The following is a 109,227-nucleotide window of genomic DNA, read 5'->3' on the forward strand; positions in this document are numbered from 1 at the left end:
TCGTTCCATGTTGGCTGTCGTGATGTATTCGTACCAGTCCGTGGTCTGCACGATGGCGTCGGACTGCGAGCCGTCGGACCCCCATACGGCGGGTCCGATTTCGGTTTCGTCGCTCTGTCCGACGACGACGGCTCCGGCACCGTCGGCGAAGATGAAGCGGGTGGTGCGGTCGTACGGGTCGGTGGTGACGCTGAGCTGCTCGGCTCCGATGACGAGGACATACTGCGAGGTTCCGGCCTTGACCAGGTCCGATGCGACGGCGAGTGCGTAGCAGAAGCCTGCGCATCCGGCGCAGATGTCGAACGCGGCCGGTCCTTTGGTGCCGAGTCCGTGGGCAACCTTGGCGGCTGCTTGGGGTGTCAGTTCGAGGTGTGTGGAGGTCGCGACGATGACGGTGTCGACCTGCTCGGCGGAGATGCCGCTGGCTTCGAGTGCTTTTCGGCCTGCCGAGATCGACATCTGGACGACGTTTTCTTCGGGGTCGGCGAATCGGCGGTTCTTGATGCCCGATCGCGTCTGAATCCACTCGTCACTGGAGTCGATGAACTCGCAGATCTCATCGTTGGTGACTATTCGTTCGGGGCGGTGAACGCCCAGACCGAGCATCTTCGACTGTCGACCTTGCGTTGTGCTGATCGCACCCATCTTCAATTTCCTCTCGTGCTACCGCGCCATCGCCGAGCTTCGGCTCGGGTCTTGGGCTACGGGCTCGTCGACACACGTTACGTGCGTCGACGGGAAAGGTTCACACCAGTTCGGTGATGAGCGCCGCGACCTCGGCGGGTTTGTCGATCATGGCGTGGTGATGGGCGGGTATGACGACGGTGAAATCCGCTCGCAAGTATGTGGCCAGCTTGCGCTGGGTCTTGATCCATCTGCGTCCCCACGGGGACGGGCGTCCGGTGTGGGCGGCCGCGACGATAACGGGAACAACGAGTGGCAATCGCTTCCGAAGTCGGTTCAATTCGGCCGCGAGGTCCGGGTAGACGACATCTTCGACGAGTGCAGCCGTGAGATAGGTAGGCCTGCGGTAGATGTCGTCGACCCAGTCGACGACGTCCTTCGGTGTCCCGTCGGGCGGCGTCGCCTGGTTGAGTATCGGTCGGACGCGCGGGCCGACGAGCCGCTGAAGGCCCGTGCGGCTCAGTAGCGTCGACAGGGAATGCGCTGCGCGCACTCGCAGAGCCGCCGGAAGGATGCGGCGGGGGTCGGACTCGGCGCTCGAGTCCAGGAGAAGAACACCACGTATGCGCGACGGGTACAGCCGGGCCACTGCTTCTGCGTAGAAGCCGGCAATCGAGTGACCCGCGACGACGGCCGGCTCGGTGACACCGAGCGCGTCGAGGACGCCGACGATCCTGTCGGCCTCGCCGCGGACGGTGGGAGTGGCGCCATCGGGTAGAGGGTCGCTGAGTCCGAAGCCGGGGCGGTCGAGAACCACGACATGATGTCGGGCGCTCAAGATATCGACGGTGTCGTTCCAGTCGAACCAGTTACTGCCCAGGCCGCCGCAGAGAACGATCGTGGGGCCGGTTCCCCGGACGAACAGATGCAGACGTTGGCCGTCCACTTCGACGTACCGCCCGGGAGGATGTTTCACGGGAAACAATGCCTCGCGCTCGGTTCGATTCCCGTGATCCATGTTTTCGTCCCCACCATGCATTGCCTACTCGAAGTTTGTTTATGCCTCCAGTTTCCACCATTCGCCCCGTTTTGCAACTTTCCCGTGGAGGATCGCCTCGGGAAGACCGTCATTGTCGCGGTTTGGCCAGCGGAAATGCGAGTGTCTCGCGAATGCTGCCGCCGGTGATGAGCATGACGACGCGGTCGACGCCCATTCCGAGGCCGCCGGTCGGGGGCATCCCGTGCTCGAGCGCCTGCAGGAAGTCCTCGTCCAAGCTCATCGCCTCTTCGTCGCCACCCGCAGCCAGCAACGACTGCTCGGTGAGGCGTCGACGTTGATCGACGGGATCGGTCAACTCGCTGTAGGCCGTCCCCAGTTCGACCCCCCATGCCACCAGGTCCCACTTTTCCGCGACGCCGGGGATGCTCCGATGTGGTCTCGTCAACGGCGACATCGACGTCGGGAAGTCCTTGTAGAAGGTGGGGAATTCGGTGTAGTCCTCCACCAGGTGCTCGTACATGCCCTGGGCGACGGCACCCGCGTCCCACGACTTCTCGTACGGGATGTCGTTCTCGTCGCACAGCCGCTGCAGCTCGAACAGGGGCGTCGACGGCTCGACGGGAACACCCAATTTTTCGGCGACGGCACCGTGCAGTGTCTTGACGGGCCATTCCCCGGAGATGTCGATCTCGATCATCTCGCCGTCCGGGCCGTCGGGACGCAGAATGATCTCGCGGCCGTGCGCTGCCACGGCTGCACGCTGAATCAGTTCGCGGCACAACACCATTGCGCGCTCGTAGTCACTGTGTGCCTCGTACGCTTCGAGGATCGTGAACTCCGGATTGTGCTTGAAGTCCGCTCCCTCGTTGCGGAACACTCGCCCGATCTCGAAGACCTTCTCCATGCCGCCGACGCACAGCCGTTTCAGATAGAGCTCCGGTGCGATGCGCAGGTACAGATCCAGATTGTAGGCATTGATGTGGGTGACGAACGGGGCAGCGTTCGCACCGCCGTGTACCTGCTGCAGGATCGGTGTCTCGACCTCCATGTAGCCGCGATCGCTCAGTGAATCACGAAGCGACTTCACCACATTCGAGCGTGCGATCATCAGCGCGCGCGCATCGCGGTTGATCGCCAGGTCCACGTACCGCTGCCGTACTCGCGCTTCCGGATCGGTCAGACCGCGGTACTTGTCGGGCAGAGGGTGCAGGCATTTGGCGTTCATTCGCCACTCGGTGGCGAGCAGCGACAGCTCACCACGCCTGCTGTATCCGATGGTGCCACTGACTTCGATGAGGTCACCCAGGTCGAAGTCGGCATCGAATTCCTCGATTCTGTCGCCGACGCGTTCGCGGTCGAACAGCACCTGAATATCGGCCGACCAGTCCCGGATGACGGCGAACGACACGCCGCCGTAGTCGCGAATGCGCAGTATTCGACCCGCAATTCGGACGGTCGTGCCCTGGGGCGATGCCGCCGCTTCACCGACGGTGTGTGTCGGGGGATAGGCGACGGGATAGCCCTCGATGCCGTCACTTTCGAGACGATCGAGTTTGGCCATGCGCACGCGTACCTGGTCGGGACGTTTGCGGCCGGGCACGGTGTCGTCTGCGGGAGTCTCGGGTCCGCTGCCGTCGGGATGAATGTCCTCGGCGTCGACCAACGCTGCCGGCACCGCGACGTGGGACCCGGTGTGCTTCGAGGCGCGCCGAAAGGTCGGCAGAGTCAAGAAGCCTTCGGCGATGGCCGACGCGACACCGACCTTCGGCAGCACCCGATTGTCGGCGAAGCACAGGTAGCGCGGCTCCCATTCCGGCAAGTACTTCACATTCGAGCGATACAGCGCCTCGAGCTGCCACCAGCGCGAGAAGAACACCAATACGCTGCGCCAGATTCGCAGGACCGGACCGGCCCCGATCCGACTACCCTCCTCGAACGCAGCACGGAACACCGCGAAGTTCAGCGAAATCTTGCTGACACCGAAATGATCTGCGCCGGTGGCAAGTTCGGTCACCATCAACTCGATGACACCGTTAGGTGACGCCGGATCGCGGCGCATCAGGTCCAACGACGCGCCGGTCCGACCCCACGGCACCAGCGACAGAACACCGACTATCTTCTCGCCCTGAACTGCCTGCACCAGAAGACAATCGCCGTCGAGCGGATCGCCCAACCGGCCCAGCGCCATCGAGAAACCACGCTCGGTCTCGGTATCGCGCCACGCGTCCGCGCACGCAATGATCTCGTCCATCTCCTCGGCAGAAATATCGCGATGACGACGCACGGTGACCACGACACCCGCTTTGCGAGCCCGGTTGACGGCCTGACGCACGGGACGCATCTCGCGTCCATTGAGGTTGAAATCTTTGGTTTTCAGGATTGCTTCGTCGCCGAGTTCGAGAACACTCAGGCCGGCCCGCTTGTAGGCCGTGGCCCCGATCTCGCTGGCCCCCATGACAGCTGGGGTCCAGCCGTACTTCTCGGCCAGGTCGAGCCATTCGGATATCGCATGTGGCCACGCCTCGGGGTTGCCGATCGGGTCACCACTGGCCAGACACACCCCGACCTCGACGCGATACGTCACCGCCGCCTTGCCGCTGGTGGCGAAGATGACGCCCTTGTCGCGGCGGGTCGCGAAGTAACCGAGGGAATCGTCGGCACCCCACTTGTCGAGCAGGCCGCGCAGAGCCGACTCGTCGCGGCCGGTCAACGCATTGCTCGACCGCTGCGACCGGAACAACGTCACCACGGCACCGAGCAACGCCAGCGCTCCGAACAGTCCCAACCCCGTATTGACAAAACCGTTCGGCCTACCGTCGAACTGCTCGTTGTCCACCGTCGCCAACGCCGTCACCCTGTTGAACGCCCACAGGAACGTCTGACCCTCCGGCAACGAACCCGGGAACAACGCCACCAACGCCCACCCGACAATCGTGCCGACGGCCGCTCCCAGCACGAGCACCCCGAGCGCCTTCCACACCGCACCACGCCGAACCCGCGTGTAGAACTCCTTGCGCGACGCGATCAGCAGACCCGTCACGACGACATGAACCGCCAACGCAATCCACGAACTGGCGTTCTTGTCCTCGATGCCCTCCGCGACGTTCGTGATCGCCAACAACACCAAATAGATCGTCAGCAGCCACCACGCAATACGCTTCCGACTCGCCAACGCCGCCGCCAACAACCCGACAACCAACGCCCACGACAAACTCGTATCCGGAGCATCGAAGTAATACGTGTCGACATACTCCCGCGGCGCATGAACCAGATACCGCAAAGTGGGCGACAGACTCCACAGAAACAACGCCGCCGCGAACACACCGAGCACCAGCCCCGCGATATGCGGAACCTCACTCAACCGACCGCGCTGCGGCGGCGAAAACGACCGTGGTGCCGTGGTACCCGACCGATCCGAGGGAACTGCTGTCGCCGTCATGTCTCACTCCCGAAATAAGAACGCACGAGTTGCAAGATAGACGGTATCCCCGCTGAGGTGGGTGGTTTGCCTGTTGCCGCCCCGCCGTCCACTCAATGTGACATTTGGTGGCCTTTCCGGCAGTCAATGGCACATCGAGTGGACTCGCGGCCGGTCACGAGAGCGCGCCTGGCCGTGCTCGAGTCAGAGTGTGGGCGACCCCTCCTGTATGCGTTTGTCCACAGGTATTCGGTTATCCACAGGGCTGTTGATAGTGCGACGTCGGGTGCGATCGGTGTCCGGCCGAGCGTGCAGGATCGTCTGTATGAAGAGGGGCGGCGCACGGGTCGATGCGAGGGTAATTGCGGCCGCATCGGATCGCGGGCTGGTGCGGACTGCTCATCTTCTCGAACTCGGCGTCGCGTCGAAGACGATTGTTCGGCGCACGCTGCCGGACGGTATCTGGTCACGGGCGCTACCTGGCCTGGTGTTCTTGAAGAACCGTTCGCTGACGCCCTTGGAGCGGGCGGTTGCCGCGTCCATCTACTGCGGTCGTGATGGCGTCATCAGTGGTCGGGCCGGGCTGGCGTTGCATGGTCTCGGTACATCCGGCTCGTTCGAGGAGACGTTCGTGCTCATTCCCGAGGCGCAGCACCGCAGGTCCGTGAGCTTCGCCGCGGTGGAACGTACGTGGCGGATGCCAACGGCGGAAAGTAAGTCGGGTCTTCCCGTCGCGCCGGTTGTTCGGTGTTTGTGCGACGCAATTCGCCGCATGAAGAACGCCGAGCAGTGCATGGCGCTCGTTGCCAGTGTCGTTCAGCGGGGTGCCGCAACGATCGAGGCGATCATGAAGGAACTGGACGCCGGCACCACGCGTGGAACCGCGATGCCTCGTCGAGTACTTCGCGAACTGGCCGCCGGCGCGCACTCCGTTGCCGAAGCACACGCGCAGAAGTTGTACGCACGCAGCGGTCTTCCCCCGATGACTCACAATGTCGCGGTACGCGACGAGTCGGGCAGGTTGCTACTGGTGGCCGACAATTGGCTCGACGACGTCGCCCTCGACTGGGAGATCGACTCGCTCGAATATCACCTGTCACCCGCGGCGCACCGCGCCACCGTGGAACGACGGGAGCGCGCTCAGAACGCCGGCATCATTGTCGTGACTCACCTGCCGAGCGATATTCGCGACGATCCGGAACGTGTTCTCTCCGACCTGCGGTCCCGGTACCGACAGGCGCTCGCGCGTCCGCGCCCCCACGTCACCGTCGACCCGTCCTACCGCCGATCGGGCTGATACACCCAAATCATGTGGTCTCCGGTTTCGGCCGCAGCGGCCAAAGCTCGCGGCTCGATCCTGTCGAGGACGAAACCCAGCCGCCGCGGAACGGCTCGACTCCTCGAATTGGCTGCATCACAATGAATTTCGACGCGATCGACGTCGGCGAGTTTCAATGCCTCTTGCGTGAGGGTCGCGGTGGCTTCCGAGATGATGCCGTCACCCTCGGCTGCACTGTCGAGCCAGTACCCGATTTCGATCCCACCCGGTCCGACTCGTCGGTGCAATGCAATCTTCCCCAGGAATGCGCTGGTGGATCGACCGAAAATGCCGTAGTCGTACATTTCGTCGGCGTCCCACAGCTTCCGGCTTTCCGCGATGCGGACGATCTGCGCCGACCTGTCGGCAGCGTCCTCGGTGGCCCAACCGAGCCACGGCAGCAGGCGGACCCGATTTCGCTCGATCGTTTCGGCAATGACGACAGCATCGTCTGCCGTCTCGCGTCGAACCACGAGACGGTCGGTGACAATCCGAACGGGAGGTTTGCTGAGCATTGCGACAGTCTGACTCCCTGCTAGTGCCAATTCCACTGGTTTTCGGTGCCCTCCGACCCACGTGCAGTCCACTCGATGTGCCATTGACGGTCGAAAGGGCCACCGGATGTCACATTGAGTGGTCAGACGGTAGTGGTGTCAGACGGGAGTGGTCAGCCGGGAGTGGTCAGGCGGTAGAGGTCTGGCGGTGGGGTGGGCGATGCTTGGGGGAGAGGAAGTAAAACGATCAGGAAGCGGACCACGATCTCCAGGACAGTTTGTCGATGACGATGACCGGGCCCTCGGGTCGGTTGTTCTTGTATTGGCTGTATTTCGCGACGAGGGTGTCGGTACCGACTGTGCCTTCGGCGCTGCCCGCGTCGACGATGCGGGCGTTGCCGTCGGCGCGGATCCACCAGAGTTGGGACCAGTCGTCGGAGTAGTGGTCGGCGATGAGGCTGACGGCGGGATCGGCGTGGATGTTGTCGAGTCGCTGCAGTTTCTGGGTGGTTTTGGGTTTCCAGTCGATGGCTGTGTAGATGTGATCGCCGGTGGGCGCGACAGCGAAGACGATGGGGACCAGGTGTGGGGTGCCGTTGGGGTTGATGGTGGAGAGTTGGGCGCGGGGTGCGTCGGTGAAGCGTTGAATTTCGTTGTCTATCTTCACGTTCGGTTCCTCATGCGGATTCGCTGTGGCTGCTGTGTCGGGTGATGTATTGCTCCAGTTCGGCGACGGGCATGGGTCGTCCGAGGAGGTGTCCTTGGCCGAAGGTTACGCCCATGTCGGTGCAGATTCGGAGTTGTTCGGTGGTCTCGATGCCTTCGATGACGGTGTCTTTGCCGAGGGTGGTGGTGACGTCGACGAGGGCGGTGCAGAGGGTGGTCATGGCGCGGCGTCGGTGCAGGTTGGTGCTGTCGAGGTGTTGGGTGAGGGATCTGTCGATTTTGAGGATGTCGACGGGCAGGGTGGCGAGTCGTTCGAGGGAGGAGAAGCCGGAGCCGAAGTCGTCGATGGCGATGAGGACGCCGTGGCGTTGGACGTCGCGGAGTTGGTAGTGCACGGCGTCGAGGTCGTGCAGCGTCTGCGATTCGGCGAGTTCGAGTGCGAGTCGACCGCGTTCGATGCCGTGGGTGTCGACGATGTCGATGACGTCGGTGGCCAGGGTTCCTGCGGCGAAGTGCGCGGGGCTGACGTTGACACCGACCTGGAGCATGATCGCTCGGGATTGCCAGTCGGCGATGGTTGCCGCGACGTCGGTGAGAATCCACATGCTCAGGGGGATTATCAGGTCGTTGTCTTCGGCGAGGGGGATGAAGGCGTCGGGCATCAGAAGTCCGAGTTCGGGGTGGTTCCAGCGAACGAGGGCTTCGGCTCCGACCACGGCTCCGGTCGCGAGTTCGACGATGGGTTGGTAGACCATGGTGAGCTCGCGCGCGGTCATGGCGACTCCGCGCAGTCGTTCGAGGAGCTCGAGCCGAGTGCGGTTGGTGTGGTGCAGCTCGTCGGTGAAGATGTGATGCCGGTTGCGGCCGGTGGCTTTGGCGGCGTGCATCGCGGCGGTCGCGTTGTGCACCAGCTGGGTGGCGCGATCGGTGCTCCCGGTGGTGGACGCGACACCGACGCTGGCGGTGAGGGTGAGTTGACGGCCGCCGAGCTCGAAGGGGGGCTCGAAGATGCTGGCGAATCCCGCGGCCATCGCTCGGGCTGCCAGGGAATGGCAGCCGTAGGCGACGATGACGAATTCGTCCCCGGTGAGTCGGCCGATGGTGTCGCCGGGTCGAGTCGATGCGGTGAGTCGGTCGGCGACCATGCACAGCAGCTCGTCGCCCTGGGCCGGTCCGAGCGCGTCGTTGAATTCACGGAAGCCGTCGATGTCGACGAGGAGGACGCTGAAGTGCTGGTCAGGGCCTAGGTCGACCAGCGCGGCGGTGATGGTGGCCAGGATTTCGTCCCGGTTCGCAAGCCCGGTGAGGGCGTCGAGCGTCGGGTTGGGGTCGGCACGGCGGAGCGGCGTGTCGTGTTCTCGACTCACAGTGCCCCCTAGTAGCCGGACGGCCACCGGCGATACTAGCCGAAGAGTTTGCTTAACGCCTATAAACGGGGAGCACGCCCTTTTTACTGGCCCTCACGCAGCGTGCCCGTCGACCCTCGCGTCTCGATGTTCCACACCGCGGCGTCGACGGCGTCGCTGAGACCGAGCACCCACCGGGCCGCCGATCGGCCCTGGTCGAACAACGATTGCGCGACGGTGGTCAAGTGGGCCGCCGCCGCTGCAGGGGAGTCGTCCCATCCGGTCAGTGCGACGTGGTCGGGAATGTCGATACCGGCACCCGTCGCCGCGTCGAGTGCGCCGAAGGCGAGTTCGTCGCTCATCGCGAACATCACATCGACGACGTTGTCGCGCAACAACAGTCGTGCTGCCCGTGTGCCCTCTTCGCGCGAATTGTGGGTGGTGAACAGCGTCGGTACCGTCGACCACTCGATTCCTCGACGCACGCACGCATCGCGGTAGCCCTCGAGTCGTGCGCGGGTCACCGGCATCGAGATGCCCGACGCGTCGGCGCCGTGCACCACCGTCGATTCGCGTCGCGAATCGGGTCGCAGTGCAACTATCGCGGGCCGACGCCGATTGCGCAGAGCAATGGTGGCGATCGCGTCGGCGGCCGCGCGGTCGTCGATTCCGATGGAGTGCAATCCCGGATGCTGAGGGCCGCCCTGGACGCAGGTGGGTCGACCGGTGCCGACGAGCACGTCGAGGACGGGGTCGTCGACGCCGGTGGTCCAGACGACATAGCCGTCGACCTGCGCGTCGCGAATTCTCGCAATATCGCTGTCGCGGTGCAGGTTCGGCAACATCACCAGCGCGGTGTCGGCGTCGAGACACGCGTCGGCGATGCCCGAGAGGAACCGTCGGGCCTGGGGATCCTCGAAGGCGTAGGTGAGTTTTTCACCGAGTACGACGCCGACGCTGTTGTGCTTTCCGCTGCGGAGCGAGCGTGCCGCACGGTTGGGACCTGCGTATCCGAGGGCCGCCGCCGCTGCGTGGACGCGGTCTCGGGTGGCAGGCGAGACGCGGTCGGGTTGGTTGTAGGTGTACGAGACGCTCATCGTGGAGACTCCCGCAGACGCCGCGACGTCGGCCATCGTCACCCGATTGTTCACGGGGTCACCTTAGCGTGCGTCGACGTCCTGTGTAACGATACACAGCATGTCGTCGCCCCTCCCCAAGCTGCTGGTCCTCGGTGCAGCCGCCTTCATCTATGTCACGGCCGAAACGTTGCCCGTGGGTCTGCTTCCGGAGATCTCGGGCGATCTCGGCGTCGGCGAATCCGCTGTCGGTCTGCTGCTGACCTTCTACGCATACGGCGTCGCCGTCATGACCATGCCGTTGATCAGGTTCGTACGCGACTGGCCGCGGCGACGGGTCGTCGTCATCACCGTTGCAGCACTGGCCCTTTCGCAACTGCTGTCCGCGGTGTCCGTCGGGTACCCGATGCTGGTGCTGTCGAGGATGCTGTGCGCGGCCACCCACGGAGTCTTCTGGGCCGTGGTCGCACCCGTCGCGGCGTCACTCGCACTTCCCGGTAAGCAAGGAAAAGCGATCGCCACGGTGTACGCCGGCACCTCGTTGGCGTTGGTCGCCGGAAATCCGATCACCGCGGCCATGGGTCAGTGGTTCGGGTGGCGCACTGCTGCAACGATTCTCGGTGTCGTCGCCGCCGCTATCGCGGTGGCGCTCTACTTCGTCCTCCCCGCACTACCGGTCACCCGGGCAGCTGCGGGCAACAAGAAATCACCGCGCGTGCTCGACGGCACCCTGGCGATCCTGTGTGGAGTGACGTTCCTGGCCGTCCTCGGCCATTTCGCCGCGTACACGTACTTCTCGCTTATCGTCGATCGCGCAATCGGTTCGGCCGGAACCACTTTGACGCTGATGCTGATGCTCTACGGTTTGTTCGGAGTCGTCGGTATCTGGGTGATCGGCAGAACGTACGACCGTTGGCCGCGGCCCTCCACCATCGCAGCTCTGGGTGCCGTCGCGGCCGCGACGGCGATCCTGTGGGGCACCCTCAGCGCAGCACCGGGCAGCCTGGCCGTCCTTGCTGTCGGGGCGATCGCGTTGTGGGGTCTGGCCTTCACCACACTGCCGGTCTGCATCCAGTCCGCCGTGGTTCGGGCCGCCCCTGCCGACGCCGACAAGGCGTCGGCGATCTACGTCGTCGCCTTCCAACTGGCCATTGCCACCGGGGCCCTGGTGGGAGGCGTCGTCGTCGACGCCAGAGGCATCGGGGCGGTGACCGCTGCGGCGACGATCCTGGTGGCTGTGGCACTCACAGTCGTAGTGGTCGCGCGCGGAGCCTTTCCGAGCTCGTATCCGTCGGTACCGGTCTCGACGCCGGCGCACTGACCTCTCGGCGCTCTCGCGCGATAGGGTCAGCACGCGACGAACGAGGGAATCCGGTGCAACTCCGGAGCTGGCGCGCAACGGTGACGGGTGAGAGCTCGAAGTCCGAATGCTCGGACGTCGTGATCGAACCCCACCCGCGGCTCCGCGACACGAGCCCCAAGCAGGAAGCTCTTCGATGCGTACCTCTCTCGCCGCACTAGGCGCTGTCTCCATCCTTCTGGTCTCCGGTTGTTCGACCGCGTCGACCCCCGACGCGTCCACCGACACCTCCGGGAACTATCCCCTGACCATCGAGAACTGCGGACGCGACGTCGTCGTCGACGCACCACCGCAACGGGCGGTGTCGTTGAACCAAAGCTCGACGGAAATACTGCTCTCGCTCGGCCTCGCAGACCGGATGGTGGGCACCGCGACCTGGACCGACCCGGTCCGCTCGAACCTCGAATCCGAGAACGCCAGGGTGCCGAGGCTCGCGGACAACAAGCCATCGCTCGAGGTCGTGTTGGATACCGAGCCCGATTTCGTGTCCGCGTCCTTCGGCGGCACCCTCGGACCCGGGGGAGTCGCCGATCGGAGCAGGTTCGAGCAACTCGGCGTCCCGAACTACCTCTCGCCCACCGACTGTCAGGGCAAGACCGACGAGAGCGTCAATTCCGACGGTGCTCGCACGGAGCCGTTGGTGATCGACACCGTCTATCGGGAGATTCGTGATCTCGCTGCGGTCTTCGACGTGCGAGACCGTGGCGAGCGCCTGGTCGCCGAACTGCAGGATCGGTTCGAGAAGGCCTCCGGTTCGGTCGACGCGTCGGGTGTGTCGTTGGCCTACTGGTTCGCCGACACCGATACGCCGTACATGGCCGGTTGCTGCGGATCGTCGGGCATCATCACCGACTCCGTCGGCGCCGAGAACATCTATGCCGACACCACCGACGAATGGCCACAGGTCAATTGGGAGAGTGTGCTCGATCGCAACCCGACTGCACTGGTGCTCGCAGATCTGAGTCGACGCAGTATCGCCGGGGACGCCCTGGACAGCAAAATCGGCTTCCTGGAGTCGAATTCGGTCACGAGCCGAATGCCCGCCGTCGAGAACAAGCTGTACATCGTCGTCAACGGTGCCGATCTGAACCCGTCCATTCGGACGATCGACGGTGTCGAGAAAGTTGCGGCCGCCCTGCAAGATTGGGGAATGGCGTCGCGATGAGCCGCACCGATCGCGGGGTGCTCGTCCCACTACTGCTCGCAGGATCGGCGTTGTTGGTGCTCTCGATCGGCGTCGCCGTCACCATCGGACCCGCGAACGTGTCGGTGCCCGACGTGTATCGAGTGATACTGACGCACATGGGTATCGGTAGTTCGGGAGTCGGTCGCATCCAGGACGGAATCGTCTGGGAGCTGCGCCTGCCCCGGACCTTGCTGGCCGCCGTGTGCGGCGCGGGTCTCGCGCTGTGCGGGGCGATCATGCAATCACTGCTGCGCAACCCTCTCGCCGATCCCTTCGTCCTGGGCATTTCGTCCGGTGCATCTACCGGAGCGGTCCTCGTCGCGGTTCTCGGCGTCGGCGGTGGCGCATTGTCCTTGTCCACAGGGGCATTCGCCGGTGCGCTGCTCTCGTTCGTCCTGGTGATGCTGCTGGCCGCAGGGGCAGGCGGCGGAAACGACCGCGTGGTGCTGGCCGGGGTCGCGGGGACGCAGCTGTTCTCGGCCTTGACGTCGTTCATCGTCATTTCCTCGGCCGACGCCGAACAGACACGCGGCGTGCTGTTCTGGCTCCTCGGATCGCTGAGCGGTGCCGACTGGACGGACGTGGTGCTGTGCGGATCTGTTGCGCTGCTCGGAATGGTGGTGTGTCTGTTCAACACCTCGGCCCTCGACGCCTTCACATTCGGGCACGACGCGGCCGCGTCCCTCGGTGTTCCGGTCAAGTGGGTGCGAATCCTGTTGTTGGTCATCACCGCACTGATCACGGCCTCGCTCGTCAGCGCCGCCGGAGCCATCGGGTTCGTGGGTCTCGTTCTGCCGCACGCCGCCCGTTTTCTCGTCGGCGCACGGCATCGACGACTGTTGCCGACGACGGTGGTCATCGGCGCGATCTTCATGGTGTGGGTCGACACGATCGCCCGAACGTTGTTCGCGCCGCAAGAAATACCCGTCGGAGTGGTGACCGCACTCATCGGCGTGCCGGCATTCGCGCTCATTCTGTTTCGACTCAGGAGATCCCGATGACGTTGCACGTCAACAACATCCAGTGGACCCGCGGCGGGAACCCGATTCTCGACGACATCAGCTTCGCACCGGAACCGGGCGAGACCATCGGGCTCATCGGCCCCAACGGCTCCGGCAAATCGTCGTTACTGCGCATCCTCGCCGGCATCGTGGCACCCGACAGCGGCGACGTCCTGCTCGACGGAAAGAACCTGCGCACCCAACGTCGTCGCAGCATCGCCCGCCGCGTAGCGATGGTCGACCAACACTCCGACACCGACGTCGACATCACCGTCCGCGACGTCGTACGCCTTGGCCGCATCCCCCACCACGGCATCCTCGGCGGAGACACAGCCGCCGACGACGCCGCGATCGAACAGGCACTCACCGACACCGCCATGGCGTCGAAAGCCACCCGACGCTGGCACACCCTCTCCGGTGGAGAGCGCCAACGCGCCCAGATCGCACGGGCCCTCGCTCAACAACCCACCGAACTACTGCTCGACGAGCCGACCAACCACCTCGACATCCAACACCAACTCGACATCCTCACCCTCGTCGCAGGACTACCCCTGAGCAGTTACATCGCCCTCCACGACCTCAACCTCGCCGCCATGTTCTGCAACCGCATCATCGTCCTGAACAACGGCAGCATCGTGGCATCGGGAACCCCACACGAAGTGATCACCGAACACCTGGTGCGCGAGGTGTACAACGTGCACGCCAGCGTCTCGCATACCGACGACTACCCCCAGGTGACCTATCGCCGCCCCCGACCGACCGCCCCCGGAGTCCACTCGATGTGACATTGACCCCCGAAAAGGCCACTAGATGTCACATTGAGTACCCGGGGAAGGGGCAAAACCGGGGGGAGGGGAGACCGAATCTAGAGTTGGCGCAATTTACGCTCGAATGCGTCGATGCGCGTGGTGTCCTCGAAGAAGTCCTCTTGCGAGACGATTTTGCCCCAGCTGGTGCGGACAAGGAGCACCGTTCGGTTGCTGTACAACTCGGTGCCGTCGGCTGCGTGTGCTTGGTCGTCGAAGCGGACGAGGAGGGTCATGCGCCAGGGGGCTCCGCCGCTGTAGATTTCCGTGACCTGCCCGCGGATGCCGGCGGCGACGAAGTCCTGGAAGAACTTTTCGATTGCCGGTCGTCCGCGGTGGGTGCCCGACCATCGGCTGTCACCGTCGGCGAATTTGAGCACCGCGTCTCGGTGGAACGACGAGAGCAGTGGGCGATAGTTTCCGTTGTTGAGCGCCTCGATGTCTCGCTGCAACTTGAGGGTCAGCACTCGCATCAGCAGAAGCTTGCATGCGAAGGCCGTCGAGATGCCGGCCAGAAATCTCAGTTGCATGGCTATACGTTTGCTTACCGTTCACCGACGTGTCAATCGAGTGGGACGTTTCGAGACCCGGCTTCACCCAGGTCGGTGGTGGTGCTGTTCACCATCTTTTCGAGTTCGCAGCCCGGCCGATACCGTCGATGACGACTCACATCGATATCGTGTACTTCGCTTCGGTTCAGAGAGCATCACAGAGTGAAGGTTCCAAGCGTAGGCATGCTCTGCAACGATGGACTGGTAAGGGGACGAACGTGAGCGCATGTCGCTTGTCGGTAGCTGTCCGGCCGAATTTCGGGGGGCCCAGATGGACTCCATAGCTGCGTTCTGGTGCCACGCAGATGACGGCGAGCCTGCTCTGATGCGGTCGGAGATGAATCAGTTGCTCTCGGCGACAAGGCTTTCCCGAGCACGGACACTGTTCGAACGTGCGTCGCTCGAGGATTTTCTGGGCGAAGAATCGGCTGCGATTCCGTTGTACGAGGCGGCGCTGTCGAGTGGGCTCGATTCCGTGCACGAGAGCAAGGCCAGAATTCAGCTCGCCAGTTCGCTGCGTAATGTCGGCCGACTCCAGGAGGCGTCGCGTGTGTTGGAAGACTTCGAGTTTTCCGACGAATTCTCCTCTGCGCGAGATGCATTCATTGCCCTGATCCTGTGGGATCTGGGCGATGGTGCTGGCGCGCTGAAGGCGGCACTGCAGGCAGCGAAGCCTGCGCTCGGCACATACCGTCGCGCAATCGGAACTTATGCCGACGACCTCCCTACCGACAGGCCGAGGAACAGCGGCACCGACGACCGTGTTGCCCACCATGATCGTGCCAGTTCGTTCGACGACCCCGAGGTGAAGCCATGACCAGCGGAGCATTCGATCCACACGACCTCCTCGAGCGCAGCCGACTCGGCGTACTCGCCACGATAAAAGCGAGCGGCCTGCCGCAACTGTCGCCGGTGACGCCGTTCTACGATCGCACCGAGCGAACAATCAAGATTTCGGTCACCGAAGGACGAGCGAAAACGGCCAACCTACGCCGAGACCCGCGCGCTGCACTCGAAGTGACGAGCGCCGACGGCAAGGCCTGGGCAACAGCAGAAGGAACCGTCACCCTCACCGGACCGGGCGCGAACCCGAACAGCCCCGAAATCGATGCGCTGGTCGACTACTACCGCGCCGCCGCCGGAGAGCACCCCGACTGGACCGAATACCGCGCCGCAATGGCCGCGGATCGCCGCGTACTGGTGACCATCGCCGTCGACCACGTCTACGGCGAAAGCCTCACCTGATCGCCTAGGCAGTCCACTCGATGTGCCATTGACCCCCGAAAAGGCCACTGAATGTGCCATTGAGTGCACTGGGGTCGGTGCACATCAGCCTCCGTCATGTGAGTTGGTAGACGTCCAGCTCGACGGAATTCGGTAAACGTTCACCGGTTGCCGCGAAGAGTGTTCCGTTGATCCAGCTGAGGGAGTCGGCGGACGTCGACAGTCGGGGAAAGGTGCGGAAGTAGATTCGGTCGGCGGGAACCTGCTCGCCGCGAGTCAGTGCGTCGATGTCCTGTTCGCTGCCGGTGCGCATCCCGACGTTGTGGACCGAGATCCGTTCGCCTGCGTCGGTCTCGAGTGCATATCGGGCGTCGAGTTCGGTGACAGTGGCCGATCTGAGGACCTGGTGGTCGGCGCCGCCGGCCAGGACGCGTCCTCGTATCACCGGCCCGTCGACGGTCCCACCGAGGATCGGTACGAGGCGTCGATGTCCGTCGCTGACCTGGCCGAGATCGATGGGCTTTCCGACCGTGACGGACAAGTGCGCGACGAACGTCAGGTCGGGGCGCACGTCAGTTCGTTCGGTCCGCGAAGCCGTCGGGAAGATCGCCAGGTGCGACGGACACGATGGTCTCGTCGTCGGCTCCGACGTTCTCGAAGAGCGTGATCGTGGCGAACTCGGGGACGACATAGATGGGGTAGGTCGGTCCGGCGTCGCGGTACGCATGCATTTCGTCGACGTGATCGTTCTGGTAGAGGACCGTTTTGGTTCCGTCCAATTCGATCCACTGCGGGAAGAAGATGGTTCCGTGCAGACGACGCTTGCCTGGGATGACGTTAACGACGACCGAGGTTCCGGTGGGCTCGTTCCACGAGATCTTGTAGACGTCGTCGTCGAGCTGGACGAGATCGACTTCCTGGTCCTTGACCCAGCGTCCGCCGACCATGCCGGTGTGAATTCGGTAGTCGATCGTGGTCGCGTTCTTGACATACATCTCGTACTGCCAGCTGTTCGCGTACGTGTAGATGAAGCGATGCCCGACGATGCCGCTCAGATCTTGGCTGGGGATGGGGTTCTCGACTGTGGTCATGGTCTTCATTTTGTCACAAAACTATGTTTGCGGCAAAACTATCTGTGCGATCATCGACGCATGGACTCCACCGCAACGGAATTGGGCCGACAGCTGGGGCCCCTGCGGCGATCACTGCTCCGGGCGACGCGGGATGTCGCGCAGTTGCCCGACATCGCCGACTCGCACATCGAGGTGATGCGAGCCCTTGCAGCAGAACCGTCCATGAGTCCGGGACGCCTTGCCACTCGCCTCAACCTGGCCCGATCCACCGTGAGCAACCTGATCAGAGCGATGGTCGACGCCGGCCTGGTGGAAAGATCGATCACCGCGGGTGACCTTCGAGGGGCGACACTGACCGCGTCGCCGAAGGCTGTGAAGCTCCTCGCCGAGTACGACGCGGCGAGCTCCCGAGTACTCGCGGACGCACTGGACGAACTGAGTCGACACAACCGCGAAGCCATCGCGGCAGCTCTGCCGGCCTTGGCGGAAATCACCAGCATCCTCTCCCGCCGTAGCTCCTGATTCTCGGCGGCGCACCCGCGCAGTCCACTCGATGTGCCATTGACCCCCGAAAAGGCCACCGAATGTCACATTGAGTACCGGGATGTCGTGCTCGTGCTCCCTGTTTCGATCAGCGACGCGTGTTGATGTCGAGGACAAGCCGAGGAGTGCGCATCTGACCGACTGTCGACCACCAGCGGTGTGCGGGATACGACAGTCGAACCACGAAGTAGTTGACGAATTCGACAACGGCGAACAGCCACACGACGAGCAGTGCGACGCCAATTCCGGCGCTCGACGGAAACCATACGACGACACCGATGAGCCCAGCCGCCAACAATGGAACGTTTGCGACTCGACATACGCGATAGAACGCGCGAATGACCGGTGGCATCGGGTTGAGTTCGACCCAGGATCGCGCCATTAACCAGTAGACTCCCGCCTGCACGAGGACGGCAAGCAACGGGGTGAGAGCAGACCACATGGCCAGTGAGTCCTCTCGACCGTCGAGCCGTGGTTCTGCCATGGTGAGCGCAATCGAAGCAAACACCGCTGCGGCGGACAGCTCACCCAGGCCGAGCGACAGATACCGTCGCCGCAACTCGTTCCGGCGACCACTGGACATCACGCCAGATTAGTCATGAGTTGGCACCGACACCCGCCCCACAGTCCACTGGATGTGCCATTGACCCCCGAAAAGGCCACCGAATGTCACATTGAGTGACCAGGGCGGGCGGGGAGTCATTGGTTGCGGGCAACCGGGATCCAGAGTTCTCCGGCTCCCGATGACCAGTCGGTGTTGTTCTCGGTGACGGTCAGAATTTCCGGGCCGGGGGCGATGTGGAAGGGGTGGGAGGGGAACCACTCGCTGAATGCGTCGGCCCAGAGTTGTTGTAGTGCTGGGGCGAGTGCGGTGTCGCTGCGTGTTTCGAAGACCGCCCATGTCGATGCGGGGACGCTGAGGGAGTCCAGGCCGGCCGGTTTGGGGGCTGTGGTGGCGACGGCAAAGTAGTAGTCGAAGAGACTGCCGTCGGTTCGGTCGGCCTCGAAGCCATCGCTGACGAAGAGGATGTGGGGGAGTTCGGGCAGGTCGGCGTGTCGGCGGAGTCGTTCGCCGAATCCGGTGGGCAAGGTCTGGTGGAACTGGGTCATGGCGGTGTTCTCGCCGTGGAATGTGAGGGGGATTCGCGTCGATTTGCCGATGATGTGGAATGCGGGCAGTTCGGTGATGCGGTAGTCCATGGTGCTCTTTCCTTCGATGGTCAGGTGAAATGCCAGTGGTGGTCTGGAGCGGAGGGTGGTCCCTGGCTTGCGGGCGTGGGATGGTGTGACCCCGTGCATGTCTCGGAATGCGCGAGTGAATGCGTCACCGCTGTAGCCGTACTTGGTCGCGACGTCGAGCACCCCGTTGCCGGCGAGAATGTCTGCGGCTGCCAACGACATTCGCCGTTGTCGGATGTACGCCGACAGTGGGATTCCGGCCAGTGCGGAGAACACGCGTCGAAAGTGATAGTCGGACGTGAGGGTGATGCGAGCAAGCTGTGCCGGGTCGATGTCGTGGTCGAGGTTGTCCTCGATGTAATCGAGTGCTGCATTCCATCGTTCGAGCATGTGCCGGTGGCCTTCCTTCGTTCTGGTGACAACGATAGGGAGGCGGAGGCACGGTTGGCTCGACTTTTCGAGCCCGGCTGGGTCGGGTTCAGATGGTGCGCAGATGCCGTCCGCGTCGCCGAGCACGGAGGCGACCGAGTTCGGCCAACGCGGCATGCGATTGTGCGTCGGCCGGGCGATAGACGATCAATCGAAGATCCGGGTCGCCGAGTGGAGTGAGGACGTCGAACGTCACGGTCACCGGGCCGACGAGCGGGTGCCGCATCGGCTTGTCTCCCCGGCTTCGTATCGATACTTCTCGTGATTGCCAGTATCGCGAGAATTCGGCACTGCCGTGTTGGAGTTCGTCGATCAGCAGGGCGAGGTGAGTGTCGTGTGAGTGGTCGACCCACGCGGCACGCAGATCGGCGACGGCACCGCGGACGACGTCGTCGCGTGACTCGTAGAAGCCGTCGAATGATGTGTCCAAGAAGCACATTCGGAGGACATTACGACTCTCGGCGGGCCGCTCGTCTATGTCGAGCAGCAGGGCGGCCATGGTTTCGTTGATGGCCAGGATGTCGAGTCTGTAATCGAGGACCATGGCAGGCAGGGGCTCGACGTCGTGTACCAACTGGGCGATTCCGTTGGGAATCTTTCGGTCGGTGGGCCGTTCGGGTGCACGATGCCCCGCCAACGTGAACAGGTAGCCCGTCTGGTCGCCGGACAACTTCAAGGCCCTCGACAGTGACCCCACCACCTGGGCGGACGGTCGGATATCACGGGCCTGCTCGAGCCGCACGAGATAGTCGACGCTGACACCGGCGAGCGCGGCGACCTCCTCGCGCCTGAGTCCGGGGGTCCGGGAGGCCCCGATCCGTGGCGGCAGACCGACGTCGGACGGAACGAGCGCTTCACGTCGAGACCGCAGGAAGGCCGCCAGTTCTCGGCGGGCCATCTCCGGTGGCGTCGTGGTCATTCCACACAGCGTAGGTCAATTCGGACCACTCAGCCTGGTATCGCGCGTCCCAGGATGACCCCGACCTTCCCGCTTCTCGACCGGACCGGCACTGTGAGCCGGACGGATCGATCGAGAAGGAGACACACGATGACACGGATGGACGACTATCGACTCCTGGGACGCTCGGGACTGCGCGTGGCACCGTTGTCGTTGGGGGCCATGACATTCGGGGACGCCTGGGGGTGGGGAGCCGACAAGCAGGAGTCGAAACGCATCTTCGACGCTTATCTGCACCTCGGAGGCAACATGATCGATACCGCGAACATCTACACCGACGGTCAATCGGAGCGGTATCTGGGGGAATTTCTCGAAGGTTGTCGCGACTCGGTTGTCGTATCGACCAAATATGCGGCGACGCGCGATCCGGCGGACCCGAATGCGGGTGGCGGCGGGAGAAAGAGCCTGCGTGGTTCGGTCGAGGCCAGTTTGCGGAACCTGGGCACCGACTACATCGATCTGATGTACCTGCACGCATGGGACGGTGTGACGCCGAGCGACGAGATCATGGCCGCCCTCGGTGACTTGGTGCAATCGGGAAAGGTTCTCTACCTCGGCATTTCGGATACCCCGGCCTGGGAGGTCGCGCGAATGCAGACCCTTGCGCAGCTACGCGGATGGCCACCGCTGTCCGCACTTCAGGTCGAGTACAGCCTGATCGAGCGCACTACCGAACGCGAGTTGTTACCGATGGCAGCAGATCTGGGTCTCGGTGTGGTTCCGTGGTCACCCCTCGGCGGGGGTGTGTTGACGGGCAAGTACGCCGGTGCCGACCTCGAAGGCGCGAGCTCGAATTCACCGGCGGGCAGTCGGCGCGATCACGCGAGGTCGAACCGAACACTGACCGAACGTGGGTTGCGCACAGCCGACGTCGTCGTCGAGGTGGCAGAAGAGTTGGGTGCGACTCCGGCCCAGGTGGCGTTGGCATGGACGCTGCTGCATGCCGCCGTCGTCAGTTCGTTGATCGGTGTCCGGACGGCAGAACAGTTGCAGCACAACATCGGTGCCCTCGATATCGTCTTCGACGAGACGCACTTGGCTCGACTGCAGTCGGTCAGCGCCATCGACATGGGATTTCCGCACGAATTCCTGGCGCGTCCGATGGTGCGTGGGGTCACGAGCGGGCGGACGTCGGTGCGCCCACGTCCGCCGCGGTCCTGGTGATCGGACCTGGTGAGCAGTCGAATCAGGACGACGGTGATCGACGATAGGTCAACGGATCACCGTCGTGCACGACTGTGAACCCTGCCTTCTCCAGCACTCGGCGCGACGCGGCATTGCCGCGTGCGACTGTCGCAACCATTGCGAGGTTGCCCACGGTCTCGCGTGCCAAGCCCAGCATTTGCCCAGCACAGCCGCGTCCCCAGTGGTCCGGATGCACCCAGTAGCCCACCTCGACGTGATCGGCTCGACGGATGAGGCTCAGCAGTCCGACCGGTACCGCGTCTTCGACGCCGATCGACCACATCGGCAGGTCGGGTGTATCGAGGTCCGTCGTCGCCAATGCGCGGTTGAATCGACCATCGAAATAGGTTCTTGTCCAGGGTTTTCCGTCGCCCACCCACCGCATGACGGAGGCGTCCGAGGCCATCGAGTACAGGAATTCGGCATCGGTGGCAGTTGCCCGCCGTAGCCGGGTCGACGTCACAACCGCCGACCATCGATCGGTCGAGGGTCGGCCAACCGCAGTACGATGCTCATGACCTGCAGACGATAGAGGCATCCGGATCCGACCGCCACCGAATACCCAAGGGAGCCCGATGAACCTGGCCGACTACGACGTCTTGAGCTTCGATTGCTACGGAACGCTGATCGATTGGGAGTCGGGGATCGGCGACGTGCTCGGCGCATGGGCTGCGGATGCAGGATCGCCGATGTCCGAAGACGAATTACTCGCCGCCTATGCCCCCAACGAAGCACAGGCGCAGCAGGATTCACCGTCGATGCTCTATCCCGACATCCTGGCCGACGCATTCGGACGAACAGGCGACGCGCTGGGTATACCGGTCACCCCGGACTGGTCAGGCAGACTCGCCGGCTCCGTTCCGGACTGGCCGGCGTTTCCGGACTCGGCGGACGCACTGGCATCACTCGCCGAGCACTACAAGCTGGTGATTCTGTCCAACGTGCACCGCGCGGGTTTTGCCGGTAGCAACCGTCGGCTCGGCGTTGAATTCGACGCCATCGTCACAGCCGAGGATGTGCACGCATACAAGCCGGCGGACAACCATTTCGATGCGCTCGACGCGATCCTCGACGACTTCGGTGTGCCCAAATCACGTCTGCTGCACGTGGCACAGAGCCTGTTCCACGATCACGTCCCGGCGCGGCGTCACGGCCTTGCGTCGGTGTGGATCGATCGCAGACACGATCGGCCAGGGTGGGGCGCAACACCGGAGCCGAACGGCGACTACGGTTTTGCGATGCAGTTCCCGAGCATGGCGGAGTTTGCCGACGCGGCCCGTGGGGCGCACGGCAATGCGTAGGTTGAGCACCCTGGTTGGGCTGTGTCTCGGATTGGTCGGCTCGCTCGGATACTTGCTGTGGGAGATCAGGCCGCGACGGGTCAACTACGCGTTCGTCGTGGACAGTTCGAGTTACATCCGCTCGTTGGGAATCACCTACACAACGGCGTTCGTTGTCTTCGGCCTACCCATCCTCGGCGCTGTTCTCGGCCTCGTTGTCGGTGTTCTGTTCACCAGAAAGCGACGCTGACGCTGTCGGCTACGAGCGACTGCCCTACCAGTGCCATGCGTCGCCGCCGACGTTCTCGATGGTTCCTTGCAGGACGCGGATGGTGGTCGCGAAATCGTCCTGACTGATTCCCTGCATGCGTTCGTCCTGCAGCATCCGTTGGATGTCCGCGGCGCGGGCGAATAGCCGCTCGCCCTCAGGCGTGAACTTCAGTCGTGCATGGGATTCGGTGATCAACCCCTTCTCGGTAGCGGAGTCGATTGCGTCGACGATCGCGCCAGGGGTGTCGTTGTGTCCGATCGTGTCGATCGTCCTCGCTCGATCGGCACCAGCGGGATGCAGTGAAATCTGATGCAGGAGCCACCATTCGGCCTGGGTGATGCCGATGTCGCGGAGCGCTCCGCGTGTTCGAGCGCGGACGGCCTCCCCGGCGCGGACGGTCCAGAAGCCGATGGGTTGCTTCTCGGGTGGTTGCATGGGGCGCTGTGTCGTCATGCATCGAACGGTAGAACCTGAACAATGCTCGAGGTCAAGAGACCGACTGGCCGGTAGAGTCTCGCGCGTGGACAGACCATCCGGCAAAGGGCTCGTCGCAGTGCTCGGGGGCGTCGGCGCGGCCACAGGGGCTGCGGCCGCAGTGGTGTGGCACGTTGCGATCACCGAACCGCCGGACACTCCTGGGACGGCACATCTGCGACCGAGCTGGTTCCCCGTGTCGCTGTACCTCGTTGCCGCCGGAGTGGCTCTGGCTCTGGTGGTGGCGTGGTTTCTCGTCGATTCCGGAATGCGCGTCGTCAGAGACCGTCAGTACAGTTCCGCCCACCTGTTCACGTTGCTGATCGTCGTCGGTGCCGCGCTGGGAGCGGGCAGCGCCTTCGCGTGGACCCACTGGCCGCCGCAGCAGTTGGAGAGAGCTCCAGATCCCGCAGAGGCGTGGGCTCGGTACATCGTGGTTCACAGTGGTGCAACCGAAGTCCCGCAGTCGTCGTTCGGCACCGCACCCGCGGACATATCCGACATTGGGATTCAGGACGATGAGGGTTACGTCGGAAATCTCTTCAGTTCTGATGCTGCTGTCGACGACGCGTCACCGTCGACCTTCACCCCGATCATCGGCAGTCCGTGGACGGTGTTTCCCGTCGGCGGTGTTGTCCTTGCAGCGGTTGCAGCATGGACGTTGTCGCTGAGGGATTTTCGGTTGACTGCGGTGTCGCGATCGGACCCGGATGCGCTCTAGCGAGCCCTACTCGTCCGTGCGCAGTTCGTCGACCAACGTGAACAGCCTGCCCAGGTAGTCGCTGTGAAAGACCTCGGTGGCGCGGATCTTTGCGTTTCCGTCGAGTCCGAACTGAAGGTTGACGAGTTCGACTCCGATGGCGACGCGTCGAGCATCGAGGGTCTCGAGTTCGGCGGCGAGAGCATCGACCTTGGCCAGCGGAGACAGTTCGTCGGTCATATCGGAATCGTAGAGGTCAGCCGACGGCTGCGAGGAACTCGCTGTAGAACAATCCGAGCCCCAGCGCCGACGCGATGGCCGCGAACAGCCACAGTCGGATGATGACCGTTGTTTCCGCCCAGCCACCCAACTCGAAGTGATGGTGGATCGGTGCCATCCGGAACGGCCGCTTGCCGGTGGACTTGAAGGACGCGACCTGGATGACCACCGACGCGCTCTCGGCGACGAAAAGGGCTCCGAAGACAACCGCGATCAGCTCGGTCTTGCTGACGACGGACAGGCCGGCGAGCAGACCACCGAGTGCCAGGGAGCCGGTGTCGCCCATGAAGATCTTGGCCGGTGCCGCGTTCCACCACAGGAATCCGATGCACGCTCCCGCGGCCGCCGCGCACACGACAGCGAGGTCGAGGGGATCACGCACTTGGTAGCACCCGGCCACCGAATTGGTGGCGCACGATTGCCGGTACTGCCAGAACGTCATCACCGTGTAGGCGCCGAGGACGAGGGTCATCGAGCCCGCCGCCAACCCGTCGAGCCCGTCGGTGAGGTTGACGGCATTGGACCAGGCAACGACGAGAAACACACAGAACAGCACGAAGACGATCGGAGCCATCGTGAAGAACGTCGACTGACGCACCAGTGACAGTTCGACGTTGCCCGGCGTCAGCCCGTTGCCGTTGCGAAACTGCAGAGCCAGAACCGCGAAGATCACCGCGGCACTGATCTGCCCGACGTATTTTCCGGTGGCTTTGAGGCCGAGGCTTCGCTTCATCCGGAGCTTGATGTAGTCGTCGAGGAAACCGACGATGCCGAGGGCGGTCGCGAGACCGAGGATCAACAGCGCCGATGCCGACGGCCCGTCGCCTCCCATCGCCACGAGGTGGGAACCGAGGTAACCGGCCCACAGACCCACGATGATCGCGACGCCGCCCATCGTCGGCGTTCCTCGCTTGGCTTGGTGGCTCGCCGGGCCTTCGACGCGAATCTCCTGGCCGAAGCCCTGCCGGGTGAACAGCGCGATGAGAAATGGCGTCAACAGAATCGAGACCGCCAATGCGATTCCACCGGCGACGAGAATGTTGATCATGCGTTGAAGCCCACTCTTCCTCTGTGCTGCGGTTGCCCACCGGGTGCTACCGAGCACCGCGGGATACTGTGCCAAACGAATCGGCAAAAGTCGCATTGCGTGACGAAGGTGTTACTCACAGTTGATACGTACCGGGAGACACACCGACCAGTTCGGTGAACTCGCGGGTGAAATGCGCCTGGTCGAACCATCCGTACCGCGCGGCCAGTTCCGCCAGCGACCCGCTGTATCCGTTGTCGAGATCACTGAGGGCGTCGTGAATCCGATATCGGCCCAGAACCCACTTGGGCGTCGCACCGACATAACGCTCGAACAACCGCTGTAGCCGACGAGTCCCGATGCCACATCTGTCCTCCACCTGGCCGACGCGTATCAGCGTCCGATCACCGAGCATCGTGCCGATGACATCCAAGACGATCTCGTACTCCGGCTCGACATCGTGGGCGTAGGGCTCGAGAACCGCGTCGACGACGGTTCGGCAGTGGTCGGCATCGTGCTGTGAGTCCAGTCGCGTCAACGCGGCGACGGTCTCCAGCCGGAACGGGGTGGGCGGAGCTACTGGGACGTCTCGCAGAGTTCGGGCCACGGTTCCGGTGAAGCTCGCGTAGCCGCCGGGTCGGAACTTGACGCCGAACACCCACCCGGAATCGGCGAGTTCGACGTCGAACCGTCGGGTCAGCACTCCGGTCACGACCACCGGCTCGGTGACGCCGGCGCGGGTCCAGCCGTGCTCGACGCTGAGCGTGCATGCCGGGTGGGGCAGGGTCGAGCTGCGATACGAGATGCCCGACGGCAGATCCCACCGAAGTTGCCAGTAGTTCTCGACCCACGGTTCCAACGACGCCGCACACGGCAGCCGGACCAGGTCGACATACTGCGCCAGCTGATCCGGCCGCAGGACACCGGCGTGGGTGGCTGTCGCATTTTTCCTATCCGGCACGGGCGTCAGTGTAGGAGTCTGGTCCGACACCTTCGAGAAACGATCGACGCTGTCGAGGAGAAACACCATGAACGATGCACCCGTGGCAACCCTGAAGATGGTCACGCTGGACTGCGGAGATCCCGAGGCCAGCGCGACGTTCTGGTCTGCGCTACTCGGCTGGACCGTCGTCCACGCGGAGAAGGATTACGCGATGCTGCAGGGGCCCTCCAGCGCGCTCGGATTCGGACGCGTGGAGAATTATCAGCGGCCGGAGTGGCCGAACACGAAGGGCAGCAAACAGTTTCACTTCGATCTCGCGGTCGACGATCTGGATGCGGCCGCGAAAGCCGCAGTGCAGTTGGGGGCAACTGTGCCCGACGAGCAACCGGGTGAGACCTGGCGTGTGCTGTTGGATCCGGCCGGGCATCCGTTCTGCCTGACAAATGCCGCGAACTGGGGCTGACGTGGCTACCCTTGTCCGGGTGAAACCACGTCTGGCAGGAATCGAAATCGTCGTCGCCGATATGGCAGTTGCATTGGCGTTCTACCGCGTTCTGGGACTGGACATTCCGGCCGAGGCCGATGCCGAGCAACATGTGGAGGTCGACCTCGGTGGGGTTCGGTTGTTGTTCGACCTACCCTCGACGATCACCTCGTTCGATCCGACGTGGACCGCGCCCAGCGGAGGCCACCGCGTCGCGCTGGCATTCGACTGCGGCACGGCCGCCGGAGTCGATGCCGCGTGGGCCGCAGTGACCGACGCGGGGTACACAGGGCACCTGCAGCCGTGGGATGCGTTCTGGGGGCAGCGTTATGCCGTCGTGCACGATCCCGACGGCACCACCGTCGATCTGTACGCGAACGTGTGACCGGTCAGCTCACCGGAGCGATGATCTGAATCAGGTTGCCGCAGGTGTCGTCGAACACGGCGGTGATCACCGGGCCCATCTCGGTGGGCTCCTGAGTGAACCTGACACCCAGTCCGACAAGCCGATCGTGTTCGGCTGCAACGTCTTCGACGGCGAACTGGGTGAACGGAATGCCGTCGGTGAACAGTGCCGTCTTGAACGGGCCGGTTGCCGGATGGCCGCTGGGCTCGAGCAGTAGCTCGGTGCCCTCCGGCTCCTGAGGAGATACGACCGTGAGCCAGCGATCTGTTCCGCCCATGGGAATGTCGTGCTTGACCACGAAGCCCAGTACGTCGGTGTAGAACGCCAGTGCCTTGTCTTGATCGTCGACGAACACACTGGTGATGTTGATTCTCATTGCGGCCCCTCGCCTGTGGGCCCGCCGGTCAGTTCGACGGCGACGTCGAGGTGGCCGAGATGGCGGGCGTATTCCTGCAGTACATGAAAGCAGATCCAGATCAGGGTGGGCTGTTCTTCGGTGAATCGTCCACCCAGGGTGGCCACGTCGTCCATGCGATGAGACCGCAGCACCTGCTCGGTCAGTCGAGCGCCGTCGTCGAGGCGCGCGAGCAATGCCGCCGCCGGCACGTCGGTCGGCACATGCCAGGATCCGTCCTTCTTGTCCCCCCACGGATCGTCGACGGCGCGCCCGAGGAACCCCCAGACGAACCAGCGCTGTTCCATGTACACAAGATGGATGAGCATCTCGAGGGGAGTCCACTGCGACGGCACAGCCGACGTGGCCAGCGCGTCGTCACTTAACGCGGCGATCCGCCGGGCGAGCTCACCGCGGTAGAAGCGGAGGTACTCGACGAACAGGTCGGCGGGATCGGACAAGGAGGACTCGGGCTCCGGGAACGTCGTCAGCTGTGCCATGGGTCCTTCGTATCGGGTGGTGGGCTGCGTGTCCATTCTGTGGATGCGAAATCGGGATGAGGGCCGCGATCGAGAATTGTGGACACTCAGCTCACTGCTCGCGCTCCGTCGGCGCGGCAGACTCAGCCGAACAACAGCAGCGCGGCCAGGGTGAGCATCATGATTCCGATACCGAGATCGAGGACCCGCCACGCCGTCGGCCGCGCGAACAGGGGGCTGAGCACGCGCGATCCGTATCCGAGAGCGGTGAACCAGAGCACGCTGCCCAGCACGGCACCGAGGGCGAACCACCACCGAAGCTCGCCCGGCTGCCGGTTACCGATGGACCCGAGAAATACGACGGTATCGAGGTAGACGTGCGGGTTGAGCCACGTCAACGCGAGACACGTTGCGACAGCGGCGATCAGCGAGCCCCCACCGCCGCCGTCGGTGGTCATCGCCGCTGGGGTGCGGGCGCGGTTCAGCGCCATCACTCCGTAGACGAAGAGGAACAGCGCTCCGAGCACGGTGACGACGCGTAACGCCAGCGGAAACCGGTCCACGAGGACGCCGATGCCCGCCACCCCGGCGACGATCAGCACGGCGTCGGACAGCGCGCACACCGCAACCACCGGGAACACATGGGTGCGTTGCAGGCCCTTGCGCAGGACGAACGCGTTCTGCGCACCGATGGCGACGATAAGGGACAGGCCGACTCCCAATCCGGTCAACGTCGATTGTGCTGCGGCAAGCGAGGTCATGCTGTTCACGCTAGGAGGCGACCAGCATTAGAGCCAGCGAATGTTTTTCACCATCGGTAAGTGTAACTTCATATTGTGGAGATCGAGCAGCTCAGAGCGCTGACAGCAGTAGTCGACGGTGGAACTTTCGAGGCTGCCGCACGTGCATTGCATGTGACCCCGTCGGCAGTAAGCCAGAGAATCAAGTCGCTCGAAGCGTCGTTGGGGCGCACCCTGGTGCAGCGGACGAAACCGGTGGTGGCCACCCAGTCGGGTGCCGCGGTACTACGCCTGGCTCGTCAGATCGATACGCTCACGGATCAGACGAGGGCCGAGCTCAACGACGACGGCGTCTCGGCCCCCATTTCGATTGCCGTCAATGCCGATTCGATGGCGACGTGGGTGCTGCCTGCGCTCGCGCCACTCGCCGGTACGACGACCTTCGATCTGCATCGTCAGGACCAGGACCGCACGGCCCAGCTCCTGCACGACGGAATCGTCTCTGCTGCAATCACATCGGTGTCCGAACCGGTCCGTGGGTGTACCGTCCGATCCCTCGGCGCCATGCGCTACCGGCCGTCGGCAACCGAAAAGTTCATCGAGCGATGGTTCGGTGCCGGCACGACGATCGAGGCACTGAGCACCGCACCGGTGGTGGTGTTCGATGCCGACGACCGATTGCAGGACAACTACTTACGGCACCGAGGCGTCGATTCGCATACTCCGCCCCGTCACCTCGTCCCGGCGTCCTCGGACTACGCCCGGGCGGTGGAACTCGGCTTCGGCTGGGGAATGATCCCGGACCTCCAGGACTGTGACTCGCTGACGTGCTTCGACGCCGACGGCATCGAAGACGTTCAGCTGTACTGGCAGCAGTGGTCGCTGTCGTCGCCTGCACTGCAGCGAGCGGCCGACGCCGTCGCAGCCGCGGCAGCGACCGTGCTGCGGTGAGTCACGCCGGACTGTCGTTCGGAACGATGTCGGGCTGCCCATCGCCGACGGGATCGAGAATCGCCGCCGCGCGGGCACCCCACCGCTCGTGCGCCGATTGACGAGACATGCCGACCGCCTGGCCGATGATCGCCCACGTCGCACCCTGAACGCGCAGCACCACAACGGTTTCGATGCCGTCGAGCCCCGCCGCCAGTTGCACACGAAGACTCAACAGATGCCACGCGAGGCTCCGTCGTGCAGGCAGGTCGGTCGACTGCTCTGCCTCCCATTCCGGTGTGCCCGGCAGTGGGCCGGTGCCGATGATCTCGTCGGCAATGCGACCGGCCTCGGTGGCTGCGGCCGTCACGACCGCCCGTGTTGCCGCAGTGATGTCGGCCTCGGCGGCCAGCTCGATCGGATCCATGATCCACCTCCTGTGTCAGGTTTATCCTGACAGAAGGCTGCGGCTGATGTCAAGGATTACCTGACGCGGTGGGTCAGAGCCGATTCAACACCCGATCGATGGACTCGATTGCCTGTGTCAGTTCGGCTTCGGTGACCGTCAGTGCCGGCCGGAATCGCACTGCCGCGTCGCCGCAGCCCAACGCGAGTACGTGCTCCTCGGTGCGCAACAGTTCGATCACTCGGTCGCGGGTCGTAGCGTCGGGCAGGGAGAAGGCGCACATGAGTCCGCGTCCACGAACCTCGGTGACCATCGCATGTCGAGTTGCCAACTCCTGCAACTGCTTCAGCAGCACTGTTCCGAGTCGGCCGGCGCGTTCGATGAGGTTCTCGGCTTCGACGACCTCCAATATTTTACGCGACCGCACCATGTCGGTGAGGCTGCCACCCCACGTCGAGTTGATTCTGGAGCTGACCGCGAACACGTGGTCGTCGATGTCGTCGACGCGACCGCCCGCCATCACGCCGCAGACCTGGACCTTCTTACCGAAGGCGACCACATCCGGGACGACGTCGAGCTGCTGGAAAGCCCATGCGGTGCCGGTCATTCCGGCTCCGGTCTGCACCTCGTCCATGACGAACAGTGCGTCGAACTCGTGGCAGAGTGCGCGCAGCTTCTGCAGGAAGCGGGGGCGGAAGTGGTGATCCCCGCCCTCGCCCTGGATGGGTTCGATGATGGCGCAGGCGATGTCGTGCGGATTGGCTTCGAAGGCCAGCCGCGCGGCCGTCAACGATGCGTCTTCGAGCTCGTCCATGTTCGCGTCGGATCTGATGAACGGGGACGGAATTCGGGGCCAGTCGAATTTCGGGAAGCGTGCGACCTTGTTCGGGTCGGTGTTGGTGAGGGACATCGTGTACCCGGAGCGCCCGTGGAATGCGTGCTCGAAGTGCATCACCTGCGAGCCCAGGGACGGATCGATGCCCTTGCGCTCGTTCCACCGGGACTTCCAGTCGAATGCCACCTTCAATGCGTTCTCCACTGCCAATGCACCGCCCTCGACGAAGAACAGGTGCGGTAGCCGAGCATCGCCCAGCACCCGGGCGAACGTGTCGACGAAGCGTGCCATCGGCACGGTGTAGATGTCGGAGTTGCTGGGTTTGTTCATCGCCGCCTGCAGCAGGTCGGCCCGGAAATCCGGATCGTCGGTCAGGGCGGGGTGGTTCATACCCAGGGCATTGGACGCGAAGAAGGTGAACAGATCCAGGTAGCGGGTGCCGTCTCGGGCGTCGACCAGGGTGGACCCGGTGGAGGCGTCCAGGTCCAGGACCAGCTCGAAACCGTCGGCCAATAGGTGTTCACCGATCACGCCGCGGGCGGTCGAGGCGTCGATGGGCACTCCGGTGCGCTGTAATACTTGCGTCATGATGACGAACATACGCGTTAATATTCCGTAAGCAAGACATTTAGACAGGAAATAATACGGTTGTAACCCCCGTCGGTAGGCTTATCTCCGACGGTTCGATTCTCTCCACGGAAGGTGTACGCGCATGTCTGCATCCATCACCCACGACGAGCTGAGTGTGCGTACGCGCGCCATTCTCGACCGGCTGGGTGCGACGATCGCGCTCGACGTGCCGGCCGGTCCCGACGCGATCACCGCGAGATCGCCGATCACCGGCGGAAATCTGGCGTCGCTGGCATCGACCTCTGCCGCAGACGTCGACGGTGTCATCGCGGACGCAGCTGCGGCGTTCGTCTCGTGGTCGCAGGTGCCGGCACCGGCGCGGGGTCAGGTGATCCGAGAACTCGGGGAACTGCTGCGTACGCACAAGGAGGACCTCGGCGCCCTGGTCTCCATCGAGGCCGGAAAGATCGTCTCCGAGGGGCTCGGGGAAGTGCAGGAGATGATCGACATCTGCGACTTCGCCGTCGGCCTGTCACGTCAGCTGTACGGCAACACCATTGCCACCGAACGCCCCGGGCATCGCATGATGGAGCAGTGGCATCCGCTCGGTGTCGTCGGCGTCATCACGGCGTTCAATTTCCCTGTCGCGGTGTGGAGTTGGAACACGGCGTTGGCGTTGGTGGCGGGCGACACCGTCATCTGGAAGCCGTCGGAGAAGACCCCGCTGACTGCCGTCGGCGTGCAGGCTCTGTTCGAGCGTGCTGCTGCCGCTGCAGGTGTCGATCCCAAGATCGCTCAGTTGGTGATCGGGGACCGAGCGTCCGGTGAAGCGCTGGTGGATGATTCGCGTGTTGCTCTGGTGTCGGCAACCGGTTCGACCAGGATGGGCAAGGCTGTTGCGCCGCGGGTTGCGCAGCGATTCGGGCGCGTGCTGCTCGAACTCGGCGGCAACAACGCGGCGATCGTGACGCCGTCGGCAGACCTCGATCTCACGACGCGCGGGCTGGTGTTCTCGGCTGCGGGTACGGCCGGTCAGCGGTGCACCTCGCTCCGACGCGTCATCGCGCATTCCTCGGTTGCGGACGAACTGGTGGCCAAGTTGGTCTCGGCGTACGAGACTCTGTCCATCGGATCTCCCTTGGAGAGCGACACTTTGGTGGGACCGCTCATCGACGCGGGCGCGTTCGCCGGCTATCAGAAGGCGCTCGAGGCCGCCAAGTCCGACGGTGGAACGGTGGTGGTCGGCGGTGAGCGCGTGAATGTCGTCGACGAGTATTCGTACTACGTGCAGCCCGCGATCGTGACGATGCTCGCCCAGACCGACATCGTCAGGCACGAGACGTTCGCGCCCATCCTGTACGTGCTCACCTACGACACCCTCGACGAGGCCATAGCCCTGCACAACGATGTGCCGCAGGGACTTTCGTCGTCGATCTTCACTACCGACCTGCGTGAAGCGGAACGTTTTCTGTCGGCTGCGGGATCGGACTGCGGCATCGCGAACGTCAACATCGGTCCCTCCGGTGCCGAGATCGGCGGTGCTTTCGGCGGCGAGAAGGAAACCGGTGGCGGACGCGAATCAGGTTCGGACGCATGGAAGGCCTACATGCGTCGGGCGACGAACACGGTCAACTATTCCAACGAACTGCCCCTGGCGCAGGGAGTGAAATTCGGCTGACGGCATGATCGGCAGTATGAAAGTACTGTCGATGCTCGTGGCCGGCTTCGTTCTCGGCTATGCCATCAGTGACATCGGCCCCATCGAGTCGCTGGTGAACAGCACTGCGGAATTCGGGTCGTTCTGGTCGGTTGTCAACGGGCTCACAGTCGTTGCCGTCGCTGCCTGTGGGACGGCGGTCTCCGCGGCCCGGGCCAGTGCGCCAACTGCGACCATTGTGGCGATGGCAGCGCTGCTCGTCGTGGTGTTCCAGACCGTCGGAATGGTGCCCGGGATGCTCGGGCACTGGGCCGCTGCAGTGGGCACCGGTGTGCTGCTGGGTGCGGCCGCGGTTTTGTCGGGACACCACCGTGGTGCACAGGCCGCCCTGGGTGTCTCGGTTGTGGGCGCCGGGCTGCTGGGTTGTTGGCTCGATGCGCTGTTGCAGGCGAACGACGGTCCCGTCTTCGTCTGGGATGTGGTCGGTGCCGAGGACGATGTGGCGCCCGAGCGCGCGATCGTCATGGTGATCGCTGCAGTGGCCGCGGCAGTCACGTTGTTCCTGGCACGCCATCACGAGGTGGTGCAGCCACCCGAGACCCCGCGGATTCTGCTCGTCGGCCTGTCGCTGCCCGTCGTGGCAAGCGTCCTGAGCTGGATTGCGGCAGATGCCGATACGCGGAGCGTCGAGTGGCTCGTTGCTCTCGTCGGTATGGCGGCTTCCGCGCTGCTGGCGTCGTTCCTACTTCCGGGGCGGGACGGACGGCTGCTGCTGGTGTTGTTCGCAGTGTCGGCGACGGCCCTGGGCACCTCCGGCTTCGCCGCAGGAGATGCCGTTCGGTTGTGCGCGAGCGCAGCACTGTTGGTCGTGGGAGCCGGGATCGGTTACCGGTGGCCGCAGCTGTACATCGGGCTGGGCGGCCTGTTCGTCATCGCTGCTACGAGCCTGACGGAAAACTACGTCGAGATTCCGATCGTCTCGCAGTTCGCTCTGCCGCTCGTTGCGGCCTATGTTCTGGTCTCCGCGCTGGCGACGTCGCCCGGATCTCTGGCGATCTCACTGCCGGCGGTGTTCGTCATGGCGCTGCCCGTGACCGTGGTGTCCGCCGGCTACACACCGTCGTTGTCCATGGATGAATCGGTCATCTCACGCACAAGCGAGCCCGACCACCTGGTGCTGTCGGTGGCCGGGCTCGTGGTTCTTGCTGTGGTGACGGGTGCCGCTGTTCTGCTGGCGCGTCGCTCACCCGTCGTGCGTGGAAACTCGTAGTGGGCTACGAGTTTCCACACACCTACGGGGTGGGGGCGACAGTCGTCGTCGGAGCTGCGGCCTCGGGGGTGACCGGCGTTTCCGTGGCGGGCTCGGTGACGCATACCGGCGGTGCGCCCTCGACGGGTGTCTCACCCTCGACCGGAGTCGTGCAGGCCGGTTCTGCAGGCTCGGCAGCGGGAGCGGGTGCCGGCACCTCGGCCGCGGGGGCGGGGGCAGGCGCAACGGGGGCGGCCGGGGCAGCGGGGCTGGTGGTGACCGGTGCTGTCGTCGTTGCCGTCGGAGTTGCCGTTGCCGAGGTGGTGGTCTCGGGTGTGGCGGCGATGGCCTGGATTGCTGCGCGGCCTGCCTTCTCCTGTACTTCCTTGGTCTTCACCGGCTCGCCCCGGTTGGCCTGCTCGGCCAGCTGGGTCAGCCAGGCTGCGGCGTACTGGACCGAGGTCAGTGGCTTGCCGTTGGCGGCGTCGGCGTCGCGCCAGTAGTCGAAGTGGTGTCCCGAGCCGGGCCCGAGGGTCAGGCCGTAGGGATCGTTCATGATGACCGGGATCGTGTTCTGGTTGGACGAGATGAACCCGGTGATCTCCTTGAAGATCTTCTGCGGCAGGTACACCATGTCGACCATCTGGCCGGTCTCGATCGGCTCTTCACCATCGACCTTGGCCGAGACGGGGGTCGTTGCGGTGCCGGGCTTGTAGTTGGGCTCGGACACCTTGATCAGTACGTCGAGGAAGGTCTCGTCGCTCTGCATCCAATTGGGCTGCGACGCAATGTCGTTGAAGGCGTTGACTGCGATGCGTCCCAGTGCCAGAGCCAGATCGGCTCCGGTGGCCGGGGTGAGGTTCTCGTTCTGCAGCGCGTCGGCGTTGACCTGTCGACCGACGTTGGCGGCCAGGTGGATCAGCGACGTGTTGGCGGGCAGTGCGCAGGTCAGGTCGCCGTCGGAGCAGAAGGACGCGACGCGTCCGTCGAGTGCGCCGAAGCCGCCCGACGTTCCCGGCAATGCACCTTGTCCGGGGATGGCGTTGTTGCCGTTCTGGTACTTGGTGTCGAAACCGTCCGGGTTGCTGAACGGGTTCTCGGCACCGGGGAACGGTCCCTCGCCTGCGACGCGTCCCGCGTCGGCGAAGATGACGACGCCGACGACCTGCGAGGGGTCGATGATGCCGTACTTGCCGTCCTCGGGAACGGCCTGGTTGCCGATCTCCATGGCGGTGCGGCGAGCAACGTCTGCGCCTTCGCTGTAGCCGACGATGGCGAAGCGAGTCTTGGGGCAGGACGCGGAGATTTCCTTCATGATGGTCTGCGAGTTGGTGACGCCCGTCTGCACGGCGTTCTCGTAGCTCGCGAGGTCGGCCGGGTACTCGACGTAGACCGCGGCGTAGGAGTCGGGAACCACGTTGCCGTTGTTCGGAGCTCGCACGGCCTGGTCGATCCAGTCGCTCGAGTAGTCACCGGACATCGCTGCGGGGAGGCGGGTGCCGTCGGGCTTGGTCAGCCACTTGACGCCCTCGCGTGGGGTGTCGCCGCGTCCGCCGATGGCGATGCTCACCATGTCGTAGCAGGTCGATGTCGAGACCAGCTCGACGGAGGCCTCGACACTCGTTTCCGACGCAGACCAGGGTGCTGCCACCAGCACTCCGGCACCGAGTGCGCCGATCGCAAACGCGCTGAGCGCGATGCGCACACGCTTCGACTTGCCACCATTCATGTTTTCGATCCCCATCATCCACGCCCGAACCGATCCCGACTGCAATTGCCAGTGGGTTACCCGGCATTTCGTCGCTCGGATGGTTCGCGTTACAAAACGCTTCGTTTACCGTCGTGGACATGACTTTTCACGCCCGAATGACACCGATGGAATTAGCTCTGACCGATGGATCGACCTGCGTCGTGCGTGAGGCGGTGGCGTCGGACCTCGAGTCGATCGTGGCGCTGCTGGCGGACGACCAGTTGGGCGCGACGCGCGAATCCGTCGAGAACATGGACGGATATCGCACCGCTTTCGAGGACATTTCCTCCGATCCACGGAACGTGCTGGTCGTCGTAGTGCACGGTGACGAGGTGGTGGGAACTCTGCAGTCGACGGTCATTCCGGGACTGGCGCGAGGTGGTGCGTTGCGCGCTCAGATCGAAGCCGTACGGGTGGCCGCTACCTGGCGCAGCCGCGGGCTCGGTGGCGCGTTGATCGAGTGGGCGATCGAGGGGGCCACGCGGCGAGGGTGCGCTCTGGTGCAGCTGACGTCCGACTCGCGTCGAGTGGATGCCCACCGGTTCTACACCCGTCTGGGCTTCACTGCCTCACACGTCGGCTTCAAGAAGGCGATCGGCACTACCCACTAGATACCCTGGGGGGGTAGGGTAGGGATGTGAACTCCACACGACAGGAACTCGGCACCCCGACCAAGCTCGTCGGATTCGTCGTCGGTATAGCCCTCGTCTTCTTTCTTGCCCTGTTCGTCGGCCACGCGATCGGACCCGACGCGTCGCCCAGCGAACCGACGCATTCCGACCACGAGTCGCACGACGGAACATCTGCGCTCTATCCGGACTTCCAGCATCAGGGTGTCGTCCGCACGGCCACATTCGTCATCGAGGCAGAAGGGAATCGGGGATGAGTACGGAAACCGAACTGATTCTGGGCGGCATGACCTGTGCGTCGTGCGCCAACCGCATTGAGCGCAAGCTCAACAAGCTCGACGGGGTATCGGCGACGGTCAACTACGCCACCGAGAAGGCGCGCGTCACCAGCGACGGCGTCGCCACCCAGGATCTGATCGCCGCTGTCGAAGCCGCCGGTTACACCGCCACGCTGCCCGCCGCCGAGCCACAGGACGATCTCCCTACCGATCCGCTGAAACAGCGGTTGGTCGTCTCGGTAGTGCTCAGCATTCCGGTCATCGCGATGGCCATGATTCCGGCTCTCCAGTTCACCAACTGGCAGTGGCTGTCGTTGACTCTCGCCGCGCCGGTCGTCGTCTGGGGAGCGCTGCCGTTCCACCGCGCCGCGTGGACCAACCTGAAGCACGGTACGTCGACGATGGACACCCTCGTGAGCATGGGAACCCTTGCTGCACTGGGCTGGTCGCTGTATGCGCTGTTCTTCGGTACAGCCGGCGAGCCCGGCATGACGCATCCGTTCGAGTTCACTATCGCGCGGATGGACGGGGCGAGCAATATCTATCTCGAGGCGGCTGCGGGTGTCACCACCTTCATCCTGGCCGGCCGGTGGTTCGAGAGCAGGTCCAAGAGGCAGGCCGGTGCGGCGTTGCGCGCACTGATGGACCTCGGTGCCAAGACCGTCGCCGTGGTGAAAGGCGATGAGGAGCAACAGATTCCGATCGATCAGCTCTCCGTCGGCGATCTGTTCGTCGTTCGTCCGGGTGAGAAGATCGCCACGGACGGAACCGTCGAGAGTGGATCCTCGGCCGTCGATCGGTCGATGCTGACCGGCGAGTCGGTGCCGGTAGAGGTCGGGGCCGGCGACGCGGTGACCGGAGCCACGGTGAACGTCGGTGGTCGAATCACTGTGCGCGCCAGCAGAGTCGGTGCAGACACCCAGCTCGCGCAGATGGCGAAGGCGGTGGAAGATGCGCAGACCGGCAAGGCTCAGGCCCAGCGTCTGGCCGACCGCATCTCGGGGATCTTCGTGCCGATCGTCATCGCCATCTCGGTGGCAACGCTCGGATTCTGGCTCGGCACCGGCAATTCGGTGGCCGCTGCCTTCACGGCGGCGGTAGCCGTCCTGATCATCGCGTGCCCCTGCGCACTCGGGCTGGCCACCCCCACAGCACTGATGGTCGGCACCGGACGGGCGGCGCAGCTGGGGATTCTGATCAAGGGCCCCGAAATGCTCGAATCGACCCGCCGCATCGATACCGTCGTGCTGGACAAGACCGGCACCGTCACCACCGGTGAGATGACACTGCACTCGGTGCACGTGGCCGACGGTGAGGACGAGGACGTGGTCCGTGCCGTGGCGGCAGCGTTGGAATCGGGTTCGGAGCACCCCATCGCGCGGGCCATCGCAGGCGGGGCACTGTCCCAGTCGGTCGAGGAGTTCACCAGCCTCGAGGGTCTCGGTGTCCAGGGCGTCGTCGAGGGTCGCGCCTCGGTCATCGGCCGTCGCAGCCTGCTGGCCGACTGGTCGATGCCCCTGCCACCGGAACTGGCCGATGCCTTCGACGACGCCGAACGCCAGGGACGCACCGCCGTCGCAATCGGGTGGGACGGGAAGGCTCGCGGGGTTCTGGTGGTCTCCGACTCGGTCAAGCCGACGTCGAAGCAGGCCGTCGCAGAACTGCGCGAGCTGGGCCTGACGCCGGTCATGCTCACCGGCGACAACGAGGCCGCCGCCCGAACGATCGCCGCGGAGGTAGGCATCGAGCAGGTCGTTGCCGGTGTGCTGCCGTCGGGCAAGGTCGATGCCGTTCGTGAACTGCAGGCCGCAGGCAAGGTCGTGGCGATGGTCGGCGACGGCATCAACGACGCGGCAGCGCTGGCCACCGCCGACCTGGGCCTCGCGATGGGAACCGGAACCGATGTAGCGATCGCGGCGAGCGACCTGACGCTCGTCCGCGGCGACCTACGGGCCGTCGGCGATGCGATCCGGCTCTCGCGTCGCACGCTGAGCACCATCAAGGGCAATCTGTTCTGGGCGTTCGCCTACAACGTCGCGGCGATCCCCCTCGCGGCCGCGGGCCTGCTCAACCCGATGCTCGCCGGGGCTGCAATGGCGCTGTCCTCGGTGTTCGTGGTGAGCAACAGCCTGCGGTTGCGCCGCTTCCGCGCCGCGATGTGACTCGTTGGTAGCAGCGAGCGGCCCGCTAGTACAGGATGGAGACATGTCCGATGCACACGATGTCCCCATCCGCGACGAATCGATCCGGCTGGGCCAATTCCTCAAGCTCGCCAACCTGATCGAATCCGGTGCCGAAGCCAAGGGCATCATCGCCGACGGCCTGGTCAGCGTCAACGGGGACGTGGACATCCGCCGCGGACGGCAGTTGCAGCACGGAGATGTCGTATCGGTCCAGGGTGGGCCAGCTGCCCGCGTGAGCAAGGAAGAGGCACTGTGAAGGTCGGTAAGCGCGGTCTGCCGCGAAACGAAGTTCCCGGCGCATTCGACGTCGGTGCCAAAGCGTACGACCGACTCGTCGGAGCGAACCCCGGCTACCACGAGCACCTCGTCAAGTCCGCGCAGCGCCTCCGCATTCCCGATCTCGGAAGCGGACTGCGCCTGCTCGATATCGGTTGCGGTACGGGTGCGTCCACCGCAGCGCTGCTCGAAGCGGCACCGCACGCCGAGATCGTCGCCGCCGACGCGTCCGCCGAGATGCTCGAGGTCGCCCGGAGCAAGGACTGGCCGTCGAACGTCACGTTCGTGCACTCGCGGGTGGAGGATCTGGCCGTGAACGGGGTCGACGGGCCGTTCGACGCCATCCTGGCCGCATATCTGATCAGGAACGTCGACGACCCCGACGCCGAACTCAAATCGCTACTGGCACTGCTGCGTCCGGGTTCGACGATCGCGTTCCACGAATACTCGGTGCACGATTCACTGCGTGCTCGCATCTCCTGGAACGTCGTGAGCTGGGGCATCATCATCCCGCTGGGCTGGCTCGCGACGCGAGACGCCACGTTGTATCGGCACCTGTGGCGCAGCGTCGTCACGTTCGACGGCGCATCGGCGTTCATGCGACGGATGCAGCGTGCGGGCTACAGCGGTGTCGCCCGAGAGACGATGACCGGATGGCAGAACGGTGTGGTGCACACGTTCCTGGGCTCTCGACCCGCGAAGGAAGAGCGTTGACCGATTCCAAGAAGGTCACCCATGCTGCGGTGCAAGGATATTCGGACGCAGGCCAGCTGGCCGACGTCCCGCATGTGGTGGTGGTGGGCGGCGGTATCGCGGGACTGAGCGCCGCGACCGCGCTGGCCGAACGCGGCGTCAAGGTCCATCTTGTCGAACGTGAAAGCTACCTCGGTGGCCGCGTCGGTGGCTGGGACACGACGCTGGAGGACGGCTCGCCCGCGACGATGAGCCGCGGCTTCCACGCGTTCTTCCGGCAGTACTACAACCTGCGAAACCTGCTGCGCCGCACCGACCCCGACCTGGCGCGTCTACGCCCGGTCGACGATTACCCGCTGATCGACGGCGACGGTCGTATCGACGGATTCAAGGGTCTGCCCGAGACGCCACCGCTCAATGCGTTCGCGTTCGTCAAGCGCAGTCCGACGTTCCGGTGGAAGGACCTCACCGACCTCAACGGAATCGCCGCCCTGCCACTGATGACGGTGAGCGTGCCGAAGACCTTCGACGAACTCGACACCACTCCCGCGGCGGAGTTCCTGCGTAACATCAACTTCCCCGAAGCGGCACGCCATCTGGCGTTCGGGGTGTTCTCACGCAGCTTCTTCGCCGACCCGGAGGAGATGTCGGCTGCCGAACTGGCGATGATGTTCCACATCTACTTCCTCGGCTCCTCCGAGGGTTTGATCTTCGATGTCCCCCGCGATCCCTACCCACAGGCACTGTGGAACCCGTTGGGGGAGTACCTCAGCGGTCTCGGTGTCGAGATCAGAACGTCCACTCCGTGTGGCGAGATCACCCGCGGTGGCCTGCGCAAGTTCCGCGTCGACGCCGGCGGAATCATCGACGCCGACGCGGTGGTCCTCGCTACCGACATCGCCGGATTGCAGCGGGTGCTCGAGCAATCCCCCGAGCTCGGGACGCCGGCGTGGCGCAAGCAGATCGGCGCGCTGCAGAACACCCCGCCTTTCATGGTCCACCGCGTGTGGCTGAGCAAGGCGGTGAATGCCGATCGTCCCGCGTTCATCGGCACCGGCGGTATGCCTCCGATCGACAACATCAGTGTGCTCGAGCGGTTCGAGGACGAGGCCGCGGAGTGGGCAGCGAGGACCGGAGGTTCCGTGGTCGAACTGCATGCCTACGCCGCCGAGGAATCCGAGGAGGTCACCCGCGCGCAGCTGATGGCTCGCATGCGCGAGATCTACCCGGAAACCGCTGCGGCAGAGGTGATCGCCGAACGATCCGAATGGCGAGACGACTGCCCGATGTTCGGCCTCGGAGCATTCGCCGAGCGGCCCACCGTGCGCACCCCCGAGCCCTCGCTGGTACTCGCGGGTGACGGCATTCGGATCGATCTGCCCGTTGCTCTCATGGAACGTGCCGCCACCACCGGACTGCAGGCAGCGAACACCCTGCTGGCGGGTTGGGGCGTCACCGGCCACGATATCGAAACCGTCCCCACGAGTGGACGATTCAAGATGTTCGACGCTTTGGAGCGGCTTCGCCGCAGGTGAGTGGTATTTCGTAGCAGGGGTCGAACTTCCACTCACGACAGGAGGTTGCATGCGTCTCGAGGTCGATGATCTGTCGCGGCCGCAAGTCGGTGCGTTGCTCGTCGAGCACCTCGCAGACATGCACGCGACGTCCCCGGCAGAGAGTGTTCACGCCCTGGACCTGTCGGGTCTGCGCGGCGCGGATATGCGGGTGTGGACGGCGTGGGAGGCCGGGGCACTGCTCGGAATTGCCGCGCTGAAGACACTCACTCCTGAACACGGTGAACTGAAGTCGATGCGCACTTCGGGTTTCGCGCGGGGCCGCGGGGTGGCGTCCGGACTGCTCGAGCACGTTCTGACGGAGGCGCGGCGGCTGGGATTCGAGCGCGTCAGCCTCGAGACGGGCACCCAGGACTACTTCGCCGCAGCCCGACGCCTCTACGAGCGACACGGATTCATCGCAGTGCCCCCGTTCGGCGTTTACGTCGTGGACCCGTCGAGCACGTTCTACTCGTTGGTCCTGTGACTTCTGGCCTTCTGACTGGTTGCTCGGTGCGGCAATGACGCAGGCCGGCACCGAATGTCGGTGCCGGCCTTGCGGTCGTTCGGATCACGCAGCGACGGGCTCTCGCGGTACGTGCGGGTAGAGGTCGTCGTCGACCGGCTCTGCACGCTGCTGATCCAGTAGATCGGCCGTGGCGCATTCCCGGATCCCGGTCCCGACCCCGAGAACCGTGCGCCACCATTGGTCACGATCGGGAGATTCCGGCCAGACCACGGTATCCGTTTCCATATGAATCACCCTCCCTGAGTAGTTCGACAGTGCTCGATGTGCTTGTGCGCGTGACGGATCAGGTCGATTGGTGTTCGATGGATCTCTGCTCGCCGGTCAGCTCTGCACGAGCGATGTCGACCTTGCGCGGCTTCGCTCGCTCGGCAAGCGGAATGGTGATCGACAGGACGCCGTTGTCGTACGACGCCGAGATTTCCTCGGTGTCGACGCCGTCGCCCAGCGAGATCTGTCGACGGAACGTTCCGGCGAACCGTTCCGATGAAACCCACTGCACGCCGGAGCTTTCCGGCACGGTTCGTTGCGCGGTGAGCGTCAATGTGCCGCGATCGACGTCGACGTCGATGGACCCCGGGTCGACGCCGGGAAGGTCGGCACTGAGTACGTAGTGATCGTCGACCTTGTACAGATCCATGGGCATGAATCGCGGTGCGCGGTCCGAACCGGTAGACGCACCCAACAATGCCGAGGTGAGCGAATCGACGTCACGGAACGGATCGAAACGAAGCACAGCAACCACCTCCTGTACCCAGATGCGCTCGCCCCTGTGGCGAGGCGCCTCCTCAACTGTGCAACACAAAAACTAGCACTCGATTGCGGCGAGTGCCAAGACCTTTACGGCACATTTTCGGAAATTTCTTCGACCCAATAGTGCTGCGGCGCAATGGGGGTGGCGTGCAGCAGTCGGTGTGACGGTCGAACGGCCGCCTCGCTCGAATGCTGCAACCTACACTCGGTCCGATGGTCACCATCGTGCCGTACGTCCCCCGGTATCGGGCCGAGTTGCTCGCGCTGTCGCTTCGCGCGTGGGAACCGGTGTTTCCGCTCGTGCAGGAGGCGGTCCCGTGGTTCGTGTACGACTCCTTCTATCCCCAGGGGTGGCAGGCGCGTCAGTACGACGATCTCGCATCCGTCGTCGACGACGAACCCGAGAGCGTGGACGTGGCCGTGGACGGTGACACGCCGGTCGGCTGGGTCTGTACCCGCCTGCACCCGAACGACGACATGGGTGAGGTGTACGTCCTGGTGGTCGACCCAGCTCAGCAGCGAGCCGGCGTCGGAAGGGCGCTCCTCGATCGGTCTTTCGCGCGAGTGAGATCCGCCGGAATGCGAATGGTAATGGTCGAGACCGGTGACGATCCCGGTCATGCGCCGGCGCGGTCGGTCTACGAGAAGAGTGGTTTCGAGCGGTGGCCCGTCGCCCGCTATTTCAAGGACCTCGCCGAGACTGATGGTTGTGGCTAGTCCGACCCGAGCCGACGATACTGTGCCCTTGCGCTAAGTATTCTCGTGGAGATACTGTGCCTTATGGCTCAGTATTCCGAGGTCCTCGACGACGTGTTCCAAGCGTTGGCCGATCCGACGCGGCGTGCAGTACTGGGCCGACTGGGGTCCGGGCCTGCCACCGTGGGGGAACTGGCCGAACCATTCGACATGACTCTGCCGTCGTTCATGAAACATATTCATGTACTCGAGCGCAGCGGATGGATTCGCACCCACAAGACCGGACGTGTACGCGCATGCACGATCGAGCGAACCAACCTGGATGCGGCCTCCACGTGGCTGGAACAGCAACGGTCCGTGTGGGAATCCAGAACCGACCGTCTCGAACAGTTCGTCACCCGATCCTCGAAAGAGAGTGAGCAGCAATGACTTCCTTCGATCCCGAACTCGACCTGAGTATCTCCCGCATCATCGCGGTTCCGCGCGAGACGGTGTGGGATGCGTGGGCCGACCCGTCGAAGTTCGAGAAATGGTGGATTCCCGCACCTACTCTGTGCCGAGTGGATGCGTGGGACTTGCAGCCCGGAGGCGCATTCCGAACGCTGATGAGTGAACCCGGAGGAGACTTCGAACCGCACATCGACGGATGCTTCCTCGCCGTCGACCCTCAGGAACGCATCGTGTTCACCAACTCCCTCGTCGAAGGTTGGCGACCTGCCCCACAACTGTTCATGACCGCGGTGATCACGTTCGCCGACCATCCCGACGGGACGGAGTACCGGGCGCACGTGATGCACCGCAACGTAGAAGACCGAAAGATGCACGAGGAGTTGGGTTTCGAAGACGGATGGGGAACCGTCATCGGCCAACTCGCCGCACTCGTCGAAAGTTAGATCACGCGCGACCCGTCGAGCGCAGTTCGTAACGACGTTCGGCGTAATCGAGGTCGTCCTTCCACAGACGTGCGGCGGTGAAATTCATCGCCGGACGCAGCAATCCCGAGACCTTGCGCGCCATCTGGAAGCCGGGTCGATCCGAGCTCGCGATCGTCGCCTCGATGACCGCCGTCCGCGGGGTGCCGTCGGGCGCAGGAGCCAGCGGAGTCGCGTGAGTCTCGACGACGCTTCCCGCCCCCTCACCGTCGAGGATGCGCATGACGATGGTGCGTGGGCCGGGGCAGACGAACTCGGCTCGAACCGGAACACCGATGCCGCGACTGACGCGGAACGTGACATCGACCAGGAAGCGATCGTCCTCCTCGGGCACATCGATGTCGGTGGGCGCGCTCACCACTTTCAACCTCGCGAACGAGTACGGATGGAACCATGCGCCGTGCCACGGATCGAGGCGATTGGCGATGATGTCGTCCGGTTCGCACTTCCCGATCAACGTGACGACACCAGGAATGGACGTCGACGCAGGGGGCCTGATCGGAACCACCGGCACCGGCGTCGGCTCCTCGCCGCCCAGCTCGTCGAGCCGGACCCACACCAGAACACCGTCGTCGAACGCAGGAACCGGCCGCCAGCCAGCCTTACCCTTCGGACCCAACGCCAGCCCATGCCACCGGCACACCAACGCGTCGCACTCGATCTTCGCGGTATCGAGCGCCGCCCCGAGATGCGGACACGCACCCGGACCGATATGCACCTTGCCCGCCGAATCCCGCCACGCAACCAACTCGGTGGTACCGACATAGCGACCGAACGGCTTGTCGGCCTTCACGTCGCGACTGGCAGCGAAAACGAACCAATTACCCGACGTCCGAGTCTTCGCACGCTTCAACGCTGACTCGATGACCTGGGGATTCGCACCCTTCCACGTCGGCTCCTGCTTGGCCCACGACTCCGACGGAAGCGGCTGAAGTGGCATCGTCTTCGGCCAACGTCGTCGTACTGCATCCAGCGCGGTCATTGCTGCTCCCCACATCGAGACATTGTGTTCATTGTCCATTGTCCCCGCCCGGGGGTACTCGATGTGACGTCGAGTGGACTTTTCGGGGGTCAATGTCACATCTAGTGGACCCAGGGTGCCGGTGAACGGGGAGCGGTGCACGAGGTCAGGTGGGTCCAGTGGGGGTCGGCGGTTCACGCTGCGCCGGTCAACTGATGTCAGCGCCCACAATTCGGCTCGAAACGCGGGATCCCGTGGATGCAGAGAAATAGTGGGCGCTCTGGTCAGTAAGCGAGGTGGCCCGGGTGGCAATGGGCTTGTTGCCGTGTCGGTAGTCCGCGAAGGGGCGATGGCTGTTACCCGTGTTCCCCATCCGATGCACTCAATGTGACATTTGGTGGACTTTTCGGGGGTCAATGTCACATCTAGTGGACTTGGGGTGCCGCGGTTCGGTCAGGCGACACCGAACCAGCGGAGGGCAGCGGTGGTCGCGGCAGCGGCGATCACGATGACGACGAAGGGTGCTTTGCGCCAGGCGAGGATTCCGGCGACGGTGACGCCGATAGGGGCTGCGAAGCCCGCGAAGTCCTTGCCCACGAGCAGGGTCGAGGTGGCGATGAGGGCCACGAATACGACGGCGACCGAGGTGGACATGACGCGGTCGATGCGGGGCGAGATGGTCATGCGCGAGCGCAGGGCCGGACCGATGAGGCGGAGCGCGAAAGTGCCGACGATCATGGCGATCAGCGGAATCGTGAGGCTCATGCGGATTCCTTGTCTGCGGCGGGCTTGGTGGACAGCAGTGCGGGCACCACGGCGATCAGCGAGAGGAGCACCGGCAGTCCGCTCGGTAGGAACATCGACGCTGCCAGGGCGATCCCTGCGCCGACGAGTGCGGCATTGCGCGTGCCCCGATCTCGGAGCGCAGGCATGATCAGTCCGAGCAGGATTGCCGGAAATGCGGCGTCGAGTCCGAGTGCGGCGGTATCGGTGATTGCGCCACCACCGAGAGTGCCGATCACCACCCCGATGTTCCAGGTGACGAACAGTCCGATTCCGCACAGCCAGAACGCGGTTCGACGCCGTCCTTCGTCTTCTTCGGCGACGCTGAATGCGACCGCTTCGTCGGTGATCAGGTGGGTGCCGAGCAGTCGCTTCCATAGCGAGACGTTGTCGAAAACGGATCCTATGGAGAATCCGAGCGGTACGAGCCGAGTGTTCGCGAGCAACGCGCTCGCCACGGCGGCGACGGGGTTGCCGCCGACGGCCAGGATGCCGACGAAGATGAATTGGGATGAGCCCGCGAAGACCACCAGGGACATCACGACCGGTAGCCACAGTGGCAGGTCGGCGGCTACGGCGATGGCACCGAACGAGGCCCCGACCAAGGCGTCGGCCAGACAAACCAACGCGATGTCGCGGATGTTGACCCCCTGCAGGGTTCGCCATGTCGAACGCATGGTCGTTATAGTGGACGATGTTAAGCTGTTCGTCAAATCAAACGAACGTACCGATGGAGTGAACGAATGGCGGACGCCGGACCACCGATCGCAGCCATCGCTGCCGCTCTGCAGCAGGAGCGGCGACGCGTCGGCCTCTCGCTGGCCGAGGTGGCGCGCCGCGCCGGAATTGCGAAATCGACTCTGTCGCAACTGGAATCGGGTACGGGGAATCCAAGTCTGGAAACTCTGTGGGCGCTCAGCGTCACCCTGGACGTGCCGTTCTCCAGACTGGTCGAGCCCGCGAAGCAGTCGGTCCGCCTGATCCGTGCGGGCGAGGGGCCAAGATTTGCATCGGACCGGGCGGACTACTCCGCGACGCTGCTGGCGTCGTCTCCGCCGAACGCGCGACGAGACATCTATCTGGTCAGTGCGGACGTGGGCGAGCCCAGGCGCTCGGACCCTCATTCCCCCGGCGTGGTCGAGCACGTGGTGCTCAGCGCCGGACGAGCGCTGGTGGGGCCGGTGGGCGAGGCAGTCGAACTGTTGCCCGGCGACTATGTCGCCTACCCCGGCGACGCGCTGCATATCTTCGAGGCGCTGGAGCCGAACACCATGGCGGTGATGATCACCGAGCACAGCTGAACGGAACGCAGTTGACGTGCGGGGAATAGTCGGCGGACGTACCCCGTTGGACTCTTTCGACGGCGTTCGCTTGGCAAGCCCCGGGCCTCACCCCATTTGTCGCTACGAGCGACCACTCGCCGAGAGGCGTTTGCAGCGGACGTCGTCCTTACTTTTGTCCGTGTAGCGAAGGGACGAGATTCATGGCAGCCAAGACGTGGTTCATCACCGGCACCTCCAAGGGATTCGGACGCGAGTGGGCTATTGCAGCCCTCGACCGCGGTGATCGAGTCGCAGCCACCGCTCGCAACACGGCGACACTGCACGATCTCGTGGAAAAATACGGCGACGCGATTCTGCCGATCGAGCTGGATGTGAACGACCGCGCTGCCGACTTCGCAGCAGTCGCTCTGGCGCACAAGACCTTCGGATCGCTCGACATCGTCGTCAACAACGCCGGCTACGGCCAGTTCGGGATGATCGAAGAGATCTCCGAGGAGGACGCCCGCGCGCAGATCGAGACCAATGTCTTCGGAGCGCTGTGGGTCACTCAGGCCGCGTTGCCGTTCATGCGTGAGCAGGGCAGCGGCCACATCCTGCAGGTGTCGTCCATCGGCGGAATCTCCGCATTCCCCAATGTCGGTGCGTACCACGCGTCCAAGTGGGCCCTCGAAGGATTCAGTCAGGCCCTGGCGCAGGAGGTCGAGGACTTCGGTATCCATGTGACGCTGATCGAACCGGGTGGGTTCTCCACCGACTGGGCCGGTCCGTCCGCCAAGAAGTCCACCGACATCGCCGCGTACGACCCGATTCGGAAGAAGGCCGCCGAACTGCGGAGTGCAAGGCAGGCGACTCCTGGCGATCCGGTAGCTACGCGTTCGGCGCTGCTCAAGGTCGTCGACGCCGAAAAGCCGCCGCTGCGAGTCTTTTTCGGCGAGGCACCGCTCCAGATCGCGACGACGGACTACGAATCACGCCTGGCGAACTGGCGCGAATGGCAGCCCGTGGCCGTCGAGGCGCACGGAGGCTGAGTCTCCACCACGCGAACCTCTAGGTGTGGCTCTAACCTGGGCGGCCTTGATCCGTCTCAGGAGGCTTGCTTGCAGCTACGCTCCGGATGCGACGAAAACGCGGGGAGGCGGGGATTCACGCCCATCGTCGGGATCCACACCTCGTCGGTGGGGTGTGCCTGACGGCTGAGGGCGCGGATCGAGTGGTGGCGTTCTCGCAGTTGCGAGCCGGTGTAGCGGCGACTGGACAACGACAACCGCGAGGTCGATGTCCAGCGAATAGTGCTGCAGGCCGTCAGTTCTCTGGAGTGAGCGCGACGATATTCGCGGCCGTTCTGCTGTCGACTTCTGCCGTCTCGTCGAAGTAGCGCCGAAACAACGTTCGCATCGAATCGATGACGTCGATGTGCTGCTGCAGTATGACGTCGAGTGACGTGTCTTTGCCCGTCGCAAGGCGAGCGAACCTGCTCTGTAGAGCCTGAGCAGACGGCAAATTCCCCCAACTCTTGGTTTCGTACAAGACCGCCGCTTTGCGCCTCATGTCGTTCAGATGCGCGAGGTAGGCGACGCAGGCCGCATCGCATTTCGAGGCGACATCGGGCGGAATGGTGAGTGTGCCGGCGTCGGCTTGACTGTTCATGTCCTGCCACTGTGCAAGGAGGTCCGGCTTCACTGGGGCCACGGTCTACGCGTCCTTCCATCGACGAAAATTCAGCTGGGTAGTACGGGATCGAGCACGGCGACCAGGGCGTTCAGTTCAATGCACGGGTCGTACCGTGGCGCGTGAACCTGACCATCGGTCAGCAGTGTCGCTCGAATCAGATGAGGGCCTGCAGTGAAGGCGAGGCCGCAATTAAGGGCCGAGTCGGAGGAGACCTGTTGATACTGGGTGGCATTACGGGTGCCCACCCGAACTGGCCGAAGCCGGTCGAAGTAGCTCGGGTCGTCAATGAAGTCCAATGTCTCGAGTCCGGAGATCAACGACACGTAGTACTGGTTGTCTGGAGGGCTTTCCTCCCAGCCGCAAATTTTGAATCCGTTTTGATCGCGGCCGAACACCCCCGATTCCTTGGAGTCGACGTTCAATCCCGCCTGCTCGATGGCGTCGTCGGGGACGGTGCATGGATCCCACGGCGTCGGTGCGGCGACGGCGGTGTTGGTCGTCGCGATGACTTCGGGGACTGCGGTACCGTCTTGGCCCGTCGAACACGCGGTGAGCAGGAGCAGACCTACTGCGATTGCCTCCCATCGACTGCTTCGATGCATGTTCGCTGTCCTTTCCCAAGAGCCCATCTACGGGTTGGACGCAACGGAGTCGGCGCTGGTTCCGTTCACCTGCTCCGGACTCGCGAGCTCCGGCTCGTAATCGAGCAACTCACGAGAACTTCAAAACCCGACCGGTCGGTCGAACTAGCGAGTCATCCCGCTGACAGATCGGCCTCGATTTGGCATGGTGGACGGATGCAGCGGCGCGTGGGCGAGAGTTGGTCCGCGGGACCGGTCTCAGGGGTAACCCCTGGGTACATATTGAGAATCGAGCACTGCGTCCGAAGCTGGTCTGCACGCTACGCGTGCTTGGCAGCTCCGAGGACGAAAGATTTCGGTCGCCGCGCACCGCTGCATTTTCTCGCTCGAGACCCGTTGGAGCGATCGACGTGAACGACCGCGAACTGTCTCCGCGCGCCGCCGCAACCCTGGCTCGTTTGGCTGCAGACGCAGAGTGGGCGCAATCGGGGCTCGAGGAGGCGTTCTCTCGGTTCATGCCGGCCAAGGCCTCGCGGTTGGCCGATCGAATCATCGACCTGTACCCGAGTCCGCCGTTCGACGAGGCGTCGATATTCGTTCTGCTGCGAGATCTTCCGTTGATTACGCAGCCGTCGAAGTCGTCACAGCGATCGCCGATACGTGGCCGTGTCGTACCCTGGCGGTTCGAGGTGCCTCGCTACGAGACGACGGGCCAGCTCGCGCAATCACTGCATCTGACCATTTCCGAAATCGAGTGGTTTGCCGACCTGCAGGGGAGGCTGCGTACTGCGCCGTTCCCATTGCAGCACTATCGATCTGCTCGTCTCGACAAACGTCAGGGCATTCGACTGCTGGAGGTGCCCAAACCGCGCCTGCGCGAGATTCAGCGAAAGATACTGCACCGCATCCTGGATCGCATTCCGCCACATCCCGCCGCGCACGGTTTTCGTAAAGGGCGCAGCCCCCGCACGTTCGCGACGCCCCACGCCGAGCGTGAGGTGGTGGTCTCGGTCGACTTACGTCGTTTCTTTCCGTCCATCGGGTTCGATCGAGTGGTGGCGATCTTCGAGGCCGTCGGCTATCCCAGAAGAGTTGCGGCGAATCTTGCCGCGCTGTGCACAACGGTCACCCCGGCCGGCGAATTGACGGGCATGGACCGCGCGACGGCGGCGAGGCTTCGCACCACCCACTTGCCGCAGGGCGCACCGACGTCGCCCGCCCTGGCCAACCTGGCTGCCCGCCAACTCGATATTCGAGCTGCCGGGCTCGCCCGCACCATGGGTGCCCGGTATACCCGCTACGCCGACGACCTGGCGTTCTCCGGTTCGGCAGACCTCGACGTCGACAAGTTGCTGTGGGTGGTGTCCCAGATCGCGAACGACGAGGGCTTCACGATTCATCCCGACAAAACCCGAGTGCGGCGCGCTCATCAACGCCAACAGCTCACCGGGCTGGTGGTCAATGCGTGGCCCGCAGTTCCGCGAGAGGAGTACGACAACCTCCGCGCGTTACTGCACAACTGCATCGGTAGCGGTGCAGCCCAACAGAATCGGGACGATCTGACCGACTTCCGTGCCCATGTGTACGGACGTATCGCGCGGATCGGCGAGACCAGCGAGACACGTCGTCGGAAATTGCTCGAGATGGCAGCCCGGGTCGATTGGGAGGGATCCGGGTAGTCGGACTGGGTACACCGACGTTTTACGAAGGAGCCGCTATGAACGACCTGACCTTCACTATCGGGCACGAGGAATTGGTGATTCGCCAGCGGTGGGAAGTTGTCAGCATCATCAACGACATTCTCGTTGCGGTCTGGTTCATCGCCGGCAGCATCCTCTTCTTTCAGGAGAGCACGACGGTCATCGGTACGTGGCTCTTCCTGCTGGGGAGTGTCGAACTGCTCATTCGTCCCGTGATTCGACTGGCGCGACGGGTGCATCTGACACGGATCGGGCGTGCACGAACCGCGTCCGAGAGCGACGACGACTTCTGACCACATCGCCGCACCCTGTTCGCTTTTGTTGACATTTGTTGCTATCTGGTGAATGTTGTGTGCATGGAATCAGGTCTGGCGATGGTGTGATGCTCGCCCATCAACGTCAGCAGAAGATTCTGGACCGGGTGCTGTCCGAGGGAGCCGTCACGGTGGCCGCGTTGGGCACTGCTCTGTCGGTGTCCGACATGACCATTCGACGTGACGTCAATGAACTGGTCGCCCAGGGCCTGGTCGAGCGAGTGCATGGCGGCATCACCGCGCCGAGTTCCGCGAGCGCGTTCGAGCCGGGTTTTCCGGTGAAGTCCGAGCAGAGCCGTGACGCCAAGGCCGCCATTGCCCGCGCCGCCGCACGATTGATCCGGCCAGGAACGACCATCGGCATCTCCGGAGGTACGACGACGCACGCGTTGGCGCGGGAACTGCTTCGTGTACCCGACATCACCGTGGTGACCAACTCCTTGCCCGTCGCCGACGTCCTTCATGCCGGCGGCAGAGCAGACCACACCGTGTTGCTCACCGGAGGCCAACGCACCCCGTCGTACGCACTCGTCGGTCCGTTGGCAGTCGGCGCGTTGCAGACGCTGCACGTCGACATTCTGTTTCTCGGCACGCATGGAGTGGACATCGATGCGGGCCTCACCTGCCCCAATCTGCTGGAGGCACAAACCAATCAGGCCTTCGTCGCCTCGGCTCGACGCGTCGCGGTCCTCGCTGATCACACCAAGTGGGGTGTTCGCGCCCTCGCAACCACCGCTGCGTTGTCGGAGGTGGACGTGATCGTCACCGATGTCGATGTGCCCGAACGTATTCGTGACGCGCTGACCGACATCGTCGACGACGTGGTCGTCGCAACCGGTCCCGCCGAGCCCCGGCCGACCACCCAGGAAGCGAGCAGTCGATGACCACGCAGTACACCACTCATCCCATGCGCAAGACCTCGACCACGTTGGCCGACGGTCGAGAATTGATCTATTACGACGACACCGAGCCCTACCTTTCCGGTGGTGCCACCCGGGAGCTCGTGGACTCACGACCGCTGCCGCCGTCGATGTCGCTCTCGCAGATGAGATTCGACGTTCTCACCGGCGAGTGGATCGTCATGGCTGCCCAGCGGATGGACCGCACGTTCTTGCCTCCCGCCGACCTGTCCCCGTTGGCCCCCAGCCGTCCGGGCCGGCCGGCGACCGAGATTCCGGCCTCGGACTACGACGTCGTGGTGTTCGAGAATCGCTTCCCGTCGTTGGCGGGAAGTGCTGCACAACAGACTCTTCCGGCAGCGGTCGACGGTGAGCCGCTGTGGCCGCTGGCGGCAGGTACCGGTCGGTGTGAGGTCGTCTGTTTCGCCAGTGATCCCGACGCATCTTTCGTCTCGCTGGAACTGTCGAGGGTCCGAACGATCATCGACGTATGGGCAGACCGGACCACCGAGCTCTCGGCGATCGATGGAGTGAAACAGGTGTTCTGCTTCGAGAATCGTGGCAAGGAGATCGGTGTCACCTTGACGCATCCGCACGGCCAAATTTACGCCTACCCCTACCTTCCTCCGCGTACCGATGCTTTGATCAGGCAGTCGCGCAGACACTTCGAGAACACCGGTCGAGTTCTGTTGGTCGATGTACTCGCCGCCGAATTGCGCTCGGGTCGACGGATAGTCGTGGATGTCGAGCATTGGGTGGCGTACGTCCCCGCGGCGTCGCGGTGGCCGCTCGAGGTGCATCTTGCTCCGCGCCGCGACGTCGCAGATCTTGCCGAACTGAACGACACGGAACGCGACGAGCTGGCCGGCGTCTACCGCGCATTGCTGCGGGGCGTCGACGCATTCTTCGAGGGCGTGGACGAGGTGCCGTACATCTCGGCGTGGCATCAGGCTCCCGTCGGATCCGATCGAGAGCTGGGACGACTTCACCTGCAACTGTTCTCGATGATGCGGTCACCGGGCCGGATGAAGTTTCTGGCCGGATCCGAGTCGGCGATGGGCGCATGGATCAACGACACGACTCCCGAGAGAATCGCAGACAGATTGCGCGAGGTGCTGGTGTGAACTGGTTGAGCGTCGTGTCCGAGCAGAGCCTCGCCGACGGTGCTTCGGAGCTGTTCGACGCCGCGTTCGGCGGTGAACCGGACGGCGTCTGGTTGGCACCAGGACGAGTCAATCTGATCGGCGAACACATCGACTACGCAGGTGGTCTGGTGCTGCCGTTCGCGCTGCCCTTCGCCACTGCAGTCGCTGTTCGGCGGCGCGAGGATGCCACGATGCGGGCGGTCTCGACGCACACCGACCAGACGTGGACGGGGCAACTCGGTGACATCGGACCGGGAAGTCCGTCGGGATGGGCCGCGTACGTCGCGGGCGTCGCGTGGGCGCTGCAGGAGCACGGGATAGGCGGAGTCGATGTTGCCGTGCACTCCTCGGTACCGGTGGGCTCGGGCCTGTCGAGTTCGGCGGCCCTCGAGTGCTCGTTCGCCTTGGCCCTGAGCGATCTGTTCGATCTGAACGTCGATCGAAAGGTACTGATCGACGCCAGCATTCGCGCCGAGAACGATGTGGCCGGCGCGTCGACCGGGGGCATGGATCAAGCCATCGCGATGCTTGCCGAACGAGGACATGCCCTGCTTCTGGACTGCCTCGACGGGTCGACCCGGCAGATCCCACTGGACGTCGCGGCGTCGGGTTCTCGCATCATGGTGATCGACACCAACGCTCCGCACCGTCTGGTGGACGGCCAGTACGGTGCCCGCCGGGCCGCCCTCGACCGGGCCTACCTGGAGCTGGGTGTGTCGACGCTGCGCGGACTCGACCCCGAGCGGGCGGTATCGGGGCTCGTCGATCAGGCTCTCGTTCCCCGAGTTCGTCACGTCACCAGCGAGATACGACGAGTTGAGCGGGCAGTAGCGTTGCTGGACGGCGGTGACATCGGTACCGAACTCGGCGACCTGATGACGGCGTCGCACGTCTCGCTTCGAGACGACTACGAGGTCAGTTCCCCCGAGCTGGACAGCGCCGTCGATGCTGCGCTGCGAGCCGGGGCATACGGGGCCCGTATGACGGGTGGGGGGTTCGGGGGTTCGGCCATTGCGTTGGTTCCGATAGCTCGGGTCGATGCAGTCGCTGAGGAAATCTTCACGAGCGCAGAGCAATCCGGGCTACCGGAACCGACTTTTCTTTCCGCAGAACCATCGGGGCCCGCGCACCGATTTCGGTGAGTCGATTCAGCTCCGTACCTGAGCGGCCGCGAACGAGGCACCCTGCGTCGTCGAGCCGTTGGTGCCGTAGGTCAGGTGAGCGAAGGTGTTGAAGCCACCGATCTGGCACACCGGGTCGCCGAAGTTGCAGAAGCTGTTGGTGCGTGAACCGTATGTGCTGCTGGCTGTTTCGATCTTCCTGCCGGTAAGCCCGAATGGGTTGCCGAACACCACAACGGCCTCGATACGGTCGGCGATCGCGGCCGGGATGACGGCACCGGTGAAGCTGCTGGGAGTGCGCAGACCCACTGCGTTGGTCACCACGGTCGCCCCCTGCGAGTAACCGCCGATCACGAATTTCGTCGACGGGCACGATGCCGCAACGGAATTGAGATGAGCCACGAGGTCGCGAGATCCGGGTCCGGCGCTGGCCTGGGTGAAGTCGGCGGCGTAGTTCACGGCGTACGTGCTGACCGAGCGATCCGAGAGTTGCGATTTGACGCTGTTAACAAAAGGAGTACCCGTGATGCCGAGGCCGGGAAGTTCCCCGGTGCCGCGAGCGAACGAGACGTCCACATCCGAACACGGCGCGGCCGAGGCCACTCCGGTGGGAAGCGCCACTGTGGTGGCGGAGATAGCAAGTGCAGCAATGGAATAGGCGATCAGGCGTCTCTTCATGGCGAGTCCTTGTGGGTTCGGGGGAGGAGCATCGAAACGAACCATAACCGCTGCGACGTCGCATTCACAGGGTCGTTCAACATTTGATTACAGACGCTCGGTCGGTTATCGAGGCGGGTCCGGGAGGCCGTATCGGGATGTGTCGGAATTTCACTGCCAAGGCTGGTTTCTCAACGCCTGTTGCGCTTTGGCGACCGCTGGGGTGCCGTAGACCTGGCGAATGGCCTGGTCCGAATTTCTGGCGACTATCAGGGAGCGCACTCGATCGATGCGACGACCGGCGAAATCGGTTGATCGGTGCGCGCAGAACGGGTCGAGCCACCGCACGGCGCGCGATACTTGACCCTCACACAGTGTGAGACGGCAGTCTCGGAGGGTCATGTTCAGTATCGGAGAGTTCGCATCGATCGGCCGGGTTTCGGTTCGCATGCTTCGGCATTACGACGAGATCGGGCTGTTGACGCCGGCACGGGTGGATCCGTTCACCGGATATCGGTCGTACGACGGTAGACAGTTCGAGGAGTTGGGACGCATCCTGATGTTCAAGGACCTGGGATTTCGGCTCGACGAGGTGAAGCAGATCGTGCATGCGCAGGTCAGCGAAGACCGATTGCGTCGGATGCTCGTCGCCAAACGTGAAGACGTCGCCCATCGACTCGATCTCGACGCCGCCCGACTGCGTCGGATCGATGCGCGCCTCCGCGCCGTAGAGGGAGAAGATTCGATGATCACCGTGGACACCAAGTCGCTGCCGGCCACCCGCGTCGCCGTCGTCACCGAGAATGCTGCCGGTTACGGGCCACAGAACATCGGCCCGGTGATCGGTCCGATGTACGCCCGGCTCGCGTCGTCTCTGGCACGAGACGGAGTCGAATTCGGACCGTCGTCGATCGCCCTGTACGAGGCCGTCGACGACGGTGACGGCACCGGCATCACGGTGCATGCCGCGTTCGAGATCACCCCCGACGTTGATGCAGGCGAGGACTACGACGTCACCGAGCTACCCGCGATCGACCTCGCGCTGACGACCGTGCACCACGGCTCGATGGCGACGATCGGGGAAACCTGGGAGCAGTTCATGGCCTGGATCGACGCCAACGGTTACGAGCTCTCCGGCATCTGCCGCGAGTACTACCTGGTCTCCGAGCCTGCGCCGCAGGAGAACTGGGTGACGGAGCTGCAGCAGCCGGTCGTCCGGCGTCAGGACGCCTGAGCGAGCTCAACCAGCGCTGTGCACTGGCAGCCGCCGGTGATCTCCTCGCACTCGAGCACCAGGAAGTGGCGAACGTACTCGAGATCCACGCAATCGGGTTCCGTGCATTCCGCACTACCGACTGCGTGGATCACGAGCGTTCCGTGGCAGGTATCGACACTGGCGGACATGGGAACCCTTTCTGTAGTCGTGTACTTCCTTGATATCACCGGCTACCGACAAGTTCGGGAAGCAAAGGGCGTGTTCGACGCCTGAGCTGGGCGAACTCACATGGACCTGCGCGCCGAGGGTAGGGCTGGCCCTACCTCACCTCGTGGGTTCGCAGTGAGGACGCCCCGGCGACTGCCCACTTAGGCTCATCCGCATGAACCAGGCATTACCGATTCCCCTCAATCCGCTCAGAGCGTGGTTTTCGCAGCAGTGGTGGTTGGCAATGGCGTCGCTGTTGGCGACGACGTTCGCCGGACTGGGCGGATGGCTGATCGTAGGTCTGCTCCTGCTCGCGGTGTTCGCGTTGCCGTTCGCCCTCAGCGGTGTGCTCGTCTTCGTGTTCACGATCGTGGTCCTTCGTTGGCTGGACATCGCGGCGCGAGCGGGCATCGACCTGACCAGTGGCATCGAGATCACGAAACCGGACACCATCGTCTATCCGACCAGTTGGCGAAAGTTGGTGTGGTGTGTTCGTGACGTCGGGCTGTGGAAGTCGCTCGTCTACTGGATCATTCGTATTCCGATCTCGGCTGCGCTGCTGTTCTTGCTGCCTGCGCTCTTCCTGGCGCTTCCGGTTCTGGCGGCCGCCCCGGTCGCGTGGTTGGTCACCGATCCCGAGGGCACCGGGTTGGAGATAGCCGAACGAGTGGACTTTCCGCTGGTTGCGGTGATCGGAGTGGCAGCTCTGGTAGTCCTGGTTGCCGGCGTTCCGCCACTGACGACCCTGATTGCCAAGCTCGATTGGTGGAGCGCTGCAGCACTTCTCGGGCAGTCGGAGTCGAGCAAGCGGGTGAACGAGCTGACCATGAGCCGTGCTCGCGTCGTCGACGCCGCCGATGCCGAGCGGCGACGCATCGAACGGGACCTGCACGACGGTGCCCAGCAACGGCTGGTCTCGGTGGCAATGTCACTGGGACAAGCGAAGTCTCGCGCGTCGGCTACGGACGACGTCGTCTTGAAGGGTTTGCTCGACGATGCACATCGGGAGGCGAAGAACGCGATCGGTGAGATCCGAACGTTGACGCGCGGACTGCATCCCCCGATCCTGACCGATCGCGGACTCGACGCGGCACTGTCGTCGGTCGCGGCGTTGTCGACAGTTCCGGTGACGATCGAGATCGACCCGGCCCTCACCGGCGAGCGACGTCTGAACGCCACCGCCGAGTCGACGGTGTACTTCGTGGTGTCCGAGGCCTTGACCAATGTCGGCAAGCACGCCCACGCCGGAAACGTGCAGGTCGATGTCGCTCGCGGCGAGTCCTCCGTCGCCGTCACCGTGGTCGACGACGGTTGTGGCGGTGCGCATTTCGAGCCCGGCGGCGGATTGGCCGGATTGGCCGACAGGCTCAGCGGAATCGACGGAACCCTGACGGTGACTTCGCCGTCGGGCGGCCCGACACGAGTGGAGGTGACCATCCCGTGCGAGTGATCATTGCCGACGACTCGGTACTGCTACGTGAGGGTGTTGCGCGTTTGTTGGTCGACTCCGGTGCCGAGGTGATCGGAAAAGTTGGTGACGCGGCGCAGCTGTTGACGCTGATGTCGTCCACCGAGCCGCTGCCCGACGTCTGCGTCATCGACGTGCGGATGCCTCCGACATTTCTCGACGAGGGTCTGCGAGCGGCACTGGTCATTCGTGAGCGTTGGCCCGATGTCGGAGTACTGGTGCTCTCGCAGTACGTGGAGGAAAGGTATGCGGCAGAACTGATTCGGCAGAGCACGGACGGCGTCGGATATCTGCTGAAGGATCGCGTCGCCGATGTGGACGAATTCTCCGACGCGGTGAAAACGGTCGCCGACGGCGGAACCGTCATCGATCCAGAAGTTGTGCAACAGATTTTGGCGCGCGCACCACGATCGGATCCACTCGACTCGCTGACACCGCGAGAGCGAGATGTGCTGACGGCGATGGCCGAAGGTAAGTCCAATGCCGGCATCGCCTCCACTCTGGTCGTAGGCCAAGCAGCCGTCGAGAAGCACATCGGAAACATCTTCGCCAAACTCGGATTGCTCGGCGACAGTGCGGATCACCGCCGGGTCATGGCAGTCCTACGATACCTGGGAGCTATTCGATGAATCGAATTCCATTGTTGCGCTACACGTTGGCGATCACCACAGCGGCCGTCGTGGTCGGTGCGGCCGGAGTAGGCACCACTGCGGCGATCGCGCTCGGTTTCTCCGTTCCGAAGACTCAGAACTACGACTACTCGGTAGATCACGCGATCGACGGCTCGCAGCTGACGGTGACGACCGGGTTCGCGCACCTGAAGTTCGTGCCCAGTCCCGATGATTCGCTGCATGTTCGAGCGCACGGGATCTACCGAGGGGACGCCCCCACGATCGACGTCGGTGCGGACGGGTCGAGCGTGGCTGTGGAATGTTCCTACGGCAGGTACAAGACGTGCGACGCCGATGTCGAATTGCAGATACCCGCAGGTCTGACCCTCACGGTGAACGGTGCGGGCGGTGATGTCGTGCTGTCGGATGTCGGTGCAGACGTATCCGTCTCGACAGCGTCGGGATCGGTGTTCGCTCGTGGATCGGCGGGAGCCATCCGGGTCGACACACGGTTCGGCGACGTGAAGATCAGTGATGCAACTGCGTCCATCGTGGATGTGAGCACGACGTTCGGCGAGATCAGCGTCGAATCGCGTACTGCACCGGAATCGGTCAAGGCGCACAACGTGATCGGCCACACGACGATCGGGCTTCCGCCCGCCGACTTCTATGCCGTCGACGCGGCATCCGACAAAGGCGACGTCGTCGTCGACGTGATCAACGACCCCAGATCGCCGAAGACGGTCTCCGCCACCAGCGAGGAAGGGCAAATCACGGTGCGGGCACGTCAGTGACTGCGCCGCCACGCACTGAACGACCGGACCGAGGATGTGGTGGGACGCGTCAGCCAGGGCCATGGATGCAATTCGACCGGGGCGATGGCGTCGGCGATGCGAGAGAAACCGGGAACAGGTGCCCAGGTGGCGGCCAGAGACCGTCCGGAAAGCTCCTCCGATACTCGGCCGCGACGTACCTCCAACGGCCGGGTCGACGCGATCTCGCCGAGAGTCTCGGCTAGGAACACCAGTCGCTTTCCGGACAGCCGAAGCTTCTGCAGGAGTGGTTCGTCGAACACGAAGACGGCGGGTCGCTCGAAATTCGCAGCCATGGCGGGGTCTGTGGTGCCGAGCGATTCGGCGGTCAGCCAGACCTGTTCTGCACCATCACCTTCCATGCTCGCAGGGCCCGCGGGTACCGGTGCCTTGTTGAGATCGGGTCCGTCGACTGCCGGTCCGAGATCGTCGTCGGGCCAATTCTCGATGGGGCAGGCGTCTTTCAGCGCGCAGTTGCGGCACAGGGATGGTGCGCGCTTGTTCACCTGCCACCGACTGAAGCCGTACACCTTGCCGCTTCCGGTACCGACCGTCCATTGCCAACCCAGTCGATTGGCCGCCCGTGAGCCGTCGAGCAAGTGGGTGAACATCTCGTCCTCGCCGTCGCGCCATGTCGCGCCGGCACGCACAGCCCATTGGGACGCCAGCCACATGCGTGTTTGGTTGACGAGCCAACCGTCACTGTGCAATTCGCCCACCACCGTGGACATGCAGTTCATCTCGTCGGGCCAGGGTTCGGAAGTCCAGTTGTGCGGTCGTGGTTGTTCACGACGAAGGGATCTCCCCAGATCGGTTCCGACGCGGGCATAGAGGTGGCGGGCGTATTCCTGCCACATGAGTTCGTCCCGGTACCGCGTGCGATCGCGCGCAGGGGCGTCCGCTACGGCGTCCCACACCTCACGGAGAGTGAGCAGACCGTGCCGGATGTACGGCGACATTCGACTGGCTCCACGACGATTCGCAGGAAGGACAGTGCTGCGGTCGCGGGCGTAGCCGGTGATGTCCAGACCGGCCAGCGCCATGTCGGCGGCCGACTGTCCGCCGCGAATGCCGCCGGCGGCAATCCCGTCCGGCCGCTCGAGCGTCAGGTCGCCCAGATGCTCGGCAACCCAGGAAACGACGTCGTCGGTGGTGAAGCCGTCGGCGATCGACGGGGGAGCGGGGAGCTGGGACATGCACCCGGACTTCCCCGTCGGCACGAAAGAGAAACGCCGAGATCAGGGACGTGGCAGGCGACGGTGGAGCGGGTTCGACGTCGTCGGGCTCGCCGCCCGCCCCTGCTGTGGGATAGACGTGACTACCGTCGGTGAGTCGGCGGTGGCCCGCGAGGCGTCGTGTGCCTTCATCGCAGCGCTGTTCCCCCTGCCGAGGGCAGGAGACGAAATCCGGCGTGCAGCTGTTTCGCCGCACTCCGGGCACGTCACCTGGGAGGGGACATCGGCCATGGAGAATCTCTGCTCGACGGGTTCGCAACGCTGTGTGCAGCGAAAGCTGTAGGTGGGCACGCACACGAGGGTAGCGTGAGATGTCGTGTCAGTGGCGTTCCGGCGCAACGTCATACAACATTTACACGTCATACCGGGCCGAATGCACCACGACGGTGCAATGATCGACGCAGGAGAATCCGCGCAACCGGAGGTGCCTCGTGCCCGAACTGCTGTTTCCGCTCGACTCGACGAAGAGTTTCACCGAACAGGAGATCGTCGGTCACAACCGATGGCATCCCGACATACCGGCCGCGGTCACAGTGAAGCCCGGTACGTCCTTTCGGGCGCATTGCCGTGAATGGTTCGACGGGGCCATCCACAACAACGATTCCGCCGAGGACATTCTGAATGCGCCGCTCAACAACGTGCACACGTTGTCCGGGCCGTTCCACATCGAGGGAGCCGAGCCCGGGGACCTGCTGATCGTCGATATTCTCGACGTCGGTCCGATCCCGCAGGAAGATTCGGGCCCACTGGCCGGTCAGGGCTGGGGATACACGGGGATCTTCGCCAAGCAGAACGGTGGCGGATTCCTCACTGATCGATTCCCCGACGCGTACAAGGCGATCTGGGACTTTTCCGGCCAGACCACCACATCTCGCCACGTTCCGCACGTGAAGTACACCGGCATCACTCATCCCGGCCTGATGGGAACCGCGCCATCGGCTGCTCTGCTGGCCAAGTGGAACGCCCGTGAAGGTGCTCTGATCGCCACCGATCCCCATCGTGTTCCGCCACTGGCTTTGGCACCCGAACTCGACGGGGCAATTCTGGGATCGTTGAGCGGCGACGAGTTCTCGCGTGTCGCAGGCGAAGCCGCACGTACGGCACCGCCACGAGAGAACGGTGGCAATCAGGACATAAAGAATCTCACCAAGGGCACTCGCGTCTTCTATCCGGTGTTCGTACCGGGGGCGAAGTTGTCGTTCGGAGACTTGCACTTCTCGCAGGGTGACGGGGAGATCACCTTCTGTGGTGCCATCGAAATGGGCGGTTTCATGGACCTGCACGTCGACCTGATCAAGGGCGGCATGGACACGTACGGGGTCAGTGAAAACGCGATCTTCATGCCAGGAAACACCGCACCGCAGTACTCGGAATGGATTGCCTTCTCGGGCATTTCGGTCACCGTCGACGGCGAGCAGAAGTATCTGGACTCCGACCTGTCCTACCAGAACGCCTGCATGCATGCGATCGACTACCTCACCAAATTCGGATACAGCCCCGAGCAGGCGTACCTGCTGCTGGGCTCGGCCCCGATCGAGGGACGCCTGTCCGGAGTGGTCGACATACCCAACTCCTGTGCCACCGTGTACATCCCCACCGCAATCTTCGATTTCCCGATAGCGCCGTCCGCCAGCGGGCCGTTCCAAATCGACCCGGGAATGGGGGCACCGAGAGCGCAGTTCTGATTGAGTTTGCTTGATATGTCGCAACTGTGGATGCTCGAGGACATGGAACCGTGGCCTGACGAGCCTGCCGTAGGCGCGGTGTTTTCTCCCACCACGTACTGGGCGTCACCCGACCAGATGGACCTGCCGGCGCAAATGTGTGCCGAGGTGCCGGCTCGGGTCGAGGCCGTCACTGTGGACGGGCGAACGGAGTGGGTAGCGCATCTCGGGAACGGCTTCACCACGATGATGGGCGACGGCGGCCTGGTCGGTGATGTGACGTTACACGGCTGCCTGGTGTGGGACAGGTATCTGTGGTTGGACTTTCGGACGCGGCCGCGAGGCACCCTCCGCATCCATGATCGGGCCGGTCTTCTCGTGCAACGACGGGAATTGATCCCGACGCGACATCCCGGCGCGTTCAGTGTGACGTACAGCGGTGCGCTGGAGTACCACGAAAGGGATTCAATACCTGCGGGATTCGGAGTTCGATGGAAAGCATCGACTGTCGAGACCGTTGCATCGACTGGTTGAGGTATCTCAGTCGATGTGCTGGTCGTAGTTCACGGTGATGATCTGGTCGACGCGGACCGGCGACGAATCGATATCTGTGAGCGCGAGAAGGTCCGCAACAGCATCCCTGCTGCCCCCGATATAGGCACAGGGGAAGTCGAAGTGCTGAGCTACACACCACGCGTGGTCGTTGGGCCACCACAGATTCGGTGACAACCCACGGAGGGTGTCCGTTGCGCGTTCGATCGGGCCCCTCAACAGGAAATAGTTGTAGCCGGCGATTTCCGCGGTCGGTGCCGTTACGCGAATGTCATCGAGTGCCGTGTTGCCTTCCCAGACGGCGAACCAGCATTCGTCGGGTGTTTTCGTGCTTCGAGCGAGAACCTCGGTGATGGATGCCAGCTGAACATGCCAGGCTGCAACGGTTTTCGCCCGCGAAAGGAGATTCGGCGTGCCGTTGCGCCCGGGATACTGGATGCGGGCATAGGCGTCGAACACAGTGGGGACCAGCGAGCCCACTGTGGTTGTGGCGACGCCGTCGAGGTTGTAGTCCACCCACTCTGCTTCCGAGACATCCTGTTGCAGATCGTTATCCGACCATTCCGCCCGATCGGTTTTCGATTCCATATACCCGACGCTACCGACATCCGGTGTGGATTGGTCGACCCATCTCGCAAGCAAAGATGGCTAGGTGACGGATCCTGCCTGCCCGCTGCGCCCAGTCCACAGCGCTGCGAGCGTTGCGCCTGTTGGGATCATGAAAGCTGCGTACGGTGCCGCAACCGCCCACTGCTCCACCGAGGACAATTCGGGGCTCCAGCTGTCCGGGTCGCGAAGGGCTGAATCGCCGACGATGGCAATAATCGAATTCAGCACCATCAACAGGTAGAAGGCCATCGCCAGCGCCAATCCAACGGTTGCATACCAGCGGGCGTGACGAAGACGGCCGGGGGAGGCAAGCTCGAAGCCTCCGTTTACGGAGAAAAAGGCAGCTGGAATGAGAATGACCAATCCGGCTGCCGTAGTGATATTCCAGGTGCTCACGACGTCGCCGACGTCGCCGATGGCGTCGTTGCCGATGCCCAGCGCGCCAGCAGCCAAGCTGAGGCACCACCAGGCGAGGGGAAGACTTCCCGCCACGATCACCGAGCGACGGACTCCGCTCGTGCGATTCGGAATCGTCAGCATGCTTTCATCCTCTACCAGTGTCACCGTGCAGATGTCCGGTTCGGGGCCCGGGGGCATTCGTCATTATGTTGTCGCACGTGCGTTCGAAAACTTGTCGGTGGGTCGCGGTAGATTCTGTTCATGCTTTCGGGGGACGGCGGATCAGGGGTGGACGGCATCGAAACGGTGCCTCCTGCCCCCGTCGTGTCCGACCCTGTCTTGGCGGGGTTGGTCGAGGCGGTGGAGTCGGCGGTTGCCGAGTTGGCGGGGCAGGCGTCGGTGTCGTGGTCGAACGCCGACCGGCGTGCGGTGATCCAACGCATGGAAGAGCTCACCAGATCGGTGACCGCCTACTCGCACACCTGGCTCAACGAGCTGATCTCACAACACGGCCTCGACGTGTATCCGGGTTCGGTGCCGTGCTCGGTGGCATGGATGCTGCGAATCACCCCGCGAACAGCCGGGGCGCGAGTACGTCTGGCCGCGGAGTTGGGTGACCGCACCGCACTGTCCGGCGAACCGCTACCGCCTTTGCTGCCACACACCGCTGCAGCGGTGCGGGCAGGGTTGCTCGATGCCCAGCACGTGCAGATGATCCGCGAATTCTTCCGGCACCTACCGTCGAGTGTGGATCCGCAGACCCGCGATCGCGCCGAACAGCAGTTGGTCGGTCTCGCCTCGACCCGACGGCCCGACGACTTCGCACCACTGGTGGCGCATCTGGACTCGATCCTCGACCCCGACGGCGACTTCGACGAGAACGAAGACGAAGACGAAGACAAGAACGCGAAGCCGAGGCCACGGAAACGGGATGCGTTCTTCTACCTCGGTGAGCAGGGTTCCGACGGAATGTCCGAGGGGAAGTTCTGCGTCGACTCGGAGCTCCGGGCCTACCTCGAAGCCCTGTTCTCGAAAGCCGCGAAGCCGGGGGTGAACAATCCTGCAGACCCGACATCGATCGTCCACGAGGATGAACGTGACGACGACAAATACGAGGCCGACGGTGATGACAACGGCGGGAACGGCAGCGCTACTACGCCGACGCCCGAGCCCTTTCCTGGCGATGCCGGGTCCAGTCATGCGGGCTTGTGGGATGAGACGAACTACTACAGTGACGACGACTGCGGTGACGAGGATTGCTGCGATGACGACTGCGGCGAGTGCGACGGTGACGACTGTGGTTGCGGCACAGGGTCCGACGGCACAGCTGCAGCCAAGGACGCAGCGGCACCCAAGGACACCAAGGACACCAACGACACCAACGACACCAACGACACCAACGACACCAACGACGATGCCGGCTCCGGCAGCGCTGCTGAACCCGGCGGCCACGCCGACGCCGACGCATCGGACACCGCTGCTCGCGACGCTGCCGCCGCGCGGGATCTACGCACCCAGAACGAACGCCGTCATGATGCCCTGAAGATGGCGCTCCGGCACACCCTCGCCTCCGGCACCCTCGGCACCCACCGCGGGCTGCCCGTCACCGCCATCGTCACCATGAGTTTGAACAATCTCGAATCAGGCTGCGGCTACGCCATGACCGCCACCGGATCACGCGTCTCGATCCGCGACGCCATCCGCATGGCCTCGCACGCCCACCACTACCTCACCATCTTCGACGACAACGGCAGAGCCCTCTACCTCGGCCGATCCAAACGCATCGCCTCCGCCGACCAACGCATCGTCCTCATCGCCCGCGACCGCGGCTGCAGCTTCCCCTCCTGCACCCGACCCGCAACCTGGTGCCAAGCGCACCACCTCGACGACTGGGTCGAGGGCGGACCCACCGACATCGACTCCCTGACCTTCGGATGCGACATGCACCACGCACTCGTCGGCACCGGACCCGGAAAGTGGGCAACCACCAAAACCACAGCAGGACATCGCTATCCGGGCCGCACCCTGTGGCATCCACCGACCGGAATGGACCCCAAGCGCCGTGGGCTGATCAACCACGCACACCACCCCGAGGAGGTGCTCTACCCACCCGACCACCACAACACCCGCGACACAGGCGACGAAGAACCACGACAACCCGCCTGACGACCCACACAAGCGTCAGGGCACAGCTCTGTCTGTTGTCAGTACATCGCGACCGCCCGCACCGGCGTGCGCGAAAAATAGGAGGGCTCCCGAGTCGGCGCCCGCGTACGGTAACCCGATGATGGTTCTCGCGAGCAGGACTGCGGAGTTGTCGCCGCCGGTCTTCTTCGTCTGGAAGGCACTGATGCGCCCAGACTTGCATCCGAAGAATCAAGGGTTCGCCTGGCCGGTGATGTTCGAGGGTGCCGCTCTGCCGCGCATCGTCGAGAGTAGTGAGTTCGACCGCGTGGTGTGGAGCTCGCCGTGGCCGAGTCTTCCCGACATCCTGGTGCAGTTCGATCTGACCGCAGCAACCCGACTTCGCTGGACGCTGTTGGCCCACACACCCGCCCCCAACCCGCAGACGGTTGAATGGCTCCGCGACCAGGTAAGCCATCTGATCAACATCGACCTACGCAATGCGACTGGACACTGAACTCTCAGCTGTTGCCGCCGTTCACCCCATACGGATAGCGCTTCCCGACTGCGAACCACAGGATCGGGCCGACGATGGGCAGGATCAGTGTCACCACTACCCATGCCAGCTTGATGAGCCAGTTGGAGCCTGTGTCACGGACGATCGACACGAGAGCAATGCCGAAGAGAGCCAATGCAATCGCGCCGCCGGCAGAAGTCATGGTCGCACCTTATGCCTGCGTCGTGGCTAGTCTTGCCCTGAGGTGAAAGGAGTCGGAAGACCATGGATGCTGACGGTAACCCGGCTCTGCCGTTATGGTTTGATCTCGCATGGATGGCTGGGATCGTGTTGTGGCTGCTACTCGTCGGTGTCGCATGGGTGTCGATTCTTCGGAGCAATCAGGCTCGTCGGGGATCCGCGTTCTGGTGGTGTCTGCTCGTGTTGCTGATGCCCATCTCAGGCGCACTGATATGGTTCGTCGCTCGCCCGCGTAAGCCCGATACAGATCAACGGTTGAGTTCGTAGCGGGCCAGCCACAGTCCCGGCAACACCTCTTGATTCTGGCTGTGCACGAAGCCGAGTGACTCGTACAGGCGACGGGCCGGGGCATTGTCTCGCCCGGTAGCCACCAGCACACGTTCTCCGGCAATGCAATTCAGTGCCGCGGTAACCAAACCGCGACCGATGCCCTGACGATGTGCGTGTGGAGCCACCACCAGACGGTCGATCTCGGATCCGGACCACGCTGCGGCACCGAGGATTTCGTCCAGATCAAGCGCGACGAGCCAGTGGACCTGTGCTGCACACAGATCATCCACCGACTCGTGCAGTAGTGGGATGCGGTCGTCGCCGATGAGCTCGGCCTCGACCGCGTACGCACTCCTCTGTACCGCGAGGATTTTCTCGGCCGACAACCGATCCGTCGACGGATCGACCTGCGCTATCTCAATACCGGCCACCAGCGGGCTCGGGCAACGTGTCGAGTGCGGCGAGGTGCTCGGAGCTCAACGTGAGCGAGGCGGCACCGGCGTTCTCGTCCAGACGTGAAGTGCGGCGAGTGCCGGGAATCGGCACCACGTGCTCTCCCTGCGCCAGCACCCATGCCAGGGCCACCTGCGCAGGCGTCGCACCGAGCTCGTCGGCGATGGCCGCGATGGCGTCGACGATGACGAGGTTCGCATCGAGGTTGTCGTGACTGAAACGCGGCAGTCGAGAGCGGAAATCATCTGCAGCGGGTGCGGTTCCGCGGAAGTTGCCCGTCAGAAACCCTCGGCCCAGCGGCGAGAACGGCACGAAGGCGGCACCGTTGTCCTTCGTCCATGGCAACGAGGTCGCCAGGTGGTCGCGTGTCCACAACGACAACTCCGACTGCACAGCGGATATCGGATGCACCCGCTGAGCCCGATCGAGCTGCTCGACGGTGAACTCCGAAACACCCAGTGCGCGAACCTTTCCGGCCTGCACGGCCTCGGCCATCGCGCCGATGCTGTCTTCGACGTCGACCTCGGGATCGGGACGGTGCAGGTAATACAGATCGATGTGGTCGACGCCCAACCGTCGGAGCGAGTCGTCGATGGCAGACCGCAGATGCTCGGGCTTGCCGTTGGGGCCGGAAATGACCGGCTCTCCGGCGTCGCCGATGTGGGAGGTCAATCCGCCCTTGGTCGCGAGCACCACTTCGTCGCGTCGACTGCCGATGGCTGCGCCGACGACTTCCTCGTTGGTGAACGGTCCGTAAACATCGGCGGTGTCGATGAAGTTCACACCCAGGTCCAGGGCGTGCCCGATGACGCGATCGGGGGACTCCGTTCGGTCGTCTGCCTTGTATGCCCAGGTCATTCCCATGCAGCCCAAGCCGATGGCACCCACCTCGGGGCCGTCGTTCCAGAGTGTGCGGGCGGGAGTGGAGCCTGCGGAACGACCGAGGGGTGGCCAGGATACTGTGCGTTCGCTCATGTACTCGACCATAGAGAAGTGAAAGCGTTGCCGCTTGGACTCACCGGGCGACTAGCATCGCCGCATGGCACTCCCGCACTCGAAGGTGTATTTCGGCGACAGACTGGTCGATGCGCAAGACGCGACACTCGGGGTCGCGACCTCGGCCGTCCTCTACGGCCTGAGTGTCTACACCGTGTTTCCGGTGCAGGTGGACGGAGATCGGCGCACCGCATTTCGGTTACTCGATCACTACCAGCGACTCGTCGAGTCCTGCAAGATCATCGGTATCGACACGTTCGCGTCACAGTGGAGTTTCGAGCGGTTCATACAGGCGACACGCGACGTGATCGCCGCCAACGCCCCGACCGACGAGGTGTACGTGCGGGCAACCGTCCACGTCGACGAGTCCATTCCCGGAACGCGGGTCCGTGGCCTGCACACAACAGTGTCGATCTTCCTCTACGACGCCAATCCCATTGTCCCGCAGGACGGCATGCGGTTGAAGACAAGTGTCTGGCGTCGCATTCCCGACTACGCCATTCCCTCCCGCGCCAAGGTGAACGGTGCGTACGTCAATTCCGTTCTGGCGAAACAGGATGCGATCGACAGCGGTTTCGACGACTGCATCTTCCTCGACATCAACGGACACGTCTGCGAGCTCAGTGCCGCCAACATCTTCCTCGTCCGAAACGGAGTGCTCATCACGCCTGACGTCACCAGCGACATTCTCGATGGCATCAACCGTCGAACCATCCTGACCCTTGCGCGCGAAGAAGGAATGACGGTTCAGGAGCGCACCGTCGACCTCACCGAGCTGTACATCGCCGACGAGGTCTTCGTGTGTGGCACGTCGGCCGGGGTTGCCCCGGTTTACGAAATCGACGGCCGCGCAATAGGAATTAAGGAGTCGGGCCCGGTGACGCTCACTCTGCGGAAGCGTCACCAGGCTGCACTCACGAGCGACGAAGTGCACGGCTGGGTGACGACCCTCTAGCTACGCCGGGCAGGTCGATGCCAGCCCGGCGATCAGGGCTTCGGATGCGGGTTCTAGCAGCGGATCGGTGCCCGGGGTCGGCGCGGCTGTGGTCCAGGCCAGTGACATCTGACGGTTGCCGTCGGGACTCGAGAACTGGAACGTGCGATATCCGAAACCGTTGCCGCGCTGGCCGAACACCAGCTCACCGGACTCCGGATTGCAGGCGTCGCCTCCCCACAGCAATCCGAGGCCGTAGCCGGAGGGGCTGACCACCTGCATGTCGTCGACCATGTTGCGAGGTAGCAGTGTGCCGTCGAACAAAGCACGAAAGAACGTGTTCATGTCCTCTACCGTGGACACCACAGCAGCACCCGAGGACCAGATACTCGCGTCGTATTCGGTGACGTCGGTGTAGATCCCGTTCTCCAGCACGTAGCCGTGCAGTGCATCGCCGGCGATATCGGCGTCGGTGGGGTAAGTGGTGTCGGTCATCTGCAGAGGTTCGAAGATCCTGTCCCGCAACGACTGTCCGACGGGCCGCCCATCGAGATCGGCCACGATCCGCCCGAGTAGAACATAGTTGGTGTTCGAGTAGCTGAACTCCTGGCCCGGTTCACTTGTCCACGGCATGGCCGATGCCTGCGAGATCAGCTCATCATCGGTGACGGAATCATCGGCGCGAGAAGCGATCTGCTGCGCCGTATCGAGTCCGGTGAGGTAGTCGGGTATTCCGCTCGTATGGTCGAGCAGTTGTCGGACGGTGACGGACTTGGACAGCAGGCCCGGAAGGAGTTCGTCGACCCGCTGATCGAGCTGCAGTTTTCCCTCGTCGACGAGCTGCAGCACCACCGCCGCGACCATCGACTTGGTGACGCTTGCAATGCGCACCGGATTGTCGGCACCCGCCGGCTCGGTGCCATCACGCTCGACGAGTCCTGCTGCTCCCGACCAGGAATCCTCGCCGTCGCGCACCTGCGCGACGGCGGCGACGGACCCTGCATCGACCAGGGCGTCCAGAGCCGCCTGGACGTCGTCGGTCCTGATGCTCCCACTCGACGTCGTCGTAGAGGTCGCTTGCACGGCTGAGGGCTCGTCGGACGACGTGCATCCACTGACCAGCAGGGCCGTCGAGACGGTGAGGGCGGCGAGGACTCGTAGCTTGCTCATGGATTCGACACTAACGTCCCGAATCGGACAATTTCAGTGTCAAATGTCAGTGATCGCGATGCCGGTCACTTCGCGCTCGAATTCAACAGAACCTCGGCCGCAGTCTTTGCTGCAGAGGCGGATTCGGCCAGTTCGGTGATGGCGGCGGTGGTTTGAGCGCCCTCGGCGAGCAGTGCGATTTGCAGACCGACGGTCGGCTCGCATCCGTCTTCGACGGCCAAGGCGGTGACGTACTCGATGAAACGTTTCTTGTGCTGATGCGCGGCGTCGGCGACCTCGGGCATGGTTGCGCCCAGTTCGCCGAAGGAGTTGATGAACGCGCACCCGCGAAAGTCGTCCTCTCGGAACCATCGATCCAGGAAGTTGAAGATGGACAACAGCTTTCCGCGCGGCGTGTCGTGTCGGTCCGCCTCGGCGCGGATCCCGTCGTTCCACTGGGCAGTGCGGCCACGGAGGACCTCGGCCACGATGGCCGTCTTGGACGGAAACAGTGTGTACATGCGTTTGAGGGAGATTCCCGCTGCGGTGCGCAGCTCATCCATGCCGACGGCCTGGATGCCGCGCGCATAGAACAGTTCGTCCGCGGCGTTCACCACCTGTGCCCGTCCGATTTCCGTACTGGTCATCGCTTACCCCTTGCCGAGAGAACCAACGTTCTCTACAGTAGTCCACACACGGAGAGAACGACCGTTCTCCCGCTCGATGCTCAGGACACAGGAAGGCAGGATCATGGCGTACATCAACGTCGGAACCGAGAACTCCACCCCCGTCGAGGTCTACTACGAGGATCACGGCTCAGGCCAGCCGGTCGTGCTCATCCACGGCTACCCGCTCGACGGCAACTCCTGGGAGCGCCAGTCGCGTGCGCTGCTCGATGCCGGCTACCGCGTCATCACGTACGACCGCCGTGGATTCGGGCAGTCGAGCAAGCCCACCGTCGGCTACGACTACGACACCTTCGCTGCAGACCTGGACAAGGTGCTCACCGAGCTCGACCTGAACGACGTCATCCTCGTCGGATTCTCCATGGGCACAGGAGAACTGGCTCGGTATGCCGCGAAGTACGGCACCGATCGCGTCGCCAAGTTCGCGTTTCTCGCCTCGCTCGAGCCGTTCCTGCTACAGACCGACGACAACCCCACCGGCGTTCCGCAGTCGGTGTTCGACGGCATCGAGACCGCAGCGCGCGAGGATCGTTTCACCTGGTTCGAGAACTTCTACAAGGACTTCTACAACCTCGACGAGAACCTCGGCAGCCGCATCAGCGAGGCCACCGTGCGCGCCAGCTGGAACACCGCCACCACCAGCGCGCCCGTCGCGGCCTATGCCGTCGTGCCCACCTGGCTCGAAGACTTTCGCGGAGACGTCGAGAAGGTCCGCGCATCGGGCAAGCCGACGCTGATCCTGCACGGCACGGCCGACAACATCCTGCCGATCGACTCCACCGGCCGCCCGTTCCACGAGGCGTTCCCGGAGGCAACGTACGTCGAGGTCGACGGCGCACCCCACGGGCTGCTGTGGACACACTTCCAGGAAGTGAACGACGCGCTTCTCGCATTCGTGAAGTAGCACCGACGTCGTACAAGACGCAACAGAAAGGGACGGCACCGCGGCCGTCCCTTTCGCGTCGGATCAGACCGCGACCACTCCATCGTGATCGCTGTAGACGATCTCGCCGGGGGTGAAGGTGACGCCGCCGAAGGTCACCGGCACGTTCTTCTCGCCTGATCCCGTCTGCGTGCTCTTGCGTGGGTTCGTCCCCAATGCCTTGACGCCGATGTCGAGGGTGCGCAGAATCGCCGAGTCCCGCACAGCGCCGTTGACGATGACGCCTGCCCAGCCGTTGTCGACACCCCGCCCGGCGATGATGTCGCCGACCAGCGCGGTGTAAATGCTGGCGTCGCCGTCGACCACGAGAACGCCGCCGTTGCCGGGCTCGCTCAACGTCTGCTTGACCAGCAAGTTGTCCTGGAAGCAGCGGATGGTGGTGATGGGTCCGGCGAACTCGGTGTGCTTGCCGAACTGGATGAACTGGGTGTCGCAGCTGCGGATGTCGGGACCGATCTCGTCGGCCAGATCAGCGGTTGCTTTGAATTCCACAGGTGAAGTCATGCGCAGAAGACTAACGTCCGATCGTCAGCCGCGGCCGTGACGTCGCTCGTAGTCGTCCCGGGTGCGGTCGACGCGGGTCTGCGCCTTGGCGTTGATCAACTGGGGATCGAGGCCGTGAATGAGCAACCGGTGCCGCCGATAGACGTTCATCAGCGCTATCGCGAAGTACACCAGCGGAATGAACAGCAACGCCATCATCGCCAGCGACATCCACAGTGGGCCGGGAATCAGCAGGAACAGCAGCAGCAACGGGATGACGGGGACCGTGAATCGGGCCAGGTAGCGCACCTGGGCACCGTTGCCGACGAGGTCGTTTCGGACCCAATCCTGCATCGACGGGGGCAGGACCCGACCGAACGAGTACCCCAAAAATTGCGCAGGACTGGGCTTCGTACGTTCGGTCGTCATCGCGCCATGCTAGTCCTACATCAGTTGGTACAAGTAACCGTTGACTGCGAATATTCTCATATGTGACGATAGCGTCAGTTCGGACCGGGTGGTGTCGACGACAAGGACGTAGACCGTGATCGACCGCAGAACCTTGCTCGGCGCGCTCGGTGCAGCCACGCTCTCGGGCGTCGCCCTGTCCGCAGCGACCGCGTCGGCGTCACCGACGCCTGCCGCCGGGGGAGTAGTGGACGTCCACTCGCACATGGTCCCCGACTTCTACCTGCGCGAAGCACTCGCGTCCGGCATCGTCTTTCCCGACGGCATGCCGAAGTGGCCGTCCTGGTCGGTGACCGAGCATCTGCAGATGATGGACCGGTGTGGGATCGACAGTGCGATCCTGTCCGTGTCGAGCCCTGGGGTGCACTTCGGGGACGACGGTAAGGCTGCCGATCTGGCCCGACGGGTCAATGACTTCGGAGTCGGAGTTGTCCAGGGTCAGCCACGCCTCGGATTCTTTGCGTCGCTGCCCCTTCCGAACGTCGTCGACTCGACGGTCGAGGCCATTCGGGCTCTCGATCAGCTCGGTGCCGACGGGGTCACCGTGATGTCGAACGCCGGCGGCATGTATCTCGGCAACGCCATGCTTACGCCGTTGCTCGCGGCGCTCGATGCACGTTCGGCGGTGGTCTTCGTGCATCCCACCTCACCGCCGAATGCAGCTGCGGTAGAGCTCGGTAGGCCCGCTCCGATGGTCGAATTCCTTTTCGACACAGCACGAACCGTCGTCGACCTGATTCTGCTGGGCGTGGTCGATCGGTTCCCTCGCATCCGTTGGGTGTTCACTCATGGCGGCGGAGTACTGCCGCTGTTGGCGGATCGGGTCGACTTCTTCCGGACGCAGGTCGGTCTCGGTACCCCGTCGACGCCGAATGTATTGCAGCGCATGTGGTTCGACCTCGCCGGTACGCCGGTTCCGAGGCAGTTGCCGGCATTGCTGTCGGCGGTCGGGCCCGATCGTCTGGTGTACGGCAGCGACTACTGCTTCACGCCGATCGCCGCTGTGCAAGAACAACTGCGATCGCTCGACGCGGGAGCCGCGGACGGTGGGCTGGAGAACTGGCGCGCCGTAACATCCGACAATGCCCGCAGTCTGTTGAGTGTCTGATCCGTACGGGAGTTCGATGAAAGCGAAAGCACTACAACCGTTCTCAGAGCACTGGGATTGGCAGATGAATGCCGCCTGCCGCTCGCGTCAGCCCTGAAGAGCAGCGTTCGCCCGGACATCTACGCCCCGGGTCGGAATCCGCACCCCCTGCAGGAGGCGCGGATTCCGAAAAGGGGTGCAGATCGAGACGCGTCAGCCCTGACGAGCGGCGTTCGCGACGATAACGTCGCGAAGGTACTGCGCCAAACCGTCGGCGATATCGTTGTAGTGCTTGGCAAATCGCTCGTCGGCGATGTACATCTCCGCCAGGTTCACCTGCATCTCGTAACCGCAGTCGTAGTACCGCTCGATCGACGCCCGATGACGTTCGGCCAGTACCCCGGCTTCGGGGGAATCCGGCGACACACCCCGCTGCATCGCGGCAGCGAGATTGGCTTCGAGGAGGTCCGTCTCTTCCTTGACGGCCTTCCAATCGTCCTTGGTGAACGACGCCGTCCGCTGCTGAGACTGCTTCCACTCGTCGGTTTCGCCCCAGCGCTGCTCGGCCTCCTCGGCGTATTCCTCGCCGGGCCAGTTGTCGCCGAAGATCTCTCGCTGCTCCTCGGGAGTCAATTGCATACCCATCTTCTTCGCCTCCATCATCTTGTCCACGGCCGCAGCCATTGCGTGCAAGTGATCGATCCGCTCGCCGAGCAGGTCGCGCTGCCGCCGTAGATGCGCCATCGCGTCGACGGCCGGGTCGTCGAGCAACGCTGCAATGACCTCGAGCGGGAACCCGAGCTCGCGGTAGGTCAATACCTGATGCAGCCGTTCGACATCGGCCGATGAATACGTCCGATAGCCCTTGGGAGTTCTCCCCGACGGCACCACCAACGCGATCTCGTCGTAGTGATGCAGCGTTCTGACGCTGACACCCACCAACTTCGAGACCGCGCCGACCTGCATGCCGACCTGGACGTCAACCGAACTGTTCGCGGACGAATCACTCACGAAGGACACTGTGCTGCCTCCCGTGGCGTGAGGGTCAAGACGAAAAAACGATTCGTTGTGGACCTCTAGCGAATCACACGTTCGCAACCCGAGGTCGGCACACCGGCCAGGCGTTGCGCCAACCAATCGTAGGCACCGGGACGGCCGTTGGTCTGGGCCAGTGAATGGTCGCCGGGCACCTCTTCCAGATGTACCGACGCTCCTGCTGCACACCACTGATCCTGCACGGCCTCGGCACCTTCTTTGGGAATGAGGAAGTCCTGCAGGCCCTGGTAGATGTACACCGGCGCGTCCGGCTTCGTCTGGCCCATGCGGTTTTCCTCGACGACGGCCGTGGTGATCGGATGCGCGAAGACGTCCGGGACGTTGCAGAGATTTCGCTGGTCCAACAGCAGTAGTCCGCTGTAGGACAACACATCCACGCATTGATCCTTCTGTGCCAGCGCCAGTCGCTTGCCGTTGTCGTTGGCGAGCTGCCGCATCTCCGGGTACTCCCGGGACAGTCCGATCGTCGCCGCAGTGAACAAGCCCGATCCGATCTGGCCGTTGAGCGACGTCTGCAGAATCTTGTAATCGGTCGGCGGGCCGCCGAACGCGACTCCGGCGATGTTCAGCTCGGGTGCGTACTCGGGGGCCAACTGGGCCGCCCAGCCCGAGGCGATCGCACCGCCGGAATATCCGGTGATGCCGATGGGTGCATCCGCGCTCACGCCTGCAGTCCGGGAGGCACGCAGACCGTCGAGCACGGTGTGCCCCGACACGAGACCGGCCGAATATGCCTGACGCGGCCCCTGATAGTCCGTCATCACCACGGTGTAACCGCGGCCGAGGAGGATCCGGACCTGATCGACCTCTTTGTTGTTGCCCCGCGGGAGGGTGTACGACGGCGCGCATTTGTTGCCGAGTGAATCCGTCGCCTCGTTGTATGCGATGACGGGGCGATCTCCACCCCCGGTCCACGGCGCAGTGGGAGTCAGCACCGTCGTCGCCGCTGCGATGGGACGATTCTTCGAATCGGTGGAGCGGAAGAGCAATTGGACGCACGAGGCCTCGGGCGTCACCGCGACATCGCGTCGAGCGAGGACAGTGCCGGGCACGAGATTCTCGTATCCCGCCGGCGGATCGAACCACGGATCGCCGAGTGACGTGGGGAGATACGCAGCCGGATCGCTCGGTGGAGCAATGAAATCTTGTACCGGATCTGCCTGCGCAGACCCCGCGAATGCCACCATCAGTGCTGCTGCTCCGGCCAGAACTAGTGCCTTGCGCATGGATTCCCCACCCTGTTGCTTCCGAACGCCCCGACGTCGGAGTAGACCACCGCCCATCGTGCCACAGGGCCAGGGAACATCGGCCCTGTGAACTGAGCCGAAGACCAGGTAGGTTGTCTGTTACTCCGAACACTACTCATCAGTAGGGATGCAAAAATGCCTGCTCCGTCCACTGCGACCTTTTCCCGGCTCGCTGATCTCATCGCCATTCCCGACGCGGACTCGCGTCCCACCAAGACGATCACCGAGGTGTTCACCGGTAAGGAGCTGGCGACCATTCCGGTCGGTACGGCTGTAGATGCTCTGGCTGCGATCGCGCGCGTCCGTACCGCTCAGGCGGCCTGGGCCAAGCGCCCGGTCTCCGAGCGCGCAGAGATCTTCCACCGCTACCGCGACCTGGTGCTCGCGCACCGCGACGAGCTCATGGACATGGCGCAGGCCGAGACGGGCAAGTCCCGCGCCGCCGCCCTCGAGGAAGTCCTCGACATCTCGATGACCTCGCGGCACTACGCACGCACGGCGGCCAAGCTGCTGGCCCCGAAGAAGGTCACCGGCATGCTTCCCGTGCTGACCAAGACTCGCGTTCGGTACCAGCCGAAGGGAGTCGTCGGAATCATCTCGCCGTGGAACTACCCGATGACTCTCGCGGTGTCCGACGCCATTCCGGCGCTGCTGGCCGGCAACGGCGTCGTGCTCAAGCCCGACAGCCAGACGCCGTACTGCGCATTGGCCTGCGTCGAGCTGCTCTACAAGGCCGGTCTGCCCCGCGACCTGTTCGCCGTGGTCCCCGGCCCCGGCTCGGTGGTGGGCACCGCGATCGTCGAGAACACCGAATACGTCATGTTCACCGGCTCCACGGCCACCGGTCAGCTCCTGGCCGAGCAGGCGGGGCGTCGACTCATCGGTTTCTCCGCCGAGCTCGGCGGCAAGAACGCCATGATCGTCGCGAAGGGCGCGAACCTGCGGGAAGTATCCGACGCGGCAGTGCGCGCCTGCTTCTCCAACTCCGGTCAGCTCTGCATCTCCATCGAGCGCATCTACGTCGAGAAGTCGATCGCCGCCGAGTTCACCGAGAAGTTCGGCCAGCGGGTACGCAACATGACCGTGGGTGCCGATTACGAGTTCGGCATCGAAATGGGCAGCCTCATCTCCGAGGACCAGATCAAGACGGTCTCGGCGCACGTCGACGACGCCAAGGTCAAGGGCGCGACGGTCGTCGCGGGCGGCAAGGCGCGTCCCGACATCGGCCCGCTGTTCTACGAGCCGACGTTGCTGACGAACGTCACCGAGGACATGGAGTGTGCGGCGACCGAGACCTTCGGGCCGCTGGTGTCGATCTACCCCGTCGCCGACGTCGACGAGGCCATTGCGAAGGCCAACGACACCGACTACGGATTGAACGCAAGTGTCTGGGCCAAGACGAAGGCTCAGGGCGAGGCCATTGCCGCACGTCTGCATGCGGGCACGGTGAACGTCGACGAGGGTTACGCGCCGACGTGGGGCACCACCGGTGCGCCGATGGGCGGAATGGGCGTCTCCGGCATGGGCCGTAGGCACGGAAACGAGGGACTGCTCAAGTACACCGAGCCGCAGACCATCGCGACGACCCGCCTGCTCAATCTCGGTGGACCGCGCGGACTTCCGCCGAAGCTGTGGGCAAAGATCATGCCTCCCTTCGTCAAAGCGCTGAAGTACATACCCGGCCGGTAGTAGTCGGTAGACGGACGAGGAAAGGCCCCGCACTCCCTTTCGGGTGTGCGGGGCCTTTCGCTGTTCTGTGGCAGATCAGTTGACGCTGTGGCCGTTCAGTCCGGCGTTGGCGTAGTGATTGTGGCTGTCGGGAATGTGGTTGTCTCCCAACACCCGAGCCACCTGCTGCTCGCTGAGTCCGAGTCGGCGGAGTCGCTCGCACACTGCATCGAAGTCGAGCATCTTGGCGTCGAGCTCCTGTTGCAGCTCGATCACCTCGGCGCGAATGGCCTCGGCCTCGTCGAGAGCGGTCAACGTGTCCTCGGGCTGGGGCAGCAGCAGCGTGAGCAGTCGATCACGGGCATCGGTGCTCAGTCCATCGAAGGGACGCTGACCCGGCTGAGCCTCGTGGCGACCTTCGTTGCGACGCTCGAAGCGCCGTTCGTTGCCGTACTGCGCTCCGACGTAATCCTGAGTCGCCCCGAAGGACGGGATCTCGGCGAGCTGTTCCCGACGCTCGGGCTGTGCCTGAGCATCAGCGTCGAGATTGTTCTGGTCCAGATCGGTAACGGGTCCCTGCGCCGGTGCCGACGCGATGTCGATCGTCTTGCGCAGCGGGCGATTCGGGATGAAGACCACTGCGATGAGCGTGACGATCGCAACGAAGCCGGCGATCATGAAGATGCGTCCGGTCGCGTCGCCGTATGCGGTGCGGATGACGCTGACGATCGGAGCAGGCAGTGCCGTGAGGTCGAGCGATCCGCCGCCTCCGGCCGAACCGTCCACACCGAGCTGCGCCAGACCGGCTGCCGACTTCTCGGCGACACGGGTTGCCAGCAGCGAACCGAGAACCGAGACGCCGATCGCTCCGCCGAAGGTTCGGAAGAAGGCAACCGTCGACGATGCTGCACCGACGTTCTGCACACTGACCGTGTTCTGCACTGCGAGAACGAGATTCTGCATCAGCATGCCGGTACCGAGACCGACGATGGTGATGAAGATGCCGACCGTCACCAGGCTGGTGGCGTGGTCGATGGTGCCCAGCAGCAGGAATCCGATGACCAGCAAGATGGAGCCGGTGACGATGAACGGCTTCCACTGACCGAACTTGGTGATCAGCTGACCGGAGCCCACGGAGGCGACGAGCATGCCGAACACCAGTGGGATGGAGAGCAATCCAGCTTCGGTGGGGGTGTAGCCGCGAGCAGTCTGGAAGTACTGGCCGAGGAACGTGGTGGCTCCGAAGAGGCCGACGCCGACCGCGATGGACGCGATGATGGCCAGGCCGGTGGTGCGCTCGGTGACGATCTTGAGCGGGATGATCGGCGACTTGTGTCGAGCCTCGACGATGATCGTCAGGACGAGCAGCGCAACTCCGCCGCCGACGAGGTACGCGGTCTCACGAGAGATCCAGGCGTAGTAGTCGGCCTTGCCTGCGAACGAAACCCACACGAGGAGAACGGACACGCCTGCGGTCAGCAGAAGTGCGCCGAGCCAGTCGATGGAGACGTTGTCCTTGCGGACGGTCTTGATGTGCAGCGTCTTCTGCAGCAGGCCGAGGGCGATGACAGCCAACGGGACGCAGACGAAGAAGCACCAGCGCCACCCGAGGGGGCTGTCGACGATGACGCCGCCGAGGATGGGGCCACCGGACATCGACACGGCCATGACGGCACCGGTGTAACCCGAGTAGCGGCCACGATCACGCGGGGAGACGATGGTTCCGATGATGGCGATGACGAGTGCCGTCAGGCCACCCATGCCGATGCCCTGCACCACACGTGCGGCGAGCAGCACCGGAACGTTGTGCGCGAAGCCGGCGATGAGCGAGCCCGCGACGAAGATCAGAATCGAGCTCTGGACCAGGACCTTCTTGTTGAACAGGTCGGCGAGCTTGCCCCAGATGGGCGTCGACGCGGCGTTGGCCAACAGGGCGGTGGTGATGACCCAGGCGTACGCGGTCTGCGAACCCTTCAGGTCACCGATGATGGTCGGCAATGCGGTCGAGACGATGGTGGTGCTCAGCAGCGCGGTGAACAGCGCGGCCAGCAGACCGGTGAGGGCTTCGAGGATCTGGCGATGCGTCATCGCATCGGGATCGGCGACTGCCTGATTCGGCGGATTCTCCGCGGATGTGGTGGTCATGTCTTATCTCGCAATCAATTCAATGCGGGCCACGTCCTGGTGCTGGGCGTGGGCGTCTTCGGTGAACGTGTCGTTGAGCTTGCGGATGGAATCGAGGGCATCGAGAGCCTCGGTTTCACTCCATTCGCTCAACATCTCTGCCAGGCGACGAGCTCGCCTGTCCCAAATCTGTTTCAGTCGAGCCTGGCCTTCGTCCGACACGCAGACCCGGGACGCTCTTCTGTCGTCCGGATCGGGATGCCGATCGATGTAGCCGAGTTCGACGAGGTCCGCGATCTGCCGGCTGAGGGCGGACTGGCTGACGCAGAGCCTGCTGGCGAGGTCGGTCTGTCTGCATTCACCCTCTGTTGCGAGGATGGCCAGAACTCCGGTCAGCGCCTGCGGCAACGGTGAATCCTCGACTCCGGTGGTCACGGCCCGCTTCAGCGTGCGCCCGAAGAGGAATACCTCTTCGACGAGCGATTCCGCTGTCGTGGATTGAACTGCCATGAGTACTCCAACGCTGAGTTCGATTTACTTGCTGTCTGCAACCATATATATACATACATGCGCTAAGCAAACAATATTCCTGTCTGGTGGGTCACAGGGTTGGAGCGAGGTGGGTCCGAGTGGGGGGTCGGCTCCCCTGATCTGGATTCCAGCCTGCGATCGGCGGCACAAATCCGAAACTGGGGAGCCGATCCCGAGCTCAGGGGTGGGCGATACAGTCCGAAGATGGACGTTGTGCGCGCGATGCCCCTGCTCACGGTCACCGATCTCGATGCGGCGCTGGACGCGTATGTCCAGGTCACCGGCATGGAGGTGGTGATGAACCACGGTTGGATCGCCACACTTGCGTCACCGGGGGACAGCACCGCGCAACTGAGTCTGATCACCGTCGACCCCACCGGCCCGGTGAATCCGTCGGCGTCTCTCGAAGTGGACGACGTCGACGCGGCTTACCGCGCCGCGGTGGATGCGAATTTCGAGATCGTGTACGAGATCACCAACGAGGAGTGGGGCGTGCGCCGATTCTTCTTCCGAGACGCGGGCGGCAACGTGGTGAACGTGCTCGCGCACATGTGAGATCAGCTGGGCTGCAGCAGGTTTCCTCGCCACACGCCTCGGACAGTTCGAGTGGCGACAGTGATCCAGGCCGTCACGAGCACGACGTACAGCAGTACGGCAAGGGCACGGACCGCGCCGAAATCGAGGGCATTGCCGATCGCGGTCGCTCCGGTGACGCAGGTGCCGATCGGGAACGTGAACGACCACCACGTCAGTGAAAAGCTCATCTTCCTCCGTGCCGCATGGACGGTCAGCGCAGTGGCCAGTGCGAACATCAGCGCGCCGAATCCGCCCATGATCAGTCCGTAGCCGATCCCGACGACGTGCAGCCCGACGGCGATCGACGATTGTGCCGCGGTGAACACCGTCGCTGCATCGGTGCCCAGCAGATTGGCCGCCGTGACCGACTGGCCGATCAACCCGAGCGTGATCCAGACCGTCGGAGCCGCGTCGACGGACGGCAGACCGCCGTGCAGCAGGCGTCCGTAGATCAACGTCATGGTGAGCATTCCGACGATCAGCGACAGCCCGAACATCGCGTAGCACGCGCACAGCAGCGCCAACCGCCACTGGCCGTCGGGCAGGTGGGGAAGCAACAATGCGCCGGTCGACGCCGAGACCATCGGCGGAACGACGGGCATCAACCACGCCGGCAATGCCGTGACCTGCTCTCGGGGACCGGCCGTAATCATGCGAAACGGCACCGCGACGCTGGTGAGCAGGCCGGTGATCGTGCCGACGACCCAAAGGACTGCGAACAGTGCCGTGGCCGCCGTGGGACCGACGAGGTCTCCGCCGAGCAGGCCGGCCCCGGCACCGACGGTCAGCATGGCCATGGGCGGTGCGCCGTAGAACTGCATCATCACCGGGTGCTGCGCGTAGTCGACTGCGCGTGCGCGGTAACCGATCCAGTGCCGCGCGAAGGCTGCGCCGATCACTACGAGCGCACCCGCAGCGAGTACCCAGACGATGACGGCGAAGACGCGCAACGCAGGAAGGTCGACGGGCAGTGTGGCGGCCGCGGTGGCGACGATGCCGGTTCCCATGACGGCGGCGAACCAGTTGGGGGTGATGTGCTCGACGGTCCGCCTGCGCGTCAGCCGGGGTGCGTACGAGACGGACTCGAGGACGGTCATGACTTCACTGTGCGCGACGCGGCCCGCGTCCGGTAGGCAGCAATTCGCGATCCAGTCATAACTGGAGGTTATGGCTGGATGGACGTCGCTACCGTCAGAAGTTCTGCGGCCGGGCCGCTGGGCTCACGGCCCGATCGCCAGATGGCGCGCAAGTCTCTGTGCAGGGACAGATCGGGGAGCGGCACTCCGATCAGACTGCCCGCCGCCAGCTCCGTCGCGACGGCCAGTGAACTGAGGACGGCACCGCCGATCCCCGCCGCCACAGCGGACTTGATGGCCGTCGTCGACGACACTTCCAGCAGAGGAGTCGTGGGCGGGCCGAAACCTGCTGCAGCAACCGCACTCTCGTACACGGACCTGGTTCCCGACCCGGCTTCGCGGGTGACCAGCGCCGTCTCGACTACCTGCGCGGTCGACGGTGCAGTGTGTGCCCACGGATGTCCGGGTGCCACGACGAGAACCAGTTCGTCGGTTGCGACGGTGCGGTACGTGAGTTCGGCCTGGACACTGGGGTTTTCGATGAACCCCAGGTCTGCGTCTCCGGCGAGCACCGTCGCGGCGACCACAGCCGAATTGCCCGAGCTCAGCGTGGGCACGATCTGGGGCAGCGTCGTGTGCAGTGTGACCAGCCATCTCGGCAGAAGATATTCGGCGACAGTCTGACTGGCCGCGATCTGCAGGTGGCCGATGCGCTCGGCGTGCAGCGTGGCGATCGCCGTCGCCAAGTCCTCGGCCGACCGGACTACCGGCGCTGCCCAACTCGCGACGAGCTCGCCGAACTCGGTCAGCACCGTTCCGCGTGCGCCCCGCTTCAACAACGGCGCTCCGACGCGACGCTCCAGCGCCCGAATGCGAGAACTTGCCGCCGGCTGCGACATGCCGTGGGCGTGTCCGGCACGGCCGATGCTGCCGAGCTCTGCCACCGACAGCAACAGATCGATGCTGGTGAGATCGGCAACGTGAGGGGGAAGCGGCACAGGTCGAGCCTACGGCGACGGGAGTCAGTAGTCGCTGAACAGGTCCAGCTCGGCGTCGGGCTCGGGTAGGTCCTCTGGGTCTCCGGGGTCGTCCGGATCCTCGGGATCGCTACGTTCGTGCAGCACCGAACCCACCAGGGCGGTGACGTCGATGGCCGCGGGATCGGGAATGGGGTGACCCTCGACGAATGCGAGTCGCTCCGCAGACAAATACGCCAGCCGCACCGCCTGCACCACCAGGACGCGTCGCAGACCCTCGGACACCTCACCGCGCTCGCGAGTGACCGCAGCCAATCGGGAGATGGTCTCCGCGCGTCGCGCGATCCGAATGTCGGGGTGCCCGCGCTCTATTCGGGTCTGCTCGGAGATCAGTGACCGCCGCAGTGACGCAGGCAGAGTGATGGGCTCGGAGACCGGCGGGATCTTCTCGTTCAGAATTGCCTTGTGACGCGACCTGTCGATGGCCTCGAGGTACGCCGTGTACTCGTGGGCGTTCAAATCGCGTTCGGCTGCGCGGAATTGTTCTGCGCCGTCGGACTTCTTGAGGTCCTCGTACTGCCAGAGCGGCCAGATCTCGATCTCCGCGACCTCGAACACGTCCAGCACTCGCATCGCGACGGCGTCGGTCCGCTGATTGGTCAGATGCCGCTGCACCCGAACGCTGAGCTTCTCCTTGGTCTGCCCCACGTAGATCGGCTCGCCGTCGTAGTCGTAGAACGCATACACGCCCCACTTGGCCGCCGACCAGACGCGCCCTCGATCGTCCTTCTCGCTCAGCACTTCTCGCAGTGCAGCTCGAAAGGACTGCACATCGTCCGCAGGCAGACTGCTCTTGCGCGGCGCGACCGCCGACGCCCGCAGCGAGGACTTACCGTGACTGGACATGCGCAGCAGTCGCATTCGGCGCGATGGAACCGAGTGTCCCGTTCACCAGGGGCATCAGGTAGTGCTCCGCCAGCCACGCGACCACCGGAACGCACACCGCATCACCGAAACCGAAGAGCGCCTGGTTGTTCCGCAGACCGCCGAGCGTGTAGTCGCCGGCGCCCATCAAGCGGGCGTACTCGAGAGGCGTCATCCAGCGCACCTGCAACCGGCCGTGGCCGATCTTGACCACCGCCTGCTTCGACGACCCGCCGCGCGCAGTACGCAGGCAGCCGGAGATGTCGTCGGGGCGGGCCTCCCACACCGCGACGCCATTGCGGGTACGACGGTAGGCGGTACGGTAACTGACCTTGCGCGCCTTCTTCAGAATCTCGATGCGCTGCAACTGAATCGGGGACAACGAGCGTACGAACGCCTCGGTGCGATCTGCATCCCACCAGCGCTCGTCGCGGTAATCCATTCGCTCGACCAGATCGCCGAGACCACTGGTCAACGGGATCGGCGGGCTGGGCAGCGGAGCCCGATGCGTCGACAGCGTCGAATCGCCGTAGACCGCCTGCAACCAATCCGGACGTAGTTCACTGTTGGGATCGCGGGCATCCTCCGGCGGATGTTGCGCACCGATCAGGAACAGACGAGGACGGGACTGCGGGACGAACCGTCGAGCATCGATGGTGAGGACGTCCACCGAATAGCCGAGTTCGTTGAGCTCACGGACCGCGGCCGCCAGATCGTCGCCCCCATGACTGGTGGCCAGGCCGACGACGTTCTCCAGCGCGACCACCTCGGGACGGCCGTCACCCATTTCGTCCAACACTCGAGTGAAGTGCCGAAATGTCGAGGAGTTCTTGCCCGCGAGACCGGCCCGGCCCCCGGCCAGAGACAAATCCGTGCACGGAAACGACGCCCATGCCAACGACAGACCGTCCGGCAGATCGTCGCCGCGCGTGCCGGCAACATCCCCGAGCTGAAAATGGGCCGCGTCGTCACCGAAGTGTTGGCGATACATGTGGTGCTTGTCGCGCTCGATGTCGTTGGCCCAGCACACCTCGAAACCGGCCTGCTCCAAGCCCATTCGCACCAAACCGATACCGGCGAAGAACTCGGCGACCGTGGGAATCCGATCGCGCGCGGACACCGAGGAACCACCCGGCACCACAGTCAACTTCGGCATGCACTCAGGCTAGTACAGAGCCCCGACAGACTCGCTTGTCTGGTCATTCCGCAGGCTGCACTCCGGCTCTTCCTGGTCATTCCGCAGGCTGCACTCCGGCCTTACGCCGTGGTTGCCAACGCCGCCGCCAATCCGAACGCCACCGCCAGCAGACAGACATGAGCGGCAGCTCGTCCCACCGAGTAGTCCGCCGTGGAGCGGTGCGCAGTGGCGGTCGGCAACCACGTGCGGCGGATCCGAGATGCCACGGCCACCAGGATCACGGTCATCACGACTTTGGCGAGAACGATTCGGCCGTAACCGGTCTCGATCGCAGCAGCCGGGCTCTCCAACTTCAGGACCGCGTCGAATACGCCGGTCACGGCCACCCCGACGACGCACCACAGCGCGATCCGGGAATAGGCCGGCAAAAGCGTCGCCCACGCTGTCTTGGTCCGCAGACTCAGCGCCATCGCGCCCAGCACACCGAGCCACACCGAGGCGCACACCACATGCACGGCAACGGCAATGGACCCGAATGCGAATTGCGACATGTGTCCGGTGATCGGTCGCGCGACCAGGGCCAGCGCCGCCAGCGTGACCACGGGAACCGGGGACCAGGATGCGTCTCGTCGATATCCGAGTACGCCCATGGCGCACAGAACGAGCGCGAGGAGCACCGTCGTCGCGCCGAGTCGACCGACGGAGATCGACGCGACGAAGGCCGCAAATGCACTCGGCGACAGCGCCGTGACTGCTCGGCCCTCGGCCTCGGCTGCGGCCGCTGCCAACAGGACGAACTCGGCCACCGCCCACAGACCCGACAGGAACCCGATCGACCGCCACATCACCAGCGAGTCGAGGGCGGGGCGTCGAGATGCGGAATTACCGTCCAGGACAGCGAGAATTCCGAACCCCAACACCACCGAACCCGACGCGACAGCGATGACGCGGAGCCACGACGACCCGCTGGGAAAGGTGGGGTACGCCAGCGCGAACGCTGCCGCGACCCCCACGACCGCCGAGGCTGCGGCGGCGAGCACGAGCCGAAGGCTCCTCTCGCTCACCGCAGCCACGTCGGATCTACTTCTCGCTCTTCGGCTTACGCTGGTCTTCTGGCTTACGCTGGTCTTTCGGCTTACGCTGGTCTTTTGGCTTACGCAGTGCGAATGCCAACGCTCCGCCGAAGGCGAGGACCGCAATCACGACCAGCACGATAGGTCCGTAGCCGCCGAGGAACCCGTCCTCGGACTCTTCCGAGGTGCCCGACGCATCGGCCGGTGCCCCGGGTGTTCCGGACCCTTCCTGCGTCAGCGTGAACGTGGCCGTGCCGCTTACCGGATGACCGTCTGCCGAGGTGATGCGGTAGGCGAGGGTGTACTCGCCGGCAGGGCCCAGATCACCGACGTCGACGACCACGCTCTGGCCCTCGATGCGAGCATCGCCCTTCGACCAGATGTTGCCGTCGGGGCCGACGACGTTGAGCGTTGCGAACTGCGACTGCGGCACCTCGTTGAAGGTCACCGATGCCGTCGCCGGAGATGCGTCGAGCGAGGAGCCGTCGGCCGGGCTGTACCCGGTGACCTGCGAATGAGCCGAGGCAATCGGAGCCGCGACCAGCAGTGCCAGCAAGGCCACCGCCGATACGACCACCGCTTTGGCGGACACGGTCAGCGCCCTCACGAGCGTCGGCTCCGTACGGTTGCACCGATTCCGAGGCCGGCGCCGACGGCACCGAGAACGAGCCCGGCACCGGCAATCCACCGGGCGGTGGTGTCCGAGGAGGACGTGGACGTCTGCTCGGCTGCGTCCGTCGTCTCGGCGTGGGCTCCGCCGTGCGCGTCACCGCTCGATGCTGCGAGGGTCAGTGTGGGAGCGGGCAACTCGGGCTCGCTGCCGTCCTCGGTCATCGGCTCGTTCCACTGTACGACCTCACCGTCGGTGTAGGTCTGGGTGGCCGGGAACGACACGGTTTCCTGCTCGGGCAGCGGCCCCGCGGAGAGCAGGAACTGCTGGAACTGGCCCGGACCGACCTCGGCACCGGGATTCGCCGTCCAGGTCACCGACACGGCGAGATCGGCGGAGTCCTTCTCGACGGTGGACGTCCACCCCGGAATGGGTTGGGTGCGAGCGGAATTGAGGCCGGGCAAGGTGACCTTGACCGAGTTGGTCGATGCGGTGTCGGACTCGGTGGGGACGCGGAACGTCAGGACCGAGTAGCCGCCCTGCGCGGCGTCGGGCGCGGAGACGACCACATGGGCGGAGGCTGCGCCTGCGCCGATCAGCAGTGCGCCGACGGTGGCACCCGATACGAACAAGGCACGCGGAATGGAACTCTTCATGAGTGTTGGGTCATTTCTGTGCGGAGGTGGAAAGAGGATGTCGGATCAGAGTTACGAGCTGATCGACATCGGAGGCCCACGACGAGAAATGGCCCAGTCCAGGGCAATACCGTGCACCGACGGCATCGCGACGGAGAACCGGACGCGACCGACAGCAGAACCGTCGGGCAGGGGAGTGAGGAGCGCGAGAACGGCACGAACGATCGATGTGATCGGGCCGTAGAGACGTTCGGCTGCGGCGATCAACAGCGCGGCGACCAGCGACGCGGCCGCGTGAAAGCCGATCATCGCGGCACTGGGCAGCAGCGAATGGCTGTGTGACGAGCCCGACATGCCGGCCATGTCGCTCAGGCTCAGTGCGGTATGAGCGAGGAGTTGGCCACCCATCAGGGCGGGCAACAGAACAGTCGAGCGACGCGGAACGGCAGTCATGGCACCGACGCCGAGGCTGACCACGATCAGCAGAGCCAGGCCCGATCCGCTGAGATAGCCGCCGCCCGCCATTCCGTGCGCAGCAACCGCCAGCGCGGCGGTGACCGTACCGACAGCTCCGCCGCGAAGCGGTGCAGCAGAGCCGTCGGTCATCGGATGGTCGGTGAGATCAGCGCACGCCGAGGCGAGCGAGCACGTCCGCTTCGATGCCGTCGAGCTCAGCGGAAATGGCGGCGTGGGCAGTCTTGCGGCGCGCAGGCGGCATCTGCTCGGCGGCGCGCACAGCGGTGGTCAGATCGTCGAGACGCTCGCTGATCGCGGCACCGAAACTCTTGGTCTCCGGATCCGAATGACGCGATCCGATGGTGCTCAGCGACTTCTCGGCACCGGCGATCCGGGCGCTGAGCTTGCCGCCGTGGCCCGAGTACTCGCTCAGCTGATCGGGTGCGACACCCAGCTGCTGCGCCTTACGGTTGTCGAGCTGCCCGCGAACGACGGTGGCAGCGCGGTAGGCAATCGGAGCCAGCACCGGCAGCAGAAGCCGAGCAATACCGAGATACTTACGAATCTGAGCCACGTTCAGCGTGCCGGCCGCAGCCGCCTTCTGCTGCGCCCGCAACGCCGAGACCTGCGCCTTCTCGACATTCTTCTGCGACTTCGCCTCCACCGCGCTGAGCTTGCGCTGCGCCTTGGCGATCGACTTCAGCTGCTTGCGCTCGTTCTTCGCGCCGAGCTTCGCCTCCAGAGTGGCCTTGTGCTTGAGGGCCTTCGCCTCCGCCTTGCGAGTGGCACGACCTTTGCGCTTACGGAACAGACCCATCGACAAGGCTCCTGACATGTGCTGCTAGGCGGTAACGGTGCGTTCCACACAGCCTAATAGGCAGCTGTTCTTCTTCGGCTGTCGGAGGGCTCACCTAATGTCTAGCGGTGTGAACGGTCAACGAGATGCGGCAGCGTCGCACGCACCTGTGCTGCTCGACGCCGGATCGTTGACGCGATGTCGGCACCGGCTCTATCTCGACACCGCCTACGGGGCGCTCCTGCGCGGTGAACCCGAAAATCCCGGGGTGCGGCAACGCCGAGAGGCGGCCCAGGCGCATCGCGAGAACATTCGCGCGCAGTTGGCAGCGGCCGACCCCATGCAGTGGACCGAGATCGACGAGCCCACGGCCCGTGCCGCGGCCGATGCGACCGTCGCGGCCTGCCGCGCAGGCGTCGAACGTATCTGGAATGCAGTTCTGCCACTCGAACGCGATACCGGCCGCCGCGGACGCAGCGAGCTTCTCGTGCGGGACGCGTCGGGCGGCTACATTCCGGTGATCGTCGTCAATCACAAGGTGACCGACCCCGGGCGCGGTGCGCGCACCACCCCGCTCACGCATTGGGCTCCCGCCGTCGACGAGACCCGCAAGGTGCGCAGCCAGTTGCGCGATCAGCTCCGCCTCGCGCACCTGTACCGCATGCTCGCCCACGAGGGCTTGGCCACGGCCACCCCGGTCGGGGGCGCAGTGGGTTATCGCGGAGAGTGCGTGTTGGTACACGACCTGACTGCCGTGCTCGACGAGTACGACATTCGCTTCGCGGACCGGCTTGCGGTCGCGAGCGGTGACGCGGTGACCGTTCCCTCGCAGATCAGTGAATGCCGTTCGTGTGCTTGGTGGTTCGACTGCAAGCCGCAGTTGGTGGCGGCCCGCGACGTCTCACTCGTCGCATCGGGATCTCGAGCGGACGTGCTGCGCAGCGCTGGAGTGCGGACGATCGACGAACTGGCGCAATGGACCGGTCCGGCTCCCGAGGAGTGGCCCTTCGGCAACTTCGACGACGCGGTGTCTGCGGCGCTGGCCTGGCGCGCCGACGTGCCGCTTCTGCGTCGATCGGAGACCGTGACGGTCCACCGCGCCGACGTGGAGGTGGACGTCGACATGGAGAGCTATCAGGAGCACGGCGCGTACCTGTGGGGCACGCTCCTCACCGAGGCAGGCGGACCGCCGCCGGAGTATCGCGGCTTCGTCACGTGGGATCCGCTGCCCACCGTCGACGAGGGACGCTCGTTCGCGGTGTTCTGGAACTGGTTGATGGACACGCGAGCCGATGCCGCGGCTCGCGGCAAAACCTTTGCAGCGTATTGCTATTCGAGACAAGCCGAGGACAAGTGGTTACTCGACTCGGCCCGACGCTTCGCCGACGTCCCCGGAGTGCCCACCGAGGCGCAGATACGCGAATTCATCGACAGCGAGCAGTGGGTGGATATCTATCAGGCCGTCAGTGACCAGTTCATCTGCCCGAACGGCAAGGGGCTGAAGAAGATTGCCCCGGTGGCCGGATTCTCCTGGCGCGACGAGGAAGCCGGCGGCGAGGCGTCGATGGGCTGGTACCGCGAGGCTGTCGGATACGACGCCGATCCCGATCACACCCAGCGAGAACGGCTACTCGTCTACAACGAGGACGATGTGCTCGCCACTAAAGTGTTGCGCGAGTGGATGTCCGACCGCGCCGAGCACGAGATCCCGACCGTGGCGGACCTGCGCGCTCGCGTGTGACCCCGCGCCCGAGAAGTCGGGGCCACACGCGAAAGGACTTCTAGCGCGGTGCCATCCGGATCGCGCCGTCCATGCGGATCGTTTCGCCGTTGAGATAGTCGTGCTCGGCGATCATCTGCACCAGCTGGGCGTACTCGCTGGGCTGCGCGAGACGCGACGGGAAGGGCACGGACGCCTCGAGGCCCTGACGGTATTCCTCGGTGACACCGGCGAGCATCGGGGTGTCGACGATGCCGGGGGCGATGGTGTTCACGCGGATGCCGACCTGGGCCAGGTCACGGGCCGCGGTGATGGTCATCGCGTGCACGCCGCCCTTGGAGGCGGTGTAGGCGATCTGGCCGATCTGACCCTCGAATGCGGCGACCGATGCGGTGTTGATGACAACGCCGCGCTGGCCGGCGTCGTCGACGGTGGACTGCGACTGAATGCGGTTGGCGGCCAGCCGCATCACGTTGAACGTGCCGAGCAGGTTGATGGTGATGACCGTGCGGAACAGCTCGAGATCGTGCGGTCCCTTCTTGGACAGGATGCGACCCGCCCAGCCCACGCCTGCACAGTTGACGACGATGCGCAGCGGCACACCGGACTCGACGATGGTGTCCAGCGCCGCCTCGACCTCGGCCTCACTGGTGACGTCGGCGGGAATGAGGGTCACGCCGTCCGGGACACTGTCTCCGGCGCGCTCGATGGACTGCGGCAGATCGAGACCGAACACCGTGACGCCCGCGCCTGCCAGACGTGCTGCGGTTGCTGCTCCGAGGCCCGACGCGCCACCGGTGACGAGCGCTGCTGTTCCTGAAATCTCCACGTCGTACGATCCCCTTCGTTAGCGGTGTCGGGTCGCGGCACAGGCAGCGACCACGCTGTGTTCTGCACCATAACCGGCGGGGGACCTCACCCCACTCCCAGGCACCCCGCTCTCCCGCACCCGACTCTCCCGCATCGAGGGGTCGGTCGGCCTACCGCCCTTCGAGTGACGGTGATACTCCCTACGGATTCGTGAGTCCATGCTCGTCGTCACTTCTGCGGCGAAATGTACGAAGCCCGGTCAGGATTGCGGCCGCAGCAAACAAACAAGTAGCCACCCAGGACCAGATCGAAAACTCACCGTCCTGAGTTCGACTCACGGACACAACGGCCCACAGCAGCGTCAGTGCCGACCAGAAGAAGACCCACCTTGTCCCGATCGGAACATTGATCGCCAACTCCTTGCATCCCGACGGGAGCCCGTGCCCCGTTGACACTGAATCTTGGTCGTTCCATCACATGCAGCCAACGTTATCGCCTCGGTCGGCTGCGACGGGCCTGCCTCGACGAAACCGCATCCGGCCAGGAGTAGTAGGACGGCGGCCGATGAGGGTCGGCTCCGGCCCCACACCAGGCAGGACGGAACCTCCCTCCCGTGCCCGCCGATCAGGGCAGAATGCGGCCGGAGTCGTCGTATTCGACTCGCTGAGCGCCGTCACCGAGGTCGTCGAGCAGGATCGTCGCCGCGGCCGGTCTGCCCGGAGGCAGCAAGCGAACCGTCACCGATCCCGTCACGGCACCGTCCAGACTGCTCGACGCCCCCGCCGCGATGTCGTTGCGGACCTTCTCGCTCAATGCTGTGGGGCTTCGGTCGTCGAGCATCGTGACCTCGACGCCGCGGGCGCGAGCCGAGCGTGCCGCCCTGGCCAACTCGGGCAGTACGAGCCCGCGGGCCCGCAGGGTGTCGCGGAGCTCGGCTTCGAGGAGTCGGCACGCCAGGACTTCCTCGTCGGTGAGATCGGGGCCGTCCGCGATGCGCTGCAGGAGCGGACGGGCGAGCGTATCGAGACTGGCCAGGCGGGCGTCACGTTCTTCGAGTACCGCCGCAGCGGCGGCCTGGGCGGCGATGCGGATGGTGGATTGTTCACGGAGCTCGAAGATCGCTGCACCGAGGGGTCGGATGGTGAAGGCGAAGAACGTCGCCATCAACAACGGAGCAATATTGATGGCGCTGAACGACAATCCGAACAGTGCGCCTTGACCCGTCCAGGCTGCCCAACCGACGACGACAGACATGGTGAGCGCGAGTCCGAACCACGCGGCCGGCGTGCGGCCACGGACACACATGAACGTGTAGATCACGACGGACATACCCAGAGGCCAGGACTGCAGACTGCCGGTCAGCGGCACCGGCACCACGGCGAAGACGAACGACGCGGCCACCGGCCCGGACACCGTGAGCAACGCCGTGGACCGTGGGCTCAGTGGATCCCCCGGCGCTCTGAGCAGCAGGATAACCGCGGCCGAGAACACCAGCACCGAGACGAACGGCGGCCACACCGCGGACATACCCTTCAGCGTCGCCGACGCACACACGGCGCACGCGAGGATGTAGAAGCCGGCGACGGCGTACGCGGCCCCCGACTTCATCGACAGCAGGTCGCGAACATCCTCGCCGTTCATCGCGCCCAGCTCAATCGCACAGTGGTTCCGCGGCGGGAGGTGTCGATCTCGGCCGAACCGCCGGCGAGCTGACGCATCCGCCCCTCGATGCTGACGGCGACGCCGAGTCGGTGCGGAGGCACCGAGCGTCGATCGAAGCCGATACCGTTGTCTCGCACGATGACTCGCAGTGCCGACGGGGCCAGCTCGACCGTCACCGATCTGGTCGACGCCTGAGCGTGAACGACGCTGTTGCGCAATGCTTCTGCGAGTGCGCCCGCGATCGACCGGACCGCATCGGCAGGGTAGTTCGCCGGGGAATCGGCAGGGTCCTCGCGGACCCTGAAATCGATCGATTCGTCGACCGTCGATGCGGAGGCCCGCATCAGAGCGATCGTGTCGTCGGCGGTGAAATCGTGTGTCGCAGTGTCGGTGTGTAGTCCGTCCAGATGGGCCAATGCCGAACGTGCTTGACGGGCCAGGCTGGCAGTGCGGCCCTGGCGAGCGACCGCCAGCAGTGACGACATGACCTCGTCGTGGATGAGGGCGTCGAACCGTTCCCGTTCGACTTCGCGTGCATTCGCCGCAGCCGCCCGTGCGGCATCGCCGTGGGTGGCGCTGATGGTGGCGTCGAGAATGCGACCGGTACGCAGTGCGGCCAGAGTCGCCGCGACGAACACCGTGCAGAACATCAGCCCGAAGAATATTTCGGCGATGATGTTGCTGCGAGGAAACGGCTCTCGCACAGCTTGATTGATCAGTTGCACGATCACCACCGAGACGGCCGTGTGCACGAATGCCGGGATGGGTCGCCATACGGTCGCGGCCGCGAGTGAGGCCAGGCCGGGGAATGCGGACAGGAACATTCCGCTCCGATCGAAGGTGGTCCCGTCCCAGGCCACCCACCACAGCAGGGCCATGACCGGGAACGCCAACGCTGCGATCGAACCCGCAACCTGGCTGACCCTGATGCTCGGGTGAAAGGTGAAGGCTCCGAACGCGAGACCGGTACCGAACACGACGATCACGGCGGTCGGGGTCCACCACCCGGGGACCGTAACGCTGCTGCGCGCGATGTCGGGAACGAGCAGCAGTAGATACGCCGCGTAGCCGGTACCGACGAACCGGCCGAAGATCCTGATGAGCCGATCGGTCGAACGGTGTGCCGCGTCGCTACCCGTCGCCTGCAGGTTGTCGTTCATTCACCCCTCCGCGAGGAGTGTAAACCAAGGTCAGACGTCTTCGGTGGTGCTGCGCTTCTCCACTTCCTGCGGTGCGTCGCTGCGGGAGCGTCGGACGAACGCAGCGGCGACGACGAGGGCCGAGATCGCCACCACGACTGCGGCCGCCACGTACGGTGCCGACGTACCCGGCATCAGTCCCTCGAAGAACAGGACCGCGCCGAAGACGAAGAACAGAATGGCCGCACCGTACTGAATTATGCGTTCCGGCAAGTGCTTTCCGAGAACGGCACCCAGCACGATAGCGAGGGCGTCGGCGGCGACCATGCCCACCGTCGAGCCGATCCACACTCCGACCCAGTCGTTGTCGGCGGCCAGAGTGACGGTGGCCAGCATCGTCTTGTCGCCCAGTTCGGCGAGGAAGAACGCGGACGCGATGGCCAGGAAGGCCGACTTGGTGACTCGCGACGCCTTGGCACCCTCGTCGTCGGACAACGAATCTCCGCGCAGGGTCCACAGACCGAACACGACGAACGCGAGCCCGCCGACGATCGAGATGGCTTCGGTGGGGATGGACACACCGAGGAAATGGCCGACGGCGACCGAGACCAGATGCACGACGGTCGTGGCCACGGTGATTCCGCCGATGACGACGTACCACTTGTAGCGCAAGGCGAACGTCATGGCCATCAGCTGGGATTTGTCACCCAGCTCGGCCACGAAAATGACAGCGAAACTCAACAGTAGAGCGGACAGCACAGCAGACTCCTCGGTCGTCGAACGGACCGAAGGTCTCGCCCACCGGAAGTACCGGTTCAGGTGCCGGGTCGTGGAAAACGACCAGTATGTCGACACGTTGATTGGGGGCTACTCCCCTTCGCTGCAGACGACTTTAAGTGCCGTTTCTCCAATTGTCCAATGCGCCAATAAGTTTGGGGACCCGAAAAATCGTGTACGGGGAGCGGTCAGGATGCGAGGAGCATCGCCAAAACTGCGGTGTCGGGATCGCTGATCGGATCGAGGCCGACCCGACTGATCATCGACGTCACGGTGCCGTCGGATTCTGCCTCCACCCACGCGGCCCGGTGATCGAGGCCCAGATGCGGAAGACCGGGCAGCAGAACACAACCCGACGCCGCGCCCGCGCACTCCGGCAGAGAGGGCGTCGTCTCCGACGGTGGATGCAGCATCAGCAACGCGGCCGGCTGATGGTCCGAGAACCGCCCGGGAGCCAACGCGAAATCTCCGATCACCGGTCCCTCGGCCAACACCAGGCCGACCGTCCCCGGCTCCGGATCCTCGGGCAGCTCCTCCCGCACCCCGAACACCGTCGACGTCGCCAACAGACCCGGCATCGACGCGACCCGGACGGCCAGCGCCAGGAATTGAGCCCACTCCTTGGTGGTGTCCGGCCAACGACCGGAGATCACGAACCCGCGCAGTAGACCGGCGGCGTGAAAAGGTGAGACACCGATGAGATCTCGATCGTCCATTGCGCATCCCTCCCAGACAGGTACGAGGCAGAAGCCGGGTACACGACGTTGGGTAAGGAGAAGAATGACCCGAAAACGGCTGGCACACAAGATGGGGAGAGTGCCAGCCGAAAACGTAGCCGGCCCACTGCGGCTCGGCAGCCGATACGCTGCTGCGGTGAAAAACAGAGGATCCGCCCGGCGAACCGTCGTCTCGTTGCTGTCCGTTGCGCTATTCCTGAGTGTCGCCGCATGCAGTCGGGAAGAATCGACCCCGGGCGAGACCGGCGGCGAGGTTCGCACCGTGCAGCATGCGTTCGATGAGACGAGTGTTCCCGTCGATCCACAGCGCGTGGCCGTGCTCGACGGCGACCGCACGTTGGAAGCCGTCGTCGCGTTGGGCATCCAACCCGTCGCGGCAGTGAAGCCGCCGCTCACCGGTGACTACGCACCCGTCGTCCGGGATCGGCTCACCACCGAACCGATCGACATCGGATCCGTCGACGCCGACGTCGACATCGAGGCTCTGACGGCCGCCGCACCGGACCTGATCGTCATGCGAACGACGGGTGAGGACAACCGAGCGCTGTACGAGCGGGTCGCCCCGATCGCGCCGACCGTCGTCGTGGAATACACCCCGGCCTCGTGGCAGAACACCTTGCAGCAGCTGGCGGGAATCTTCGATCGGCAGGAGATCGCCGACGGTTTGCTGGCCGACTATCGGCAGGCGGTCGACGAATCCGAGTCACGCTCACCTCGGGAAAACAGCACGTTGACCGTCGCGCGAGTGCGCACCGACTCGTTGCGGTACATGACGCAGGACGGATCGTTTCCTTACGCAGTTCTGGCCGATCTCGGCTACCGGGCGCCCGCACAGCAGGATCGCGGATCCGACGCGGTGCAGACGGTCGACGTCAGCCCGGAACTGATCGACGTGCTGGCGGCCGACGACATCCTTCTGCTCACCGATGCCGGGACGGAGGACGCCGTGGCGCAACTGCGACAGAACCCGCTCTTCACCGGTCTCGGAGCTCGGGTGACCGAGCTGCCCTCCAAGGATTTTCTCTTCGGCAACGTGCTGACCGCCCAGGCCCTGGTCGAGACCGCGACCGAAATCGGGGGCTGACGTGCCGGCATCCGAACGCTGGGTCGGCTGCGCTGCAGTGGCGCGTGAGAACGACGAATCGCTGCGCGGGACGGCTGCACGGGCACACGGCTGGGTGTTGATCGAGCATCGAGGCCCGTGGGGGCGCGAACCGTGGGGGCCGGGCGGTCCGCTCGGTCGAATCGGCACCGAACTCTCGCGTCGCTGCAAGGCCGTCGGGGTACGCCCGCAACTGGTGCGAGAAACGCACGGCAGGCGTGAACCCACCGAGACGCGACAGGTGTTTTTCGCGCACTCGGGTCGCCGCGGCCCGTGGCTGGAGAAATACACGGTCGACACCGTCGAGCAGATACTCGAACTACCGCTCGAAGCCGCCGCGGCGGGCACCCCACCTGGTATCGGGACTCGCGTCGACCAGCGGCTCTACCTCGTCTGCACGCACGGAAAGAAGGATCCGTGCTGCGCGGTGCTCGGTCGGCCGGTAGCGGCGGCCCTCGCCGGATCCAGCGGGCGGGTATGGGAATCGACGCACCTGGGCGGGGATCGATACGCAGCGGGCATGGTGGCCCTGCCCGACGGCAGCTACTACGGCAACCTCGAACCGACCAACGCGCAGGCCGTCGTGGACGACCACGACCGCGGGCATCTCACGCTGCGACACTACCGAGGCCGCTGCACCGACGACACCGTCGCCCAGATCGCCGAACACGCAGTACGAACCGAATACGGGCTCACCGGAATCGACGACGTCCGCCCGTCCGATGTCACGTCGTCCGATGTCACGTCGTCCGGCGTCGCGTCGGATGTTGTGGTGGTGACGACGTCGGGAAGCGTGCAGGTACACGTGACACCCGATCCCGAGCCCCCGCGCCGAACGACCTGCCGTTCCGAGGACGTCGCGAGACCGGACCACGGCGTCACGACCATCGGGTCGGTGCCCGCCGCCGGGAAGGCGTGACCTTCGAAATGCGGCAGGGCCACCGCGTCGAACGCGGTGGCCCTGTCTGCGATTGCGCGTCGTGCGGCAATCTCGAAACCTACGGGAAGATCAGGCCCGGGGTCTTCGACGTGGCGGCCTCGAAACGAGCCTGGACGTCGGCCCAGTTGACGACGTTCCAGAACGCCTTCACGTAATCGGCCTTGACGTTCTTGTACTGCAGGTAGAAGGCGTGCTCCCACATGTCGACCTGCAGCAGCGGAATGATGCCCAGCGGCACGTTGGCCTGCTGATCGTAGAGCTGGAAGGTGAGGAGCTTCTTGCCCAGCGAGTCGTAGCCGAGCACTGCCCAGCCGGAGCCCTGCAGGCCGTTGGCAGCAGCGGTGAACTGTGCGCGGAACTTGTCGAACGAACCGAACTGGTCGTCGATCGCGGCACCGAGTTCGCCTTCGGGCTTGTCGCCACCGTTGGGCGACAGGTTCTTCCACCAGATGGAGTGGTTGACGTGGCCACCGAGGTGGAACGCGAGGTTCTTCTCCAGCAGGAAGATGCTGCCGTGATCCTCGGCCTCGCGGGCTGCAGCCAGCTTCTCGAGCGCGGTGTTGGCACCGGCGACGTAGGTGGCGTGGTGCTTGGAGTGGTGGAGCTCGTTGATCTCGCCCGAGATGTGCGGCTCGAGGGCGGAGTAATCGAAATCAAGGTCGGGCAAGGTGTACTCGGACACGTGGTTCCCTTCTCTAACGACGCCGTGCCCATCGCGTGATGCGGGCACGTTCGTCCTACTGCGGATCTTTCGTAGGGTTCAACCCAATCTCATTCCTACCCCTTGTGCAACCGTTGTAACCGAGATGCTTTTCTCGGAATAAATCCACGTGAACAAGACAGTCGAATTCCTGGGCTGCGAAAACCTGCGATTGTCACGAAATAGTTGCGTAACAGCGCCGAATTGGTCCACACCATGAACGGAACCTAAACTCGAGGGTGTGAAAGGGGACCGTCCGAACCGAAATTCGGTCGACGAGTCCGCCGCCGCACCGCCCGTGACCGCGCCCCGCGTCCAGATGAACGGTGCCGATCTCCTGCGCGTCATCGCCGTCTGCGCCGTCCTCTACTCGCACATCTCGTTCTACCTACTCGACGACGTCGGCGGCGACTGGTGGATGCTCGACATCGTCAACCTCGTCCTCATCGACGACATCGGCCTCAACCTCCACCTCTCCTTCGTGGGCGTGAGCATGTTCATGCTGCTCACCGGACTGCTCATCACCCGATCCGCCATGCGGCAATCGCGTCGGGACTTCATGGTCGCGCGGCTCGCCCGACTCGTGCCCGCCCTCTGGTTCGCCATCGCCCTGGCCGTCGTACTCGTCAAACTCGGCGTCAACGGCATGTTCAGCGGACAACCCGGAATCAGCAACGGAGAGGCCGTACTCAGCTTCTTCCTCGGCGGCTTCTTCCTCCGACCCGAGGTCGCCGTACTGGGCGTCACCTGGACACTCGTCGTACAGATCGTGTTCTACCTCTACTGCGTCGCAATGCGCTCGGCGCTCCGAGCAAGCCCGATCACCGTGCCCCTCATCGGAGCTGCACTCTGCACACTGGTGATCCTCTGGAACCTTTACCTGCCGCAGCCGTACACCATCCCGTTCCTCACCAAAGTCGCCGGAGTACTGCCCACCCTGTTCCTCGGCCAGATCTTCTACCTCGGCTGGGCGAAACTCGTCACCTGGCGCTGGATCGTCATCGGCGTCGTCGCACAAATCGAAGTGATCCGCCTCGCCATCGACGTCCACACCTTCTGGATGGGCGAGACCTACCTGTGGTCACTGCTCGTCGTCACCGGCACCGTGCTGATCCTGGCCCGATACGACGGACCCATCACCCGCTGGCCCATCATCGGCTGGATCGGCACCCGCAGCTACGCCATCTACCTGATCCACACACTCGTGCTCTACCGCATCTACGCAGCCGTGGAACCGCACTTCGGACCCACCGCCGCCGTCCTGGCCTTCTTGACCGGCACCGCCGCACTCGCCGAAATCCTCTACCGCTGGATCGAACTGCCCGCAGCACGACATATCAGCACGCGATACCGACAACTACGCACCCGATCTGCCGCTTGACCCCAGCCCGCTGGGTAGTCACCCCCGCTGGGTAGTCACCCCCGCTGGGTAGTCAATGTGACATTTGGTGGCCTTTTCGGGGGTGAATGTCACGTTGAGTGGACTGGGGTGCCACGACTGCGCTCGATCTCCCGCCGACCCGACATCTGCGGTCGACCGACATCACCCGGGTGTCGGCCTCGCCGGCTACTCGCCCCTGCTGGGTAGTCAATGTGACATTTGGTGGCCTTTTCGGGGGTCAATGTCACGTTGAGTGGACTGGGGCGGATGGGAGGCGGGGGAGATCAGAGCTGCGGGATGACCTCGGAGGCGACCAGTTCGAGGTGATCGAGATCGGTGAGGTCGAGGGTCTGCAGGTACACGCGAGTCGCGCCGATGGCCCCGAAGCGGCCGATTTTGTCGACCAGTTCGGCGGGGCTTCCCGCGGCCCCGTTCTCGCGGAGTTCGGAGACGTCGCGGCCGATGGCGGCGGCGCGTCGGGCGATGTCCTCCTCGGTGCGGCCGCAGCACAGGACGAGTGCGTTGGAGTAGACGAGGGAGTCGGGGTCACGGTCGGCGGCGGTGCAGGCGGCGCGGACGCGTCCGAACTGCGTTTCGGTGTCGGCCAGCGAGGCGAAGGGGATGTTGAATTCGTCCGCGTATTTCGCGGCCAGGGCCGGGGTGCGCTTCTTGCCTCCGCCGCCGATGAGGATGGGTGGACGCGGCGATTGGACGGGCTTGGGGAGGGCGGGGGAATCGGTGACGGGGTAGTGGGTTCCCGGGTGCGAGAACGTCTCGCCGGCCGGTGTTTCCCACAGCCCGGTGATGACGGCGAGGGACTCTTCCAGTCGGTCGAAGCGTTCACCGAGCGCCGGGAACGGCAGGCCGTACGCCTTGTGCTCGTCCTCGAACCAGCCGGCACCCAACCCCAGGTCGACGCGGCCACCGCTCATGGCGTCGACCTGCGCGACGCTGATGGCGAGTGGGCCGGGGTAGCGGAATGTGGCGGAGGTGACGAGCGTGCCGAGCCGGATGGTCGACGTCTCACGGGCCAGGCCGGCCAGGGTGATCCACGCGTCGGTGGGGCCGGGCAACCCGTCGCCGCTCATCGCGAGGTAATGGTCGGATCGGAAGAAGGCACCGTAGCCGAATTCCTCCGCGGCTGTGGCGACCCGGAGGAGGTCGTCGTAGGTTGCGCCCTGTTGCGGTTCGGTGAAGACGCGTAGCTCGACCGAGGAGTGAGAAGTCATGTTTGCCAGGGTAATCAGCTTGGATAAACGACCGCAGACAACAGCTGTGTCAAATCACGATCGATCCACAGCCTTCGTTGGTACTCGATACACCGGCAATCAGTTGTGAGGCCGTGACCTGTGGATAGAAACCGGCACGGGCCCCGATTCTGTGCATCAACCTGTGGATATTGTGGATAACTTTGTTGAGCCAAAGTGACGTAGGTCATAGCTGGGGCCATCCATCGTCAGGCGGGCACGAGTGGCAGTCGCGATCGCACCCGTGACAAGATCGAGAGGTGTCTCACCCCGAGCAGTCACCCGCCGTCACCGTAGACCGCCTTCCGGTGCCGTTCCCGGAAGCGGCAGTGCTGCTCGACGTCCGAGAAGACGACGAGTGGCAGGCCGGACATGCACCCGGTGCCGTGCACATCCCGATGGGCGACATTCCGTCCAGAGCAGGCGAAATCGACAACCAGTCCGAGATCTACGTCGTCTGCAAAGCCGGCGGGCGCTCGGCTCGGGTCGTCGAATACCTCAATCGCGTGGGCTACGAGGCCATCAACGTCGAGGGCGGGATGCTCGACTGGCATGCCGCCGGTAGGCCGATCCAGCGCGACGACGATTCGGACGAAGCGAGAATCATCTAGATGTCGGCACCGCAGGGGCGCGCACAGGCGTTCCAGGTCTGCGCCCGCTGCAGCACTCGCTGGGCGGTCGGCGCACGGCCGGGTACGTGGTGCCCCCGCTGCCACGGCGTGCTGCTCTCGCCGGTGTCCGCTCGGGCACCGGCACAGGGCCGCCGCAATTTTCGTTGGATTGCGCGGCCTGCGTCGTCGAAGAACAAGGCCGTCGGTCTCGCCCGGGTCGCGGCACCGACCCCCACTCCGCGTTACGACTCGACGCCCACCTGGGGGCTGCGCGACACCCCACGCGACCCCGCAGCACTCAAGCCCGCCGGGCGCGTCGAGCAGTACGCAGCCAACGCGCAGACGTTCGTCTGGATCACGGCGCTGCTGCTCGGGCTGGCGGCGTTCGCCGAGTTGTTTCGCTACGGAATTCTGCTGTACAACCGCACCCGATTGCTGTCGCCGATCACGCTGGCAATTTCCGATGCGCTGGTCTATTTCGCACAGGTCGGCGCGCTCATCGTCGGTCTGCTCGCGCTGATCACGACGTCCTGCTGGCTGATTCGGCAACGCCGGCTGGCCTACGCATCGGTCGGTGCGACCGAGCCGCGGTCGGTGCGATGGATGCTGCTGCTCTCGATGCTGCCTCTTGTTCGGATCGTCATGCCCGGGGTGTACCTGACGGAGATCGTCCGCCTCCGAGCCGAAGCCGACGGCGACGTCTACCGCCAGCTCACCTTGATCCGGATCTGGTGGGCCGTCTGGGCGACGAGCAACGCGCTGGTCGTCGTGCAGGTGCTGTGGAGTCTGCGCAACACACTGCAAGCCCGCGCCGACGGCGTTCTGCTCGCCGCCGTCGTGGCGCTCGTGGCCGCAGTTTCCGCGGTGCTGACCCTGGCCGTCATGCGCCGACTCGAGGGCCGCACCCTGCGCGGTTCGGCGCTGTCTCGTCCCACCCGCTGGGTCATCGCACCCAGCGTCGAGCGAAAGACCACGCAGTCCGAGGCCACGCAGTCCGAGACCGAGCAGGCCGAGACCGAGACCGAGCCGGCCGACGCAGCTCGTGCGGACTCCGGGGCCGAGAAGGACGACCGGGCGGTGACGGTCTCGTGAGCCCGGACCGACGCGGCCCTTTGGTCGTCGCGCACCGAGGAGCATCTGCGGCGAAGAAGGAACACACGCTCGCCGCCTACGATCTCGCGTTGCGGGAGGGAGCGGACGGCGTCGAATGCGACGTCCGGCTCACGAAGGACGGCCGCATCGTGTGCGTGCACGACCGCCGCGTCGACCGAACCTCGAACGGCACCGGAATCGTCAGCGAGATGACCTTCGACGAGCTCGCCCGGTTGAACTACGGCGATGCTGACGAACCCGCCGAACTTCTGACGCTGCACGACCTGATCGCGCTGATTCTGGATTGGACCAGCAAGCCGGTCAAGCTCTTCATCGAAACCAAGCATCCGGTGCGCTTCGGCTCGCTGATCGAGGCCTCGGTGCTGGCCGAGCTGCACCACTTCGGCATCGGAGCGCCTGCCTCGGCGGATCATTCGCGGGCGGTCATCATGTCTTTCGCGCCCTCGGCCGTGTGGCGAGTGCGCCGCTCGGCACCGATGCTTCCGACGGTCCTCCTCGGCGACAGCTCGCACTATCTGGGCGGCGGAGCAGCGACGACCGTCGGTGCCACCGCGGTCGGTCCGTCGATCCGGGCGTTGCGTGAGCACCCGACGCTCGTCGATCGAGCAGCCGCGTCGGGCCGTGCCAGTTACGTGTGGACGGTCGACGAGAAAGAGGACGTGGACCTGTGCCGCGAACTCGGTGTCGGGTGGATCGCGACCAACCATCCCGGACGAACGCGCGCCTGGCTGGAATCGAAGAACGTGTAGGTTTTCTGGCGTGGGTAAGAGCAAAAGAAACAGCGGACCGAAGCAGGACAGCAACCGGGCGGCCAAGCTCGCGCAGCGTGAGGCCGAGCGCGCCAGCCTCGAGTCGGGGACGACGCGGCCGTTCGAGGGCCTGGCCGCAGAATGCGACCTGGTGGCGCTGCGCGAATTCGTGCCTTCGGCCACCGCCACCGCGCCGATCACGTCCGGCGGCCGCACCGTCACTCTGGCAACGGTATTGCCGGGAGCCGTCGCCGCTCTGGTACGCGAAGAGGCGGGCACTGTAGAAGGATTCGTCGGCCTGCAGGTGCAGTTGCAGTCGAAAGACGTTGCAGCAGATATCAGTAGCGCGTTGGGCTGGGTCGCCGCCGCTCCCGCAGGTGAGTCGCTCGAAGCTTCGAAGGTGGACGAGAACACCCCCGCATTGACCGATGTCCTCGACCCGTCCGCACTCCTCGAGATCACCGTGCATCAGGATTTCAATTGGTGGATCCCGGAAAGTGCCACTCCCGCAGCCGATGTGGCCGCAACCGTGGAGCGCGCGAATCAGGCGATCATGCCCTCGGCGCGGATCGAGGCGGACGGCGTCGTTGCAGCATGGTGGGTCGATGCCGGCGACAAGGCGCACATCCGGTGGGTTCGCCCGGAGAGCGAGGACGACGTCATGCTCGCCCTCGCACGGTTGCACGCTGCCGGAGACCTGAATCTCGGTGAGGGCTCGCGGTACGCAGGCTCGTTCCGTACGCACGGGTTGCTGGTGCCGGTGTTCGATCTCGATCCGGAGATGCATCCCACCGAATGGGCTGCTCCGACAAAGGAATTCGGGGAGAAGCTGAACGAGGCTCTTGCCGTCGACGCCCCGCTCACGGGAGCGCAGCTGCGTTCGCGGGACGGCCTTCGTGGCCGTCAGGTCACCCTGCGCTGAGCAGTCGAGCCCAACCGAGAGGTGCGGCGGCCCGAAAGTTGGTGCACCGAAACGCACGTCGGGTGGCCGTCGGACAAGGGCTGCTTGTCCGACGACCACCCGTATGAGCGCGAGATCTCTCGCGTTACTCGTCGATGCGTGTCGCGTGGAGCGAAATTACAGCGATCCGCCGGCGACGGTGGGTGCGCCTGCATCGGCGACGACGCTGGTGTTCATCTCGCGGGCAACGAACTGCTCGAGGTCGAACAGGTTGTGGCCGGCGCGGTCTGCGATGTTGAGCAAGGTCTTCATGCTGGCAACTTCCTCGACCTGCTCCTTGAGGAACCACTGCATGAACTGCTCGCCGAGGTAGTCGCCCTCTTCGCGGGCGGTGCTCGCCAGAGCGATGATCTGCTCGGTGACCGTCTCCTCCTGTGCCAATGCGAGGGCGATGGCCTCACGCGGGTCGGTGAACACGGACTTCGACGCGTCGACACCGGTCAGTTCGACGGTGATGTCGCGATCGAGGAAGTACTGGACGATCATCATCGCGTGGTTACGCTCTTCGACCGACTGCGCGTAGAAGTGCTTGGCCAGCTGCGGCAGGTCGACATTCGCGAAGTAGACGGCGGTGGCGATGTACTGCTGCGAGGCATTGAACTCGTTGCGGATCTGGTCGCGAAGAAGTGCGTGGAACTTGGTGTGGTTCGTTTCTTTGATGTCTGCGCTCATGGTGAGGACAATATGCCTGGTCAGAGGGCATTGTCATCCAAGTCGAGCCTTATTGAGGCGAACGTAGCCTAATACAGTGAATCCTAAATGTCCCCTCTGAGCAGGGCGTTAGTTACGCGCTTCCGGCCTCTTTGGGTGCGTTGGTGGCGCGGGTCACCGAGCCGAGCTCGCGAGCCACGTACTGCTCGATGTCGAACAGATCCGAACCTGCTCGCCGCACGATGTTGAGCAGGCTCTGCATCGCAGCTACTTCCTCGACCTGTTCGGTGAGGAACCAGTGCATGAATTGCTCCCCGATGTAATCGCCCTCGGCTCTGGCCGCCTGTGAGAGCGCGGTAATCCGATCGGTGACCGCCCCCTCCTGCGCCAACGCCAACTCCACCGGTTCGGCGACCGAATCGAACGCGGTCACCACGTCGTCGATACCCGACGCGTCCACCTCGAGTCGGTTGTCGATGAGGAATCGGATCATCATCATGGCGTGCCGACGCTCTTCGGCCGACTGGGCGTAGAAGCGGTGCGCCAACTGCGGAAGATCGTTGCGGTCGAACCAGATCGCGATGGCGACGTACTGCTGCGAGGCGGTGAACTCGTACCGAACCTGGGCGCGCAGTAGATCGTGAAACGAGGTGGCGGGCTCATGCGACGGCAATGTCATGATCCACAACGTACCGGCCGCACGCCCCCGTCAGGGGCCGCCGGTCAGCAGATCTGCCGGAATTTCTCGATCCTGAGCGATGGCGTCGAAGAATGCCGGTGCCCTGGTGCCGTCCCACACGAGGACGTTGCCGACATCGGAGTCCTGGAAGCCGCCGACCGGCACGGTCGTCGTCACCGGCCCACCGCGCATCGCCCAGGCCAACCCGGCCAGGTTCCAGATGTGGTCTCCGTCGTCGACACTCAACGACGACGCGGTATCGGACACCAACGGCCACAGTTTCAAAGGATTGAGGAAAGTGGAAGCGCTGGTTGCCTTGTCGAGCAGAGCGGACATGAAGGCCCGCTGGTTGTTCATCCGGTCGAGGTCGGCCAATGCGGTCGCGCGGGATCGCACGAAGCCGAGTGCCTCGGAACCGTCGAGATCCTGACAGCCCGCGGGAATGTTGATGCCCGCCAACGGATCGTCGATCGCGTTCTGCACACACACGTTGACTCCACCGACGGCGTCGACGATTCCGGCGAAACCACCGAAACCGATCTCGGCGTAGTGATCGATGTGTACTCCCGTCGCACCCTCGACCGTCTGCACCAATAGGGACGGCCCGCCGAATGCGAACGCCGCGTTGAGCTTGTCCTCGCCGTTGCCGGGAATCGGCACGTACGAGTCGCGGGGCAGGCTGACCATCGTCGTCGCCCCGCCGCCCTCGGGGATGTGGATCATGATGATGGTGTCGGTGCGGCTGGGGCCCACTTCGCCACCGGTCGCGAGAGATGCTTCCTGCTCCGGCGTCAGGCCGGCTCGTGAATCCGATCCGACGAGAAGCCAATTGGTGCCCGGGGTGTCGCCGATCCTGCCAGGGTACGAGGTCAGAGCGTCGACTCGCGTGAGCGAACTGTCGACGTAGTAGACGATGCCGCCGATGCCCAGAACGAGGACGAGCAGGACGATCAGGAAGCGACGGCCCCAGCGCCGACGCTTGCGCGGCTTCGCAACCTTGGGAGGACGTGAATCACGTTGTGGCCGAGCTGGTTCCGGTCGGCGTAAGGCGCGCTGCGGAGAAGCCGGTGGCTGCCTGCGCTCGTCGACGTACGGTTCCGGCTGTTGGCGCGGTGCGTACCCGGTGCGCCCGGCCTCGTCCTCGGCAGCGCGGGAGTACTGGCGCGTCGAGTTCGGTGGAACGGAACCGGCAGGGCCGGGTTCGGGTGCCTGCGACCACGCCTGTTGCGGTGGCACCGGGGCGCCGTGGCGGGGAGCGGCCGGGCGGCCGTCGCGTCTGATGAATTCGGTGCCCTCGGGTGCGGGCCCCGGACGGCGAGGGGTCCCTCGCTCCGCGGGAGGTTCCGGGTTGTACCGACGGGGGTTCGGAACCGGCGGCGGACCGGGTCGGTACTGACGTGGTGGCGGCGGTGGCTGTCCAGGGGCCCCACCGGCGCGCCGAGGCGGGGGAGGGGGCTGCTGGCCGGGTGGTCGACGCGGTGGCGGCGGCTGGCTCGGCGGCGGGGTACGCCGATTCGGCGCGCCGTGCCGTCCGTAGCGATCGTCGTCGTTCACGAATCGACTGTACCCATCAGGGCAACCACGCCAGGTGTTCGCGCAGCAGGGCGTAACCGACGAACGCGACGATGTCGATGAGTGCGTGCGCGATCAGTAGTGGCCACAGCCTCCCGGTGCGCTGCCAGTATCGGCCGAACACCAGACCCATCAGGAAGTTGCCGACGCCGCCGCCCACCCCCTGATAGAAGTGATAACTCCCGCGCAGCAGCGAGGAGCACAGCAAGGACTTGTTCTCGCTCAAGCCGAGTCGGCGGAGTCGAGAGATCAGGTAGGCGACGACGATGATCTCCTCGGCACCGGAGTTGGCCAGCGCATACAGAATCAGGGCGGGCACTCGCCACCAGTGGTCGTCGAGCGCGCTGGGGACGACGTTCAGATTGAATCCCAGGGCGTTGCCGACCAGGTAGAGCGCGAGACCCGGCAGCCCGATGAGTGCCGCCAGCCCGACGCCGTGGCCGAGATCGATCTTCAGGCGCGGTTTCGCCAGTCCGATCGCACGCGGTGCCAGATCTGCTCGCCACAGCAGGTACAGCCCCAATGCTCCCCACGCGCACAGGCGCAGGATGCTCAGCAGCTGGAACAGCAGGTCGATGACGCTGAAGCTCGATCGCGAGGAGTTCAGGGCGACCGTCTGATCGGACAGCGCTGCGGTCTGCAGGGCATCCTCGACCAGCGAGAGAATGCTGCTCATGCCACTGAGGCCGAACGTCACCAGCAGCACGATCGCGATCTCGAC

General features: G+C 64.4%; 124 protein-coding genes and 1 riboswitch (2 of these 125 only partly in view). Of the genes, 56 read left to right on the top strand and 68 right to left on the bottom strand.

Annotated features, from left to right (window positions below; all coding sequences use genetic code 11):
* From RFA01S_RS01415 to lysX, 3 genes are all read right to left on the bottom strand, one after another.
* Window positions 1-645, bottom strand: the 5' portion of a protein-coding gene (locus RFA01S_RS01415; RefSeq protein WP_027494965.1) for a beta-ketoacyl-ACP synthase III. The gene continues 360 nt to the left of window position 1, outside the view; only the first 645 of its 1,005 coding nucleotides appear in the window; it begins with the start codon at window positions 643-645; its stop codon lies beyond the left edge, outside the window.
* A gap of 100 nt (window positions 646-745) precedes the next feature.
* On the bottom strand, window positions 746-1,642 hold the full coding sequence (locus RFA01S_RS01420; RefSeq protein WP_174557189.1) for an alpha/beta fold hydrolase: 897 nt from the start codon (window positions 1,640-1,642) through the stop codon (window positions 746-748).
* A 109-nt stretch (window positions 1,643-1,751) separates the two neighbouring features.
* Window positions 1,752-5,063 carry a bifunctional lysylphosphatidylglycerol synthetase/lysine--tRNA ligase LysX gene (gene lysX, locus RFA01S_RS01425; RefSeq protein ID WP_032407764.1) on the bottom strand — a complete coding sequence of 1,104 codons (3,312 nt, stop codon included), beginning with the start codon at window positions 5,061-5,063 and terminating at the stop codon, window positions 1,752-1,754.
* Between the two features lie 304 nt (window positions 5,064-5,367).
* On the opposite strand from lysX, the gene RFA01S_RS01430 reads away from it, so the two are divergent.
* Window positions 5,368-6,339, top strand: a complete 972-nt coding sequence (locus tag RFA01S_RS01430) for a hypothetical protein (RefSeq protein WP_032367600.1) — start codon at window positions 5,368-5,370, stop codon at window positions 6,337-6,339.
* On the opposite strand, the gene RFA01S_RS01435 is transcribed toward RFA01S_RS01430, so the two are convergent.
* From RFA01S_RS01435 to RFA01S_RS01450, 4 genes are all read right to left on the bottom strand, one after another.
* The gene (locus RFA01S_RS01435; RefSeq protein WP_032407765.1) at window positions 6,321-6,875 is read right to left on the bottom strand and encodes a GNAT family N-acetyltransferase; all 555 of its coding nucleotides are present in this window, start codon (window positions 6,873-6,875) and stop codon (window positions 6,321-6,323) included. The genes RFA01S_RS01430 and RFA01S_RS01435 overlap by 19 nt on opposite strands.
* 226 nt (window positions 6,876-7,101) lie before the next feature.
* The gene (locus tag RFA01S_RS01440) at window positions 7,102-7,521 is read right to left on the bottom strand and encodes a TIGR03668 family PPOX class F420-dependent oxidoreductase (protein ID WP_032407766.1); all 420 of its coding nucleotides are present in this window, start codon (window positions 7,519-7,521) and stop codon (window positions 7,102-7,104) included.
* 10 nt (window positions 7,522-7,531) lie between these two features.
* Window positions 7,532-8,887, bottom strand: a complete 1,356-nt coding sequence (locus RFA01S_RS01445) for a putative bifunctional diguanylate cyclase/phosphodiesterase (protein WP_052060782.1) — start codon at window positions 8,885-8,887, stop codon at window positions 7,532-7,534.
* Window positions 8,888-8,970: 83 nt separating this feature from the next.
* On the bottom strand, window positions 8,971-10,017 hold the full coding sequence (locus RFA01S_RS01450; RefSeq protein WP_032407767.1) for a LacI family DNA-binding transcriptional regulator: 1,047 nt from the start codon (window positions 10,015-10,017) through the stop codon (window positions 8,971-8,973).
* A gap of 46 nt (window positions 10,018-10,063) precedes the next feature.
* Here RFA01S_RS01450 and RFA01S_RS01455 point away from each other — a divergent pair, with 46 nt between their 5' ends.
* From RFA01S_RS01455 to RFA01S_RS01470, 4 genes are all read left to right on the top strand, one after another.
* Window positions 10,064-11,263, top strand: coding sequence for an MFS transporter (locus RFA01S_RS01455; protein WP_032407768.1), 1,200 nt, complete (start codon window positions 10,064-10,066; stop codon window positions 11,261-11,263).
* Window positions 11,255-11,451: riboswitch (cobalamin riboswitch) on the top strand. Its footprint overlaps the gene before it by 9 nt.
* A complete protein-coding gene (locus tag RFA01S_RS01460) occupies window positions 11,439-12,467 on the top strand; it encodes an ABC transporter substrate-binding protein (RefSeq protein WP_032407769.1) in 1,029 nt (342 codons plus the stop codon). Its footprint overlaps the riboswitch before it by 13 nt.
* A complete protein-coding gene (locus tag RFA01S_RS01465; protein WP_032373568.1) occupies window positions 12,464-13,489 on the top strand; it encodes a FecCD family ABC transporter permease in 1,026 nt (341 codons plus the stop codon). The genes RFA01S_RS01460 and RFA01S_RS01465 overlap by 4 nt, the downstream gene beginning before the upstream one ends.
* Entirely contained in the window at window positions 13,486-14,274 is a 789-nt protein-coding gene (locus RFA01S_RS01470; protein WP_032389467.1) for an ABC transporter ATP-binding protein, read from the top strand. Before RFA01S_RS01465 ends, RFA01S_RS01470 begins: the two co-directional genes overlap by 4 nt.
* An 80-nt stretch (window positions 14,275-14,354) precedes the next feature.
* On the opposite strand, the gene RFA01S_RS01475 is transcribed toward RFA01S_RS01470, so the two are convergent.
* Entirely contained in the window at window positions 14,355-14,825 is a 471-nt protein-coding gene (locus tag RFA01S_RS01475) for a nuclear transport factor 2 family protein (RefSeq protein ID WP_027494954.1), read from the bottom strand.
* Between the two features lie 292 nt (window positions 14,826-15,117).
* Between RFA01S_RS01475 and RFA01S_RS01480 the strand changes: the two genes are divergently transcribed.
* On the top strand, window positions 15,118-15,663 hold the full coding sequence (locus RFA01S_RS01480; protein ID WP_052060783.1) for a tetratricopeptide repeat protein: 546 nt from the start codon (window positions 15,118-15,120) through the stop codon (window positions 15,661-15,663).
* Window positions 15,660-16,091 carry a PPOX class F420-dependent oxidoreductase gene (locus RFA01S_RS01485; RefSeq protein WP_032400943.1) on the top strand — a complete coding sequence of 144 codons (432 nt, stop codon included), beginning with the start codon at window positions 15,660-15,662 and terminating at the stop codon, window positions 16,089-16,091. The genes RFA01S_RS01480 and RFA01S_RS01485 overlap by 4 nt, the downstream gene beginning before the upstream one ends.
* Before the next feature lie 94 nt (window positions 16,092-16,185).
* Here the strand turns inward: RFA01S_RS01485 and RFA01S_RS01490 are convergent, their stop codons facing one another.
* Window positions 16,186-16,641 (bottom strand): DUF3237 domain-containing protein, encoded by a 456-nt coding sequence (locus RFA01S_RS01490; RefSeq protein ID WP_032407770.1) that lies wholly within the window; start codon window positions 16,639-16,641, stop codon window positions 16,186-16,188.
* Between the two features lies 1 nt (window position 16,642).
* Entirely contained in the window at window positions 16,643-17,161 is a 519-nt protein-coding gene (locus tag RFA01S_RS01495) for a phenolic acid decarboxylase (RefSeq protein ID WP_202902218.1), read from the bottom strand.
* Between the two features lie 60 nt (window positions 17,162-17,221).
* On the opposite strand from RFA01S_RS01495, the gene RFA01S_RS01500 reads away from it, so the two are divergent.
* Window positions 17,222-17,665: a MarR family winged helix-turn-helix transcriptional regulator gene (locus RFA01S_RS01500; protein ID WP_032407772.1), complete on the top strand. Its 444-nt coding sequence runs from the start codon at window positions 17,222-17,224 to the stop codon at window positions 17,663-17,665.
* A 109-nt stretch (window positions 17,666-17,774) separates the two neighbouring features.
* On the opposite strand, the gene RFA01S_RS01505 is transcribed toward RFA01S_RS01500, so the two are convergent.
* The 3 genes from RFA01S_RS01505 to RFA01S_RS01515 form a co-directional block, all read right to left on the bottom strand.
* The gene (locus tag RFA01S_RS01505) at window positions 17,775-18,269 is read right to left on the bottom strand and encodes a hypothetical protein (RefSeq protein WP_174557190.1); all 495 of its coding nucleotides are present in this window, start codon (window positions 18,267-18,269) and stop codon (window positions 17,775-17,777) included.
* A gap of 116 nt (window positions 18,270-18,385) precedes the next feature.
* On the bottom strand, window positions 18,386-19,255 hold the full coding sequence (locus tag RFA01S_RS01510) for an AraC family transcriptional regulator (RefSeq protein WP_032407774.1): 870 nt from the start codon (window positions 19,253-19,255) through the stop codon (window positions 18,386-18,388).
* A gap of 88 nt (window positions 19,256-19,343) precedes the next feature.
* Window positions 19,344-20,213 (bottom strand): helix-turn-helix transcriptional regulator, encoded by an 870-nt coding sequence (locus tag RFA01S_RS01515; RefSeq protein ID WP_032407775.1) that lies wholly within the window; start codon window positions 20,211-20,213, stop codon window positions 19,344-19,346.
* Window positions 20,214-20,342: 129 nt separating this feature from the next.
* On the opposite strand from RFA01S_RS01515, the gene RFA01S_RS01520 reads away from it, so the two are divergent.
* A complete protein-coding gene (locus RFA01S_RS01520) occupies window positions 20,343-21,416 on the top strand; it encodes an aldo/keto reductase (RefSeq protein ID WP_032407776.1) in 1,074 nt (357 codons plus the stop codon).
* 22 nt (window positions 21,417-21,438) lie between these two features.
* On the opposite strand, the gene RFA01S_RS01525 is transcribed toward RFA01S_RS01520, so the two are convergent.
* Window positions 21,439-21,900 carry a GNAT family N-acetyltransferase gene (locus tag RFA01S_RS01525; RefSeq protein WP_052060784.1) on the bottom strand — a complete coding sequence of 154 codons (462 nt, stop codon included), beginning with the start codon at window positions 21,898-21,900 and terminating at the stop codon, window positions 21,439-21,441.
* Between the two features lie 112 nt (window positions 21,901-22,012).
* On the opposite strand from RFA01S_RS01525, the gene RFA01S_RS01530 reads away from it, so the two are divergent.
* Window positions 22,013-22,738, top strand: a complete 726-nt coding sequence (locus RFA01S_RS01530; protein WP_032373374.1) for a haloacid dehalogenase type II — start codon at window positions 22,013-22,015, stop codon at window positions 22,736-22,738.
* Window position 22,739: 1 nt separating this feature from the next.
* On the top strand, window positions 22,740-22,967 hold the full coding sequence (locus tag RFA01S_RS01535) for a hypothetical protein (RefSeq protein ID WP_032407777.1): 228 nt from the start codon (window positions 22,740-22,742) through the stop codon (window positions 22,965-22,967).
* 24 nt (window positions 22,968-22,991) lie between these two features.
* Here the strand turns inward: RFA01S_RS01535 and RFA01S_RS01540 are convergent, their stop codons facing one another.
* Window positions 22,992-23,441 carry a MarR family winged helix-turn-helix transcriptional regulator gene (locus tag RFA01S_RS01540; protein ID WP_032407778.1) on the bottom strand — a complete coding sequence of 150 codons (450 nt, stop codon included), beginning with the start codon at window positions 23,439-23,441 and terminating at the stop codon, window positions 22,992-22,994.
* Between the two features lie 67 nt (window positions 23,442-23,508).
* On the opposite strand from RFA01S_RS01540, the gene RFA01S_RS01545 reads away from it, so the two are divergent.
* On the top strand, window positions 23,509-24,183 hold the full coding sequence (locus tag RFA01S_RS01545; RefSeq protein ID WP_032407779.1) for a hypothetical protein: 675 nt from the start codon (window positions 23,509-23,511) through the stop codon (window positions 24,181-24,183).
* Between the two features lie 6 nt (window positions 24,184-24,189).
* Here the strand turns inward: RFA01S_RS01545 and RFA01S_RS01550 are convergent, their stop codons facing one another.
* The 3 genes from RFA01S_RS01550 to RFA01S_RS01560 form a co-directional block, all read right to left on the bottom strand.
* On the bottom strand, window positions 24,190-24,402 hold the full coding sequence (locus RFA01S_RS01550; RefSeq protein ID WP_027494940.1) for a hypothetical protein: 213 nt from the start codon (window positions 24,400-24,402) through the stop codon (window positions 24,190-24,192).
* Window positions 24,403-24,418: 16 nt separating this feature from the next.
* Window positions 24,419-25,489, bottom strand: a complete 1,071-nt coding sequence (gene mraY, locus RFA01S_RS01555) for a phospho-N-acetylmuramoyl-pentapeptide-transferase (protein ID WP_027494939.1) — start codon at window positions 25,487-25,489, stop codon at window positions 24,419-24,421.
* 115 nt (window positions 25,490-25,604) lie between these two features.
* Window positions 25,605-26,429, bottom strand: coding sequence for a helix-turn-helix transcriptional regulator (locus tag RFA01S_RS01560; RefSeq protein ID WP_230074833.1), 825 nt, complete (start codon window positions 26,427-26,429; stop codon window positions 25,605-25,607).
* Between the two features lie 67 nt (window positions 26,430-26,496).
* Between RFA01S_RS01560 and RFA01S_RS01565 the strand changes: the two genes are divergently transcribed.
* Both RFA01S_RS01565 and RFA01S_RS01570 read left to right on the top strand, forming a co-directional pair.
* Complete coding sequence (locus RFA01S_RS01565; RefSeq protein WP_032367582.1) at window positions 26,497-26,874, top strand: VOC family protein; 378 nt, start codon at window positions 26,497-26,499, stop codon at window positions 26,872-26,874.
* A 19-nt stretch (window positions 26,875-26,893) separates the two neighbouring features.
* Window positions 26,894-27,280, top strand: a complete 387-nt coding sequence (locus tag RFA01S_RS01570; RefSeq protein WP_027494936.1) for a VOC family protein — start codon at window positions 26,894-26,896, stop codon at window positions 27,278-27,280.
* A 4-nt stretch (window positions 27,281-27,284) separates the two neighbouring features.
* Here RFA01S_RS01570 and RFA01S_RS01575 read toward each other — a convergent pair whose 3' ends face one another.
* The 3 genes from RFA01S_RS01575 to RFA01S_RS01585 all read right to left on the bottom strand — a co-directional run bounded on the left by RFA01S_RS01575 (window position 27,285) and on the right by RFA01S_RS01585 (window position 28,935).
* On the bottom strand, window positions 27,285-27,677 hold the full coding sequence (locus RFA01S_RS01575) for a VOC family protein (RefSeq protein ID WP_027494935.1): 393 nt from the start codon (window positions 27,675-27,677) through the stop codon (window positions 27,285-27,287).
* Window positions 27,674-28,195 (bottom strand): mycothiol transferase, encoded by a 522-nt coding sequence (locus RFA01S_RS01580; RefSeq protein WP_032367951.1) that lies wholly within the window; start codon window positions 28,193-28,195, stop codon window positions 27,674-27,676. Before RFA01S_RS01580 ends, RFA01S_RS01575 begins: the two co-directional genes overlap by 4 nt.
* A gap of 122 nt (window positions 28,196-28,317) precedes the next feature.
* On the bottom strand, window positions 28,318-28,935 hold the full coding sequence (locus RFA01S_RS01585) for a LysE/ArgO family amino acid transporter (protein ID WP_032367950.1): 618 nt from the start codon (window positions 28,933-28,935) through the stop codon (window positions 28,318-28,320).
* Between the two features lie 72 nt (window positions 28,936-29,007).
* Between RFA01S_RS01585 and RFA01S_RS01590 the strand changes: the two genes are divergently transcribed.
* Window positions 29,008-29,865 carry a LysR family transcriptional regulator ArgP gene (locus tag RFA01S_RS01590; RefSeq protein WP_027494932.1) on the top strand — a complete coding sequence of 286 codons (858 nt, stop codon included), beginning with the start codon at window positions 29,008-29,010 and terminating at the stop codon, window positions 29,863-29,865.
* A 1-nt stretch (window position 29,866) separates the two neighbouring features.
* Here the strand turns inward: RFA01S_RS01590 and RFA01S_RS01595 are convergent, their stop codons facing one another.
* Both RFA01S_RS01595 and lat read right to left on the bottom strand, forming a co-directional pair.
* Complete coding sequence (locus tag RFA01S_RS01595; protein ID WP_027494931.1) at window positions 29,867-30,271, bottom strand: hypothetical protein; 405 nt, start codon at window positions 30,269-30,271, stop codon at window positions 29,867-29,869.
* A gap of 73 nt (window positions 30,272-30,344) precedes the next feature.
* Window positions 30,345-31,640 (bottom strand): L-lysine 6-transaminase, encoded by a 1,296-nt coding sequence (lat, locus tag RFA01S_RS01600; protein ID WP_161631828.1) that lies wholly within the window; start codon window positions 31,638-31,640, stop codon window positions 30,345-30,347.
* Between the two features lie 157 nt (window positions 31,641-31,797).
* On the opposite strand from lat, the gene amaB reads away from it, so the two are divergent.
* Together amaB and RFA01S_RS01610 are read left to right on the top strand one after the other, a co-directional pair.
* The gene (gene amaB, locus RFA01S_RS01605; RefSeq protein WP_032367579.1) at window positions 31,798-33,333 is read left to right on the top strand and encodes an L-piperidine-6-carboxylate dehydrogenase; all 1,536 of its coding nucleotides are present in this window, start codon (window positions 31,798-31,800) and stop codon (window positions 33,331-33,333) included.
* A gap of 16 nt (window positions 33,334-33,349) precedes the next feature.
* Complete coding sequence (locus tag RFA01S_RS01610; RefSeq protein WP_139278355.1) at window positions 33,350-34,582, top strand: hypothetical protein; 1,233 nt, start codon at window positions 33,350-33,352, stop codon at window positions 34,580-34,582.
* Between the two features lie 22 nt (window positions 34,583-34,604).
* Here the strand turns inward: RFA01S_RS01610 and RFA01S_RS01615 are convergent, their stop codons facing one another.
* A complete protein-coding gene (locus RFA01S_RS01615) occupies window positions 34,605-36,305 on the bottom strand; it encodes a cutinase family protein (RefSeq protein ID WP_052060785.1) in 1,701 nt (566 codons plus the stop codon).
* A 104-nt stretch (window positions 36,306-36,409) separates the two neighbouring features.
* On the opposite strand from RFA01S_RS01615, the gene RFA01S_RS01620 reads away from it, so the two are divergent.
* From RFA01S_RS01620 to RFA01S_RS01650, 7 genes are read left to right on the top strand one after another with little or no spacing between them, the layout of a single operon-like run.
* On the top strand, window positions 36,410-36,922 hold the full coding sequence (locus RFA01S_RS01620) for a GNAT family N-acetyltransferase (RefSeq protein ID WP_238325142.1): 513 nt from the start codon (window positions 36,410-36,412) through the stop codon (window positions 36,920-36,922).
* Window positions 36,923-36,948: 26 nt separating this feature from the next.
* Window positions 36,949-37,197 carry a hypothetical protein gene (locus RFA01S_RS01625; protein ID WP_032385296.1) on the top strand — a complete coding sequence of 83 codons (249 nt, stop codon included), beginning with the start codon at window positions 36,949-36,951 and terminating at the stop codon, window positions 37,195-37,197.
* On the top strand, window positions 37,194-39,380 hold the full coding sequence (locus tag RFA01S_RS01630; RefSeq protein WP_032407781.1) for a heavy metal translocating P-type ATPase: 2,187 nt from the start codon (window positions 37,194-37,196) through the stop codon (window positions 39,378-39,380). The genes RFA01S_RS01625 and RFA01S_RS01630 overlap by 4 nt, the downstream gene beginning before the upstream one ends.
* Before the next feature lie 43 nt (window positions 39,381-39,423).
* Window positions 39,424-39,657, top strand: a complete 234-nt coding sequence (locus RFA01S_RS01635; RefSeq protein ID WP_027494925.1) for an RNA-binding S4 domain-containing protein — start codon at window positions 39,424-39,426, stop codon at window positions 39,655-39,657.
* Window positions 39,654-40,391: a class I SAM-dependent methyltransferase gene (locus tag RFA01S_RS01640; RefSeq protein ID WP_032381923.1), complete on the top strand. Its 738-nt coding sequence runs from the start codon at window positions 39,654-39,656 to the stop codon at window positions 40,389-40,391. Before RFA01S_RS01635 ends, RFA01S_RS01640 begins: the two co-directional genes overlap by 4 nt.
* On the top strand, window positions 40,388-41,905 hold the full coding sequence (locus tag RFA01S_RS01645; RefSeq protein ID WP_032407782.1) for an FAD-dependent oxidoreductase: 1,518 nt from the start codon (window positions 40,388-40,390) through the stop codon (window positions 41,903-41,905). Before RFA01S_RS01640 ends, RFA01S_RS01645 begins: the two co-directional genes overlap by 4 nt.
* Before the next feature lie 49 nt (window positions 41,906-41,954).
* Window positions 41,955-42,410 (top strand): GNAT family N-acetyltransferase, encoded by a 456-nt coding sequence (locus RFA01S_RS01650; protein WP_032407783.1) that lies wholly within the window; start codon window positions 41,955-41,957, stop codon window positions 42,408-42,410.
* Between the two features lie 84 nt (window positions 42,411-42,494).
* Here RFA01S_RS01650 and RFA01S_RS01655 read toward each other — a convergent pair whose 3' ends face one another.
* Complete coding sequence (locus RFA01S_RS01655; RefSeq protein ID WP_027494921.1) at window positions 42,495-42,677, bottom strand: hypothetical protein; 183 nt, start codon at window positions 42,675-42,677, stop codon at window positions 42,495-42,497.
* 58 nt (window positions 42,678-42,735) lie between these two features.
* On the bottom strand, window positions 42,736-43,185 hold the full coding sequence (locus RFA01S_RS01660) for an Hsp20/alpha crystallin family protein (RefSeq protein WP_032407808.1): 450 nt from the start codon (window positions 43,183-43,185) through the stop codon (window positions 42,736-42,738).
* Between the two features lie 230 nt (window positions 43,186-43,415).
* Here RFA01S_RS01660 and RFA01S_RS01665 point away from each other — a divergent pair, with 230 nt between their 5' ends.
* The 3 genes from RFA01S_RS01665 (at window position 43,416) to RFA01S_RS01675 (ending at window position 44,791) form a co-directional block, all read left to right on the top strand.
* Complete coding sequence (locus RFA01S_RS01665; RefSeq protein WP_032407809.1) at window positions 43,416-43,919, top strand: GNAT family N-acetyltransferase; 504 nt, start codon at window positions 43,416-43,418, stop codon at window positions 43,917-43,919.
* 63 nt (window positions 43,920-43,982) lie between these two features.
* Complete coding sequence (locus RFA01S_RS01670) at window positions 43,983-44,327, top strand: ArsR/SmtB family transcription factor (RefSeq protein WP_032371450.1); 345 nt, start codon at window positions 43,983-43,985, stop codon at window positions 44,325-44,327.
* Entirely contained in the window at window positions 44,324-44,791 is a 468-nt protein-coding gene (locus RFA01S_RS01675; RefSeq protein ID WP_032407784.1) for an SRPBCC family protein, read from the top strand. Before RFA01S_RS01670 ends, RFA01S_RS01675 begins: the two co-directional genes overlap by 4 nt.
* 1 nt (window position 44,792) lies before the next feature.
* On the opposite strand, the gene RFA01S_RS01680 is transcribed toward RFA01S_RS01675, so the two are convergent.
* From RFA01S_RS01680 to RFA01S_RS01690, 3 genes are all read right to left on the bottom strand, one after another.
* Window positions 44,793-45,812, bottom strand: a complete 1,020-nt coding sequence (locus RFA01S_RS01680; RefSeq protein WP_027494916.1) for a Rieske (2Fe-2S) protein — start codon at window positions 45,810-45,812, stop codon at window positions 44,793-44,795.
* 432 nt (window positions 45,813-46,244) lie between these two features.
* On the bottom strand, window positions 46,245-46,556 hold the full coding sequence (locus RFA01S_RS01685; RefSeq protein WP_032388787.1) for an AzlD domain-containing protein: 312 nt from the start codon (window positions 46,554-46,556) through the stop codon (window positions 46,245-46,247).
* Window positions 46,553-47,251: an AzlC family ABC transporter permease gene (locus RFA01S_RS01690; protein ID WP_032407785.1), complete on the bottom strand. Its 699-nt coding sequence runs from the start codon at window positions 47,249-47,251 to the stop codon at window positions 46,553-46,555. The genes RFA01S_RS01685 and RFA01S_RS01690 overlap by 4 nt, the downstream gene beginning before the upstream one ends.
* A gap of 66 nt (window positions 47,252-47,317) precedes the next feature.
* Between RFA01S_RS01690 and RFA01S_RS01695 the strand changes: the two genes are divergently transcribed.
* Window positions 47,318-47,875: a helix-turn-helix domain-containing protein gene (locus RFA01S_RS01695; protein ID WP_032367567.1), complete on the top strand. Its 558-nt coding sequence runs from the start codon at window positions 47,318-47,320 to the stop codon at window positions 47,873-47,875.
* Between the two features lie 182 nt (window positions 47,876-48,057).
* Entirely contained in the window at window positions 48,058-48,885 is an 828-nt protein-coding gene (locus tag RFA01S_RS01700) for an SDR family oxidoreductase (protein ID WP_032407786.1), read from the top strand.
* A gap of 274 nt (window positions 48,886-49,159) precedes the next feature.
* On the opposite strand, the gene RFA01S_RS01705 is transcribed toward RFA01S_RS01700, so the two are convergent.
* The gene (locus RFA01S_RS01705) at window positions 49,160-49,504 is read right to left on the bottom strand and encodes a hypothetical protein (RefSeq protein WP_072692009.1); all 345 of its coding nucleotides are present in this window, start codon (window positions 49,502-49,504) and stop codon (window positions 49,160-49,162) included.
* 71 nt (window positions 49,505-49,575) lie between these two features.
* Window positions 49,576-50,130 carry a DUF3558 domain-containing protein gene (locus tag RFA01S_RS01710; protein ID WP_052060787.1) on the bottom strand — a complete coding sequence of 185 codons (555 nt, stop codon included), beginning with the start codon at window positions 50,128-50,130 and terminating at the stop codon, window positions 49,576-49,578.
* Between the two features lie 389 nt (window positions 50,131-50,519).
* Here RFA01S_RS01710 and RFA01S_RS01715 point away from each other — a divergent pair, with 389 nt between their 5' ends.
* The 5 genes from RFA01S_RS01715 to galK all read left to right on the top strand — a co-directional run bounded on the left by RFA01S_RS01715 (window position 50,520) and on the right by galK (window position 55,309).
* Window positions 50,520-51,788 (top strand): reverse transcriptase family protein, encoded by a 1,269-nt coding sequence (locus tag RFA01S_RS01715; protein WP_032407787.1) that lies wholly within the window; start codon window positions 50,520-50,522, stop codon window positions 51,786-51,788.
* A 38-nt stretch (window positions 51,789-51,826) separates the two neighbouring features.
* Window positions 51,827-52,102, top strand: coding sequence for a YrhK family protein (locus tag RFA01S_RS01720; protein ID WP_032407788.1), 276 nt, complete (start codon window positions 51,827-51,829; stop codon window positions 52,100-52,102).
* Window positions 52,103-52,191: 89 nt separating this feature from the next.
* Complete coding sequence (locus RFA01S_RS01725) at window positions 52,192-53,007, top strand: DeoR/GlpR family DNA-binding transcription regulator (RefSeq protein ID WP_032407789.1); 816 nt, start codon at window positions 52,192-52,194, stop codon at window positions 53,005-53,007.
* Between the two features lie 23 nt (window positions 53,008-53,030).
* Window positions 53,031-54,146 carry a galactose-1-phosphate uridylyltransferase gene (gene galT / locus RFA01S_RS01730; protein WP_032407812.1) on the top strand — a complete coding sequence of 372 codons (1,116 nt, stop codon included), beginning with the start codon at window positions 53,031-53,033 and terminating at the stop codon, window positions 54,144-54,146.
* Entirely contained in the window at window positions 54,086-55,309 is a 1,224-nt protein-coding gene (gene galK, locus RFA01S_RS01735; protein WP_081371244.1) for a galactokinase, read from the top strand. The genes galT and galK overlap by 61 nt, the downstream gene beginning before the upstream one ends.
* Before the next feature lie 6 nt (window positions 55,310-55,315).
* On the opposite strand, the gene RFA01S_RS01740 is transcribed toward galK, so the two are convergent.
* Window positions 55,316-55,966, bottom strand: a complete 651-nt coding sequence (locus RFA01S_RS01740; protein WP_032367559.1) for a cutinase family protein — start codon at window positions 55,964-55,966, stop codon at window positions 55,316-55,318.
* A 379-nt stretch (window positions 55,967-56,345) separates the two neighbouring features.
* Between RFA01S_RS01740 and RFA01S_RS01750 the strand changes: the two genes are divergently transcribed.
* Window positions 56,346-57,179 carry a MerR family transcriptional regulator gene (locus RFA01S_RS01750; RefSeq protein ID WP_032385316.1) on the top strand — a complete coding sequence of 278 codons (834 nt, stop codon included), beginning with the start codon at window positions 56,346-56,348 and terminating at the stop codon, window positions 57,177-57,179.
* On the opposite strand, the gene RFA01S_RS01755 is transcribed toward RFA01S_RS01750, so the two are convergent.
* Window positions 57,167-57,349, bottom strand: coding sequence for a hypothetical protein (locus tag RFA01S_RS01755; RefSeq protein WP_027494898.1), 183 nt, complete (start codon window positions 57,347-57,349; stop codon window positions 57,167-57,169). The genes RFA01S_RS01750 and RFA01S_RS01755 overlap by 13 nt on opposite strands.
* A gap of 194 nt (window positions 57,350-57,543) precedes the next feature.
* On the opposite strand from RFA01S_RS01755, the gene RFA01S_RS01760 reads away from it, so the two are divergent.
* Genes RFA01S_RS01760 through RFA01S_RS01770 form a run of 3 tightly spaced genes read left to right on the top strand, consistent with a single transcriptional unit; the run spans window position 57,544 to window position 60,241 of the window.
* The gene (locus RFA01S_RS01760; RefSeq protein WP_072691974.1) at window positions 57,544-58,818 is read left to right on the top strand and encodes a sensor histidine kinase; all 1,275 of its coding nucleotides are present in this window, start codon (window positions 57,544-57,546) and stop codon (window positions 58,816-58,818) included.
* Window positions 58,809-59,465 (top strand): response regulator, encoded by a 657-nt coding sequence (locus tag RFA01S_RS01765; RefSeq protein WP_027494897.1) that lies wholly within the window; start codon window positions 58,809-58,811, stop codon window positions 59,463-59,465. The genes RFA01S_RS01760 and RFA01S_RS01765 overlap by 10 nt, the downstream gene beginning before the upstream one ends.
* Window positions 59,462-60,241, top strand: a complete 780-nt coding sequence (locus tag RFA01S_RS01770) for a DUF4097 family beta strand repeat-containing protein (protein WP_032407792.1) — start codon at window positions 59,462-59,464, stop codon at window positions 60,239-60,241. The genes RFA01S_RS01765 and RFA01S_RS01770 overlap by 4 nt, the downstream gene beginning before the upstream one ends.
* Here RFA01S_RS01770 and RFA01S_RS01775 read toward each other — a convergent pair.
* Together RFA01S_RS01775 and RFA01S_RS28425 are read right to left on the bottom strand one after the other, a co-directional pair.
* A complete protein-coding gene (locus tag RFA01S_RS01775; protein WP_032388780.1) occupies window positions 60,235-61,455 on the bottom strand; it encodes an FAD-binding domain-containing protein in 1,221 nt (406 codons plus the stop codon). The two genes, RFA01S_RS01770 and RFA01S_RS01775, sit on opposite strands and share 7 nt — an antisense overlap.
* A 42-nt stretch (window positions 61,456-61,497) precedes the next feature.
* Window positions 61,498-61,857, bottom strand: a complete 360-nt coding sequence (locus RFA01S_RS28425) for an FmdB family zinc ribbon protein (RefSeq protein WP_306436736.1) — start codon at window positions 61,855-61,857, stop codon at window positions 61,498-61,500.
* A gap of 68 nt (window positions 61,858-61,925) precedes the next feature.
* On the opposite strand from RFA01S_RS28425, the gene fmdA reads away from it, so the two are divergent.
* Both fmdA and RFA01S_RS01790 read left to right on the top strand, forming a co-directional pair.
* Window positions 61,926-63,179 (top strand): formamidase, encoded by a 1,254-nt coding sequence (gene fmdA / locus RFA01S_RS01785; RefSeq protein WP_032385320.1) that lies wholly within the window; start codon window positions 61,926-61,928, stop codon window positions 63,177-63,179.
* A gap of 42 nt (window positions 63,180-63,221) precedes the next feature.
* Window positions 63,222-63,692, top strand: coding sequence for a hypothetical protein (locus tag RFA01S_RS01790; protein WP_238325143.1), 471 nt, complete (start codon window positions 63,222-63,224; stop codon window positions 63,690-63,692).
* A gap of 6 nt (window positions 63,693-63,698) precedes the next feature.
* On the opposite strand, the gene RFA01S_RS01795 is transcribed toward RFA01S_RS01790, so the two are convergent.
* Window positions 63,699-64,298 carry a hypothetical protein gene (locus RFA01S_RS01795; protein WP_032407794.1) on the bottom strand — a complete coding sequence of 200 codons (600 nt, stop codon included), beginning with the start codon at window positions 64,296-64,298 and terminating at the stop codon, window positions 63,699-63,701.
* A 60-nt stretch (window positions 64,299-64,358) separates the two neighbouring features.
* Window positions 64,359-64,859: a hypothetical protein gene (locus RFA01S_RS01800; protein ID WP_139278357.1), complete on the bottom strand. Its 501-nt coding sequence runs from the start codon at window positions 64,857-64,859 to the stop codon at window positions 64,359-64,361.
* 120 nt (window positions 64,860-64,979) lie between these two features.
* On the opposite strand from RFA01S_RS01800, the gene RFA01S_RS01805 reads away from it, so the two are divergent.
* On the top strand, window positions 64,980-66,884 hold the full coding sequence (locus RFA01S_RS01805; RefSeq protein WP_072691976.1) for an HNH endonuclease signature motif containing protein: 1,905 nt from the start codon (window positions 64,980-64,982) through the stop codon (window positions 66,882-66,884).
* Window positions 66,885-67,002: 118 nt separating this feature from the next.
* Entirely contained in the window at window positions 67,003-67,359 is a 357-nt protein-coding gene (locus RFA01S_RS01810; RefSeq protein WP_052060667.1) for a hypothetical protein, read from the top strand.
* A gap of 4 nt (window positions 67,360-67,363) precedes the next feature.
* On the opposite strand, the gene RFA01S_RS01815 is transcribed toward RFA01S_RS01810, so the two are convergent.
* The gene (locus RFA01S_RS01815; RefSeq protein WP_032366706.1) at window positions 67,364-67,561 is read right to left on the bottom strand and encodes a PLD nuclease N-terminal domain-containing protein; all 198 of its coding nucleotides are present in this window, start codon (window positions 67,559-67,561) and stop codon (window positions 67,364-67,366) included.
* A 113-nt stretch (window positions 67,562-67,674) separates the two neighbouring features.
* Between RFA01S_RS01815 and RFA01S_RS28465 the strand changes: the two genes are divergently transcribed.
* Window positions 67,675-67,866 (top strand): PLDc N-terminal domain-containing protein, encoded by a 192-nt coding sequence (locus tag RFA01S_RS28465; protein WP_032371728.1) that lies wholly within the window; start codon window positions 67,675-67,677, stop codon window positions 67,864-67,866.
* Here RFA01S_RS28465 and RFA01S_RS01825 read toward each other — a convergent pair.
* Both RFA01S_RS01825 and RFA01S_RS01830 read right to left on the bottom strand, forming a co-directional pair.
* Window positions 67,848-68,300: a GNAT family N-acetyltransferase gene (locus RFA01S_RS01825; RefSeq protein ID WP_052060668.1), complete on the bottom strand. Its 453-nt coding sequence runs from the start codon at window positions 68,298-68,300 to the stop codon at window positions 67,848-67,850. The genes RFA01S_RS28465 and RFA01S_RS01825 overlap by 19 nt on opposite strands.
* Window positions 68,287-69,297 carry an aldo/keto reductase gene (locus RFA01S_RS01830; RefSeq protein WP_052060723.1) on the bottom strand — a complete coding sequence of 337 codons (1,011 nt, stop codon included), beginning with the start codon at window positions 69,295-69,297 and terminating at the stop codon, window positions 68,287-68,289. The genes RFA01S_RS01825 and RFA01S_RS01830 overlap by 14 nt, the downstream gene beginning before the upstream one ends.
* A 64-nt stretch (window positions 69,298-69,361) precedes the next feature.
* On the opposite strand from RFA01S_RS01830, the gene RFA01S_RS01835 reads away from it, so the two are divergent.
* On the top strand, window positions 69,362-70,273 hold the full coding sequence (locus tag RFA01S_RS01835; RefSeq protein ID WP_032407175.1) for an aminotransferase class IV: 912 nt from the start codon (window positions 69,362-69,364) through the stop codon (window positions 70,271-70,273).
* On the opposite strand, the gene RFA01S_RS01840 is transcribed toward RFA01S_RS01835, so the two are convergent.
* Together RFA01S_RS01840 and RFA01S_RS01845 are read right to left on the bottom strand one after the other, a co-directional pair.
* Window positions 70,274-71,422, bottom strand: a complete 1,149-nt coding sequence (locus RFA01S_RS01840; RefSeq protein WP_052060669.1) for a serine hydrolase domain-containing protein — start codon at window positions 71,420-71,422, stop codon at window positions 70,274-70,276.
* Window positions 71,423-71,487: 65 nt separating this feature from the next.
* A complete protein-coding gene (locus RFA01S_RS01845; RefSeq protein WP_032407176.1) occupies window positions 71,488-72,048 on the bottom strand; it encodes a TetR/AcrR family transcriptional regulator in 561 nt (186 codons plus the stop codon).
* Window positions 72,049-72,151: 103 nt separating this feature from the next.
* On the opposite strand from RFA01S_RS01845, the gene RFA01S_RS01850 reads away from it, so the two are divergent.
* Window positions 72,152-72,991: an alpha/beta fold hydrolase gene (locus RFA01S_RS01850; protein WP_027494883.1), complete on the top strand. Its 840-nt coding sequence runs from the start codon at window positions 72,152-72,154 to the stop codon at window positions 72,989-72,991.
* Window positions 72,992-73,054: 63 nt separating this feature from the next.
* Here RFA01S_RS01850 and rraA read toward each other — a convergent pair whose 3' ends face one another.
* Both rraA and RFA01S_RS01860 read right to left on the bottom strand, forming a co-directional pair.
* Entirely contained in the window at window positions 73,055-73,534 is a 480-nt protein-coding gene (gene rraA / locus RFA01S_RS01855) for a ribonuclease E activity regulator RraA (protein WP_032388775.1), read from the bottom strand.
* Window positions 73,535-73,558: 24 nt separating this feature from the next.
* Window positions 73,559-73,942, bottom strand: coding sequence for a DUF5313 family protein (locus RFA01S_RS01860; RefSeq protein ID WP_032381953.1), 384 nt, complete (start codon window positions 73,940-73,942; stop codon window positions 73,559-73,561).
* A gap of 115 nt (window positions 73,943-74,057) precedes the next feature.
* On the opposite strand from RFA01S_RS01860, the gene RFA01S_RS01865 reads away from it, so the two are divergent.
* Window positions 74,058-75,089 (top strand): amidohydrolase family protein, encoded by a 1,032-nt coding sequence (locus RFA01S_RS01865; protein ID WP_238325098.1) that lies wholly within the window; start codon window positions 74,058-74,060, stop codon window positions 75,087-75,089.
* 192 nt (window positions 75,090-75,281) lie between these two features.
* Here RFA01S_RS01865 and RFA01S_RS01870 read toward each other — a convergent pair whose 3' ends face one another.
* Both RFA01S_RS01870 and RFA01S_RS01875 read right to left on the bottom strand, forming a co-directional pair.
* Complete coding sequence (locus RFA01S_RS01870) at window positions 75,282-76,034, bottom strand: MerR family transcriptional regulator (RefSeq protein WP_032407388.1); 753 nt, start codon at window positions 76,032-76,034, stop codon at window positions 75,282-75,284.
* A gap of 110 nt (window positions 76,035-76,144) precedes the next feature.
* The gene (locus RFA01S_RS01875; RefSeq protein WP_032407177.1) at window positions 76,145-77,350 is read right to left on the bottom strand and encodes a lipase family protein; all 1,206 of its coding nucleotides are present in this window, start codon (window positions 77,348-77,350) and stop codon (window positions 76,145-76,147) included.
* A gap of 156 nt (window positions 77,351-77,506) precedes the next feature.
* Between RFA01S_RS01875 and RFA01S_RS01880 the strand changes: the two genes are divergently transcribed.
* Window positions 77,507-79,060: a succinic semialdehyde dehydrogenase gene (locus RFA01S_RS01880; RefSeq protein WP_032407178.1), complete on the top strand. Its 1,554-nt coding sequence runs from the start codon at window positions 77,507-77,509 to the stop codon at window positions 79,058-79,060.
* A gap of 75 nt (window positions 79,061-79,135) precedes the next feature.
* Here the strand turns inward: RFA01S_RS01880 and RFA01S_RS01885 are convergent, their stop codons facing one another.
* Together RFA01S_RS01885 and RFA01S_RS01890 are read right to left on the bottom strand one after the other, a co-directional pair.
* Entirely contained in the window at window positions 79,136-81,184 is a 2,049-nt protein-coding gene (locus RFA01S_RS01885; RefSeq protein WP_032407179.1) for an MDR family MFS transporter, read from the bottom strand.
* Window positions 81,185-81,187: 3 nt separating this feature from the next.
* Window positions 81,188-81,673: a MarR family winged helix-turn-helix transcriptional regulator gene (locus RFA01S_RS01890; RefSeq protein ID WP_032366715.1), complete on the bottom strand. Its 486-nt coding sequence runs from the start codon at window positions 81,671-81,673 to the stop codon at window positions 81,188-81,190.
* A gap of 225 nt (window positions 81,674-81,898) precedes the next feature.
* Here RFA01S_RS01890 and RFA01S_RS01895 point away from each other — a divergent pair, with 225 nt between their 5' ends.
* Window positions 81,899-82,249, top strand: a complete 351-nt coding sequence (locus tag RFA01S_RS01895; RefSeq protein WP_032371721.1) for a VOC family protein — start codon at window positions 81,899-81,901, stop codon at window positions 82,247-82,249.
* A 2-nt stretch (window positions 82,250-82,251) separates the two neighbouring features.
* Here RFA01S_RS01895 and RFA01S_RS01900 read toward each other — a convergent pair whose 3' ends face one another.
* From RFA01S_RS01900 to RFA01S_RS01940, 9 genes are all read right to left on the bottom strand, one after another.
* Window positions 82,252-83,367, bottom strand: coding sequence for a TDT family transporter (locus RFA01S_RS01900; protein WP_052060671.1), 1,116 nt, complete (start codon window positions 83,365-83,367; stop codon window positions 82,252-82,254).
* Between the two features lie 68 nt (window positions 83,368-83,435).
* Window positions 83,436-84,344: a LysR family transcriptional regulator gene (locus RFA01S_RS01905; protein ID WP_032407180.1), complete on the bottom strand. Its 909-nt coding sequence runs from the start codon at window positions 84,342-84,344 to the stop codon at window positions 83,436-83,438.
* A 24-nt stretch (window positions 84,345-84,368) separates the two neighbouring features.
* Window positions 84,369-85,229, bottom strand: a complete 861-nt coding sequence (locus RFA01S_RS01910) for a GIY-YIG nuclease family protein (RefSeq protein ID WP_052060725.1) — start codon at window positions 85,227-85,229, stop codon at window positions 84,369-84,371.
* Complete coding sequence (locus RFA01S_RS01915; protein ID WP_230595297.1) at window positions 85,213-86,403, bottom strand: DNA cytosine methyltransferase; 1,191 nt, start codon at window positions 86,401-86,403, stop codon at window positions 85,213-85,215. The genes RFA01S_RS01910 and RFA01S_RS01915 overlap by 17 nt, the downstream gene beginning before the upstream one ends.
* Window positions 86,404-86,504: 101 nt before the next feature.
* The gene (locus RFA01S_RS01920) at window positions 86,505-87,449 is read right to left on the bottom strand and encodes a CopD family protein (RefSeq protein ID WP_238325099.1); all 945 of its coding nucleotides are present in this window, start codon (window positions 87,447-87,449) and stop codon (window positions 86,505-86,507) included.
* Window positions 87,450-87,465: 16 nt separating this feature from the next.
* Window positions 87,466-88,065, bottom strand: a complete 600-nt coding sequence (locus tag RFA01S_RS01925) for a copper resistance CopC family protein (RefSeq protein ID WP_072691977.1) — start codon at window positions 88,063-88,065, stop codon at window positions 87,466-87,468.
* Window positions 88,062-88,724 carry a YcnI family copper-binding membrane protein gene (locus RFA01S_RS01930; RefSeq protein ID WP_032366718.1) on the bottom strand — a complete coding sequence of 221 codons (663 nt, stop codon included), beginning with the start codon at window positions 88,722-88,724 and terminating at the stop codon, window positions 88,062-88,064. The genes RFA01S_RS01925 and RFA01S_RS01930 overlap by 4 nt, the downstream gene beginning before the upstream one ends.
* A 51-nt stretch (window positions 88,725-88,775) precedes the next feature.
* The gene (locus RFA01S_RS01935) at window positions 88,776-89,309 is read right to left on the bottom strand and encodes a hypothetical protein (protein WP_032381961.1); all 534 of its coding nucleotides are present in this window, start codon (window positions 89,307-89,309) and stop codon (window positions 88,776-88,778) included.
* A gap of 16 nt (window positions 89,310-89,325) precedes the next feature.
* The gene (locus RFA01S_RS01940; protein WP_027494864.1) at window positions 89,326-89,976 is read right to left on the bottom strand and encodes a DUF6474 family protein; all 651 of its coding nucleotides are present in this window, start codon (window positions 89,974-89,976) and stop codon (window positions 89,326-89,328) included.
* Window positions 89,977-90,073: 97 nt separating this feature from the next.
* Here RFA01S_RS01940 and RFA01S_RS01945 point away from each other — a divergent pair, with 97 nt between their 5' ends.
* Window positions 90,074-91,696 (top strand): TM0106 family RecB-like putative nuclease, encoded by a 1,623-nt coding sequence (locus RFA01S_RS01945; protein WP_052060672.1) that lies wholly within the window; start codon window positions 90,074-90,076, stop codon window positions 91,694-91,696.
* A 40-nt stretch (window positions 91,697-91,736) separates the two neighbouring features.
* Here RFA01S_RS01945 and RFA01S_RS01950 read toward each other — a convergent pair whose 3' ends face one another.
* The 5 genes from RFA01S_RS01950 to RFA01S_RS01970 form a co-directional block, all read right to left on the bottom strand.
* On the bottom strand, window positions 91,737-92,504 hold the full coding sequence (locus RFA01S_RS01950) for an SDR family NAD(P)-dependent oxidoreductase (protein WP_027494862.1): 768 nt from the start codon (window positions 92,502-92,504) through the stop codon (window positions 91,737-91,739).
* 605 nt (window positions 92,505-93,109) lie between these two features.
* On the bottom strand, window positions 93,110-94,126 hold the full coding sequence (locus RFA01S_RS01955) for a DUF8320 family protein (protein ID WP_045841519.1): 1,017 nt from the start codon (window positions 94,124-94,126) through the stop codon (window positions 93,110-93,112).
* Window positions 94,123-95,025 carry a sensor histidine kinase gene (locus RFA01S_RS01960; RefSeq protein WP_371829085.1) on the bottom strand — a complete coding sequence of 301 codons (903 nt, stop codon included), beginning with the start codon at window positions 95,023-95,025 and terminating at the stop codon, window positions 94,123-94,125. The genes RFA01S_RS01955 and RFA01S_RS01960 overlap by 4 nt, the downstream gene beginning before the upstream one ends.
* A 312-nt stretch (window positions 95,026-95,337) precedes the next feature.
* Window positions 95,338-96,045 (bottom strand): TMEM165/GDT1 family protein, encoded by a 708-nt coding sequence (locus RFA01S_RS01965; RefSeq protein ID WP_032371715.1) that lies wholly within the window; start codon window positions 96,043-96,045, stop codon window positions 95,338-95,340.
* Window positions 96,046-96,251: 206 nt separating this feature from the next.
* Window positions 96,252-96,779 (bottom strand): hypothetical protein, encoded by a 528-nt coding sequence (locus RFA01S_RS01970; RefSeq protein ID WP_027494858.1) that lies wholly within the window; start codon window positions 96,777-96,779, stop codon window positions 96,252-96,254.
* A 157-nt stretch (window positions 96,780-96,936) separates the two neighbouring features.
* Here RFA01S_RS01970 and RFA01S_RS01975 point away from each other — a divergent pair, with 157 nt between their 5' ends.
* Complete coding sequence (locus RFA01S_RS01975; protein WP_162182883.1) at window positions 96,937-97,884, top strand: ABC transporter substrate-binding protein; 948 nt, start codon at window positions 96,937-96,939, stop codon at window positions 97,882-97,884.
* Between the two features lies 1 nt (window position 97,885).
* The gene (locus RFA01S_RS01980) at window positions 97,886-98,821 is read left to right on the top strand and encodes a ferredoxin family protein (protein WP_052060673.1); all 936 of its coding nucleotides are present in this window, start codon (window positions 97,886-97,888) and stop codon (window positions 98,819-98,821) included.
* A gap of 79 nt (window positions 98,822-98,900) precedes the next feature.
* On the opposite strand, the gene RFA01S_RS01985 is transcribed toward RFA01S_RS01980, so the two are convergent.
* On the bottom strand, window positions 98,901-99,524 hold the full coding sequence (locus RFA01S_RS01985) for a superoxide dismutase (protein WP_019667073.1): 624 nt from the start codon (window positions 99,522-99,524) through the stop codon (window positions 98,901-98,903).
* A gap of 259 nt (window positions 99,525-99,783) precedes the next feature.
* On the opposite strand from RFA01S_RS01985, the gene RFA01S_RS01990 reads away from it, so the two are divergent.
* Window positions 99,784-100,923 carry an acyltransferase family protein gene (locus RFA01S_RS01990; RefSeq protein WP_032407183.1) on the top strand — a complete coding sequence of 380 codons (1,140 nt, stop codon included), beginning with the start codon at window positions 99,784-99,786 and terminating at the stop codon, window positions 100,921-100,923.
* A 284-nt stretch (window positions 100,924-101,207) separates the two neighbouring features.
* Here the strand turns inward: RFA01S_RS01990 and RFA01S_RS01995 are convergent, their stop codons facing one another.
* On the bottom strand, window positions 101,208-102,152 hold the full coding sequence (locus RFA01S_RS01995) for an LLM class F420-dependent oxidoreductase (RefSeq protein WP_032407184.1): 945 nt from the start codon (window positions 102,150-102,152) through the stop codon (window positions 101,208-101,210).
* 278 nt (window positions 102,153-102,430) lie between these two features.
* Here RFA01S_RS01995 and RFA01S_RS02000 point away from each other — a divergent pair, with 278 nt between their 5' ends.
* The 4 genes from RFA01S_RS02000 to RFA01S_RS02015 are packed head-to-tail and all read left to right on the top strand — an operon-like array spanning window position 102,431 to window position 105,565.
* Window positions 102,431-102,781 (top strand): rhodanese-like domain-containing protein, encoded by a 351-nt coding sequence (locus tag RFA01S_RS02000; RefSeq protein ID WP_027494854.1) that lies wholly within the window; start codon window positions 102,431-102,433, stop codon window positions 102,779-102,781.
* The gene (locus RFA01S_RS02005) at window positions 102,782-103,873 is read left to right on the top strand and encodes a DUF4328 domain-containing protein (RefSeq protein WP_052060674.1); all 1,092 of its coding nucleotides are present in this window, start codon (window positions 102,782-102,784) and stop codon (window positions 103,871-103,873) included. It begins immediately after the preceding gene.
* Window positions 103,870-104,643 carry a glycerophosphodiester phosphodiesterase gene (locus RFA01S_RS02010; protein ID WP_032388116.1) on the top strand — a complete coding sequence of 258 codons (774 nt, stop codon included), beginning with the start codon at window positions 103,870-103,872 and terminating at the stop codon, window positions 104,641-104,643. The genes RFA01S_RS02005 and RFA01S_RS02010 overlap by 4 nt, the downstream gene beginning before the upstream one ends.
* Window positions 104,644-104,653: 10 nt before the next feature.
* Entirely contained in the window at window positions 104,654-105,565 is a 912-nt protein-coding gene (locus tag RFA01S_RS02015) for a DUF5926 family protein (RefSeq protein ID WP_032401101.1), read from the top strand.
* A 156-nt stretch (window positions 105,566-105,721) separates the two neighbouring features.
* Here the strand turns inward: RFA01S_RS02015 and RFA01S_RS02020 are convergent, their stop codons facing one another.
* From RFA01S_RS02020 to RFA01S_RS02035, 4 genes are all read right to left on the bottom strand, one after another.
* Window positions 105,722-106,276 (bottom strand): ferritin, encoded by a 555-nt coding sequence (locus RFA01S_RS02020; RefSeq protein WP_027494851.1) that lies wholly within the window; start codon window positions 106,274-106,276, stop codon window positions 105,722-105,724.
* Window positions 106,277-106,388: 112 nt separating this feature from the next.
* Window positions 106,389-106,934: a ferritin gene (locus tag RFA01S_RS02025; RefSeq protein WP_032407185.1), complete on the bottom strand. Its 546-nt coding sequence runs from the start codon at window positions 106,932-106,934 to the stop codon at window positions 106,389-106,391.
* Window positions 106,935-106,964: 30 nt separating this feature from the next.
* On the bottom strand, window positions 106,965-108,215 hold the full coding sequence (locus RFA01S_RS02030) for an LCP family protein (protein WP_238325121.1): 1,251 nt from the start codon (window positions 108,213-108,215) through the stop codon (window positions 106,965-106,967).
* Between the two features lie 289 nt (window positions 108,216-108,504).
* On the bottom strand, window positions 108,505-109,227 hold the 3' portion of the coding sequence (locus RFA01S_RS02035) for a CPBP family intramembrane glutamic endopeptidase (protein ID WP_032385340.1). The gene runs 87 nt beyond the window's last position; the window shows 723 of its 810 coding nt (coding positions 88-810); the start codon falls outside the window, past its right edge; the stop codon is at window positions 108,505-108,507.

It is taken from the genome of Rhodococcoides fascians NBRC 12155 = LMG 3623 (assembly GCF_001894785.1).
GTDB lineage: Bacteria > Actinomycetota > Actinomycetes > Mycobacteriales > Mycobacteriaceae > Rhodococcoides > Rhodococcoides fascians.

What these genes read in the sequence shown, in the direction of transcription:
- RFA01S_RS01835 (WP_032407175.1), top strand. Translation starts at nt 69,362, where the DNA reads ATGGCACTCCCGCACTCGAAGGTGTATTTCGGCGACAGACTGGTCGAT.
- RFA01S_RS01420 (WP_174557189.1), bottom strand. Translation starts at nt 1,642, where the DNA reads ATGGATCACGGGAATCGAACCGAGCGCGAGGCATTGTTTCCCGTGAAA.
- RFA01S_RS01630 (WP_032407781.1), top strand. Translation starts at nt 37,194, where the DNA reads ATGAGTACGGAAACCGAACTGATTCTGGGCGGCATGACCTGTGCGTCG.
- RFA01S_RS28425 (WP_306436736.1), bottom strand. Translation starts at nt 61,857, where the DNA reads ATGACGTGTAAATGTTGTATGACGTTGCGCCGGAACGCCACTGACACG.
- RFA01S_RS01435 (WP_032407765.1), bottom strand. Translation starts at nt 6,875, where the DNA reads ATGCTCAGCAAACCTCCCGTTCGGATTGTCACCGACCGTCTCGTGGTT.
- RFA01S_RS01480 (WP_052060783.1), top strand. Translation starts at nt 15,118, where the DNA reads ATGGACTCCATAGCTGCGTTCTGGTGCCACGCAGATGACGGCGAGCCT.
- RFA01S_RS01830 (WP_052060723.1), bottom strand. Translation starts at nt 69,297, where the DNA reads ATGAGCGAACGCACAGTATCCTGGCCACCCCTCGGTCGTTCCGCAGGC.
- RFA01S_RS01510 (WP_032407774.1), bottom strand. Translation starts at nt 19,255, where the DNA reads ATGCTCGAACGATGGAATGCAGCACTCGATTACATCGAGGACAACCTC.
- RFA01S_RS01775 (WP_032388780.1), bottom strand. Translation starts at nt 61,455, where the DNA reads ATGTCCCAGCTCCCCGCTCCCCCGTCGATCGCCGACGGCTTCACCACC.
- RFA01S_RS01955 (WP_045841519.1), bottom strand. Translation starts at nt 94,126, where the DNA reads ATGAACGGCGAGGATGTTCGCGACCTGCTGTCGATGAAGTCGGGGGCC.
- RFA01S_RS01790 (WP_238325143.1), top strand. Translation starts at nt 63,222, where the DNA reads ATGGAACCGTGGCCTGACGAGCCTGCCGTAGGCGCGGTGTTTTCTCCC.
- RFA01S_RS01740 (WP_032367559.1), bottom strand. Translation starts at nt 55,966, where the DNA reads ATGAAGAGACGCCTGATCGCCTATTCCATTGCTGCACTTGCTATCTCC.
- RFA01S_RS01840 (WP_052060669.1), bottom strand. Translation starts at nt 71,422, where the DNA reads ATGAGCAAGCTACGAGTCCTCGCCGCCCTCACCGTCTCGACGGCCCTG.
- RFA01S_RS01725 (WP_032407789.1), top strand. Translation starts at nt 52,192, where the DNA reads ATGCTCGCCCATCAACGTCAGCAGAAGATTCTGGACCGGGTGCTGTCC.
- galK (WP_081371244.1), top strand. Translation starts at nt 54,086, where the DNA reads ATGGATCAACGACACGACTCCCGAGAGAATCGCAGACAGATTGCGCGA.
- RFA01S_RS01810 (WP_052060667.1), top strand. Translation starts at nt 67,003, where the DNA reads ATGATGGTTCTCGCGAGCAGGACTGCGGAGTTGTCGCCGCCGGTCTTC.
- RFA01S_RS01750 (WP_032385316.1), top strand. Translation starts at nt 56,346, where the DNA reads ATGTTCAGTATCGGAGAGTTCGCATCGATCGGCCGGGTTTCGGTTCGC.
- RFA01S_RS01860 (WP_032381953.1), bottom strand. Translation starts at nt 73,942, where the DNA reads ATGACGACCGAACGTACGAAGCCCAGTCCTGCGCAATTTTTGGGGTAC.
- RFA01S_RS01795 (WP_032407794.1), bottom strand. Translation starts at nt 64,298, where the DNA reads ATGGAATCGAAAACCGATCGGGCGGAATGGTCGGATAACGATCTGCAA.
- mraY (WP_027494939.1), bottom strand. Translation starts at nt 25,489, where the DNA reads ATGATCAACATTCTCGTCGCCGGTGGAATCGCATTGGCGGTCTCGATT.
- RFA01S_RS01880 (WP_032407178.1), top strand. Translation starts at nt 77,507, where the DNA reads ATGCCTGCTCCGTCCACTGCGACCTTTTCCCGGCTCGCTGATCTCATC.
- RFA01S_RS01945 (WP_052060672.1), top strand. Translation starts at nt 90,074, where the DNA reads ATGTCTAGCGGTGTGAACGGTCAACGAGATGCGGCAGCGTCGCACGCA.
- RFA01S_RS01455 (WP_032407768.1), top strand. Translation starts at nt 10,064, where the DNA reads ATGTCGTCGCCCCTCCCCAAGCTGCTGGTCCTCGGTGCAGCCGCCTTC.
- rraA (WP_032388775.1), bottom strand. Translation starts at nt 73,534, where the DNA reads ATGACTTCACCTGTGGAATTCAAAGCAACCGCTGATCTGGCCGACGAG.
- RFA01S_RS01500 (WP_032407772.1), top strand. Translation starts at nt 17,222, where the DNA reads ATGGACTCCACCGCAACGGAATTGGGCCGACAGCTGGGGCCCCTGCGG.
- RFA01S_RS02025 (WP_032407185.1), bottom strand. Translation starts at nt 106,934, where the DNA reads ATGACATTGCCGTCGCATGAGCCCGCCACCTCGTTTCACGATCTACTG.
- RFA01S_RS01940 (WP_027494864.1), bottom strand. Translation starts at nt 89,976, where the DNA reads ATGGGTCTGTTCCGTAAGCGCAAAGGTCGTGCCACTCGCAAGGCGGAG.
- RFA01S_RS01770 (WP_032407792.1), top strand. Translation starts at nt 59,462, where the DNA reads ATGAATCGAATTCCATTGTTGCGCTACACGTTGGCGATCACCACAGCG.
- RFA01S_RS02005 (WP_052060674.1), top strand. Translation starts at nt 102,782, where the DNA reads ATGTCGGCACCGCAGGGGCGCGCACAGGCGTTCCAGGTCTGCGCCCGC.
- RFA01S_RS01655 (WP_027494921.1), bottom strand. Translation starts at nt 42,677, where the DNA reads ATGGAAACGGATACCGTGGTCTGGCCGGAATCTCCCGATCGTGACCAA.
- RFA01S_RS01505 (WP_174557190.1), bottom strand. Translation starts at nt 18,269, where the DNA reads ATGTCCAGTGGTCGCCGGAACGAGTTGCGGCGACGGTATCTGTCGCTC.
- amaB (WP_032367579.1), top strand. Translation starts at nt 31,798, where the DNA reads ATGTCTGCATCCATCACCCACGACGAGCTGAGTGTGCGTACGCGCGCC.
- RFA01S_RS01700 (WP_032407786.1), top strand. Translation starts at nt 48,058, where the DNA reads ATGGCAGCCAAGACGTGGTTCATCACCGGCACCTCCAAGGGATTCGGA.
- RFA01S_RS01585 (WP_032367950.1), bottom strand. Translation starts at nt 28,935, where the DNA reads ATGACCTCGCTTGCCGCAGCACAATCGACGTTGACCGGATTGGGAGTC.
- RFA01S_RS01615 (WP_052060785.1), bottom strand. Translation starts at nt 36,305, where the DNA reads ATGGGGATCGAAAACATGAATGGTGGCAAGTCGAAGCGTGTGCGCATC.
- RFA01S_RS01550 (WP_027494940.1), bottom strand. Translation starts at nt 24,402, where the DNA reads ATGACCGACGAACTGTCTCCGCTGGCCAAGGTCGATGCTCTCGCCGCC.
- RFA01S_RS01575 (WP_027494935.1), bottom strand. Translation starts at nt 27,677, where the DNA reads ATGAGAATCAACATCACCAGTGTGTTCGTCGACGATCAAGACAAGGCA.
- RFA01S_RS01515 (WP_032407775.1), bottom strand. Translation starts at nt 20,213, where the DNA reads ATGACCACGACGCCACCGGAGATGGCCCGCCGAGAACTGGCGGCCTTC.
- RFA01S_RS01800 (WP_139278357.1), bottom strand. Translation starts at nt 64,859, where the DNA reads ATGCTGACGATTCCGAATCGCACGAGCGGAGTCCGTCGCTCGGTGATC.
- RFA01S_RS01540 (WP_032407778.1), bottom strand. Translation starts at nt 23,441, where the DNA reads ATGACGACACAGCGCCCCATGCAACCACCCGAGAAGCAACCCATCGGC.
- RFA01S_RS01470 (WP_032389467.1), top strand. Translation starts at nt 13,486, where the DNA reads ATGACGTTGCACGTCAACAACATCCAGTGGACCCGCGGCGGGAACCCG.
- RFA01S_RS01620 (WP_238325142.1), top strand. Translation starts at nt 36,410, where the DNA reads ATGACTTTTCACGCCCGAATGACACCGATGGAATTAGCTCTGACCGAT.
- RFA01S_RS01465 (WP_032373568.1), top strand. Translation starts at nt 12,464, where the DNA reads ATGAGCCGCACCGATCGCGGGGTGCTCGTCCCACTACTGCTCGCAGGA.
- RFA01S_RS01850 (WP_027494883.1), top strand. Translation starts at nt 72,152, where the DNA reads ATGGCGTACATCAACGTCGGAACCGAGAACTCCACCCCCGTCGAGGTC.
- RFA01S_RS01710 (WP_052060787.1), bottom strand. Translation starts at nt 50,130, where the DNA reads ATGCATCGAAGCAGTCGATGGGAGGCAATCGCAGTAGGTCTGCTCCTG.
- RFA01S_RS01995 (WP_032407184.1), bottom strand. Translation starts at nt 102,152, where the DNA reads ATGACTTCTCACTCCTCGGTCGAGCTACGCGTCTTCACCGAACCGCAA.
- RFA01S_RS01895 (WP_032371721.1), top strand. Translation starts at nt 81,899, where the DNA reads ATGGACGTTGTGCGCGCGATGCCCCTGCTCACGGTCACCGATCTCGAT.
- RFA01S_RS01520 (WP_032407776.1), top strand. Translation starts at nt 20,343, where the DNA reads ATGACACGGATGGACGACTATCGACTCCTGGGACGCTCGGGACTGCGC.
- RFA01S_RS01430 (WP_032367600.1), top strand. Translation starts at nt 5,368, where the DNA reads ATGAAGAGGGGCGGCGCACGGGTCGATGCGAGGGTAATTGCGGCCGCA.
- RFA01S_RS01610 (WP_139278355.1), top strand. Translation starts at nt 33,350, where the DNA reads ATGAAAGTACTGTCGATGCTCGTGGCCGGCTTCGTTCTCGGCTATGCC.
- RFA01S_RS01805 (WP_072691976.1), top strand. Translation starts at nt 64,980, where the DNA reads ATGCTTTCGGGGGACGGCGGATCAGGGGTGGACGGCATCGAAACGGTG.
- RFA01S_RS01910 (WP_052060725.1), bottom strand. Translation starts at nt 85,229, where the DNA reads ATGTCCAGTCACGGTAAGTCCTCGCTGCGGGCGTCGGCGGTCGCGCCG.
- RFA01S_RS01690 (WP_032407785.1), bottom strand. Translation starts at nt 47,251, where the DNA reads ATGCGTTCGACATGGCGAACCCTGCAGGGGGTCAACATCCGCGACATC.
- RFA01S_RS01460 (WP_032407769.1), top strand. Translation starts at nt 11,439, where the DNA reads ATGCGTACCTCTCTCGCCGCACTAGGCGCTGTCTCCATCCTTCTGGTC.
- RFA01S_RS01720 (WP_032407788.1), top strand. Translation starts at nt 51,827, where the DNA reads ATGAACGACCTGACCTTCACTATCGGGCACGAGGAATTGGTGATTCGC.
- RFA01S_RS01890 (WP_032366715.1), bottom strand. Translation starts at nt 81,673, where the DNA reads ATGGCAGTTCAATCCACGACAGCGGAATCGCTCGTCGAAGAGGTATTC.
- RFA01S_RS01695 (WP_032367567.1), top strand. Translation starts at nt 47,318, where the DNA reads ATGGCGGACGCCGGACCACCGATCGCAGCCATCGCTGCCGCTCTGCAG.
- RFA01S_RS01760 (WP_072691974.1), top strand. Translation starts at nt 57,544, where the DNA reads ATGAACCAGGCATTACCGATTCCCCTCAATCCGCTCAGAGCGTGGTTT.
- RFA01S_RS01885 (WP_032407179.1), bottom strand. Translation starts at nt 81,184, where the DNA reads ATGACCACCACATCCGCGGAGAATCCGCCGAATCAGGCAGTCGCCGAT.
- RFA01S_RS01675 (WP_032407784.1), top strand. Translation starts at nt 44,324, where the DNA reads ATGACTTCCTTCGATCCCGAACTCGACCTGAGTATCTCCCGCATCATC.
- RFA01S_RS01665 (WP_032407809.1), top strand. Translation starts at nt 43,416, where the DNA reads ATGGTCACCATCGTGCCGTACGTCCCCCGGTATCGGGCCGAGTTGCTC.
- RFA01S_RS01635 (WP_027494925.1), top strand. Translation starts at nt 39,424, where the DNA reads ATGTCCGATGCACACGATGTCCCCATCCGCGACGAATCGATCCGGCTG.
- RFA01S_RS01485 (WP_032400943.1), top strand. Translation starts at nt 15,660, where the DNA reads ATGACCAGCGGAGCATTCGATCCACACGACCTCCTCGAGCGCAGCCGA.
- RFA01S_RS01685 (WP_032388787.1), bottom strand. Translation starts at nt 46,556, where the DNA reads ATGAGCCTCACGATTCCGCTGATCGCCATGATCGTCGGCACTTTCGCG.
- RFA01S_RS01595 (WP_027494931.1), bottom strand. Translation starts at nt 30,271, where the DNA reads ATGGATCCGATCGAGCTGGCCGCCGAGGCCGACATCACTGCGGCAACA.
- RFA01S_RS01960 (WP_371829085.1), bottom strand. Translation starts at nt 95,025, where the DNA reads ATGGCCCTGCTGTGGTGGGTGGCCTGGGACGGGACCACCTTCGATCGG.
- RFA01S_RS01845 (WP_032407176.1), bottom strand. Translation starts at nt 72,048, where the DNA reads ATGACCAGTACGGAAATCGGACGGGCACAGGTGGTGAACGCCGCGGAC.
- lysX (WP_032407764.1), bottom strand. Translation starts at nt 5,063, where the DNA reads ATGACGGCGACAGCAGTTCCCTCGGATCGGTCGGGTACCACGGCACCA.
- RFA01S_RS01870 (WP_032407388.1), bottom strand. Translation starts at nt 76,034, where the DNA reads ATGCAGGTCGGCGCGGTCTCGAAGTTGGTGGGTGTCAGCGTCAGAACG.
- RFA01S_RS01530 (WP_032373374.1), top strand. Translation starts at nt 22,013, where the DNA reads ATGAACCTGGCCGACTACGACGTCTTGAGCTTCGATTGCTACGGAACG.
- RFA01S_RS28465 (WP_032371728.1), top strand. Translation starts at nt 67,675, where the DNA reads ATGGCTGGGATCGTGTTGTGGCTGCTACTCGTCGGTGTCGCATGGGTG.
- RFA01S_RS01680 (WP_027494916.1), bottom strand. Translation starts at nt 45,812, where the DNA reads ATGACCGCGCTGGATGCAGTACGACGACGTTGGCCGAAGACGATGCCA.
- RFA01S_RS01705 (WP_072692009.1), bottom strand. Translation starts at nt 49,504, where the DNA reads ATGAACAGTCAAGCCGACGCCGGCACACTCACCATTCCGCCCGATGTC.
- RFA01S_RS01580 (WP_032367951.1), bottom strand. Translation starts at nt 28,195, where the DNA reads ATGGCACAGCTGACGACGTTCCCGGAGCCCGAGTCCTCCTTGTCCGAT.
- RFA01S_RS01915 (WP_230595297.1), bottom strand. Translation starts at nt 86,403, where the DNA reads ATGCCGAAGTTGACTGTGGTGCCGGGTGGTTCCTCGGTGTCCGCGCGC.
- RFA01S_RS01670 (WP_032371450.1), top strand. Translation starts at nt 43,983, where the DNA reads ATGGCTCAGTATTCCGAGGTCCTCGACGACGTGTTCCAAGCGTTGGCC.
- RFA01S_RS01650 (WP_032407783.1), top strand. Translation starts at nt 41,955, where the DNA reads ATGCGTCTCGAGGTCGATGATCTGTCGCGGCCGCAAGTCGGTGCGTTG.
- RFA01S_RS01970 (WP_027494858.1), bottom strand. Translation starts at nt 96,779, where the DNA reads ATGGACGATCGAGATCTCATCGGTGTCTCACCTTTTCACGCCGCCGGT.
- RFA01S_RS01875 (WP_032407177.1), bottom strand. Translation starts at nt 77,350, where the DNA reads ATGCGCAAGGCACTAGTTCTGGCCGGAGCAGCAGCACTGATGGTGGCA.
- galT (WP_032407812.1), top strand. Translation starts at nt 53,031, where the DNA reads ATGCGCAAGACCTCGACCACGTTGGCCGACGGTCGAGAATTGATCTAT.
- RFA01S_RS01935 (WP_032381961.1), bottom strand. Translation starts at nt 89,309, where the DNA reads ATGACCGACGGCTCTGCTGCACCGCTTCGCGGCGGAGCTGTCGGTACG.
- RFA01S_RS01900 (WP_052060671.1), bottom strand. Translation starts at nt 83,367, where the DNA reads ATGACCGTCCTCGAGTCCGTCTCGTACGCACCCCGGCTGACGCGCAGG.
- RFA01S_RS01565 (WP_032367582.1), top strand. Translation starts at nt 26,497, where the DNA reads ATGAACGATGCACCCGTGGCAACCCTGAAGATGGTCACGCTGGACTGC.
- RFA01S_RS01755 (WP_027494898.1), bottom strand. Translation starts at nt 57,349, where the DNA reads ATGTCCGCCAGTGTCGATACCTGCCACGGAACGCTCGTGATCCACGCA.
- RFA01S_RS01930 (WP_032366718.1), bottom strand. Translation starts at nt 88,724, where the DNA reads ATGAAGAGTTCCATTCCGCGTGCCTTGTTCGTATCGGGTGCCACCGTC.
- RFA01S_RS01815 (WP_032366706.1), bottom strand. Translation starts at nt 67,561, where the DNA reads ATGACTTCTGCCGGCGGCGCGATTGCATTGGCTCTCTTCGGCATTGCT.
- RFA01S_RS02020 (WP_027494851.1), bottom strand. Translation starts at nt 106,276, where the DNA reads ATGAGCGCAGACATCAAAGAAACGAACCACACCAAGTTCCACGCACTT.
- RFA01S_RS01495 (WP_202902218.1), bottom strand. Translation starts at nt 17,161, where the DNA reads ATGACCACAGTCGAGAACCCCATCCCCAGCCAAGATCTGAGCGGCATC.
- RFA01S_RS01475 (WP_027494954.1), bottom strand. Translation starts at nt 14,825, where the DNA reads ATGCAACTGAGATTTCTGGCCGGCATCTCGACGGCCTTCGCATGCAAG.